This window comes from Chryseobacterium sp. KLBC 52 (genome assembly GCF_003347605.1).
Taxonomy (GTDB): Bacteria; Bacteroidota; Bacteroidia; order Flavobacteriales; family Weeksellaceae; genus Chryseobacterium.
Genome location: NZ_QDFZ01000020.1, coordinates 1 through 106,474, shown reverse-complemented (window position 1 = coordinate 106,474; position 106,474 = coordinate 1). Strand labels below are relative to the sequence as shown.

The window sequence follows — 106,474 nt, the reverse complement described above, 5'->3', positions numbered from 1 at the left end:
ATCCACGTACATTAAACGCACACAGAAGGATTACAGTTTAAGTTTAAAACTTCAAATCGTGAAAGAAGTTGAATGTGGAGCATCCACTATTACTAGTTGTCGTAAGAAATATGGTATTCAATCTCATGGTACTATTTTAAATTGGCTGAGAAAATATGGTAACTTTGATTGGGAAAACCAAAGACCTTATGCCATGGAAAAAACACCTGAACAACGTATTATGGAATTAGAAGCCCAGGTAAGGCTTCTTGAAAAGCAAAAGGCTTTTTTAGAAAAGCAGGCTTATATTGCAGATAAGAAGTCCATATTTTTTGATATGATGATTGATCTGGCTGAGAAAGAATATCACATTGATATTCGAAAAAACTCACCACCCGAACAATCGATTACTTCCGCAGTAAAGAAAAAGAAACTTTGATTTTTACTTGTGGATTGTTAGGGTTAAATAGACAAATCTATTATAGAAGTATCAAGCGTACGAAAGTTTGTAAAGATAAAGCTTCAGAGGTAGTAAAGCTGGTAGAGAATCTTCGTGTTAAGATGCCCCGGTTAGGAGGCAGGAAATTATATTTTATTTTACAGAGATCCTTAAGCTCCATTAAGGTAGGGAGAGATAAATTCTTTGCCATCTTAAAAGCTAATCATTTATTGATTGAACCTCGCAAAAGCTATCACATTACAACCAACTCTCATCATCGTTTTAGAAAGCATAAGAACCTGCTCCTTGACTATCAGATAACAAAGCCCAACCAGGTATGGGTTGCAGATATTACTTATATAGGGAACCGAAAAAATCCAAGCTATTTAAGTTTAATAACTGATGCGTATTCTAAGAAAATAATGGGACACTTTGTTGCAGACAATTTAAATACACAGAGTAGTATTATAGCTTTAAAAAGAGCTCTAAAGAAGTATAAAGGTATGAGAGAATCTTTAATCCATCATTCCGATCGTGGTTTACAATACTGCTCGAATGAGTATCAAAGACTTTTACAGAAACATCAATTAAAATGTAGTATGACACAAAACTCTGATCCTTATCAAAATGCAGTAGCAGAGAGAATAAATGGTATTTTAAAGCATGAGTTTGATATTGATAAACATGATATAAACAACAATTTAAGGAAAAAGATAGTAAATGAATCTATCGAAATCTACAATAATTTACGCCCACATTTTTCAAATCATTATCTAACTCCAAACCAAATGCATAAACAGTCACAAATTAAAATGAAAACCTATAAAAACAAAAACCAAAGCAATAGTAAAATTACTCTGGTTTAATTATTTATTTTTGTACTATAATCTGTATCAGATTTTCAGGACTAGTCAACTAATACTGAAGTCTTGTGTTAAAACTGATCACAAACATTGCCTCCTAAAGTAGCGCCCGCATTAGCTGTTACATCTGCTTTTACATCTGCTACATTAAGTTTTGTGATACTGTATGGCGGAGTGAATGCCGTTCCGCTTCCTGCTGTATTTCCGGTAACATTGATAAAGCTGCTTCCGGATTGGGTTACTGCTGTAAATCCACTCATCAGGTTGATAGGCTCTTTTACATTTTCAAAAACATTTCTTTCTACCAGAACATTAGCCTGAACTCCTGCTGCAATACATTTATTGCTTACAGAACTGTTGAAATAACTGTTCAGGATATGAATTTTACCAAATCGTACTCTTGGCATACGCTCTCTGCATCCAGGTGCCCACCAGCATCTTACAAAAGTTACATTCAGCTTTCCGGCATCAGCAGTTGCTCCGTCGCTGGATCCGATAAGATTTGAAAATCTGTGATCATCCGTTCCTCCCGAACCTCCAGGTTTTGGAGCTTTCAGATAATGGAATTTCGTATAGGAAACGGTAACATAATCGGATTTATTCTTGATGTCAAAATTTCCGTCAACCCCATCTCTGAATTCACAGTGGTCTATCCATACATTTCGGCAGTCGTCCAGAATGGCGTTATCCCAGCCATCGGTGTCATAAGCTCCCGGACCTTCAAAAATCAGATTCCGGATAATGATATTGTTACATCTTTTAATATTGATAATACCCGAACCATCTTTAGTCTGATCTGTAGAAACCAGTTTGGCTCCGGTAGTTCCGTAAATTGTTTTTCCTGTTTGATCCTGAAGAGATAAACGGGTTGTGATGGTGATGGTTCCGGTTACTTTGATCACTTTTACCGCTGTATTTTCAATAGCTGCTTTTAACTGAGCATATGTAGAAACAGTGGTTTCTGCTGCTGTTCCGCCACCGGTGGTTCCTCCGTTTTGAGATGCCCATCCCGGAGCTACACAATTGGCCAGAGGAACAATCTTTTGTGCAAGAGAGTTTTTAATATTGAGTTCGCTTTGGGTAAGGTCATTGTTGATTTCCTCCTGACCACATCCGGTTAAGGCAAAAGCAGAGCTTAGAGCGGCTGTTAATAAGGCCGCTTTGAACGTTGTTTTCATAGTTTATATTTTGTGATTTGTTCTTGGTGTAAAATTATAGTATTACTATTAAATTATTTTATATTTTAATATATTAATATTTATATAATTATAATGTTAAATATTTTATTTGATCAATCGGTTGCATTTTGTGTTTTTTTAAAAAATTTATTTATTGTTTTAGATTGCTCACTAAAAATGGCAGTATTTTATATTTTTAATGCTTGGTTTTTTGCTGGATTATCGCAAAGTCGCAAGGTTTTGTATGATTATACTCATTAAGCCCCAAGAACATTTGACTTCGCCCAATATGAGATTTTCAGCAAAGGATGTAGTTTACAATTTTATCGGAGATAAAATATCTGCGTCTTAGACGGATGGTGTTTAAAAAAACTTAGCGCCTGGGCGTTTTCCAACATTGTTTTAATTAAATAAGAAAATCCTCCCGGAAAGGCGTGAAAACATCAATTAACTTTCCTTCTTCAATACATTTTACCCCATGGAAAATATTAGGCTGTGCAAAAAATCCATCTCCTTCCTGTAAAATTTTTGTTTCACCATCTACGGTAACTTCAAATTTTCCTGAAGCAACATACGTGATCTGAGAATGAAAATGCTGATGCAAAGTTCCTATAGCATCTTTTTCAAACTTTACAATAACCATCATTATCTGGGAATTGTATCCCACAAACTGTCTGGAAATCCCATTTCCTACATCTTCCCATGCAGAGTTTCCATTGAAGAAAGGCTCTTTTTTGAAATCCATTTTATTTTTTTTAATTACAATTTTGTACGATCTGCAATCTGTTTTATTTTATATACTTTTCCAAACCGGTCTTCAAAGCTTTTAAAGAAGTAGCTGCCAGTTTTGCAATAGATTCTGCTCCCAGCTTTGACAAATGAGTATCATCATCTTTTCCGTCCGGATAAAAAGGGTCGTCTCCTTTTTTATAATGCAGATGCAATTTTTTTGAATTTTCCGGACCATAGGAAATTTCAAGCTGTTCGGATAAGAGCTGTAGGTCAACAAAGGGAACTTTAAGATCATTCGCCACCATTCTTACCACCAGAGGATATTCTTTATGGGTATCCACCAAAACACCGTTTTCGTTAAAGTTTCTTCTTACAATTGACGTCATAAGGATGGGAATAGCCTCTTTAGCTCTTGCTTCGTTTACATATCTTTCTAAATTGGCTCTGTATTGGGTGTATGGATTGGTAAAACGGGCAGAGTCATTCACTTTCTGATCATTGTGTCCGAATTGAATGATGACAAAATCTCCTTTCTTAAGTTGGTTCAAAACTTTATTCCATCGGCCTTCCGTTCTGAAACTTTTGGAGCTTCTTCCGTTGGTGGCATGATTCTGAACGGATATTCCTGTTGTCAAAAGTGATGGAAGCATCTGTCCCCAGCCATGCTCTGGATTCTTATCTGGATTTTCTTTATTGGCCATGGTAGAATCACCAATGAGGAATAGCGTAGGTTGCTGTGCATAGGTGAGGATGGAGATGAAAATGATGAGAAGGGTAAGTTTTTTATTCATGTTTATTTTATTTAGTATAATTCTTTTGTCTTGAAACAAAAGAATCAAAAATTCAAGACTGGGAATCTTCCGCTAAAAATTAATTCTATTCTCTAAAAATTCTAAACTCGTGCGAATTCGATTTTTCTTCTTCGGGTCATTATTGATTTCGCACTCAAACAATAGAATTTTCTTAACGTTCACAGAAATAATTTTTTTAACGCTTCATATTCCAATGTCAATGGGATTGAAAAATTGGTCATTATTTTTCATTTAAATATCTTCTGGATATTGCTCATTATCTATTGCTTATTATTTATGTTAGGATTCCAGTTGTCAAAGATTTTTTCTAGAGTATAATTTTTAAGGTCTTTTGCTGTCAATTGATGTGACCAGCTTACCCGTTTTGAAGGATTTCCTCCTTCGCCTTTACTTCCGTATTCTGCGTAATAAGCAGTTTTTTCTTTATCAGGAAACATTTTGTCTCCTTTCCAGGGATTCCAGCCTTCGGGAAGAATATGTTTTCCCATTTCCGTATTGATGAAAACCGTTTTGGCGTAAGGTCTCCACGGTCTTCCGAGATACACTTTAGAAACCTCATCTTTAGCAGTAAGCTTGCAATCGAAAAAGACAAATCCATATTTTCTGTCCATTTCCGTTGCGGCAGCGGTGATGTAAGAATCAGTCAGACTTTTAATCGTACAGTTTTTAAAAACAGCAGTTGCCTGTCCGAAAATAAAGTCGGTAGTTCCTTCTATATAACAGTTTTCAAAATACTGTCTGCTATGGTTGGAGGCGGAATAAAGGGTGTCCTGACAGCCAAGGATATCGGACTCCTTAATCACAAAACGATCACCTTCTACATGAAGTGAAACTGCCTGGCCTTCGTTGCATGAGCTGTTTTGAATGGTCAGATTACTGATCTTACTATCATCGCCCATTACCAGAAGAGTATAGGAGTTGAAAGTCGTCATCTTTTCATGGAAAGCATCTGTTTTTCCTGAGAAATCATTGTTGGTAATAACCGTATTGTTTCTGTTTTCTCCTTCCAGCGTGATTTTATGCTTTGAAGAGGGAATAATCACTTTCTCATAATAAATTCCCGCTTTGATTTTGATTAAAGCTTCTGCCGGACCAAGTTCTCTTACAGAATTGATTGCTTTCTGAATGGTGGTAAAATCTCCACTTCCATCCTGAGCTACTGTAACGGTGATATAAGGTTTGCTCTGTCCCCATAGAAACTGAACTATTGGCAAAAACAGAATTACAAATAATTTTTTCATAAGATCCGGTTAAAAATTATTTCAACACTTTATTTAAAAAATCAACAGTATAGTTCAATGTTTCTGTGAACCATGGTTCGGCGGACCAGAATGAATGGGGAGAATCTTTAATTTCATGAAATGCAGTAGGAATGTTGTACGCCTTTAATTTTTTCATCATATCATCTCTTCCGGCATGAAATCTGGGTTGAGAACTGTTGATAAAAAGGGTAGGTGGTGTATTTTTACTCACATATTCCAGCGGTGAAGCTTCTGTCCAGTTTTTTAGGTTGGTATTTCGGTCTCCATCCAGCCAATAGGAGGCATAAGTACTTTCCTCTGCTTCAGGATGAATGAAGGATACAATTCCGTCAATATTGATGATCGCTTTTATATTATTTTTCTTTTGTACGCCAACCAGAGTGGCCATCTGAGCTCCGGCAGATTCGCCCAAAACGGCTATTTTCTTTTTATCTAAAGAATATTTTTTGTGATGAGTCTGCAACCATTGAATAGCGTTTTCTATGTCTTCAATTCCGGCAGGATATTTTGCAACATCCGCAAGACGGTAACCAACAGCGATGACAACAAATCCTTTTGAAGCTAATTCCATAGCCATATATTTTTCATTGTCTTTGCTGCCGGAAATCCATCCGCCACCGTGAACCATTGCGATTCCTGCATGTTTTTTTGAATCATCAATAGGGTAATATACATCGGCTTTTAATGATGAACCGTTGATATTTTTGTATTCAATATCCCTGTCTATTTTAATATTTGAAGGGACCGGGCGATCAATAGGGACAATGAAAGGATATTTCTTCTTTAACTTTTCAAAAGTTCCTTCATTGGTGTAAGGAGAAGCATTCGGTCTGCTTACCTGCCCGAATGCCATCGTCCCTACGAAGAAAATAGAAATATAAGTATGTCTTTTGTTAAAAATCATTTTGTCAGATTTTTACATTGAAATCATTAAGAATTTTAAGCTATTAAGATAAATGAAGAAAATACTTCATATTTTTAAGAAGAATTTGTAGTGCAAAGTCTAACTTAATATTCTTAAAAATTTAACTCATCTTAATGGTTTATATTCTATCAGATTTATTGTATTGAGTTCTTAGCTACATCCGCTCCTATAGAAACTGTGCTTTTATCAGATCGTAAATCTTTAGGTAAAGCTACAGTTCCGGTTTTGTTTCCTAAAACTTTGATATAAGGTTTGATTGGTGATTCAAATTTTACGGTAGACAGATTGATATTTTTACTGTTATAAACCGTTGCTCCCGTTCCTTCCGTGTATTTCATGGTTACATTCTTTAATTGGATTCCATCTGCATCTACAATAGTCAATGCCTTTTTGGTATCGAATTTTGAGTCTTCAATCACAATATTTTTAAGGTTCATTTCGGAAAGACCAAATAAGGTGATAGCTTCGTAAGAGTTGACTGCATTGATGTTTTTAAAGAATATATTTCTGAAAATAGGAGTTTCCTCTGTTACCGGATATACTTTTTCAGGCGATTTGTTTCCTTCCTGTTTCTGTCCGTCTTCCAAAACCGGGGAAGAACCTTCGTAAAACATATTAAAACCGATGGTCTGTGTAGGAATATTAATCATATCGATATTTTTGATGTAAATATTCTCAACAATTCCACCTCTTCCACGGGTCGTTTTGAAACGAAGTCCGATATCTGTTCCGATAAAAGTACAGTCGGAAACATGAATATTTCTGGCTCCTCCGGACATTTCACTCCCTACAACAAATCCTCCATGACCGTGATAGACGATATTGTTTTTGATGATGACATTTTCAGTAGGCATTCCTCTTTTTCTGCCGTCTTCATTTTTCCCTGATTTAATACAGATCGCATCGTCGCCCACGTCAAAAGTATTGTCGTAGATCAGTACATTTTTGCAGGATTCAAGATCTACCCCGTCCCCATTTTGAGAGAACCATGGGTTTCTTACGGTAAGGTTTCTTAAAATCAGATTGGAACACATCAGGGGATGAAGATTCCACGCCGGGGAATTCTGGAAGGTGGGACCATCTAACAATACTTTGTCACAACCCACCAGACTTACCATCACCGGACGCAGAAAGTCTTTTACCGTATTCAGTTCGTCTTTGGATATTTTATCAGGAACATTGAAGCTTGAGCTGCTTTCAAATCCTTTTTTATAGCTTTCTGAAGGGTACCATGTTTTGCCGTCGGAAGATAATATTCCACCGGATTTGATGATTTCTTTCCATTCCGATTCTGCTACTTTACTTTTCTTGATGGCTCTCCAGGCATCTCCGCTTCCATCTATGACTCCTTTTCCTGTAATGGCAATATTCGTTGCGTTTTTTGCTGAAATAGGCGATTGGCAACGCGTAGTATTTAATCCTTCAAAACTTACATCTACCAGGGGATAATCATTTTTATCTTTGCTGAAAATAATGAAAGCGCCTTCTTCTACATGAAGGTTGATATTACTTTTCAGTTCAATAGGTCCAGTAAGCCACATTCCTCTAGGCACAACCAGTTTCCCACCTCCCTTTTTGCTAAGGTCATCAATTGCTTTTTTGAATGCCTGTGTATTTTTTACATTTCCTCCCGAAACTCCGCCAAATTGCGTGATGGAAACGGTATTGGCCGTAAAAGAGGTTTCCACAACCTGAGGCATTGCAAACTCAATGTTTTTATAAATATCCAGATTCTGGGCGTAGACATGCCCGGAAAACATCATTGCTACTGCTAAGCTGATTATGGTAAGTGACTTCTTCATGTTATTTTTTTTGAGTTTTAATTATATTTTTAAATTCCTGATAGACCAGTGAGGCGACTATCTTTGCTCCCTCAGGCTGAAAATGAGTGTTGTCTTTCTGTCCTTTCGGATAAGCCTCGTAAGTATTTTCCGGAAGATTCATAAAATAATGACTGGTGGTAAAATCCTGTCCTTTTTTGGTAAAATACTCCATGGATAGTTTATTTAAATCAATATAAGGAACGTTCATTTCTTTAGCGATATCAATGGGAGCCTGCCAGTATTCGCCGTGTACATTTTCAAGTTTCCCGTCTTTCCAGGGATAATTTCTTGCTACAGGAGTTACAATAACAGGATTTCCGCCTTTTTGTTGGGTTTGGGAAACAAATAATCTTAAAAATTCTTTATATCCCTGAATATTTACATAACGCTCAGGATGCTTTTCTGAACCGTCATTGTGGCCAAACTGCATGATCACATAATCATTAGGCTGAAGATGTTCATACACATACCGCCATCTTCCTTCCTGAAAAAAAGTTCTTGTACTTCTTCCACCATGTGCCCTGTCAATAACAACTACGGAATCTGTATTGATAGCTGGTTTCAGAGTTTCAATGCTGTCTTTTGCAAAGAAAGGCTGAAATACCTGCCCCCAACCTGTGATGGGATAGCGTACTTTCATATAATCTTTTCCTGGATCATAGTCTCCGATGTAATCGGCCATCGTAGAGTCTCCGATAAGGTAGATATGCGTTACTTTTTTATTCTGTTTTGATATCATTTTTTTTGCACTATCCTGAGACTGGCATGCTGATAACAACATTACACTGAATAAAAATGGAACGGTTTTGTATTTGCTTTTTTTCATTGCTTTTTTTGTTGGATTTCCAACATGATTTTATTTTTAATCTCTCGCAGATTTTGCAGATGATCATGTTTGTTATCTTAAAAATCTATTTTATCTGTTTAATTTGCTTGCGTTTATATATTGTTTTGTTGGATTATCGCAAAGACGCAAAGGATTTTAATATTTCGTATAATATTTTAAGGCGCAAGAACATTTCGACTTCGCTCAATATGAGATTTTCAGCTAAGTAAGCGGTATTCAATTTTATCGGAGATAAAATCTTTGCGTCCTTATAATTATTTATATTCTGATATTTCATTGCGTCTTTGCGTTTTCCAACATAATTTTCTTTTTACTCTCTCGCAGATTGAGCTGATTTTGCAGATGATTGCGTATCAATTTATTATTAAAATCTGCGTTATCTGCATCATCTGCGTGCGTTTTCCATTTTATTTCTTTGTAATTCTGAACCAATCAAAATCTGCATACCCTCCACGAGGCGCTTTTGTTGTACTGATGCTGTATAAACCTACTTTTGCTCCTATCCATTTTCCGTGTTTTGCTTGAAAAACCTCACCAACTTTGATGAAATTCTTGCCATTTTCACTATAGCTGAACTGGCATAAGCCATTAGGCTCATTTACATTGACTTTTAAATACACTTCGTTACTTTTTAATGGGGTTTCAAACAGTATTTTTTCTTCTCCGCCTTTGTCTGCTTTTTCCGCTTTCCTGAGTTGGAGATAATAACCGTCAGGTTTGTTGGTGATCACCAATGATGCATGATCTAATCCCATGATTAATAATCCGGCAGTTTTTCCTTCTTTGGCATCTTCCGGAGTCAGTTTCACCTTTGTGGAGGCTGCAAAAGTCGGAGCCGGAAATTTTTGGGTTAAGAGATTAGGGACATTCCAGAGATTTTTTTCTCCTTCCGGAACTTTGATGGAGAAGAGTCTTAAAAATTTTTGTCCGGGAAGTTTGGATGACCATACAATATTTTCATTGGCACTCCATTGCCATTGCAGTCCTAATTTCTCTCCGTCAAATTCATCGGTTTCAGGAGGCGTTGAAGCAGGGTAGTACTGTCCAACATCAGGTTTTTTATAGGTTGAAACAGGTTCGCCTATTCCGTTTTTATTATAATCTACTCCCATTACAGGCCAGTCTTTTTCCCATTTCATCGGCTGTAGGTGAACGATTCTTCCTCCGGCATCCACATCCTGAAAATGATAAAACCAGTCTTCACCGGACGGAGTATCTACCCAGGCTCCCTGATGAGGCCCGTTGATGGTTGTTGAGCCTTGCTCCAATACTATTTTTTCTTCATAAGGACCATACATATTTTTTGATCTCAATACCAGTTGCCATCCTGTAGCTACACCACCTGCAGGAGCAAAAATATAATAGTAGCCGTTTCTTTTATATAGTTTAGGGCCTTCAACCGTAGGATGGGCATCATGACCGTCAAAAACATGAACACCTTTATCCAGAACTTTTGTTCCTTCGGGATTCATTTTGTTAAGGGTCAGAATACTTTTTACTCCGGCACGGCTTCCCGCCCAGCCATGAACAAGATAGGCATTCCCGTCTTCATCCCAGAACGGACAGGAATCTATTAATCCTTTTCCTTCCATTACCAAGACCGGTTTTTCCCAGATTCCCAACGGATCTTTGGTTTTCACCATGTAAATTCCAAAATCAGGATCTCCCCAATAGATGTAGAATTCTCCTTTATGAAATCTTATACTTGGAGCCCAGACTCCATCACCTCTTTTCGGAGTAGAGAAATGTTCCTGAGGAAGGAGGTCCTGAATGGCATAATTGACCAGTTTCCAATTGATCATATCTTTAGAATGAAGGATGGGAAGCCCCGGTGTTTCATTGAAGCTGGAAGCCGTCATATAATAATCGCTGCCCACACGGATAACGTCCGGATCGGAATAATCTGCATATAAAATCGGGTTTCTGTAGTTTTTTCCCTGATCAGCAGTCCAGACCTCGGAAACATAATTTTTTTCCTGTGCCTGAAGATAGGCAGAAGCTACTGAACACACTGTAATGGCAATGATATTTACAATATTTTTTGTCTTCATAGAATCAATTATACTTTACTTGACAAGGATGAGAATTTCTCAATCTTTTTTACTTTTCAAATTCTAAACTTGCAAGGATAAAAGGACCTGTTCCTTTCGGATCATTGGAGCGTACTTCTTCATTCACATAATATTCATAAGACCCGCTTCTGTAAGGTGTTCCGCCTAGTCCGGCTACTGCACAGCATTTATTTAAGCTTACTACACCATTTTCATCTACTGTGATTAGGTTTTTGATAATACCTTCATATCCCTTTTTTGCGTAAGCCTTATAGGATTGGGGTAAATAGCCTTTATTTACAGATTTTATCATGGTGTATACAAACATTGATGAACCTGTTGCTTCCAGATAATTTCCTTTCTCTCCGCCTTTGTCCAGTACCTGATACCAAAGTCCTGTTTTGGAATCCTGTACTTTGATGACGGCATCACAATACGATTGTAAATAAGAGAGTAATTTCGCTCTTCCGGGATGATTCTGAGGTAAATAGTCCAAAACATCTACCATCGCCATTCCGTACCAGCCCATTGCTCTCGACCAGAAATTGGGTGAAAGTCCCGTTTCTTTGTTCGCCCATTGCTGCTGACGACTTTCGTCCCACGCGTGGTAGAGCAGTCCTGTTTTTTTGTCTAAAAGATGCTTTTGAATCAGGCCAAACTGGTTGATGATATCATTGTAGGCTTTTTCAGCTTCTTCTCCTTTTGAAAAATAGTGAGTGTAGTGTGCATAGAAGGGTTCGCCCATGTATAATCCATCCAGCCACATCTGATTAGGATAAATTTTCTTATGCCAGAATCCGCCTTCTGAAGTTCTTGGCTGACCGTCAATCTGAGAACGCAGGGTTTGTAAAGCTTTTAAATATTTATCTTTTTTCTCCTGCTGGTAAAGGTAAAGAAGGACATTCCCGCAATTCAGCATATCGATATTGTATTTGGAAAGATCGTATGAAACGATGCTTCCGTCTTCTTTTACCATCGTGTCCCCGAAAGTTGTGATATACTGATAATATTCTTTGTTCCCGGTTTTTTCGTATAATCTTTCTGCGCCTTCCAGAACAATTGCTGTTGGGTAGCTCCATTTAGGTGCTTTGTTATAATCCAGCATCCAGGCTTGCGGAAATCTTTTTATTTCAGAAAGAAGCATTCTTTGAGACCATGGAAGCTTAGCTGAAATTTTTCCGTTGGCTTCCGTTTGTATTTCTGATGAAGTGTTTTGCAATGGCTTTTGTGCACAGGAAAAAAATAATCCGGAACAGGCAGTTGCCATAGCGTAGATTTTAATAGTGTTGTTGATAAAGTTCATGATGTTAAACTTTAAAGTTGTTGAGTTTGATCGAGAATATCCAGTTTTTGATCCAGATCCTGGTAAAAAGATTCTTCGGTTGTTAAGCCGTTGGATTCCTGAGACCAGGCTCCCAGAAAGTAATAGGATACATTTTTAGTCTTTTTGAAGACGATAGTGTGGGTAGATTTTGTTTTCACATATTTATCAAAGCTTTCAAGCGGATAAAAAACTGCCATTCCCAGATTGTCTTCTTTTTTGGCCAGAGTCTGCTGTCCGTAAGTAGCAATATAAGCCCATTTTTTATTTTTGCTGATTCCCTGTTTCATGGGAATATCTTTGAAAGCAACAATTCCGGTACAAAGACCTGAAAGACTGTTGCTCAGATTGAGATCTACTTTTACGAAACGGTCTTTGGGAAAAATCGTCAGTTTTGACTGCAAATCTACAGCATTGCCCCAGGTTTTCCAGCCTTTGTAAGTAATAAGGGCATAAGACTGATCTTTTTCGTTGACTACTTTTGCATTCGTGCTTTTTACAATTTTAAATGTTTCAACATAATCATTCTGGTCATCATATCTTCCGTAAGAACCAATTCCTATGGTACGTCCGGATTTCAGAATATCCTGTCCCCACGGAGCATCGTGATGATAAGATTCAAAGCCGTCTTGGCCTACTTCCGGCAGTACAAGCCCTGATATTTTTTTACCGAAAATATCGGTGGCATTTCGCCAATCCAGATAAAGTCTGTAGCCAACCTGGTTGTTTTCAAGACCGATTCCTTCATACCTGATATAAGACGAATGATCGGTATGGGCTTCCGGAAGGGTGAGTTCCTGAACGTTTTTGAAAGCTCCCCCAATGTATTGATTGCCTTCCCATTTTCCACCTTCTTTTACAGAAAGTTCAGCGTAAGAAAATGGTGCTTTCGGGTTTTTCTTAATAGTTTCAATCACAGAAGTCTGTGCTGAAAGATGGGTGCTGATAAAAGCGGCTGCTAGGCCTATTTTAAATAAACTGAGTTTCATACTTTTTTCTGTTGGGTTACCGGTTTCTGATGATGAGTTTTCATGGTTATTGGTTCTGTTCATCAGTTATTTTGCGGACAATATCATTCATGTAGACTTCTATATTGTCATAGTTTTTATCCAGATCCCGGCCGTTGGCATTGGGTGATTTTGGATTCAAACGATGTTTGACTTCCCATTCATCCGTCATTCCGTCGTTGTCCGAATCGGGGAGAGGTTTTGCCTGTTTTAAAAGGGGAAATCCTCCTGTGTCATTTTGGGAATCAATGATACCGTTTTTACTTCCTTTTGAGCCTGTGTAAGTAAAGCTTCCGGTTTCAATATCTTTGATCACATGAAGATCAATGGCATCTCTTACTAAACTTGCTCCACTGGATTTGAGCACTTTCCTATAAGCTTCCTCCGCAGAATGGGTTTGGATGTTATTTCCAATATCATGAGGCTGATTGATTTTAATAGAATTTTTATCCTTTTCTGTTAAATTGTAGCTTGGTTTCATCTGGCTGAAAACACCGTCTGTCCAGTTATCTTTGGTAATTTCCGGACTTCCTTCCATCACATTTCCGCTGATATAGTATTTCCCCCAAATATTATAAACTTCTGTTTTTGGGTTTTCATTTTTATCGATGGTGACAATTCTTTGTCTGGTTAAGGTTGCAGGGCCGGGTTTGTAATAGTTATTAACGATATTCACGTTCATTCCTTCTCCTCCATAAATACTGTTGTGTCCCCAGTTGTAGATCAGATTATTTCTGAAATCGGTAAGATCTGTCAGCGCAAATTGACTTCCTGCGTATTCACCCAGTCTTGGATTTCTGCTGTCGTGATGGGCATAAATATTATGATGGAAGGATGCGGATTTACCTCCGGCAATTCCACCATAGCCATGTGCTCCTTTCTGATGGACAGAATTTCTAAGGCTTTCTGCAATGAGACACCATTGAAGAGTGGTTTTTTCATTGGCGTAAATCGAAACTGTTTCGTCTGTAGACCAGCTCATAGAACAATGATCTATCATCAGATTTTTGATAAATCTTGCTCCCAAAGCATCGCCCTCAAACTTTTTCTGATCTCCCATTCTGAATCTTAAGAAACGGATGATAACATTATCTGAAGCTACAAATGTTTCATAATTTGCAATCGTAATTCCGTCTCCGGGAGCGGTTTGTCCGGCAATAGTGACATCGCCTTCTTTTATTTTTAAAGGAGACTGCAGGTAAATGGTTCCACTGGTTTTAAATACAATATGCCTCGGACCTTTTTGGTTCAAAGCGAATCTTAAACTTCCTTCAGAGTTATCGTCTTTCAGGTGGGTTACAAAATAGACCTTTCCGCCACGTCCGCCTGTGGTGAATCTTCCAAAACCTTCAGCTCCGGGAAAGCTCAACACTTCCTGCGCATTAACCTGCGTAGAAATACTGCATAAAAGCCCTGTGGTGAATAGTTTGATGAAGTTTTTTGTCATGATTGAAGGTTTTCGTGTGAATGAGTCCGAATTATTGTAAGCTCTTTTTTATATTCCAGTGATCTTTTCCTTTAAGAATGTTCTCCGGAGTATATTTTTTCCTTTCTTCTTTACTTAATTGATGCGACCAGGGAACTCTTTGGAGCATATTGGCTCCGGCTCCTTTCGAATTACTTTCTGCATAAAATGTAGTCTTCTCTGCTTCTGTTTTGTTCCAGTTGTGCCATCCTTCAGGCTTTATCGTTGAGTTAAGCTCACAGTCGATATAAACGGTTTTGGCAAAAGGTCTCCATGGTCTTCCCAGATAAACGGAATGGTCTTTCGCATTTCCAATAATTTTTGAATTGATAAAAATGAACCCAAATTCATTTCCCTGTGGAGTAGAAGCGGCTGTCACATAGCTTGCTGTTTCTTTGGAGTAAATAATACAGTTCTCAAAAACAGCTGTTCCCGCTCCAAAAATATAATCTGTTGTTCCTTCGATATAGCAGTTTTTAAAATAATTTCTTGACGGTTTTGTTTTATCCTCAAGATCCTGAGCTCCTTTTAAATATAAAGTATCCTGATTTCCTAGAAATCTGCAATTTTCAAACGCAATTCTGTCACCGGAAGTTAATACGGCAACAGCTTGTCCGACTCTTCCGGAACTGTTTTCAAATGAAATATTTTTCGCTGTAAAATCATTTGAATAAATAAATATTGTGGAGGAACCTGTCGTTCCGATCTCTTTTCCTGCAGCATTCTTTTTTGAGGCATAATCATCGTAAGTAATGATTGTCTTTTCGGGATTTTCACCTTCCAGCAATATCGCTCCTTTTGTTTCCGGGATGGTGATCTTTTCTTTATAAATTCCGTTTTTGATAAACACTTTTGTTTTCGCTAAAGAATGGTTTTCAATAGCATCAATTGCCTGCTGAACGGTTGTGAAATCACCTTTTCCGTCTTTCGAAACCACGATGGTTTTATCCTTGGTTTTGAAAGAAAGAATGCTGAATAAAGCTACCAGAGCAATAGAAAACAGAGCCGTGTTTTTAAAAAAGATGGAAAATTTCATAAAGCAGTTTTGAGATAAAATACAGACTGATCCTGGTGGAAGACAGTCTGTATTTTGATATGAATGTTAAACTATCTAGTATCCGTAATCCTGGGTAAGGTTATAATTTGAATTGATCACATCCAGCGCAATAGGAAGAAGTTCCCTTTTGTTGGGCTGGAAATAATACGCATAACTTTTCACCGGATCTCCACTAATGTAAGGCTGTGTCATAGCCAGTCTCCAGTTTACTTTTGTATACCCTGAAGGTGTTGCAACGCTCTGATTCGGATTGTAGAAAACATCAGCTTTGTTGATTCCGTTCACATAAATGTCCATGTCCAGTACATTTTGCTGAGCCGTTTTTGTCGGAACATAATTGGCAACAGTGGAAGCTGGTTTTTTATAAAAAATATACTCGGGAACATTCGCGTAAGCTCCGGTACCGTTCATGAAATCTGTAAGTTTCTGTCGGGTTTCATTGATCTTTGTTTCCAGAAGGTTCCAACGGATCAGATCATATTTCCTCAACCCTTCGCCTCCGAATTCCAATAGCCTTTCCTGAACAATATATTTAAAGAATTCAGTTTTGGAAGTAGGGATGATTCCTATCTGGCCCACGTTACCGCTATAAGCCCTTTGCCTTACAGCCATTACAGCATCAATGGCTTCCTGGGAAGGTGCGCTGTGAAGTTCATTGTCTGCTTCAGCAAACATTAATAAAATATCAGCATATCGTAGCAATGGCCAGTCGATTCCTAAGTTCTGAGAAGTTCCGGTAATGCTCGTCCATGACTTTCTGAATTTTCCGTCATTCCAGTTGATGGAAGTCTGAAGATCCTCCTGTTTGGAAGTGCTTACCCTGAAAATGGCAATATTAACATCTCTTCTCAAATCATATTTGCTGAATTCATAGAAATAGGTAGGAATAGCACTGATACCACCAGCAGATTTCCAGTCAGAATCATCATGTCTTAATCCATTATAATATCCTATTTTTGAATCTGTTCTAGAGTTTCCGCCAAAAGCTCCGACTGCAAAAATAATTTCATTCGTTGTATCCGGAGTGTTGGTATGTAAGGATCTGAAAAGTCCTTCATAGCTAGGGTTCAGCTTGTGCTGCCCGGAAGTGATGATATCTTTACATTCATCATAAGCAATCTGATAATATTTCTGAGGATTTGTGCCCTGTACCATCAATTGTGGGCTTCTTCTCAAAGAATATCCGGCTCTTGCCAAGGCTATTCTGGCTCTTAATCCTTTTACTGCTGCTTTGGAAAGTCTTTGTGCAGTAGTACCTCCTTCAGACTTCCATGGTACCAGCGCTGATGCTTTTGCCAGATCATCAAGAAGTTTTTCATAGATGACATCGCGGTCTGTTTTCGGAATATAAACGGATGGAAGATCTGCAGAAGGGACCTCCTGAAAAGGGACATCACCCCAGTTTTTAATAAGATCATAGTAAAACAACGCTCTCAGGGTTAATGCTTCTCCCAGGTAGCGGTCCATCAGCTTTTTATCAGCTGCAGATCCGGTTTGATACACTGGAGAAAGAGGAATGTTTTTGATTACAAGATTCGCTCTTTCGATGCCTGTGTAAGTATCCAGGAAAGGTCTGAGTAATTCCGTATTGGTAGGCACTGCTCCGAAACAGCTTATTCCTCTTCTGTCGTTGGCATTATAATCTCCGGAGGTTCTGAGATCGTCTCCGGATTGAGAAAGGATGAGATTCATTCTCTGTCCATATGTATTATCACCCATGGCACTGTTGTAAACCCCGACAAGGGCGGCAAAAGTGTCCGGTGCTGAGTCGAACTGTTGTTTCTCAGCGGTATTGGAAAGGTTTTCTACCTCTAAATAATCGCTGCAGGAATTAAGAGTAACCACGCAGGCAAGAGATAAGAAAAAACTTGAAAATTTATTTTTGTTCATAGCGTTCGTTTTAGAAAGTAATATCTACTCCTGATAAAATAAATCGGCTTCTTGGATAGGCAGAATAATCTACTCCCGGAGTTAATGGATTTCTTCTTGTATTGGCTTCCGGATCAAATCCTGAGTAGCCGGTAATTGTAAATAAATTATTCACGGTAGCGTAAAGTCTCAGATTCTTCACTCCAATGGCTTCCAGAGAACCTTTTGGGATGCTATATCCAATGGTAAGGTTATTCAGTCTTAAGAAAGAACCGTCTTCAATAGCGTAGGAATGAAGGAAGTAAGCTCCTGCAGGTGGAGTCCACATGGTTGTATTGGCGTTAAGAGCCGCAAGAGCAGTAGGATCTGTCACCTTATTTCCGGCATTGTCAAACCATCTCCAGCGATCTGCCACTTCAGCGAGCATGTTATTATCCTTATACAGATACTGAGTCGTGTATTCTATTTTGTTGGCATTGTATACTTTATTTCCTATGGAGAAATTGAAAAGTAAGCTCATGTCCCAGTTTTTATAGCGGAATGTTTGGGTAAAACCACCATAGAATTTAGGCTGTGCACTTCCAAGATCGGTCATATCTTTATTATCAATCACTCCGTCACCGTTTAGATCCTGAAGTTTAAGATCTCCCGGCTGTACAGCTTTTGCACCATTGGCTACAGCGGCAGAGCTTGCTATTCCGTTTTTTAAAGTATAGATCTGAGTGGCTGCATCATAATTAAAATCACTCACTTCATACCTTCCTGCTGTCACATATCCCCAATAAGTTCCTACCGGTTTTCCTACCTGTACAAGGAAATCAAACAGGTTATTCTGCCATCCGGAAGGGTAGTAGTAAGAATTGGAACTTGCAGATGCATTATTTCCTAAACTTTTAATGGTGTTTCTGTTGGAGGAGATATTGGCATCAATTTTCCATGAAAAGTTTTCTTTATTGATGATGGTACTTCCCATTGATAATTCTATCCCTTTATTTTCGCTGCTTCCTGAGTTTTGGTATTGATACTCGTATCCGGAAGTCTGTGGTATTTTAGCTAATAATAAAAGGTCTTTGGTATCTGTTTTATAAACATCCAGAGTACCATACAGTCTTCCTTTGAACAATCCGAAATCAATTCCGGCATTGTATGAAGTAGCTGTTTCCCATTTTACATTGGGGTTTGCCATAATATTTCCGGTGGTTGCACCTGGCGTAACACTGGTTCCGAAAGCATAGCCGTAATCTGAAGAAGACGTAAAGAAGGTGTCATATAAAAAAGCTCCGATTCTGTTATTTCCGGATTTTCCATATCCTAAACGAAGTTTCAGCTCATTCACAAAGTTGCTTTGTTTTAAGAAATTTTCTTCCTTGATTTTCCAGGCTAAAGAGGCTGCAGGGAAGTATCCCCACTGATTGGGGCCAGGTTTGAAAACACTGGAACCATCAGCTCTCATAGAAACTGTTGCAATATATTTGTTGTTGTAGATATAATTGACCCTTCCAAAGAAAGAGGCCAAACGGTCTACTTCTCTTGCGGTCTTGGGAGCATCCTGAACCATTCCTGAAGGCGGTGATGCCAGCTGTGAATTGGCAAAAGCTTCCTGTGCTGAAGAAGATTTCGGGAACCACTTGATATTGATGGAAGTAGATTCACCATCTGTTCTCACGGTTTCCTGACCTGCTAAAAGATCAAATTTATGATTACCAAATGTTCTTCTATAGTTAAGGGTGTTGGTATTGGTAATTCTTCTGGTTTGAGAATTGCTCATAAATACCACAGGCTGATCGTTATTCTGTCTGGCAAGGCTGGTAACCGGACCGGAAAACTGATTCACAATCTGATCTCTCTGTACATAACCGATGACACTTCGGAAGGTAAAATCTTTACTGATTTTATATTCAATCGTTCCATTTAATAATAAGTCATTTCTTCCGCTTTCTTTCACTTCATCGTTAGCCAGTAAAACGGGATTGACAAGATTCGTCTGGTCTGCGAATAAAGGATCAAAATCATCAACATCTACTGTAGAACCTCCTTCAAAAGGCTGATATCTGATGGCATTTCTCAATCGGTTGGTGGTTTGCGAACCTGAGGCAGAAGTTCCTGCTCCGTAGATCATCTGACGGCTGTAGCGTGCGTTCAGGCCAATACTCAGTTTTTTTGAAATATCATAATCATATCTGAAGTTGGCCATATTACGTTTGAATCCGGATCCAATCATCACTCCGTCTTCCTCCACATTATTAAGAGTCAATGAAAATGCAGAATTCTCAGATCCTCCGGACAATGCCACGTTATGGGTAAAATTGAACGCTTCTCTCCCGAAAAGTTTATCCTGCCAGTTTACATTTTTTACAGACTTGTATTTGTCCAGCTGATCAAAAGTTCCGTAGCGTGTGTTAAAAGTTTCAATATCTTTTGCATCTCCATTCTTATAATATTGTTCATATTGATAAAGAACATACTCATAAGGATCCAGTACACTGATCTTATTCTGAATGCTTCTTACCCCTACAAAACCATTATAGTTGATTGTTGTTTTTCCTTTTTTGCGGCCACCTTTTGTAGTGATCAGCACTACACCGTTGGCTCCTCTTGATCCAAAAATAGAAGTGGAAGAGGCATCTTTTAATACTTCTATTGATTCTATTTCTTTGGGAGATAAAATGGTCAGGGCATTATCCATCTGCACACCATCTACAATATAGAGTGGGGCATTACTTTGGGTAATGGAGTTTCCACCGCGGATTACGATATCCACATCTGCTCCGGGAGACCCTTCACTCAGAGAAACCTGTACACCGGCCAGTCTTCCCTGGATCGCTTCGGCAGCATTGGTAGAAGGCATATCTTTAAGAGCTTCGCCTTTCACGGAAGAAACAGCGTTGGTAACGTCTTTTTTGGAAACCTTTGTATAGCCTACCAAAACCACATCATCCAGTTTGGTTTCTTTATCTTTTTTCGTTTCTTTTTCCTGAGCCATGGAAAGGACGGGAAGCAGAAAAACAGTTAAATATAACCACTTTATTGATTGTACTCTTTTATCCATTATGTATCCTTATAGTTTTAATTCTTGGTTGAAAGTTTTTTCAATCGTTTTTGATTAGGATTATGAAGTATTCTGCGGATTTTAATGGTCATTACGTATTTTAATCATTTTCTTACGCGTTAGTGCAATCGATTGCGTAATTTTTTATAAAACATTATTCTGGCTCCTAAACTAATATTATTTTTCAATACGCAAAGAAAAAAATATTATTTTTTCGTGAATTTATCTGTTTAATGATGTGATCTTTGTAAAATAAGTACTGATGGACTGTTTTTAATTAATTGATTATTAGCCCGTTATATTCATATTTGAGCAACTTTAATAAACAACGAAAAAAATCAATTTCTTAAGTGTTTAATGATGATGAAACTTAAAATTTGCTTAAAATGATGTCTTTTTTTGAGGGTGAAAAATCCCAAAATTCATCTCGAGGAAGAAAAATTTTCATCAATTTCTGATTTTTGTCATCTTTTTGAAATTATTAGTGCCTCCATATTTTGTACTTTTTATTAATATTTACGAGTGTATATCATATATGTATTAATTTGATCATATTTTAATCAATATTTCATTGCCTGTTTTCTCTTTTATTTTGGCATGATTTTATGTTTTAAGTCCGGTTGGTTTCCTGTTTTGGGAAATTTATTGTGGATTTTTTCTCTTAATTTTATCTGCTTTTAAATCTGTTTTAAATTTTATTGATCTGAAAATCAATTGTTTTTAAAATAAAATTAATTTTTTGTTAACTACTTAAAGAATAATTATATATTTAACCCCACAAGTATTTCTGCAATTTTAGTGTAATTTTATGCAATCGATTACATTGAGTTTAATAGGTTTGCGAAAACCGTAAAAAGAAAAAGTAAAAATAGTAGTATGGCACAATCAGAATTTCGTTACGCCCATCATCCTGAAGATGTGAAAAAATATACCACAGAAGATCTCAGGAGGGAGTTTCTAATCGATGATTTATTCAATGAGGATAAGATAAAACTGGTCTATTCTATGTATGACAGGCTTATTGTAGGAGGCATAATGCCTTCTTCCAGAGCTTTGAAACTGGAACCCACCGATGATCTGAAAGCAGAAAACTTTCTGGACAGAAGAGAGCTGGGAATCATCAATGTAGGTGGAGCAGGGAAAGTAAACGTAGACGGAAATGTATATGAGCTTGGAAATAAAGAAGCTTTATACATCGGAAAAGGAGCTCAGGAAGTGATCTTTGAAAAGACAGGTGAAGAACAGCCTTATTTTTACATCAATTCAGCTCCCGCACATCATGCATATCCTACAAAGAAAATCACCAAAAACGAAGCTGAAATTGTGGAACTGGGTGAGGAAAAATATGCGAATAAACGTACTATCAACAAACTGATTGTTAATTCTGTGGTAGAAACCTGCCAGCTTCAGATGGGTATGACGGAGCTTCATCCCGGAAGTGTCTGGAACACGATGCCTGCACACACACACACCAGAAGAATGGAAGCCTATTTCTATTTTGACCTTGAAGAAGGGCAGACGGTAAGTCATTTTATGGGACAGCCTCACGAAACCCGTCACCTGTTTATGAAGAACAGGCAAGCGGTATTGTCTCCCGAATGGTCTATCCACTCTGGGGTAGGAACTGCCAATTATACTTTTATCTGGGGGATGGCCGGAGAAAATATGGACTACGGCGATATGGACGGCATTAAAACAAACGAACTAAAGTAATTTTCCAATGAATTTATTTGATTTATCCGGTAAGGTAGCAGTCGTTACCGGCGGTACTCACGGATTAGGAATGGCAATGGCAGAAGGACTTGCTGCGGCAGGGGCTGAACTGGCCATTACCAGTACAACGCCATCAAAACTGGACGAAGCATTGAATTATTACCACGAAAAAGGGTATCAAGCAACGGGCTATATTTTTGATGTGACAGATGAACTGGAAGCTGCCCAAAAAGTAGCTTTAATGGAAGCCACCCATGGAAAAATAGACATCCTTGTCAATAATGCGGGAATCATCAAACGTATTCCTGCTCTTGATATGGAAGTGGAAGACTTTAGAAAAGTAATTGATGTAGATCTTACCGGACCTTTTATCATGTCGAAATTAATCGGGAAATATATGATTAAAAGGAAATCGGGGAAAATTATCAACATCTGCTCGATGATGAGTGAGCTGGGACGTGATAATGTAGTAGCCTATGCTTCTGCAAAGGGCGGCCTTAAAATGCTTACTAAAAATCTGGCAACAGAATGGGCAAAACACAATATTCAGGTGAACGGAATCGGTCCCGGATATTTTGCAACCTCCCAGACAGAACCCATCCGTGTGGATGGAAACCCTTTCAATGATTTTATCATCAGCAGAACACCGGAAGGAAGATGGGGAAACCCGGAAGACCTTGCAGGAACCGCTATTTTCCTTGCTTCTGACGCAAGCAAATTCATCAACGGACAAATTATTTACGTAGATGGAGGAATCCTGGCGACCATTGGAAAACCTGCTCATGAATAACAACAGACTAGAAAAAATGAAACCTTTTATAACAGACCAATTTTTATTACAGAATAAATACGCTGAAGAACTCTACTTCAGATTCGCAGAAAAGCAGCCTATCATTGATTATCATAATCATTTGATTCCTAAAGATATTGCAGAAGACACTGTTTTTGATAATATCTCCAAAGTCTGGATTGCCGGCGACCATTACAAATGGAGAGCCATGAGAACGATGGGAGTTAATGAAAAATTCATCACAGGAGATGCTTCAGACAAAGAAAAATTCGAAGCCTGGGCAAAAACAGTTCCATATACTTTGAGAAACCCTCTGTATCACTGGACTCATCTGGAATTGAAAAGATATTTCGGAATTGATGAACTACTGAATGGAGACAATGCATCGGAAATCTATGAAAATATCACCGCTCAGCTTCAAACGCCTGAAAAATCTACCAGAGGCCTTTTGAAAATAATGAATGTGGAGTCTCTATGCACTACAGAAGATCCTACAGACACTTTGAATTACCATCAGGATCTGGCGAAAAGCGATTTCAGTATCAAAGTAAGTACCGCATTCCGTCCGGATAAAGCCATTCTGATTGAAAACCACAACTTTGCAGATTATATTGCAAAACTGGGGGCATCAGCAGGGATTGAAATCAATTCTTACCAGACTTTATGTGATGCTTTGCTTAAAAGGATCGAATATTTCCATAAAAACGGATGCAGGCTGTGTGATCACGGTTTGAACAATATTTCTTTCGAAGAGGCTACAGAAGCGGAAGTGAATGCTATTTTCAATGATAAATTAGCCGGAAAAGTGATTGCCGAAAAGCAGGTGAATCAATTCAAAACAGCGATTTTATTATTCTTAGGGGAAGCTTATCACCAATACGGATGGGTTCAGCAGTTCCATTTAGGAGCTTTGAGAAATAACAATGAAAGAATGCACAGAATTCTAGGACCTGATACCGGCTGGGATTCCATCGGAGACTTTGTGCAGGCGGAAACATTGTCCCGATTTTTGAACACTTTGGACGGAAAAGATAAACTTACAAAAACAATTTTATACAATTTAAATCCTGCGGATAACGAAATTTTCGCCACAATGATCGGGAATTTCAATGACGGAAGCATCAAAGGAAAAGTACAGTTTGGTTCCGGATGGTGGTTCCTTGATCAGAAAGACGGGATGATCAAACAGATGAATGCCCTTTCCAACATGGGATTAATAAGCTGTTTTGTAGGGATGCTGACGGATTCCAGAAGTTTCCTTTCTTATCCTAGACACGAATATTTCAGAAGGGTATTGTGTAATCTTTTTGGCGAAGAAATGAAAAACGGTGAACTGCCTGATGATATTGAACTGATCGGGAAAACCATATCAGATATCTGCTATCACAACGCAAAAAATTATTTTGATTTTTAGTTTTCAAATAAGATAATATCATCTCACAGATTGAGCAAATTTTGTTGATTTAAAATGATCCGCGTAATCAGCTAAATCTTCGTGAAAAAAAATTAACCATTAAGAGAATGTAAAAGTGAAGAATTGTTAAGAAGAAAATCAAAGATTTTTAAATGATATGATCTTTTATTTTCAATGTATTCAACTTCAAAATTACCAAAGGAAGAAAAAACATTTGTGTCTTTTGTGGTTAAAAAAAGCTAATTAAAATTATGAGTAACAAAATAGTCACATTCGGTGAAGTGATCATGAGACTTTCCCCACCCGGAAACAGAATGATGAAGCAGAGCCACGAAATGGAGTTCTTTTTTGGAGGAACAGAGCTGAACGTTGCGTCTTCATTGGCAGTAATGGGTGGTGATGTAAGACATATCAGCTGCGTTTCGGATGATTTTGTAGGAGAATCTGCCGTTTCTTTCATCCAAAGTTTTGGAATTGATACCACTTTCATTCATAAAAATGACCATCCTTTGGGACTGTATTTTCTTGAAGTTGGTTCATCTGTCCGTGCCAGCAGAATTGCTTACAACAGGCTGAACGGTTCTTTTGCCAATATCAACCCTGAACAGATCAACTGGGAAAAGGCGCTTGAAGATTGTGAATATTTTCACTGGACAGGCATCAGTCCTGGTATTTCAGAATTTGCTTACGAAGCATTGAAGGAAGGTCTGAAAACAGCTCAGAATAAAGGAATTGAAATTTCCGCAGATCCGGCTTACCGTTCCAATCTCTGGAAATATGGAAAAAAAGGACATGAAGTACTGAAAGAACTGGTTTCTTATTCCACCATTTTTATCGGAGGAGTAAATGAGATCAATGAAATTCTCGAAACTCAGTTTTCCTCAGACCAGGAAGGTTTCATTGAAGCCTGTAAAGAATTAAATCAACAAATTCCTTCTGTTCAAAGAGTTTTTGACAAAATAAGAATTGGGGTTACAGCCAGCACTCAGCAAACTCAGGGAAGGGCGTGGGTAGATGAAACCTATTTTGAAACGGAACTTCTGGAAATTAATCCTGTTGTGGACAGAATTGGAACCGGAGATGCTTTTGCAGCAGGGTTAATTTATGGATTAAAACATTTTGATCCTAAAAAAGCGTTGAGTTTTGCCAATGCAGCCTGCGCGGTTAAACATACCATTCCCGGAGATATCAACTATGCAGGTGTGGAGGATATTCTGGAAGTAATGAACGGAAATTCAGGAGGAAGAATAAAAAGATAACTATGGCCAGATTTAATAGAATAGAAGTAGCCTTAATGGCAAAGCAGACAGGGATTGTTCCTGTGTTTTATCATGCAGATCTTGATGTTTGCAAGAAAATTGTAAAAGCCTGTTTCGATGGAGGAGCCCGTGTTTTTGAATTCACCAACAGAGGTGATTTTGCCCACGAAGTTTTTGCTGAACTGGTAAAATATGTTGCCAAAGAAACACCTGAAATGATTCTGGGAATTGGCTCCGTGCTTGATCCGGCAACCGCTTCATTATATATTCAGAATGGAACGAACTTTATCGTAGCTCCCATTTTAAATCCTGAAGTGGCCAAGGTCTGCAACCGGAGAAAAATTGCATGGATGCCTGGCTGTGGCTCTGTTTCCGATATTTCTTATGCTGAAGAATTGGGAGCAGAGATTGTAAAAATCTTTCCGGCAACACAAGTAGGTGGCCCGGAATTCATCAAAGCCGTGAAAGGCCCGATGCCATGGTCAAATATAATGCCTACAGGCGGAGTCGTTCCAACGAAAGAAAACATCAGTGAATGGATTTCTGCAGGCGCTTATTGTGTAGGACTAGGCTCTCAGCTGTTTGTGAAAAATGAAACCGGGGAATATGACTATGCAAAAATCACAGAAGCTGTAGCCCATTCAATACAGATCATTCAAGAACTAAGATAATTGTTCTTATCATTTTAATGAAGCCATAAAGGGAATATAGAATGATAAATTAGAGAATCAAAAGGAAAATAACTTTCAATCTCATTAATCTCAATCCCTTAATCAAATTCAAATGGTTTAAAAAATTAATAATTTCCGTACTGAAATAGTATGGATAAGGAGTTTTTTGCTCCATTTTGTTGCTAAAATCAATAAAAATCAATACTATTAACGATTGATATGAATAAAGAAATATCCCCGAAACCAACTCAGTTCAGATGGACGATCTGCGTGCTTCTTTTTATTGCAACGACCATCAATTATATGGATCGGCAGGTGCTGTCACTCACCTGGAAAGATTTTATCGCTCCCGAGTTTCACTGGAATAATAATGACTATGGAAATATCACGGCATTATTTTCTATTTTCTATGCCGTAAGTATGCTTTTTGCCGGGAAGTTTGTAGACTGGATGGATACTAAAAAAGGTTTTCTCTGGGCTATCGGAATCTGGTCTGTAGGAGCTGTTATTCATGCCTTTTGCGGAATTGCTACTTCAGGAGTTCTTACGGGAAACTGGCTGGTAGGTTTTCAGGAATCTAAAGACATTATCGGAAGAGTAGATAATGTGGGCGCCATCATCAGTACCAGTGTTACCTTGTTTATTTTTGCCCGTTTTGTGCTGGCCGTTGGGGAAGCAGGGAATTTTCCAGCTGCGATAAAAACTACTGCAGAATATTTTCCAAAGAAAGACAGAGCGCTGGCAACCAGTATTTTTAATGCCGGAGCAACGGTTGGAGCTTTAGCTGCACCGGTTACCATTCCTTTTATTGCAAAATCGATGGGCTGGGAGTGGGCGTTTATCATTATTGGTGCTTTAGGTTTTGTGTGGATGGGGCTTTGGGTATTTTATTATAAAAAACCTCACGAACATCATAAAGTCAATGAGCACGAGCTTACTTATATTCAGCAGGATCAGGATGATTTTGCAGGAGAAGGTTCAACAGCATCAGAAAAGAAATTTTCCTTCAAAGAATGTTTCAGTTACAGACAGACCTGGGCTTTTGCTTTCGGAAAGTTTATGACAGACGGAATCTGGTGGTTTTTCCTGTTCTGGACACCGGCTTACCTGAGCTCTGTTTATAAAATGGATTCTACCCAAAGTGCTTTACCGTTATTTGTTCTCTATATGATTACGTTATTTTCCATTATTGGAGGATGGCTTCCGAAGTACTTCGTGGAGAAGAAAGGAATGGATGCATATTCCGGAAGGATGAAAGCGATGTTGATCTTTGCTTTTTTTCCTTTACTGGCTCTTTTAGCACAACCTTTAGGCTCTGTTTCATATTGGATTCCGGTATTAATCATTGGAGTGGCAGGAGCAGCTCATCAGGCATGGTCAGCAAATATCTTCTCAACGGTAGGCGACATGTTTCCCAAAAAGGCGATCGCCACCATCACAGGAATTGGCGGAATGGCAGGAGGGATCGGTTCTTTTTTAATCAATAAATCATCAGGAGTACTATTTGATTATGCTCATAAAGCATGGACTACTATTGACGGAATGCCTTTACTGGAAAAATATCCGCAATACATCAATGAACGTTTACCAGAGAATTTTCTTCACGATCTGGAAAAATCCGGGGCTATAATTTCTGATGGAATTGATAAAGGATATATGATCATTTTCTCAGTTTGCGCCGTAGCTTACCTCATTGCATGGAGTGTGATGAAAACACTGGTTCCGAAATATAAAGTGATACAATAGAGATGAACAAAAGGCAAAAAGCTTCTTTGCTGAGTAAACGCCTTTTTGAACGAAAGTAAGCACAATTTTACAGGTCTTTGCAGACATTGCGTTACAACTCAAAAATATAGATTAGAAAAAATGGAAAATCAGATAAAACAAAAACTCAATCGTGAATTCTATGATTCTCAGGAAAAGCTTCCTATTAAAATAATACAGTTTGGAGGCGGGAACTTCATGAGAGGATTTACAGATTATATTATAGATCAGTTAAATAAAAAGACAGATTTCAATGCAGGAATTGTGAATGTACAGCCTACACCGGAAGGTTCTGTTCACAAGCTTGAAGAGCAGGATAATCTATACACCCTTTTTACGAGAGGAATAAAAAAAGGTGAAATTATTGATGAAAAACAGGTGATTTCTTCCATTCAGAAGTCCATCAATCCTTATACACAATATAATGAATTCCTGGCTTTAGCAAAAGAAGAAGAATTGGAATTTATCTTTTCCAATACCACAGAAACCGGGATTGCTTATGATGAAACCGAAGACTATCATGCCGGGCCACACAAGAATTTTCCGGCAAAACTGACGGTTTTATTATACGAAAGATTCAAGCATTTCAATGGTTCACCGGAAAAAGGTTTGAGGATCATTCCTTGTGAACTGATTGAAGACAATGCTTTGGCTTTAAAAAATATCATCCTTCAATATGCCCAACACTGGAATTTAGAAGAGGGTTTTGTGCAATGGATTGAACAATCTAATTGTTTTCATAATACATTGGTAGACAGGATTGTTCCTGGTTATCCAAAAGACGATGCAGAAACCTATGAAGAGCAGTTGGATTATGAAGACCGGATGATGGTGGTTTCTGAAGTGTTTTTACTGTTTGTCATTCAGGATACTAAGAATTTAAAAGAAAGAATTCCTTTTGATCAAATTAATGAACAGATTCTGGTGGTAGATGATATTCAGCCGTATCGTCTTAGAAAAGTAAGAATTCTGAATGGTGGACATACTTTGATGCTGGCTCCAGCCATTTTATCAGGAAAAGAAACGGTAAAAGAATCCATTGATAATCCGTTCATCGGGAAGTTTTTAAAAGATGCCATTTTCAATGAAGTCAATCCAACTTTAGGATTGGATGAGAATGAATTGAAAGATTTTGCAGAAGAAGTTTTCGACAGATTTAGAAATCCTTTTATTAAACATCATCTGGCAAGTATCGCTTTATATTTCGTATCTAAATTTAAAGTAAGAGTCCTGCCGAGTTTATTGAAATATGTGGAAACTAATCAAAAATTGCCGCTTAATCTAACTTTCTCTTTAGCGGCTCTCATCAGATTCTATCAGGGTAATTTTGAAGACAAAGCACTTCCATTGAATGATGAGCAGACAATTATTGAACGTTTCAAAGAAATCTGGGTAAACAATGATTATGAAAAAGTAGCGGAACTTGCCTTAAGTGAAGTTTCATTCTGGGATATGGATCTGACAGAAGTTGAAGGCTTGAAAGACGCTGTAGCAAAAGCTTTGTGGGAAATTGATCATCACGATACAGAAACAGCGTATCACCATTTTGTTCAATTCTATTCTTAAAGATCATGCAGAAGAAAGTATTGAAAGTAAATCCCAAAGATAATGTTGTCGTAGCTCTGGTTGATCTTCATCAGGGCGAAACGGTTACTTTGGATCATTTGACCTATGAAATTATAAGAGATACGAAGGCCAAGCACAAGTTTGTCACGGAGGATCTTTCAGAAGGTGATGCCATTATCATGTACGGTGTTTTGGTAGGAAAAGCCAGCCAGCCGATTCAAAAAGGTGAAGTTATCACGACAGAAAACGTAAAACATCAAAGCGCAAAAGTAAAAGGTAAAACAGAAACAACTGTCTGGACAGCTCCAAATGTAGAGGAGTGGAAAGACAGAACATTCATGGGATATCACAGAGAAGACGGACAGGTAGGTACAGAAAATGTATGGCTGTTTTTTCCTTTGGTTTTTTGTGAAAACAGGAATGTGGAGATTTTGAAAGATGTTTTTGAAAAAGAACTCTTGTTCGAAAAAGTGACAAAACATCAGCTTTTGCTGAGATCTCTGGTCAATAATTCAGATACGGAAATCATTGCTGAAGAAGATCAGGATGGGCGTGTATTTAAAAATATTGAAGTTAAATTCATCACTCATCAAGGCGGCTGTGGCGGAATTCGTCAGGATGCTGAAGCTTTGGGGCGTTTGCTGGCAGGATATGTTAATAACCCGAATGTAGCCGGAGCAACTGTTTTGAGTCTCGGTTGTCAGAATCTTGAGGTTCAGATTTTCAAAGATGCTTTGGAAAAGATAAGTCCTGAGAATAAAAAGCCGATTATTGTTTACGAACAGCAAAAATCCGGAACAGTAGATGAAATGCTGAGCGGGATCATCAAAGATTCTTATGAAGCGATTAAGAAAGCGAATGAGATTCAAAGAAAACAGGCATCCATTTCAAAACTGGTGCTAGGATTAGAATGTGGTGGTTCGGATGGTTTTTCAGGAATTTCTGCCAATCCGGTTTTAGGGCAGCTGTCAGATTTAATGGCGGGAATTGGTGGTGCAACCATTCTTTCAGAATTCCCGGAATTGTGCGGAGTAGAGCAGGAGCTGGTGAACCGTTGTGTGAATGAAAAAGATGCAGAAAGATTTTTACAGTTGATGAAAGACTTTGAAGAATCAGTCGTTGCTGCAGGATCTGGTTTTGATATGAATCCGTCACCGGGGAATATTAAAGACGGATTGATCACTGATGCCATGAAGTCTGCAGGAGCGGCTAAAAAAGGAGGTTCATCGCCTATCAATGACGTTCTTGATTTTACGGAATATATTAAGAAACCGGGATTGAATTTATTGTGCACACCAGGAAACGATGTAGAATGTACAACAGCTTTGGTTGGCTCGGGCTCCAATATCGTACTATTTACAACAGGCCTTGGAACTCCTACCGGAAATCCTGTTGTTCCCGTAGTAAAAATATCCTCCAATACTTCACTTTCAGAAAGAATGCCTGATATTATCGATTTCAACACAGGTGATGTGATTACAGGGGAAAAAACAATTGACGAAAAAGCAGAAGAGCTGCTGGAATATATCATCCAAGTAGCCAGTGGAGAAATAAAAACCAAAGCTGCCATTTTAAATCAAAACGATTTTATTCCCTGGAGAAGAGGCGTTAGTTTATAAAATGTTTTTTTAATTATAAATATTAATTAGGATTGAAAATGCTTTCTACATGGTAGGAGGCATTTTCTTTAATATAAGAACCGCTAACATTTACATCAATAGGAATGGGCTACTATCCTGAGCGTAGTCGAAGGAAGCCCGTTTAATGAAAATAAATACGATCATTGGCTTTAGCTAAAACTTATAAATAGAATGTAATTTAGATTCTTCCTTCGTCAGAATGACAAACAGGCTGTTGATGGCTTGTGTGGCATATCTTAAAGGAGTACACTAGTTGACACAGTAATTTTACATCAATAGGAACGGGCTTTAGCCCGTTTAATGAAAAGAAATATCATCATTGGCTTTAGCCAAAACTTATAAATAGAATATATTTTAGATTGTTCCTTCGTCAGAATGACAAACAGGCTGTTGATGGCTTACGTAAACAGAAATACTATTTTCTCTTAGAAGACTTCCTGATATAAAGCTGTGGTGTAAGCACTACCTTTTTCTCAATAGAAACTCCGGAACCGTTTTCTTTGACGCTTTCTAAAAATACCTGTCCCGCCATTTTTCCCATCAATACAGGCGTCTGGTCAACAGAACTGATCGGAAGTTCCATAAATTGGGTAAAAGGCTCGTTGGAAAATCCGATGATAGCTACTTCCTGAGGGATTTTGATGTTTCGTTTCTTCAATTCCTGGCAGGCACCTAACGCGGCAAAATCACTGGACGAAAATATAGCATCAGGAACAGATTTTTTACTCCACAGTTTTTTGATGGCCTCCGTACCTTCTTCAATAGAACTGCCTGTAAAAATGATATTATCCTCTTTTACAGGAAGGTGATGATCTGCTAAAGCCTGTTTATACCCGTTAAGACGGTTCTGATAAATTTCAAGATTAAGATCTCCTGCAAAATGGCATATATTTTTATAACCTTCCTTGATAAGATGCTCCGTAGCCAAGTAGCCCCCACGATAATCATCAATAGTCACTGTGCTGATCCCTGAAATATCTTTTTTACGGTCAAAAAAGATAACTGGTGTATTGGAAGTATCTATAATGCTTTGGATATGGCTGATGTCTGTTGTTGTTTTGGAAACAGACATAAAAATACCATCTACCTGTGCATTCAGCAACGTATTAAGTTGTCTTTTTTCAATATTTACATCTTCGTGGCTCTGACAGATGATCACATGATAGCCGAGTGGGGAAAGTTCTTCCTCAATTCCTCTGATCACCGATGAAAAGAAATTCGTATTGATATACGGAACAATGATTCCTACGTTTTTGGTTTCACCGCTTTTTAAAGCTTTGGCAAGGTTGTTCTGCTTATAATTCATTTCCTTGGCCGTTTTGCGAACCAGCTCTTTTGTAGCCTCGCTTATTCGCGGGTGGTCATTCAATGCTCTTGAAACAGTTGCCACACTTACGTTGAGCTTATTGGAAATATCATAGATTGTGGCACTTTTCTTATTCATACTGATTTTTTCTGAGCGTTTTTATGAGGTCTGAACAGCAGACGTTATTGACGTAAATTTAATCAAATTATAGCTATTTGAAAGGAAAAAGATGCATTTTAAATTCCTTTTTTGCATATTTCAGATCTGTTCTGGTTTAATTGGATTTAAATATCTGATTGAGTGAATACTAGGTAATAGAAAAGCCGAAAGTAAAACTACTTCCGGCTGTATATTCTATTTTCATTTTATTATGGAATCAAAACAGCTCTTCCTTTGATCTTTCCGTTTCTCATTCGGTCATAAACTTCATTGGCCTGATCCAGATTATATTTTTCAATTTCAATATGAATTTTTTTCTGTCTTGCCAATCCTACCACTTCCATAAGTTCAACTCTTGATCCCCAATAAGGATTCGTCATGCTTACTCCAAATGGAAGTCCGGACATGCTGTACTGATAATGGCCGCCACCCAATCCAACAATAGTAAGATCACCATCCAGACTCACAATTTTAGTTCCAAGTTCAATGGTGGATGTTGCTCCTACAAAATCAATGACCACTTTAGCTTTTTTAATGCCTGTAATTTTCTGAATCTGCTTCGCAGCATCGGCATCTTTTGAGTTGACAGTAAATGTAGCTCCCAATTCTTTGGCAAAAGCCAGTTTTTCATCCGTTACATCACAGGCAATGATGGTACTGCCACTGATTTCTTTAAGGATCTGCAGAGCAACATGTCCAAGTCCTCCTACACCAATTACTACAACGTATTCATCAGGGGTTAATTTAGACAACGATCTTTTAATCGCAGAGTAAGGAGTAAGAGCTGCATCAGTAAGCGGAGCGGCAATCACAGGATCCAGATCATAAATAGGAACCAATAATCTTGAAGAAGGTACAAGCATATACTCGGCCATCCCTCCGTCTAATCCCAAACCACCTCCATAAGCCATTTCAGACTGATGGTCACAATAGTTTTCTTTAGATTGCTGACAGGGCTTACAATGGCCGCATCCCCACGGGCCATACACCAAAACAGCATCTCCTTTTTTATATCCTTTCACATCCGGGCCTGCTTCTTCGATCCAGCCGGCGTTTTCATGCCCTAATGTGAATACTGAACCTCCTACAGTTCCTTCATCAATAATATGAAGATCTGAATGGCAAACCCCTGCTCCTCCAATTTTTAATAAGACTTCATCACCTTTAGGACTGGGTTTTTCCATATCATTGACTACACGGACATCTTTGTGTCCGAAAAAACGTACTGCTTTCATAATTGATTATTTTAAACTTATACCTTAAAAATACGAAAAATGATTCTAAATATCGATTGATTTCTATTATAATAAACTAATATATGTCAGTGAATTAAGGAGTATATTTTGATGTCATTCGCTTGAGAATTGTTAAATTAAAAAAACTTCTAATCATTTTATAACGGCATATGATTCAGATCATATCCGATGGAGTGAACACTTAATTATATTTGAGCATTGAAAATTTCATATTTCTGACAAATTACAGTATAACCTCTCAGTGATTCGGGAGGTTTTTTTTGTGGGGAAATTGAAAAGGTATTTTTCTATAATGTATTGATTATAATTTTTTAAGTATCAGTCTTATTCTCCTATTTCATACATTCCACCAATCCACTACAGAAGATTTCAACACTTTATTTTTATTGATCTAATAGCAGCGGAAGCAAAATCAGAAAAAAGTTTCAGAATTACAAATGACAATGTTATCGGTTAAAACAAACCAAAATCAAAGTTCAACAATATAGATCCACTTCAATATTGAAAAATATGACAAACAAAATCTACACAAATGCAATTTTATATCTACAGGATTGTTTTGTTACTTCATTAATGATCACTGTAGATTTGCTACATCATAAGAAGTACTGTAAACACTCACAGCTTATGTCTGATCATTTCAATGTATGATATTCTGGAAAGCTTATAGATCAGTTTGATTCTGATCTTAAGTAAGGAGATCTGAAGCGAGGAGTATCATCAATTACTTTTCAGCAAAACGATGGCTTTAAAACAAATGTTGAACTCGATTTAATCATTTAAAATTAATCGATCCGATAATAAAAAATAACATTTTTTCATGTTAATTCATTTGGTTGTATCCCCGGAGAGATCCGGGGATTTTTTTGTTGTAAAGTCTTGCCAATGCTTCAATAATACTTTGTTGATGTACTGTACCACCTAAATATATCCTAAATAATTTGATAAAAAGCACCATTAAAATCTACAGAGCTACAATTTATATCTACAGAATTGTTTCGTTATTAGCTGATTTGTCATTGTAGATTTGCCCCATCATAAAAGGTACCTGATGAAACGCACTGTTTATTAATTGATAAATCAATTAAAAATTATCTCAGAATGAAAAAAACGTATTTTCTACTTCTTTTAGCATTTTCATGTTTAAGCTTTGGGCAAACTAACAATACCTGTTCAACGGCCACCCAAGTCTTGCAATTGCCTTATACCTTTGATCAGACAGACGGGGTAACATCTCCAAATGATGGATTTGTAACTGCTTGTACAGGTGGAATGAATGATGGACTTTGGTATTCTTTTACAGGTGATGGAGGTTATGTAAGTATTAAAGCCACTACTATCTCAGATTGGAATCATCAGATTGGGATATATACAGGGAGTTGTACTGATCTGGTATGCAGTGGAACAGCAAATAGAGAAGTAAAAGGCGTGGGAAAAGTTGAAACACTTACCATTTCTACTGTGCCGAAAACCATCTATTATGTAAATGTTGGTCAATACGATGGGTATTATGATCATGCAGAAGGGAATTTCACCATTGAAATTACTAGAGAAGCTTCATTGGCAACCAGTGAGACTTCAGGTTCAAAAGCAAACAACTCTGTTAAATTATATCCCAATCCATTCAAAGATGTTTTACATATTTCTGATATCACAAATATAAAGTCAGTGTTGATTTATGATATGTCAGGGAAGCTGATTAAAACTATAGACAAGCCTGATTCTGTTCTTTATTTAGGAGAGTTAAAGCAAGGAACATATTTAATTACGTTGCACAAAAAAGATGGCTCCAAACAAACGTTGAAAGCGATTAAAATAATTTAATAGTAATGTCTGTTAATACAAAATAGCATATTTTTATGTTATAATTGATTTGATTTTATCCCCGGAGAGATCCGGGGATTTTTTATAGCTTGTGGCAAAAATCAATGATGAAAGTGGCCATAGTGTACTCCTATTCAAATATCTCCTGACAAATTTCTAAATTAATTTGTTAATATTATAAAATGACCTATTTTTAGTATTTTATTGCCAAAATACGATTAAATGCCAAAAAAAATTATAAGAAATCTCAAAATTGGAGTAGTGATTTCTTTGATGCTTCTGATTGCTAGTTCCATAGCATCTTATATCAGCATCCATAAGCAGATGGAGAATAGGAAAGACTTATTAAAAAATAAGGAATCTATAAGCTTAGCAAAAGATATCTTAAGCACTCTTTTAAATGCTGAAACGGGAAACCGGGGCTATCAGCTTACCGGAAGAGAAAATTTTCTTGAACCTTTCAATAAAAGCAGGAGTGAATATCCGATGCTTGTTTCTGATAGAGGTAGACTTCATCTTAGAGATAAAGACCAGATTAATGTTCTCAATGAATTGCTGCATATTTCAGAAATGATGATGAAGGAATACGCATTGCTTATTGAGAATCGTAAAAAAGGAATAGTGATGAGTCCGGAAGAACTTGTACAAAACAAGGAGGCTATGGACAGATGCCGCACGCTTGTTCAGAAATTTGTAAAACAGGAGGAGGCTCAACTTGCCATAAAAAATGAAGATCTGAACAAGTCTTCCGAGTTGACCGTGTTGTTCATCGTCTTTTCTGCAATGGCCGCCATTGGGGTAACTATTTTTGTTTATATACAACTAAAATCTGACCTTATCCGTCGTGGGAAGTTGGAAAAAGATCTGTTTAACACTAAGGAAATGCTTGAGGAAACAAGCTTAGTAGCCCAAGTGGGAGGTTGGGAAGCCAATATGAAGACCGGAAAGCTCTTCTGGTCTCAAAGTACAAGAGAAATTCACAAACTGAAAGATGATTTCGAGCCGACTTTCGACAGTGCCCTTGAATTTTACAAAGGGAAGAGCGGAGAGAGAATAAAATACCTTTTTAACAGGGCAATACAACAAGGAATTACTTTTGATGAGGAGCTCCAGCTTTTGCGTAATGATGGCGTAATGATCTGGGTAAGAGTAAAAGGGATTCCCGAATTTGAAGGTGATAGCTGCAAAAGGGTTTTCGGAATCATTCAGGACATCGATGCTTTCAAAAAGATGTTTCTGGAGGTTACCCGGAAGGAGGCTATCATGCAGTCTTTTGCCACTGATGTTCCTGTTCCTTTGGCTATGTTTGATAAAGACCTTAACTATGTTGCTGTAAGCAACAGGTGGAAAGAGGAATTTAGTATGAATAATGTAGATCTTATTGGTCATAATCTTTTCACGATATCCACTAATATTCCTAAAGAAAGAAAAGAGATTTATGACAATGCGCTGTTGGGAAAAACGTATATCAACGGTGACTATACGCTAAAGGTAGAAGGAAAAGAACAAATTCAGCATTATGACCTTAAAGTCGGTCCATGGTATCTTACAAAAGATGAAGTAGGGGGAGTAATTATTTCCATACAGAATATTACAAATGCTGTAAAGATAAATGAAGAACTGAAAAATGCCAAAGAAACAGCAGATATAGCCAGCAAAGCAAAATCCGAATTTCTTGCCAATATGAGTCATGAGATCAGGACTCCTTTAAACGGAGTCATTGGTTTTTCAGACCTTCTCCTCACGACACCATTGAATGAAATACAGATGCAATATCTGAATTATATCAATGAATCAGGGGAAAATCTGCTCAGCATCATCAATGATATATTGGATTTTTCTAAAATAGAATCCGGAAAAATGGAACTTTTGATTGAAAAATGTGATGTTTATGATATGTTGAGTCAGGTTATCAATGTTATCATTTATCAATCCCAGAAAAAAAACATTGAACTTCTTCTCAATATTGAACCGGGTCTTCCAAAAATACTTTTTATAGATGAAGCAAGGTTAAAACAGATCTTAATCAATCTTCTTGGGAATGCTGTGAAATTCACAGAAAAGGGAGAGATCGAGCTAAAAGTAGAGAAATTACGCATGGATGATAATACTGTTACTTTGCGTTTCTCAGTTAGAGATACAGGGATCGGAATCCCTGTTGAAAAACAGAAATACATTTTTGACGCCTTTACGCAGGAAAACAGTTCCATCAGTAAACAATATGGTGGCACGGGTCTGGGGCTTACTATTTCGAACAATATCCTTGGATATATGGGAAGCCATTTGTCCTTGAGCAGCACAAAGGAAAAAGGTTCTGTATTTTTCTTTGACATTGAGATTCCTTACGAAATCTCTCAATTGAAAGAGGAGGATGAAATTACTATTAAAACAGCTCTGGTGGTTGATGATAATGAAACCAACAGGATCATTCTTGAGCACATGCTTAGCTATAAGAATATCAAATCCACCCTGGCTTCAAATGGGATGGAAGCATTGGAAATCTTGTTGAAAGGAGAACGGTTCGATGTGATTCTGATGGATTACCATATGCCTCTGATGTCCGGATTGGAAACAATTGATAAAATGACAGGGCTATTCAATCAGCGAAAAGAGACTGCTCCATTTATAATACTTTCTTCTTCTTCTGAAGAACTGAGCATATTTACCTCGGTGAGGAAAATACAAAATGCACATTTATTGTTGAAACCTATCAAATCACATGAACTGTACAAAACCTTAAAAAAAGTAGATCGAAGTTATACCGTAGAAATTAGTAAGGATCAGTCTGAAAAAGTTTCGCATTTAATTGCCCCGGAATTAGAAGTGCTTTTGGTTGATGATAATGTTGTGAATATGGTCCTGAATAATAGAATGGTGAAGGCTATTGCTCCCGGTATACAACTAACGGAAGCGGTCAATGGGCTGCAGGCTTTGGAGGAATGCAGGAAAAAGCAGTTTTCCATTATTTTGATGGATGTGCAGATGCCGATAATGAGCGGTATTGAGGCAACACAAAATATCAGAATGCTGCTGGGATATGAACATATACCTATCATCGGCGTTACAGCCGGAAATGTTCTCGGCGAAAAAGAAAAGTGCCTTGAAGCAGGAATGAATGATTTTCTTCCCAAACCTGTAAGAAAGGCAGACCTTATTGAAGTACTCAAAAAATATATTAGTGTCCAGAATTGATGAAAAAATAGTGCCCGATTTCTTTTGTTAATTAGATGACAATATATTTTGAATGTAGTCATGATATTATTTAATTAATAAAAAGCAGCTACCTAAGACTTTTATGATTCGCGTCATAAGAAGATTTTTATTATTTCACCATATTTGGAATAATAAAACTATCCATGAAATAAGGACAACATAAAAATTTGTGAAACTAAAAATTACCAAAGATTATGATAGACTTATTTTCACTAAAAGGCAAAAGGAAGGACATTGTCATAATGTACTTTAAGAAAAAGATGTATAGACTGATCGATAAAGGCAGATGGATTACAGTTATGATCTACAAATGGTATAAAACGATGACCATATCCTGTTTGGTTTCCAATGATCTGGTTTGTTTAATTATTGTCAGAACCAGGATTACGCCGTTTTACGAAAAGTATACAGTACTGTAGACTCTTATTGATTTACTGATTCTTACTTAGGATACCACTTGGATAACACAAAATTAGTGTTATCCCGGTGAACCGTATCCATGAACATCCACTGTTACAACACCAAAACACCAAAATCTTTTAATATGAAAACGCAAACAATTTCTTTTACAGGAAAACTTTTTATTGTGTTAATGGCTTTCCTTACTGTATTTTTAGTTAGAGGGCAGGTTGGGATCAATACAACAACTCCTCACCCTAGCTCTATTTTAGATCTTAATTCCACAACCCGCGGACTTCTGCCTCCCCGTCTGACAACATCTCAGAGGATTGCAATTGTTTCGCCTGCGGATGGATTAATCGTGTACGATACTACTCTCAAATTGCTTTATTATTATGCTGCTAATACTGCAGCGTGGTATCCTGTTGGAACTAATACCTCCGAAAGATTAAATTTTAAACTCATAAAGTCTACTGATGTTTTAGCTACGGTACTCGCAGCGGAGCTAAGTGCAGGAGGAGGGGCAAAGTACCTTTTGAATGCTGATACATTATATGAAATTAATGGACAGATAGTTTTTGACAAACCGATAGAGCTTAATAATGCTTATATACATGGGCTTGATACGAATAATGATATTATTGTCAGGACCACCGGAAATATTTTTGAAGGATCTACAGGTGGCAGTATTAAGAGCGTTACCCTTAGTGCAGCATCCGGAAATGTTTTTAATATATCAGGTACTGCTACCCAGAACCTTATCTTCAGAGATAGTGTAGTAGCAAACTCGAGCAGTGTGGGAATCATTTCCGGGCTTGGACTGGTGTTTCTTAGTATTATCCAGTTTGTTGGAAACAGCAATGGTATTACCTATAACAATATCGGGCAGCTTCTTCTCAGCAATATGGGATGGGCGGCTAATAATTCAGGGACCTATGAAAAGCTTACGGGAACTTTTACATCGGTTGAAAAACAGGGAGGATTCAGCCAGGTCAATGGCTCTGCCATCGGTTTTGATGTGTCAACAAGCGGACTTACCATTACAGGAGATGCGGTGATAGAATCCGTTGTATTTACAGGAACCAATACAGCAGGATATGTAAAGCCTTATACTATAGGAACGTATTCAGGATATAATTTTAATAATAGCTGGACGGTAAGAGCAGCAGGACTTCCTACTGAAGCGGATACTAATGCAGTCGGAGATTTTTCAGTAGATTATACGGTGGGGACGGGAATAGGTGTAAGCTTTAACAGTTCTAATCCCAGCAATATTGTAAAAATCGGTACTGCTTCATCTGTTTCTACTTCTTCAAATCTTTTCAGATTTACTACGGATGGGGTTCCTAACAGACTAAAGTACGTTGGGAAAAAGAAAAGGATTTTCCAGGTAACAGGTTCTGTGTCATTCCAGGTGCCTGCAGCCGGAACTTATATTATCTATATCGCAAAAAACGGAACTGCAATCAGCCAGTATAAAGTATATGGACGAGGAGCTGCTATAAATGATATTGTGGTAGTACCTATCAACGGTACAACCGAATTATCCACCAACGATTATATTGAAATATTTGCACAACGTTATACAGGGATAACAGGGGATATCGTAGTACCTAATATGACAATAACAATTAAATAATTGTATTATTTTCTGAACTTAATGATATACACCATTTAGAGGGTTAAAAAATATAACCGCACGGTTAAAAATGTAATTCTTTTTGAATGGTTCAGCATAACCGATATAAAAAACATTTTTTATATCGGTTATGCTATGTAAACGTAATTGTATTCCAATTCCTATTTGTTTACATTTCGGGATTTTCCGTGCAGGTTATGTGCACTGTCTGAAACTGCAGCATTGATATTGCCCGTACCATTACCCGTATTATTATTACTGGTTTTTCTTCCTCCGACGTGAGTCTTTGTATTAATACTGTCATTGCTTGTTGTAATGCTTTGAGTATCCCCGCCTGTTGAAACTGCAGTATCTGAGTGATTTTTCTGGGAGTAGGCGGAGTCGTTAACAGACACATTATTTGTTGTCTCTTTTTTTGTACAGGCCGAAATAATAAAACCTGCTGCTGTTATTGATAAAACTAATTTTTTCATAAAATATTGTATTGGTGAATGAGTCGAAAATCAAATTTCGAAATTTAACATTAGTAATGATATGAGCATGATCATAATAGTACAGATCTTGAAGATGGATTTGAACTGATAATAAAAAGACATTAATATATTTAGTAGAGAGTGTAAGCAGATGCCACAACTTAAAGGTACCACATGTACTGTGTAAAAGTTATACATGTTCCTGGAAAAATGGTTAAATGACCATGATGATTTTAAATAATAAACAGGCAGTCAGATTGTGACGGACAGCATTTGTGGCCCCGCCGGGAATCGAACCTGGATCTAAAGTTTAGGAAACTTCTATTCTATCCATTGAACTACGGGGTCTGGTTTGAATCATAAAATTACAAATTTTAAATGCAGCAAAAGTGTTGGATGTACGTATTATTGCACAGAGAATCAGAGGTACTTGAGACAATTTTTTTGAGGCGTTTGAATAAGTGTAATTTTCAGAAAGCTTTATTTAAAAGGGTATATGGATAAAAGAATCTGCCCTTTAGAGGCAGATCCAGTAGATAAATACATCTCATTTTTTTAATTAGACAACAATAAAAAGCACAGCCGACAATGCTGTGCTTAAATTTTTATTTCAAATTTAATTGCAATTTCAAGAGTAGTAAGAAAAGCAAATAAAGTTTCCACTTCGATGTTTATTACATAGTAAATGTAGTAATTATTTTAATACGAAATATGAATTAAATGTTAAAATTCACAAGTTATCCACAAAAAAATGTGAATAACTTGTGGAGCTTTCTGAAATTACTGTTCAGAAAGATATTTTAAGACAAAATCATTCAGCGTTCTTTCCTCTTCACATGTCACTTTTTTATTCATATTTCCATCAATAGTCATATAATATTTCTTCATGAAAAACTATTCCATCATACAGAATAAAAGAATGATCTCAGTTCATCTGCAAATAGATGAGGTAATTCCAATGCGGCAAAGTGTCCTCCTTCACTCATCTTTTTAAAGCTGGTGATATTCACAAAACGTTCTGCCCATTCTTTGGGAAACTGTGCCTCACGGGGAAATACAAGCACTCCTGCAGGAACATTGCTCTTCTGATGAACCTGCGTTCCGCTCCATAAAGCGGCTGCATCTTCCTTATACATCCTGGCAGAAGAGCCTATGGTTTGGGTCACCCAATAAATCATAATATTGGTGAGTAACTCATCTTTACCGCCAAATGCCGTTTCAATCATTTCAGGTGGTGCACCTGCATTGATAAAACTTATGATCCAGCCTGCCAATCCGACAGGAGAATCGTTGAGCCCATAAGCCAGCGATTGAGGTTTGGTAGACTGTACCATGGCGTAAGCTCCTTCACTGTACCACCAGCGCTGGACAAACTGAGCAAATGCCTGTTCATCTTCGCTCATTGTGGCAGGGTCTTCCTGACCGGTGGGGTAGCCAACATCTGTAAGGTGAACAGCTTCCAGGGCTTCAGGATATTTTGAAGTCAATGCCTTTACGACTCCCATTCCGATATCTCCTCCCGCAGCACAGAATTTTTCATAGCCAAGCACTTCAGTCATCAGTTTTTTCCATAGATCTGCCACCTTCTCACTGCTGACCGCTGTTTTATCAGAAAAACCAAACCCCGGAATGGAAGGAATAACAAGATCAAAGCTTTGTTCACCTTCTGTAAGCAGTGGAATAATTTTATGAAAGCGGTAATAGCTGTCTGGCCAGCCATGCGTAAGGATCAGCGGTTTAGGATTTGAGCCTTTTCCTCTGATGTATTGAAAATGAATTAAAATTCCGTCAATCCTGGTTATATACTGTGGATGCTGATTCAATTGCTGTTCGTGCATCTTCCAGTCGTAATCATTGATCCAGTATTGGACAAGTTTTTTCAGGTAGGCCTCGTTGGTTCCGTAGTTCCAGCCGGAGCCTTCAGGTTCTCCCGGCCAGCGGGTATTTTGCAGACGGTTTTTGAGATCAGTGATAACCGATTCAGGGATGTTTACTGTAAAGGGTTCCATATTATGATATTTTATTGGTGTAAAGCGGATCGGGTGGAATGTATTGATAATAAGTTAGTTATCAAAGTTATAAACTTTCTCTTTTAATATATGTTGTCAAAATCATAAATTTTTGATTTTTTAATGATGAAAAATAGGTAACTTTAATTCATTAAAATCTCGTAATACATATTACAATGAGTCAGGTATACTTTTAAACCTGAACATCTTAGGTTCAATTTTCTGAACCCAATATCTTTATTATATCATATCTAAAAGCAAAGACAATACGTCATTTGCAGTATCTACAGTCATCAGCGGTTGATCTGCTATTGATTATTGATAATTAATAATTAAAAAAATCATTATGAAAACCTATAAAATTGCTGTAATCGGCGGAACCGGAAAATCCGGACAATATCTGGTAAAAAACCTTCTTGAGAAAGGATATCATCTTAAACTTTTATTAAGACATCCCGAGAATTTTACCCTTCAAAATCCATTAATTGAAGTAGTAAAAGGAGATGTCAGGGATGAAGCAGCCATCCATACTTTGATTGAAGGAACTGATCTTGTAATGAGTACTTTAGGACAGCCAAAAGGTGAGAAGTCTATATTCAGCGATGCTGCAAAAAATATCATCAAAACAATGAATCATTATGGGATTAAGCGTTATATTGTAACCACTGGTCTAAGTGTAAATACACCGTTAGATCATAAAAATGAAAAGGTAAAGATGGCTACAGACTGGATGTACCAGAACTATCCTGAGACGACAACTGATAAACAAAAAGAATATGAACATCTTCAGGAAAGCAATCTTGACTGGACTTTGGTAAGATTACCACTCATTCATCTTACAGAGGACAATTTTCTAACGGAAACAAACCTCACAGACTGCAAAGGTGAAGGAATCAGTGCTGCTGATCTTGCGGAATTTTTGGCTTCTCAGGTTCAAGATTCTGAGTATATCAGGAAAAGTCCGTTTTTGTATAATGTGAAAGAGTCACTATTTTATTAATAAACAGAAACAGCTGTCACAATTTTGTCATTCTGAATGAAACGAAGTGTAATGAAGAATCTCATATCATTGGTTATTAATGAGATTCTTCCTTCGTCAGAATGACAATTGTGGCAGTTTTTTATTGGGTGTTAAGATTTTCTATTTCTTACGTCCATACATCAGAATACGCTTGAATGCATAGATAGCCGGATATTTCGTAAACCTTTTTGCGATACGCGATTTAAATTCGGAGATAAACTGTTCTTTCTGTTCTCCTTCCAGACGCTCTAAATAAGGCAATAATGCGGTTCCTGAAATAAACTCATATAAGGCTTCGTGATCATCTGCAATGATAGGATAAACCTTCTGAAATATTTCAATATCCTGAATTCCGTTATCAAATAATATCTGGGCATAATCGTCCATTGAAAGCACTGGTGAATCACGGTTAAAATGATTTAACTGTGACTTGTAAGGCTCCTCATCTGCCATTTCTGTTAAAATCTGATTGAGGATATTTTCTTTCTGGACGGGCATTTGTATGGCTAACTGTCCATTCCGTGAAAGTAATCCAATGATTTTAGGAAATAAAATTTCGTGATCATCAGCCCATTGTAATGCGGCATTACTAAAGACAAGATCCCATTTCTGATCAGACTGCGCTGTTTCTTCAATGCTCTGAAGCTTAAAGTGTAAATGATCGTTTTCATATTTCCTCGATTTTTCAAGCATTTCTGCTGATGAATCAATTCCTAAGAATGTAGAGCCTGTGAGTTTTTCCGTAAGAATAGAAGTCTGTTCTCCGGTTCCACAACCTAAGTCAATAGCTTTAATATTGTTTTCGGGCTTGATTAACGCTGCTAAATCATAAAAGGGTTTGTAACGTACATCTTTGTATTGATCATATAATTCGGGATTCCAGGGCATAAATAATAATTTTGTAATGGGTTGATAAGTTGAATAAAGATAAGTAATCTCAATAAAAAACCGACCGTTTTTAAAACAGCCGGTAGTATTTATTGTTCCAGTTTTTCTTTGATGTATTTTGCCGTATAAGACTTTTTATTTTTAGTCAGATCTTCGGGTGTCCCTGCAAATACAACCTCGCCGCCGTGTTTTCCGGCTTCCGGGCCGATATCGATAATATAATCGGCACATTTGATGATGTCAGGCTGATGCTCAATAACAATCACCGAATGTCCGAGATCAATCAACGCCTGTAATGACTTCAGTAATTTCTGAATATCGTGGAAGTGAAGCCCCGTGGAAGGTTCATCAAAAATGAATAAGGTTTTATCTGTTGTTACCCCTTTTACAAGGAATGAAGCCAGTTTCACACGCTGTGCCTCACCTCCGGAAAGGGTAGAAGAGCTTTGTCCCAGCTGTAAATAACCTAAACCTACTTCCTGCAAAGGTCTCAGTTTCGTTACGATCTTTTCTTCATTATTATCTTTAAAGAACTCCAATGCTTCATCTACTGTCATATGAAGAATGTCAGAGATGTTTTTCTCATCAAATCGTACTTCAAGGATTTCATTTTTGAATCGTGTTCCTTTACAAACTTCACATTCAAGCTCAATGTCTGCCATAAACTGCATGGAAACGTTAATCACCCCTTCTCCTTTACATTCATCACATCTACCGCCATCCACGTTGAAAGAGAAATGTTTAGGTTTATAACCCATCATTTTGGCTACTTTCTGTTTGGCAAAAAGATCACGGATATCGTCGTAAGCCTTTAGATAGGTGACAGGGTTTGAACGGGATGATTTTCCAATCGGATTCTGATCAATCAATTCAATATTTTTGATCAGTTTCTTAGGGAATTCTACAGAATCATAGTCACCTTTTTTACCTCCCATTCCAAGCTGGATCTGGATGTCATTGGTAAGGATCTCTTTCATCAAAGTAGACTTTCCACTTCCTGAAACTCCGGAAATGACTACGAGACTTTCCAAAGGAACGTCTACATCTATATTTTTAAGGTTATTCTGACGCGCACCTTTAATGTGAATCCATTCTTTTCCTTTTCTTCTTTTTTGCGGAACTTCAATTTCAAGCCTTCCAGTAAGATATTCTGAAGTAAGGGTGTTGGCTTTTTTCAAGTCTTTATAATCACCCGCAAATACCAGTTCACCTCCAAGATAACCTGCTTCCGGGCCAATATCAATAATATAGTCTGCCGCTCTCATCACATCCTCGTCATGTTCTACTACAATAACGGTATTTCCAAGATCACGAAGGTTTTTCAATACTTCGATCAGGTTTTCTGTATCTTTAGAATGAAGTCCGATAGAAGGTTCATCCAGAATATAAATAGAACCTACCAAAGAACTTCCCAAACTGGTTGCTAAGTTAATTCTCTGACTTTCTCCCCCTGAAAGGGTATTGGATGTTCTGTTTAAGGTTAAATACCCTAAACCAACTTTTAATAAAAATTCAAGGCGGGTGGTGATTTCGTAGATCAGTCTTTTGGCGACTTCTTTGTCGTGGTCTGAAAGTTTTAATCCATTGATCACCGGAGCAAGTTCATCCAAAGGAAGTTCAATCATCGACTGGATATTGTGTCCGTCTACTTTTACCCAGCTTGTTTCTTCACGCAGTCTCAATCCTTCACACGTAGGACAAAGGGTTTTTCCTCTGTAACGGGAAAGCATTACTCTGTACTGGATTTTGTATAGGTTTTCTTCAAGCATTTTGAAGAAATTATTGATGCAAGGGAAACTGTTCTTTCCATCACCTCTCCAAAGGAAGTTTTTCTGTTCTTTGGTTAGCTGATGGTAAGGTTTGTGAATCGGGAAGTCACCTGCTTTTTTGATGAAATCCTTTTTCCATTCGCTCATGGTTTCTCCTCTCCAGCAGACAACGGCATCTTCGTAAACAGACAACGTTTTATTAGGAACTACAAGATCTTCATCAATTCCGATTACTTTTCCATATCCTTCACATGCCGGACATGCTCCGTACGGGTTATTAAAGCTGAAAAAATGAACGTTGGGTTCAAGGAACTCCATGCCGTCCAGCTCAAATTTATTGGAGAATTCTTTTACTTTGTCAGTATCTGTATTCTTTAGTGAACAATAGCCGCGACCTTCATAGAATGCCATTTGAATAGAGTCCGCAAGTCTCTGTAAAAAACTTTCGTCTTCTTCGTAGGAAAAACGATCGATGACAAGATTGATGGTCATTCCCTTTTCAGGAGTGAAACCAAAGCTTTCCAGATCTTCAATTCCCGCAACGTTTCCATTAATTTCAAGCCTTGTGAAACCTGCCAGTTTTAAAACATTTAAGGTTTCTTTGAAATTGTCAACATCATATTCCAGTGGAGCGGTCAATAGAAAAGAAGTATCCTTTTTAGACGCTTTAATAAAGTCAATCACATCAGAAACGGAATCTTTTTTCACTTCTTCTCCGGAAACCGGTGAAAAAGTTTTACCAATCCTCGCAAATAAAAGCTTCATATAATCGTAGATCTCTGTAGAAGTTCCCACAGTAGAACGCGGATTGGAAGAAATGACTTTCTGCTGAATGGCAATAGAGGGGGCGAGTCCTTTGATATCATCTACTTTTGGTTTTTCTAATTTTCCCAAAAACTGACGGGCATAAGAACTTAAACTTTCAACATACCTTCTCTGTCCTTCTGCATAAATAGTATCAAAGGCCAAAGAAGATTTTCCACTTCCTGAAACCCCTGTAATAACAATCAGTTTGTTCTTCGGAATCAGGACATCTATATGTTTCAGATTGTTAAGATGTGCATTCTTAACGAAAATCTGTTTTTTTATATCTATTTCTGCTGTATTAGCCATATTTTGTTTATTCATAAAAGTAACTGTAAAGCATTAAAACTTTCAGTATAATGGTGTTTTGCCTAAGAATCTTTCCAGGCTGTCATCAATTGAACTTTTACATAAATTCTGAATTCATCTGATATTTTGTCATCACATTCCCAAAGAATGCCCACAAAATTACTGCTGAAAAAAGAATGTTTTCATCGTAAAATTAAGACCCACAAAATTACGAAATTTTAGCGAAAAATTTACGCTTATCTTATTGTTAAAAATTGTTATTATCAACAAGAAATCAGAAGACAAAAAGAGAAATAGGTCCGTTGATACATGATAAAAAAGAGTATTTTTTGTGGACTTAATGTTGTTTTACGGTTTATTTTACAGTGTTTTATATAATTTTTTAAAATATATTGTGTTTTTTTGTTTAACTATTGTTTTATGTTATAAAATTAGTTAAAATTGTACCCGTAAATATGTAATATAGAAATGAGAAAATTATTCAGAGATCTAGTTACACATTTAATGAGAAAAAGATAGAATTACTCCCTCACACAGATGCAGCATTACGTTGCATCTTTTTTTATGACAACTATCATTTGCCTGTCTTGGTGAACTCCCTTACTTTTGGACTCTGTTAAAAAAACTACGGAAACGATTATGATCAAAAAGATAGGAAGTGCTTTTTTTCTGGGATCTTTACTTTGGGTAAACGCACAGGAAAAGACAACAGATATTGAAAGCATCGAATTTCAGGGAAAATTTATCTCTACACCTTATAAAAGTGCCAATCAGAACATCAGTGTTATTACCAGAGAAGACATTGTAAATTCTCCGGCTAAAAGTATAGACGAAATCCTTCAGCAGGTACCGGGAATGGATATCAGAAGGAGAGGAGCTAATGGAGTGCAGAGTGATATCGGTTTCCGTGGAAGTTCTTTTGAGCAGGTTTTGCTGCTTCTGAACGGAATCAGGATGAATGATTCCCAGACCGGACATAATAATATGAATATTCCTGTAGATCTGGATGAAGTAGAAAAGATAGAAATTATAAAAGGCCCTGCAGCACGACGTTTCGGACAGAATGCTTATGCCGGTGTTATCAATATCGTTACCAAAACTACCCCAGGGAAGAAAGTGAAAATCAGTGCGGAAGGAGGTGATTATGGTTCTTATGGTCTTGGATTTAACGCTCAGATTGGAAATGAAAAGTTCACGAACTCCCTTCAGGCGAATTCTTTTTCTTCAGAAGGGTATATGTTCAATACGGATTATGAAATCAGAAATGTATTTTATCAGGGAAAGCTGAATATCAAAAACGGAGATGTAAGAGTACAGGCCGGGTTTTCGGAAAAGAAATTCGGTGCCAATGGTTTTTATGCTTCCAGTGCTGCTACAAAGCAGTATGAGGAAACACAGGCTTCTATTGTAAGTGTAGCTCATCAGCAGACTTTTGGAAAACTAAAGCTTAACTCTAATGTATACTGGAGAAGAGGACAGGATATGTACCTTTATGACCGATGGAATCCGGATTTTTACCGAAATATGCACATCGGAAATAATGTGGGTGGAGAAGTGAATTCCAGCTATCAGTGGGGATTGGGAACAACCGGAATTGGGGTTGAACTGAGAAAAGAATTTTTAGTAAGCAGTAATTTGGGTGACCGAAACCGTTTTGTATCTCAGGTTTTCTTTGAACATCATTTTTCATTACTGGATAAAAAACTGAACATCAGTCCGGGAATTTCATGGGCCAATTATTCTAAGGAAGGAAACTTCTTCTATCCGGGGCTTGATGTAGGCTATAACTTTAATACTAATTCTAAAATCTACGGAAACATCGCAAAAGTACACCGTGTGCCCACTTTTACCGAATTGTATTATGTAAGTAAAACAGAGCAGGGAAATCCGGATTTGCAGCCTGAAAATGCTTTGTCATCAGAAGTAGGATATCAATATCAAAATAACAGAATTTTGGCAAAAATCAGTGGGTTTTTAAGAAATTCCAGCAACTCTATTGACTGGGTGAAAAAAGACCTGAGTGATAAAGTATGGTATGCGCAAAATGTTGGAGATATCAAAACCAGAGGAATCGAAGCAGAGTGGAGCCACAGACCGACCGACTGGTTAAAATATACTGTTGGTTACACGTATATTGACAGCAAATATGAAGAAAAAGCTGGTGTGGTTTCAAGATATATTCTGGACAATCTGAAGCATCAGTTCGTGTCCAAATTAGAGGTGAAATTCCTGAAAAACTTTACCAATGAGCTTGTTTACCGCTACAATGAAAGGGTAAATCTGGGAACGTATAACCTTGTAGATGAGAAGCTGAGCTTTGCTAAAAAAGATTACTCAGTATATGTGTTGATTAACAATTTGACCAACACAACATACACCGAAGCATTTGGAGTGGGAATGCCGCAAAGGTGGTTCCATATTGGTTTTTCTTATACAATCAATATTAAGTAATTGTTAATTTGAACATGAATAAAAGTTAATATTAACAAATTGTTAAAAAATATACATTTGCAAAAATTTTTTATGAAACGTCTTATAGGTTTAGGATTATTACTTGGAATATCTTTTTTTAAAGCACAGGAACATATTTCCAGCTTCAATGCAGTGACTCTGACCTATAAGTTTCATCCGAAATTTTTCCTTTATGCTGAAGGGCAGATGCGTGGTAACGAAGATTATACCTACCCTGATTATTATGAGATAAAAGGGGGATTAGGGTATAATCTTACCAAAAACCACAAACCTTTTGTGGGGCTGGGGAGATATGTTAACTATAAAGAACACAGCCTGAGCAGAGAAGAGTTCAGGGTATGGCTTCAGGACGTTATTGATGTTAAAAAAGGCATCGTAAAGTTTGAAAACCGTTTTCGTGCTGAAAAGAGCTGGTTTTATGAGCCAAAAACAGATCAGACTTCCCAGAGAATGCGTTACCGATACCGTTTGAACGTAAGTGTTCCTTTGAACGCCAAAACGATCAAGAAAGGAACTGTTTTCGCTAATGCTTATGATGAGGTATTCTTTGTCTCTCCGATGAAGCCTACTTTCGCCAGAAACAGAGTCTATGGCGGTTTCGGCTATCAGATCGATGATTATTTTGGAATCGTGAGCGGATATCTGTGGCAGCGTGAATTTGAAGCAAAAGGAAACAAAAATTTACATTTCGTTTACCTTGCGTTAAACATCAATATCGACGGAACAGACCACCATACGAAAACTTATGATTTCCCGGGTGCGGATTAATATTTCTCTATCAGATAACGATAAGCTTTAAGATATTTGTTGAATCTTTTGATATCCTTAGGAGTAAGCTCTCTGTTTACTCTTCTGAGATCCATATTATCACGAAGGTCATTAAGCTTTACAGCAACAGATAGGAGAGATCTTTCTGTTCTTTTGATGAATTCATCATAATCTTCTTCCGGATCAAGCTTTGTAAGACAGCTGATGGCAAAAATAATATATTCAGGGAATCCTTCCGATCTTAAATAATCCAGGCTGAATTCCAGTGGGTGATCCTCCACAACATCGTGTAGAACCCCTACAATCTTTTCATCCAGTGTTTTACCATAATTCATTACACGCATTACATGGGCAATGTATGGGGCATGGTATTTATCGGTTTGTCCTTTATGTGCCTTGTCGGCGATTTTGATGGCTTTATTCAGTAATTCTTCTTTTGTCATTTCTAATGAAAAATAGAGTACAAAAATAAAAAAAGCCTTAAAAACTAAGGCTTTTTTATGAAGATTATTTCACATGATTTTATAAGTTGGTATTATCCTCTATATGAGCATGTGGAGCATTGTTTTTTACGGATTCTATTCCGTTTTCCATACCATTGTCAGATTCATACATCTGACTGGTTCCTATGATTTGTCCGTTTCCTGCCTTTAGATTAAAATAACATCTGCCGTCATTGGCTGTATTTCTTTCAAATTTTGAATCTTCCAGTGCATTGGTTTTTACGGATCCGATTCCACTTTCGCAGGATGGTTTGGTGCTGTATCCCTGGCTGGTTAAGATAACCTGTCCGTTTCCAGCTTTGAGGTTGAACTGAAAGTCTCCGTTTGTTCTTTTAGAGATAATAAATTTTCCCATGGTAATAGTTTTTAGTTTGTGTTATGTTATTTGGATGGTAGTATTTTTTTCCGGTTGACCTGAAGCTTATCAGAAGTAATTGTATTTAAAATTTTATATTGTGAATAATCCTTTGAAGATTCTCTTAAAGCCAGATAAAGAATGGTATCATTGGGCTTAACCGTTAATATTTTGTAAAGTTCTTTTTGAGGTTGATCGGGTTTCAGAGCAAAATATCCCGGGAATTTACCTTTAGCAATAATTTTTGTCGTATCCATCTTGGGAACAGGAAGTACATTGTCTTTTTTTTGTGCTGAAAAAGTAACGGAAATAAGGAGTATTGGAAATAATAAAATTTTCATGTGTTATGTATTTTAAAATAAAAATAATAATTTTTTTTGAATAATTCCGATAAACACAATGAATTTCAATGAAAGTCATAATTGATGTCAATAAAAAAGCGCCTCAAAAATTGAGACGCTGAATCAAATTTATGTTATTAAAGACTAATAAGCTCCTTTTTCGATATAGTGAGCGGCTACTTTTTCAGTAAGCGCTACTACATTCGGATGGTTGGTATATTTAGTGAATCTTCTTAATCCTGAAAGCATCATTCTCTGCTCATCTCCTTCAGCGAAAGAAACGATTCCTTCTTTAGCGGCAGTAATGATTTTCTCAATCGCTTTGTAAAGATTTAACTGAGCCATAGCTGCTTCTACAGATTCAGGAGAGAAGTGTTTTTCTGCTCTTAATACTGCAGATTCTGCCATGTAGATCTGGTTAAGGATTTCAGAAGCATTCAATAATAAATGCTGTTGTTTCTCAATATCCATCATGTATTTCTGAAGAGCTGCTCCGGAAACCATTAAGAATACTTTCTTAAGGTTTGCGATAATTGCTTTTTCTTCACTCATGAATTCTGAATAATCAGGAACTTCAAATGAAGGGATACCCATCAATTCTTTACTGATGGCCATAGCAGGAGATAAAAGGTCCAATTCGCCTTTCATTGCTCTCTTGATCAGCATTCCTACAGCTAATAATCTGTTGATTTCGTTGGTGCCTTCATAGATTCTTGAAATTCTTGAATCTCTCCATGCTGCTTCCATAGGAGTATCTTCAGAGAATCCCATCCCTCCGTATACCTGGATTCCTTCGTCTGCTGTGTGTTGAGCAAGGTCAGAAACAAATACTTTAAGGATTGAACATTCTACTGCGAATTCTTCTACACCTTTTAATTCTGCTTCCTGATGGCTTAATCCGCCTGCTACCAATTCGTCAATTTTATCCTGAACGTTTTTAGCCGCTCTGTAAGAACCTGCTTCACTTACGAAAACTCCGGTTGCCATTTCAGCAATTTTCTTTCTGATCGCTCCGAAAGTAGCAATAGAAACCCCAAATTGTTTTCTTTCGTTAGAGTACTGGATAGAGTGGTTTAAGATTCTTCTCTGGGCATCAAGACATGCTGCAGCCAATTTGATACGGCCTACGTTCAATGCATTTAAAGCGATCTTGAAACCATTGTTTCTTTCTCCTAAAAGATTTTCCACAGGAATTTTCATATCATTGAAGAAAACCTGACGGGTAGAAGAAGCACGGATACCTAATTTGTGCTCTTCCTCTCCGAAAGTTAAGCTTTCAGGATTTTCAAGTTCTGATCTGTTGATCACAAACCCTGTAATATTTTTATCATCATCAATTTTAGCGAATAATGTAAATGTATCTGCAAATCCTGCATTAGAGATCCACATTTTCTGGCCGTTGATGATATAATGTTTTCCGTCTTCGGAAAGTTTTGCTTTTGTTTTTCCTGAATTGGCATCAGAACCAGCATCAGGCTCTGTCAAACAGTAAGCTCCAAATTTTGTTCCTGCTGCTAAATCCGGAAGGTATTTTTTCTTTTGCTCCTCAGTTCCGTAAAGAACGATTGGCAATGTTCCAATTCCGGTGTGCGCTCCATAAGCTGTAGCCAGTGAACCTGTAGTTCCGGAAATATAATCACAAGCAAGCATTGTAGTCACAAAGCCCATCCCAAGACCTCCGTACTCTTCAGGAACAGCGATTCCCAACATTCCCATTTCGCCCAGTTTACGCATGGTCTCTTCAGTAAATGCATAATCTTTCTTCTCAAAACGTTCTCTTTGAGGAACAACTTCTCTGTCTATGAATTCTTTTGCAGAATCACGAAGCATCTTTTGTTCTTCATTCAGTTCTTCAATACTGAAAATTTCGTTTGCAGGAATCTGTTTGATTAGGAATTCCCCGCCTTTTAATGTAGCCATATATTATTTTGTTTTTAAAATTTTTTGAGACCTTCAGATAATAGACGGATAGATGATAGATTATTAGTGGCGTCTATTTTCTATCTGTCTATTCTCTCTTTGTCTTTTGTCTTATTAGTCTTTATTTAAAGTAGCTCAAAAATAGAAGCTGCACCTTGCCCTGTTCCTACACACATAGAAACCATTCCGTACTTGTTGCCTCTTCTTCTCATTTCGTCAAGAAGTTGTACTGTTAGTTTTGTTCCTGTACATCCAAGCGGGTGCCCAAGAGCAATAGCTCCTCCGTTTACGTTTAAGATGTCAGGATTTAAACCTAATTCTTTTTTGATAGCAACAGATTGCGAGGCGAAAGCTTCGTTAAGCTCGATCAAGTCGATATCTTTTAATTCTAAACCTGCCTGTTTCAATGCTTTTGGAATAGCATAGATAGGACCCATTCCCATGATTCTTGGTTCTAATCCGGCTGCAGCATAAGCCACTAATCTTGCTTCAGGCTCCAATCCTAATTCTTTTACCATTTCCTCACTCATTACCATTACGAAAGCCGCTCCGTCACTCATCTGAGAAGAGTTTCCGGCAGTTACGCTTCCTCCGTTGGCAAATACAGGTCTTAGTTTTGCTAAACCAGCTAAAGAAGTATCAGCTCTGGGCCCTTCATCTACTGAAAAATCAAACTTTTTAGTCTGCAGTTTCTGGTTTTCGTCCAGGAAATTATACTCTACAGGAATCGGAACAATCTGATTGGCAAATTTACCTTCCTGATTAGCTTTTAAAGCCTTCATATGAGATTCAAAAGCAAACTGATCCTGTTCTTCTCTCGTAATATTATATTGTTTTGCAACTTCTTCCGCAGTGTAACCCATTCCCCAGTAGTAATCAGGGTTTGTTTTTGCGATATCCGTTTCTGGAACCGGCTTATAACCTCCCATTGGAATATATGACATTGACTCTGTTCCACCTGCGATGATACAATCTGCCATACCAGCCTGGATTTTTGCAGAAGCAATAGCAATCGCTTCACTTCCTGATGCACAGTATCTGTTTACAGTTACTCCCGGAACTTTATCGGTATTTAACCCCATCAAAGAGATCAGACGCGCCACATTAAGCCCTTGTTCAGCTTCCGGCATTGCATTTCCTACGATAAGGTCATCAATTCTGTTTTTATCTAATTGGGGTAGCTCAGCCATTAATTTTTCAATAACGGTAGCCGCCATGACATCAGGTCTTGTAAATCTTAAACTTCCTTTTGGAGCTTTTCCAACGGCAGTTCTGAAACCTTTTACTATGTATGCTGTTTTCATTTTTTTTGTTTAATTAAATTGTTTTAAGAATTTTTTGCCTCGTAGAGGTAAACTGTTCATCGATTTTTGTTTTTGCTTTTTGAGGAGCTCCGTAGGAGCGACCTGTTAATCATTAATCCATTCAAATAAATATTTTGGATCATATTCTATCTCAAATTTTGACATAAAATCCAGATATTCTTCTCTAAAAGTTTTCTTTTTATGATGTTCTTCCTGATCTAAAATATATTTTACAACAGAATCGACACTGCTTTTAGAATAAGAAAAAGCTCCGTACCCTTCCTGCCAATTGAATTTTTCATTCATCCATCCTTTTTCATTAATGAATTTTGAAGAACCTGCTTTAATATCTCTTACTAAATCTGAAACCGCAAGTGTCGGATTCATACTTACAAGAATGTGCACATGGTCAGGCATTGCAAAAACTGCGAATAATTTTTGATTTCTATTGGAAACAATACCTGTAATAAACTGATGTAATTCTTCTCTGTTTTCTTTTGAAATCAGATTTTGTCTTCCTTTTACAGCGAAAACAATTTGAATATAAATCTGAGTGTAGGTGTTGGCCATACATTAACAGGTCGCCTCTACGAGGCTTTCCAATTTTAAATTATTCATGCTATTAACAGTTCGCTCCTACGGAGCTCTCTATTAGTTTCTCAAAGGTTTCCCATTTTGCAACATGTACTGAATTCTCTCTAAAGTTTTTCTTTCCCCACAAAGCTGAAGGAAAGTTTCTCTTTCAAGATTCAATAGATATTGTTCTGTTACTACTGTTGGTTCAGATAAATTTCCGCCTACCATTACGTTAGCCAGCTTATCAGCAATTTTTTTATCGTGTGCAGAGATGAAGTTTCCGGTTAGCATCTGGTCTGTTCCTACATAGAACATTCCTAATGCATCTTTACCCAAAACTTTTACTTTTTGCTCAATTGGCTGAGTATATCCTTGTTCTGCTAATAATTTTGCTACTTTTTTAGCTTCAGCAATCTGTCTGTTTTTGCTAACTGAAACAATGTCTTTCCCTTTTTCAAGGATTCCCATATCGTAAGCTTCATAAGCGGAAGTCGCTACTTTACCCATGGCGATGTTCATGAAAGCATCACGAAGTCTGTTATTTTTAACATCATCATTGTGGAATTCTCTGGAAGTTCTTAAAGTCAATTCTTTAGTACCACCACCACCAGGAATTACTCCAACTCCGGTTTCTACAAGTCCGATATACGTTTCTGCCGCTGCAACCACTCTGTCAGCATGCATGGTCATTTCGCATCCTCCACCTAAAGTCATTCCGTGAGGAGCAACTACTACAGGAATAGAAGAGTAGCGTACTCTCATCATTGATTTCTGGAAGTAAGCGATTGCCATATTCAAATCATCCCAATCCTGCTCAATAGCCATCATAAGGATCATAGCAAGATTAGCACCTACAGAGAAATTTGCTCCCTGGTTTCCAACTACTAATCCGTCATATTCTTTTTCAGCTAAGTCGATTGCTCTGTTTAATCCATCAAGAACTTCGCCTCCAAGAGAGTTCATTTTTGAGCGGATCTCGAAGTTGATGATACCATCTCCTAAATCTTCAATAGCAGCACCTGAATTGCTCCAAAGTGTTTTGTTTTTTCGGATATTATCTAAGATGATGAATGCATCCTGACCAGGAATTTTGTTGTATTCTCCTGAATTTTTATCAACATAAATGCTTTGTCCTTCGTCATTAACTTTATAGAACGTTTCTACATTTTTAACCCAGTCAGAAACCTCGTATCCTGCATCTTTTGCAAGTTCAATACCTTTCTGAACACCTACAGCATCCCAGATTTCAAATGGACCGTTTTCCCATCCGAAACCAGCTCTCATCGCGTCGTCAATTTTGTAAACTTCGTCAGAGATTTCAGGAACTTTGTGAGAAACATACGCGAATAATGCTCCTAAAGATTTTCTGTATAATTCGCCAGCTTTATCTTTACCACCAATTAATACTTTGAATCTGTCAATCGGTTTATCAATAGCTTTTGTTAATTCCAGAGTAGGGAAGGATGATTTTCCTTGAAGTTCATACTCTAAAGTATCAAGGTTTAATCCGTGAATTTCAGATTTTCCTTCTGCATTTTTCACTTTTTTATAGAAACCTTGTTCTGTTTTTGAACCTAACCATTTATTGTCCATCATTTTCTGGATATAAGGAGGAAGGGCAAATACATCATTGAAGTCGTTCGCTTCCGCACCGCTTTGACGAACTCCGTTGGCTACCATTACCAAAGTATCAAGACCTACTACGTCAGCTGTTCTGAATGTAGCTGATTTTGGACGTCCAATTACCGGACCTGTTAATTTATCAACATCAGAAACGGTAAGTCCCAATTTCTGTACATTGTGAAGAAGATCCATCATAGAGAATACCCCGATTCTGTTGGCGATGAAAGCTGGAGTATCTTTAGCTAAAACAGTCGTTTTACCCAAGAATTTTGCCCCATAATTCATATAGAAATCGATGATCTCAGGATCTGTATCATTAGTTGGGATAATCTCTAAAAGAGGAAGGTATCTTACAGGGTTGAAAAAGTGAGTTCCTGCGAAGTACTTTTTGAAGTCCTCGCTTCTTCCTTCTGTAAGGAAATGAATAGGAATACCGGAAGTATTAGAAGAAATTAGGGTACCCGGTTTTCTGAACTGTTCAATCTTTTCGTAAACAGACTTCTTGATGTCAAGCCTTTCTACTACTACTTCAATGATCCAGTCAGTGTTTTTTATTTTCGGCAAATCGTCATCGAAGTTTCCGATTTTGATTCTGTCTGCAAACTTTGGAGAGTAAAGAAGTGCAGGACTTGCTTTTTTAAGTTTTTCAAAGTTTTCGGAAGCAATTCTGTTTCTTACGACCTTGTCATCTTTGGTCAAACCTTTTTTTTGTTCAGCTTCAGTAAGTTCAAAAGGAACAATATCCAAAAGTGATACTTCAACGCCGATGTTGGCGAAGTGAGCAGCGATTCCGCTTCCCATAATTCCTGAACCAAGAACCGTTACATGTTTGATTCTTCTTTTCATATGTAAATTTTTATTTGTATAAGATGATATGAGCCCGAAGGTTACATCACAATTTATTTTCTGTTATTTAACAATTCGTTTGCTATTTTCATGATCTCGGTCATCACGTCTTTGAAAGCATCCAGCTTTTCCGGAGCTATTTTTTCCATGACTTTCTTGTTGAAATTCACAACGACTTCCTTAGACATATTTCTGGAATTTAATCCTTTGTCTGTAAGTTTAATAATCACCTCTCTTTTATCCGTGGTGGTCTTTTCCTTATAGATGTATCCGTTATCTTCAAGAAGTTTGATGATTCTTGTTAGTGAAGTGGGTTCAATAGCCATCTTCGGACCAAGATTGGTACTTCGGGTTCCTTCTTTGGGATCAATTTTAAGAAGTGTGAGTGCCTGCACCGCTGTGGAATCATGTTCCTGGGCTAATTCTGTGTACATTTTAGAAACAGCCAGCCAGGTCTGCTTTAAAATTAAATCTACGTTTTCTATTTTTTCTTTATTATTATCCATCATTTTTGCGCCAATGGTTTTACCCAAATTTAATAAATATTATGCATGCATAATATTTATTAACGTTAAATTTTGTTAATAGGCTGTAAATAAATGGATTAAATTGTATGATTAGCATAATACTATGCATGCATAGTATATGGATAAATCAAAGAAAATTCAGTATTAATGAATGTTTGAGACTAAATTGATGATTTCTTCAAAAGATTCACATTGATAAGTGGTGAAATCTCTAGTAATAACCCAAAAAGGGTTCTGAAACTCGAAATTAAGCTCAGACAGGTCTTTTTGGAAGTTTTTTTGAAGCAGAGAATACAGCATTTCCTTATGAAACTGGGGTGCAGAAATAAATGGCGGAATAAAAGTCTCATTAATTTGAAATAAAGAAGCATTGGTAAGTTCATCATGCTGAAGCAAAATGTCCTCCACAATCCCCGAATATAAGTGACTCTCCTTTACATACCATATTTTGTCTGCAAACTCTTTGGCCAGTCTCCAGTCGTGGGACGAAAACAGAATAAGTTTGTTCTGTTCCTTAGCCAGCTTTCTCAAGGTTTTTAGAACAATGATTTTATTTTTCTCATCCAGATGCGTAGTAGGTTCATCCAGAATAATGATAGGTGAATTTTGAGTAATAGCACGCCCGATAAATGCCTTCTGAAGATTTCCATCTGACAGATTTTTCAAAAGAGTATACCGGTACTGATTCAGATCCAGTTCTTCAATAATATGAGCAACTTCTTCGCGGTCTTCTTTTTTTAACTCAAAATAAAAAGGGTAGTAGATGTATTTTCCCAGAGAAATAAGATCTTCAACCGTATAATGCTGTGGAATAACCGATTTTGAAAAGACAATGGCAATGTTCTCCGCAATTTCTTTTACGGAAAGATTTTTCACATTTTTTCCATTAATAGTAATCTCTCCGTGCAGTAAAGGCATTTGATGCAGAATAGATTTGATCAATGTTGTTTTCCCTACACCGTTATTACCAATCAGCAGGCATACATCACCAAGCCTTAAATCTGCATGGGCATTGGAGATTAAAGTTTTAGTGTAGCCGATATCAGCCTGTTTGATTTGTAGGTGCATGTTTCTGTTGGTTATACGTGAAGACGCAAAATGTTTTACAAAAATAATGTTTTAAGGCGCAAGGAATTTGACTTTGTCAAATTTTTATCCAGTTTATTTTATAAGTTGTTCACAATTCTTGTTACTCCGTTTTTGAAGACATCAGATTGAAAGTTGAGCAGCATACCCAATTTGCAATTTGACATTTTTAAATAGGTGAGTAATTGAGCTTTATGAGTAGGACTTATGTAGTCAACTGCTTTTATTTCCAGAATCACTTTGTTTTCAATTATCATATCAAGCCTGAAAGCGTTTTCTATTCTCAAATTTTCATAAATAATTAGGAAGTAGTTTTTGTTTTTCTACAAAAAATCCTGACTTTGTTAATTCATAGAACATACATTCGTCATATACATGCTCAAAAAGTCCTGCTCCAAGCTTTTTATGAATCTTTAATCCTGTTTCAAAAACAATTTTTGAAATTTCATTTTCTGTCATTTGTGGTGTTTTGTTGGACTTAAATATATGAATTGTTAGGGAAAGGATATTATGTCTTAAAATTTTTTATTTAAGTGTATTGTTGGGTAAGCGCAAGGGCGCAAAGTTTTTTATACAATTTGTATATTGTAAGGCGCAAGAAAATCAAAGATTTTCAGCAAGAATGTAGTGATTTTCTTGTGAATTAAAATATGCATTGCTCAATTTTATCGGAGATAAAATTTTTGCGTCTTAAAAACAATGTCAAATTCATTTTTATTGCTCCTTTGCGTTTTCCTATTTAATTCAGAATTCTAAATCTGATTTAGATTCCTTCGGAATGACACATTACGAATATTTTCCCTTTTTTTATTTGATGAAGAAAGTTAAGAATTTATTCCCAAAATCTGCTTCATCTGTATAATCTGCGAGATTTTTAAATTAATGATTTATATTTTCATTGATGTTTTTACACTTTATTCTGCTTCAAAAGCATCATCAGAATCACAGGAATTCCAAATACAGAGCTTATCACATTCAATGGAATCTGTGTTTTTTCTGCAATAACAGAGAAAAAAAGCATAATCATCATTCCCAGAAACATATTAAGAATCCATTGCTGCCATAATTTCGAGGGATTATACACCAGTCTGCAGAAATGAGGAACAATGATTCCAATAAAAAGAATAGGTCCCAAAAATGCCGTAACAGAAGCGGATAGGAGAGAGGATGCTACGATGATTAAAAGTTTCAGCTGCTTCAGATTCACTCCTAAACTTTGTGCATAGGAATTGCCCAGTGAATTTCCAATGAGCGGTTTTATCGCTCTGAAACAGATAAACATTCCGATTAAAACTAAGATAAACAGTACATAAATTTGGTTTCTCGTTACCATATTATTTGCGCCGAAAGACCATAAAATATAGTTTTTCAGACTCTGGTTTTCCGCATAAAATTGCAACAGAGATACAATGGCACCGGCAAAAGCAGATACCAAAAAACCGAAAATAATAAGATAGGACTTGTCCTGAAATCTGTTAGACATCGACAGCAGGATCAGCATTAACAGTAAACTACCTCCAATAGCTGATAAACTGAGGAAGCTGTTCTGTAAAAACTCGGGCAGTAAGATATTATGGGAAAAGAAAATATAAAAGGCGACTGATAAACTGGCGACTGAAGTTATTCCCAATATATCAGGCCCAGCCAGCGGGTTTTGAAAATATTCCTGCATCAGAAAACCCGAGGTTGGAATGGAAATCCCAGCCAGCATCATTACAAGAACACGGTTGATACGGATTTCAGCAATCTGGCTATGCGCAGAGTCCTGAAAGAAATCCTGAAAGCTTAAATGTAAAAATCCTGTGTTCAGATTAATGACAGCGCTTATAAGAATGGCGATCACAAATAATAAACACAGGATTTTAAATCTTTTTGACATGATTCAGAAAGAGTTCAGTCTATTTTATTTTAAAAAAGAATCAATTTTTGAATTCAAAACATCTTCCGTCATCATTCCAAGATATTCATCGGTTTTATCACCTTTTCTCATGAAAGTAAAAGGAATAGAACCTCCGTCCCATTGTTTGAAGTTATTGTGAAAGAAGTTTTGATCTAATTTTTGCCCATCCAGTAAGATAATACTGCCTCCCAATTTATTCTCGGTAGCAAAATTCTTAACAGCACCAGACCAATCTGCTTTATCATCAAGGTTGACGAAAGTGAACTTTACAGGTTTACCTTTCAATTCCTCCATTTTACTTTTAAAACTCGGAATTTCTTTCATACATGGCCCGCACCAGGTTGCAAAAAAATTGGTTACGTATAAAGTATCATTGTTTTTTGCTAAATGCTGGCTTACACTTTCAGGAGAAAGTTCTTTGGGAATAGCTGTACTTCCTTCTGTTTCTGTAGTTTGAGATACAGAAAGAGAATCTGCAGCTGGCGTATTTTCAGTTTTCTGACCTTCTTTTTTACAGCTGTACAGTGCAGTAAGAAGTAACATGGAAAAAATTATCTTCTTCATAAATTATTTTTTATCTATTTTTGAATTGAAGTTATGGAACAACAAATCTATAAAGGGAAACTGATACAGTTTCATCCGTTAAAAATAGCGAAAAAGGAAGAGCTGACCAAAAATACTTTCTCTCTGGAGCTTGATATTCCTGAGAATGTAAAAGAAAATTTCAGGTTTGAGGCCGGGCAGTTTGTCAGTATTCGATTTCAATCACATGGGAAAGAGGTTATTAATGATTATTCAATGACTTCAGCTCCTTATGAAGGGAAAATATGTCTTGGGATAAAGGTCAACTCGCCTGAAGGAGCTACTTCGCAGTTATTTCAAAATTATAATGTTGGTGATGAACTTTGGGTAAGTGAACCTTCCGGGAGATTTACAATCGTATCCAAACCCAGCGAATTCAGGACTATTGTTGCTTTTGCAGCTGGTATTGGAATTACCCCTATTTTAAGTCATTTCAAAAATATTCTTCATAACGAACCGAGAACGCGGTTGTTTTTATTTTTTGGAAATAAAAGTTCAGAAGATTTAGTCTATCGCGAACAGCTGGATAACCTGGCCAGAACATGTGGGGACAGGCTTCAGATATTTTATTTCTTTTCTCAGGAAAAAACGGCAGATCAGTTTTTCTATGGCAGGCTGGATGAGAAGAAATTACATCTGATCATCAACCAGATCCTTCATTTGGATGATACAGATGAAGAATCTACCATTTGGGATGCGGTAGATGAAGTATTGATATGTGGAAAAGGTGAAATGATCAAGACATTGGCCAATGCATGTTATCACCACGGAATTCCGAAAAAGAACATTCATTTTGAACTTTTTGAAGAATTTAATGATGATATTTATCCTGTAGAAAAAGAATTTCCTCTGATTGAAAATATTGAGGTGGAATTTACCATGCTGGGAAAAAATTATACAACTCAGCTGGCTGATAATAAGGACAAAATCCTTCAGCAGCTTCTGATGCAAAAGTTCCCTGTACCTTATTCCTGTAAGTCGGGAATCTGTGGAAGCTGTGAATGTTCTTTGGAGGAAGGAGAAGTGGAATTGCTGGAGAATGAGTATCTTACCGAAAAAGAGGAAGAGCAGGGCCATATTTTAGCTTGTATGTCTATTGTGAAAAGTAAAAAAATAAAGCTTAACTTTGATCTTAGTTGAGAATTATTAGGAACATATTTAACCTTGGCTTTATATCACTGGAATTGGGAATTCTGATGATATGCTTCTGTAATGTGTGGGTTTTCGGACTTACCAACGGGAGAACCTATACGAAAATCTCAAAAATTCCGCCAAGGGAAATTGCCTTAGTTCTGGGAACCTCTCCAAAAATGAGATCCGGAAAATCCAATCCTTATTTTACGAAAAGAATGGATGCCACGGCACTTCTTTATCATCATGGGAAAATCAAGAAAATTATAGTAAGCGGGGAGAAAAGCAAAGGTTATAACGAGCCGGGAGCAATGAAAAACTATCTGATCAATCAGGAAGGAGTGCCTGAAGATATTATTGTGGAAGATCCGAAAGGCTTTAATACCTATAAAAGTATTCTCCGTTGCAAGGATGTTTATAAGAAGAAGAATGTCATTATTGTATCTCAGGGATATCACAACCTCAGAGCATTGTTTTTTGCAAGAAATAATGATATGAATGCCTTGGGCTTTGATGCGCAGGATGTCACAAAACCTGAAAGCTTCTACAGAAACCAGACGAGGGAAATCCTCGCCCGTGTGATTGCTGTAGTCTATTTTATTTTAGGCGTTTCTCCGGACTAGAATGGATATCCGAACGCGATATTAACTGTTGGTTTGAAAGGCTGGATGTTTTTGAATCTCCATCGGTCGCCTTCAGGTTTATTCGGATCATAGATCTTATACGCAAGGTCAATTCTTGCTGTAACGTAAGCAATATTCAATCTTAATCCGAATCCACTTCCGATACCCACTTGTTTCCAGAACTTACCGAATTTAAATTCATCCCCATAGCCGTCATTATAGTTACGAAGACTCCATGTATTCCCAATATCGGTAAATAACGCTCCTTCGTAAGTTTTATTGAAAGGAATTCTATATTCAATATTGGTGGTAAGCTTTAAGTTATCTGTCATATAAGTACGAACTCTTTCATCCACCTGAGAATCGGCAGGACCTAATCCTCCAAAAGCTACCCAGGCTCTGATATCATTGGAACCTCCATTGAAATAAGACTTGATGATAGGCATATCCTGAGAATTTCCATAAGGTATTCCTACTCCGATAAACTGACGTAATACCAATGTCTGGTTTCCGTTAAACTTGAAATATTTTCTCGTATCAATATCAAATTTTATAAACTGTGCATACGGCAGTCCGAAAATGGTTCTTTGCGGGCCAGTAACAATACCTCCGCCATTATCTTTTTTATTGAATAAACTCAAGATGTTACCTGCAAGCTCCACTTTTCCGTTAAAATAAAACGCGTTGGGATATTCTTTTTTTCCGATTTCACTGTATACAAAGTTATAAATCATGGAAGAAATAAGGACATCCTGGGTTTGTCTGTCTTTGTTGACCAATGTTCCGGTAAATGCCGTTAATAGATCTCTTCCCTGTTGATTAAGACTTCCACGGTAAGCATCATTCTCGATAATCTTTTTGGAAACCTCATCCACGCTAAGCTTTCCATCTCTATAATCTTGTCCGGTCTGCGCAGTTTCAGGGCTAAACATAAAATAATTTCCAAAAACTTCATCTTTTACCCTTCCGTCATTCACAAAGTAGTCATAGTAGGCATCTTTGTTTTTTGTCAGACTGACCTGAGTATTAAATAAAGTAAGCTTATGATATACCTGATCGTTAACACTTGCCTGGTAATTCAATCCCGTATTAAAAATTAACCTTCCCAAACCGATATTATTCTGTATTGATGCCCCAAGCAAAATAGATGATGTAGGCGTATAGCGTTTTGGAATGAATTTATAATAATTAAAAGGAAGCAGCAGCCGTGGAAAGTTCAGGGATGCCTGAGCTGAAATTTCGTATGCCGCAACTCTTTTACTGATATCTTTTGTACTTCTGATAGAACCAAATGTCCCTGAAAGGCTGGTAGAAAGGTTTTCTGCTCCTCTGAAAACATTTCGGGTAGTAAGGTCCACAGAAGGAGAGATCCCCAGATTTAAAACCTGAGAATAATTAATATCTGTTCCCACTTTTAGCTCATACTTTGGAAGTGGTTTCAATACATATAAAACATCAACAATGCTGTCGTTAGGAGATGTCATTCCGCCTTGTCTCAGGGAGTCTCTGGCTTTAACGATGCTGAAGTTATTCATCGATAAAAGATTTCTCTTGGTAACGTCCAGTTTTGTCTGGTCAAAGACCTTTTTACTGTCCGGAATAATAGCTCTCCATACCGATGAAAGTTTATACTTGTCATTCACCGTATGGAATCTTATTCTTCTTAAGCTGTCTTTTTTGGTGTTTTTAGGATAATCACCAGGTTCATCCACAATGGCCACATCGATATTTCCAAAGGTGGCTATTTTATAAGGAGTATCCAGTGAATCTTTATGGATTTCCAGTGTTAAAGGAACCTGCTTTCTGCTTTTAAGTGAATCTGCAACGAAATAAACTTCATCATTGGAAGCATTGAACCTGTAGAAACCAAACTCCCTCATCAGATCCGTAATCCTGGTAACTTCTCTTTCCAAAACGGTCTGGTCAAGAATCTGTCCTGATCGCACAAGGCTTCTGTTCAGATTATAGTTGTAATATCCTTTGATCCCCTGATCCGGAATATTATAGAAATAGTCCTTGATACGTGTAGGATCATTATGCTTGATCGAATAATTAACAGTAGCTTTTTTGGAAGCAGAATCCAGCGTGTGTTTAAAGTTGACATCTGCATCCCAATATCCTCTGTAGGTAAGTCTTTTCTTAATAGACTCAGCACTTTTTTCACTTCTTGTCTGATCAAGAATGACCGGCGGTGTTCCCCAATTGTGAAGTAAGCGGTCGAAAAGAAGACTTTTCCCGACACTGCTTTTCATATTATATTTAAGGAATAATGAATCTCTCAGCTTCTGATTTCTCATTTCACCGGGATAAGTCATATATTCGTTAAGGATGGTATCATATTTCGGATCTGCCATATTATAAAGGAGTAAACTCAATGGCATGAAAAGAAACTGCTTTTTGTTGGGTTTTTGCTGAATATAATCTTTGAGCTCCTCATCGAAAAATACCCTCTTATCTTCGAACTCTAAATTGTTCTTGGTAAGCAGGTATTCGCCCTCAGGAACTTTTTTTGTCGTACTACAAGCATAAAGGAGACCAACAAATGTTGCAAATGAGATAATTTTATAATATTTTTGAGGAGAATTCTTATAATGCTTACAGCTCATACAATAAAAGTTTTACAATCTTTAGATAAAAAGAAGTTCAGACAAAAATACAATTTGTTTTTGGTTGAAGGTAATAAAATCATTTGTGAACTTTTTAATTCTAACTTTAAAGTTAAAGAAATATTGTCAACCGATCCACAAAAATTGGACCGTACTGACATCCCTGTTACCCATATCTCTGAAAATGAATTAAAAAAAATCAGTTTTCTAAAAACACCAAAAGATTCCGTGGCGGTATGTTATCTTGCCGAGGAAGAAAAATGGGAAGATAAGAATATACAATTGGTTTTGGATGGACTCCAGGATCCTGGAAATCTTGGAACCATTATACGGTTGGCAGACTGGTTCGGGATTGAACAGATTATCTGCAGTGAAGATACTGTAGATGTATACAACCCGAAAGTGATTCAGGCAACCATGGGATCTTTTACCCGGGTAAATGTAGTATACACTGATCTTGTGGAATATCTTTCTAAGACAGAGAATGTAAATATCGGAACGGATATGGAAGGAGAGAACATCTATACTTTTGAAAAACCGGAAAAGATTAATCTCATTTTAGGAAACGAAGGAAACGGAATGAGACCGGAAACAGAAAAACTTTTACAAAAAAGTATCAGCATTCCGAGGTTTGGAAAATCCCAGTCTACAGAAAGCCTGAATGTATCAATGGCTGCAGGGATTATTTTAGGACAGCTATTTTCAAAATAGAAAATCAGAAACCAGAGGTTGGAAATTATTGTAAAATATTACTGAATAATATCTGGCACCTGGTTTCTGATATCTGATTTTTATATCAATTGTTCCATACTTGAAACACTTTTGTTTTTCTGATAAACCTCCATCTTTTTTCTGACATATTTCAGTGCAATAGGAGCAAGGTAGATCAATGCCGCACCAATCAGTTTTTTCTTCCAGTTGGAACTTTTCATATTCTTTTTGGCGTAGTTTCCTACGATAGCAGTAACTCCCAGCTTTACCAGACCGTCTGTAAGATTTCCTCCCTTGAAGGCAGAACTTGCAATTCCAACAGCTGTATTTTTGCTGATCAGCAGATCTTTCACCTCTGAAGTAAGCTGCTTGGCAATAACGTCCTTCCTTAGAACTACTTTTTCATCACCGTCTTCATCAACCTTTTCCTGAAGATATTGATCAGTTAAACCATTGGTAAACGCACTCAGGCTTTCTTTTGTATTTTTGAAGGTAAGAAGATTTTCCAGATCACTTATTTCATCCTTAAGCAGTTTTTTCTTTCTTCTTAATTCTTCTATGCTCTCGTATTTTCTACCCATAGTTTAATGATTTAAAAATTTAATAACCTGATCTGCAACAGTATTGACAATCTTTGTTTTGAAGGCAACCACAAACGCCATTACCAGCGCATAAAATGCTGCCACAATTAAGAATCCATAGGAATAATTATCCAGTGCTTTTCCAATAAGGAAAGCAATTCCAAAGTTGAAAAGGATAATAAAAAAAGCAAAAGCAACAAGCAGTACTACAAAGTAGGTAATGAGCCCGGCAGAAAGTGACGACTTTTCAGTCGCTTCAATTTTCAGAAGATCGATTCTCTTGGAGGCGTATTCTTTAATAGTTTCTATCATTGTTTTTTTTTAAAGTTACAAAAAAAGGAACTTTCGCACAAAAGTTCCTTTCTGTAATTTACTTAAAAAAGTTAAATTACTTATTTTTTCAGATCATTCAGTTCTGCTTCTACATCTTTTGCCAAATCTGCAGTTTTAGAAACAATCTGATCTTTGTATTTGTCATATCCGTCTTTCACAGTATGGGCTACGCTGTTAGCTGTTTCCTTGAAAGTAGAAGAAATATTGCTGTACTGGTCTTTCACTTTTTCAGAAACCTCTCCGTATTTATTTTTAGCCTGATCTTTAAGATCATTTGCTTTGGTTTTGATTTTTTTTCTGGTTTCTTTACCTTCTTCCGGTGCGTATAACATTCCTAAGATTACACCTGCCGCAGCACCTGCAAGAAGTCCTGCCAATATACCTGCTGTATTATTTCCTTTTCTAGACATTTTAAGTTTTTTAATAATTAATAATAGATTAGTTTTTACAGTAATAAAACTTGCAATTTGTATACCAAAGGAGGCGCAAAGCCTATTAAAAATTGTTAAATCTTTTCGATGTGAGATAAAATAAGCTCTATGGTTTCCTCTTTGGTGAGTGCGGAATTATCAATTACAGTAGCATCGTCAGCCTGTTTCAATGGGGCTATTTCACGCTCACTGTCGATCTTGTCACGTTCTATAAGGTTTTGTTTTACCTGTTCCTTATCTGCTTCAATTCCCAGACCTTTCAGTTCCAGAAACCTTCTGTTGGTTCTTTCATCAATACTGGCAGTAAGAAAGAATTTATAGTCTGCATTTGGCAGAACTACTGTCCCAATGTCACGTCCGTCCATAATAACACCGCCTTTTTCTGCCAAAGTGCGCTGTGACTGCAGTAAAAAGTCTCTTACTTCTTTCTGTTTGGCAACAAGGCTTACATTATCAGATACGATATTGGTACGGATTTCCTTGGAAATATCAGTGTCATTAAGGAAAAGAATAAGGGTGCCGTCGTTATTTTTAAATTCAAGTCTGATCTTATTAAAGGAGGAGAACAGTGTATTCAGATCAATTTCTCCGTTTTCATTCAGACAATGCTCCAAAGCATACCAGGTAACTCCTCTGTAAAGCGCTCCTGTATCCATATGAATAAGTCCCAGTTTATCCGCAATGATTTTAGAGATAGAACTTTTTCCGGTAGACGAGTACCCATCGATAGCAATTACAGGTTTTTTCATACTGCAAATTTCAAGATTTTTTTTAGAAAATCAAGAAGAAGTAAGAAAATTTCGGAATAATTAAGAAATTTCCGGTCAGGAAGATTATTCTCCTCTGTGGCTGGAAAGGTCCATGGAAATTCCTATCTGATTGACGTTCGAAGAGTTGTGATATCTTACGTGGGCATAATCAATACGGAATCTGGAAACTTTCACTCCAAATCCTGCAGAAAGTCCCGAGAAGTTTCTCTGATCGGCAACCGCCAGTTCATTTCCTCTTTTTACATTATATCCCAGTCTGATATTGAAATTCTTTTCCGGAAACAATTCTGCTCCCAAAGAAAAGTGGTCTGCGATCTTTCTGCCGGCACCTACTTTTTGCCCGTCCAGGTTTTCTTCTGAAGAAATATCAAATTTCTGAAGATCGTGTGCGGTAATGGTGATGGCAAGAGGGAAGTTCTTGATGATTTTGGTATATCCGAGATCGATTCTGAAAGGAAGATTTTCTCTTGTCCCATTAAAGGATTTCAGCTGAAAGCCGAAATTTCTCATTACAAGAGAAACTACTTCTTTATTCTTTTTATTATGATAGGTAATTCCCGCTGTTCCTGAGATCGCGGAAGAAGTATAGTTGTCAATTTTTGAGGTAATGAAATTAAGTCCTCCACCAATCGTCCAGTCTTCTTCAAACTGGTAGGCATAGCCTGCACCAATAGCAACATCTGAAGCTTTGAATTCTCCGTTTTCGAAACCGCTTTCATCCGTCCTCGGAATACTTCCATAGCTCATATACCTGGCATTGATGGTAGCCATATGGCCATTTTCAAAGTCTTTGGCATAAGCAATCGTTCCGTATTTCGAGTCGGCAAGGTAAGCCGTTGCGTTTACAGAAAGCTGTTTGTCAGAATCTTTATTTAACAGGGCAGGGTTTGCAATAGCAAAGGAAACATCATAATCTCTTACCGAAATTGCATCGCCGCCCAAAGCAGCCTGTCTTGCAGATACAGGTACATTTAAGAACGGATAAACGTTTGTTCCTGTTTGCGCATAAGAAACAATTCCTGATAGAAATAATGAAAAAATGATAATTTTCTTCAACTCAATTTATAATTAATGCAAAAATAATCCTTTTTCGTACTTTTCAAAATATTTCTGACATTATTTCTATTTAAATATTTTTCTTTTATCAATATCATTAATGATTATATTTGCAAAATCAAATTCCGGGGAAACCCGTACTAATAAAAAGTTACTTAAAAATAAAAGATGAAATATAAAAGAATCCTTCTGAAACTGAGCGGTGAGGCCTTAATGGGAAACAGACAATACGGTATTGATACTGAAAGACTGCAGGAATATGCATCTGAGATCAAAAAAGTAGTTGAAAAAGGCTGTGAAGTAGCGATCGTAATTGGAGGAGGAAATATCTTCCGTGGTGTAGCAGGAGCTGCAAAAGGTATGGACAGAGTGCAGGGAGATTATATGGGAATGCTGGCCACTGTAATCAACGGAATGGCTTTACAGGGAGCATTGGAAGATGCAGGAATCAAAACAAGACTTCAGTCTGCTATTGAAATGGATAAAGTAGCTGAACCTTTCATCAAAAGAAGAGCTGTAAGACACCTTGAAAAAGGAAGAGTAGTGATCTTTGGAGCAGGTACAGGAAACCCTTATTTTACCACGGATACAGCGGCTACATTAAGAGCCATCGAAATCGGAGCAGATGTAATCTTAAAAGGAACAAGAGTAGACGGAATCTACGACAGCGATCCTGAAAAGAATGCAGATGCTGTAAAATACAATTCATTATCTTTTGATGAAGTATTTGAGAAAAACCTTAAAGTAATGGATATGACCGCATTTACTTTAAGCCACGAAAATAAATTGCCAATCATTGTATTCGATATGAACAAAGATGGGAATTTAGAAAAAATCGTAGACGGAGAAAATGTAGGTACTTTGGTTAATTTATAATCAAGGTAAGCCCTAAAAATATAAAAACACCTGTTACAGTAATTGTGACAGGTGTTTTCATTTTAACACTAATCTTAATTATTTATCCGCACTGGCATTTTGTGTGATATTTTCCTTTTCAACCAAAACATAACGGGAAGAAATCCACCCAATGATCTGATCGATTATTTTCAGAATCATCTCCAATTCGGTGACAGCAGTTACGCCCGGTACCAGCTTCACATCTGGTTTTGGTAATGGCTGTTGTAAAATAAGACCATTCACTTGTGGATTAGATCCTTCCGCAGGAATACCATTATACATTCCCACATGCTGTACTGAGAGCTGAAGCATATAGTCCTGTAAATTCTCAGGGGGCGTTTTGATGCTAACCGAAGAAGCACTGGAGTGTTGGAGCTGGCCCGGAAGCGATTGGTTTTGTATTCTTGTATAGCTGGCTCCTGAATTTGAGGAATCATCAATCGCCATCTTTTGTAAAGCGTTTAATAAGGAGGCCGTGAAAAATGTAGGAGCTTGCCCATAAATCGTTGCAATTTTCCCCAGTTCCGATACCGGCCATGCATGAGGAACAACGTCCAGATCGTTCCAGTGCATGGTATTCCAGCTTTGGTAAGTACCTGTTTGTTGCTGCCATCCTGGAGGTAATGGTGGGAATTTACTATTGAACAGATTGGCGAATGCTGCCTCACCTGGCGTTGGCCCGGCAGTAGGATATACAAGCGTTACCCCGAAAGCATCCAGATCTTTATTCTCTTTCAGATAAAGGGCAAGGGTAGGAGATAATGCTCCGGCAAGACTGTGTCCGCAAAAGATAATGGCGGTACCCGGATCCGGATTTAGACCTGCCAGAAACTGTTGCAGTGTGGTATTGGGTGAAGCTGCGGATGGAGGACTTTCAAGCCCGAGAAGGATGCTTATACCGGTAGCAGTTCCCTTTGAAATATAAGGATCGGTGCCATTATACGCTGATGGAGTGAAATTGGAAGGGTTATAAGTCGTCCAGTTGACCACTTCTGCAACTGAGAAATCTTCTGTTTCCCAATCGTAAAGTGACGAAGGATTAGTGGCAGCAATAGCCACAACGTAAGTCGGTAATGTAGGACCTCCCGGAAATGCGACAGCATTAGACTTTACAACATATAATGCATTGTCTGCAACACCCGTAGGAACCCCCTTTTCATTTTTTTCTTCGATCAGGGCAGGTCCCCAGACCAGATCCCAGTTTCCTAATTCCGATACGGCTGAAGGATTTGCTGTGGAAGGTGTTTTCTGATCCATTATTTTAACCGGAGGAACATTGTTAAAATAATAGGATAAATCATACTGAAGCTGTTGCTGCAGTTGGATACCAAAACCGTTGTAGTTTCCGGCACGGTTGGCAAGACCTGCCATACCGAAAACTTGTTGGTAGGCATCTAAAGATGGATTTGTCATGATGTGATTGGTTTAAAATAAGGTTAAAATTTTTAATTGAAAAGACTAATACATTCCGTTTTTTATGGCAAGCATTCCACTTAAAATACCTGCCAAATCTTTGTTTAAAAGAGCATAGTAAAGGACGTTATTAAAAATGATATCACACTAAGTAGAAATAACCAAAATATTCGGTAGGTATTTGTACCCGGAATATATTGCCCTTTAAGATCAATTTTTAGTAAAAGCAATGTTGCTTGTGTACAAGAAAGACAAGTTCACAAAATTTATTTGGAATGGAGAAAAAGCAAGTGCTGATCTGAAAAAATTAGCTTGGTTTCTTTGAGAATATATATATAAATCATGTGGTATTTGTAGATTCAATAATTTCTTTATCTTTGAGACTTAACTAAACTAATAACTATGAAAAAATTACTTCTGCTAGCCAGCAGTGTGTTGCTATTTTCTTGTTCAACAAATGAAGAAATAGGAAATCCGGAAAAATCTACACTTTCTGAAGAGAAAATTCAAGCTTTTAAAAAAGGTTCCGAGAAAGGCTCATCTGGTGATCCTGCTACTTTTAAGTGTGGTTCAACAAGCTTCATTAATCCTATTAATGTAAATCCAAACTATCCGTACATCAGTAATTACGAGGTACTGTACAAGGAAGGAACTCCAATGTGGGGAAGAAACCAGATATACCTTGATAAATTTGTTGCACAGGCTTTATTTCCTTCTATAAATGGTCCCTTTCCCTCTCTGGGTGCTCCTACAATCTACTATGGATATAATGCATACGGTGATTTCCTGAGTGATCCTACCCCTTATGATAATAGTGCCGAGTATGGATATGGGCAAGACGCTGATAATGCGTCATTCTACGGAGATATTTTTCCTTACAATCAAAGTATGACAAATGATGCAGCCAATACAGTGTACCATCATTTTAAAACTTATATTGACCAATGGACTTCTCAAGGTAAGCATGTAGTAGCAGTACACATTTTTACTGAAAGCTATCTTTGTATACCTGCCGCAAAAGGCATAAGAATAAGATTGAAATTTAGTAATTAAATATCTTCTTACTTTTAGTAATAATAGCCTTCTCTTTGAGAGGGCTTTTTTATATTTCCTCAAAACGAAAACTATGATATTATTGACTTTGACAACCGAGAAAATGTTTTTTTTAACAGATGTTAGCAAAACAGTAATACCTTTGTTTGCAGCAATAGGAGCGCAATGACACGATCTTACATTAGCTATCGGGGACGATTTTAAAAAGTTTGTGACGAGCAAACGTTATTTTTAAGCGATCTAACGAAGGAAGATTTATTCATTTTGCCTAAAGATTCCAGATGACTTTCAATTTTGTTTGCCTGTCCTATTCAAAAATATCAACGTTTTCACAAAATACAGAATGCAGTCTTACCAGAATATGGAAATAATCATTATTTTTGCAGCACTGAATAGTAAAAAATAATTTAAGATAGTAAGGAAACCCTGATGTTTGCGGTGTTTTTGGATTTAATTAATTGATATTCAGTTGAATTAATAGATGTGTAATTTATCAAACTTTAATATAATAATGGAAGAATTAGATCTTATATTAGAATCTGTAAAACAAGACATGGATGCAGCGGTAAAGCACCTGGATCACGCATTTCAAAGAATTAGAGCAGGACGTGCTTCTACGGCAATGGTTCAGGATGTAATGGTAGAATATTATGGAGCAATGACTCCTATCAACCAGGTTGCGAATGTTTCTGTTCCGGATGCAATGACAATCTCTATTCAACCTTGGGACAGAACGGCAATCAATGCGATTGAAAAAGCGATCATCAATTCCAACTTAGGTTTTGCACCTTCTAACAACGGGGAAAACATTATCCTTAATGTTCCGCCTTTAACAGAGGAAAGAAGAAAGGAACTTGCAAAGCAGGCTAAAGTAGAATCTGAGAACACTAAAGTAACGGTAAGAAACGCAAGACAGGATGGTTTAAAAGAACTTAAAAAACTGGAAGGAGTTTCTGAAGATGTTGTAAAAGGTGTGGAAGAGGAAATCCAGACGTATACAGATAAATATGTAAAACTTTGCGACGAGCATCTTAAAACAAAAGAAGCTGAAATTATGAAAGTATAATTTTCAGTTTTTGAAAATATTATGAGAGAGGTTTCTTTTGAGAGACCTCTTTTTTGTGATTTTTACCGTTACATTTCACTTTTTACAATGCAATACATTCTTATTCCATACGATATTGTGAAGTATTTACGTTCATTCATTATATTTAATGAATTATTCCTGACGTTTAATTAAAAAACAGGAAACAGATACTAAAAATGATGACAAAAATAATCGGGGTAGGAAATTATATCCCATCGGAAACAATAACCAATTTATTTTTTGATAAACATGTTTTTCTTAATGAAGAAGGGATATTATTGAAAGAGAATAATGCCTCCATTACGGATAAGTTAAAAAAAATTACAGGTATTGAAGAAAGAAGATATGCCCATAGCACGCAGGTTACTTCTGATCTTGGAGTTATTGCGGCGCTTGAAGCCATAGAAAATGCAGGTGTTGATCCTGAAACATTGGACTATATTATATTTGCGCATAACTTCGGGGATGTTCGTTTTGGAACCGTTCAGTCTGATACGGTGCCCAGCCTCGCTGCAAGGGTGAAACACTTATTGGGGATCAGAAATAATTTCTGCGTAGCCTATGATGTTCTTTTTGGATGTCCGGGATGGATTGAAGGCGTCATACAGGCTCATGCGTTTATCAAATCCGGTTTGGCAAAACGATGTTTGGTGATTGGGGCAGAAACACTATCCCGTGTGGTAGATATTCACGACAGAGACAGTATGATTTATGCGGATGGAGCAGGAGCGGCAGTTCTGGAAGTAAATCAGGATGATGATGCCGGGATCAGGTCTCATTTATCAGCTTCTTATACCCTTGAAGAGAAAGACTATCTGTATTTTGGAAAATCTTACAACAACGAAAGATGCCCGGATACCCGATACATCAAGATGGATGGCAGGAAAATTTATGAATTTGCTCTGGTCAATGTTCCGGATGCGATGAAAAGATGTCTTGACAACAGTGGATACTCCATTGATCAGTTGAATAAGATTATCATTCATCAGGCGAACGAAAAAATGGATGAAGCTATTGTGAACAGGTTTTATCAATTATATGGAAAACCGGTTCCGGAAAACATTATGCCTATGGTTATTCACAAATTGGGAAACAGCAGTGTGGCGACAATTCCTTCTTTGCTGACGATGATTTTAAAGGATGAACTGGAACATCATAAAATCAAAAAAAATGATATCGTATTATTTGCTTCAGTAGGGGCAGGGATGAATATCAATGCTTTCGTGTATCAGTTTTAAAATATAAAAAAGAGATTGGCTCAAAGGTCAATCTCTTTTGTTTTTATAAACATTCTATTGAGCCTTTCTGGTCTTTATGTTTTAATAGAGATTGGTAGCTTTTAAGGATTTCATCCACATTACACCTGATTTCTTTTCCCGGAATCGTATCCGGAGCTGTTTTTTCTTTCTGGTCAGATTTTATGCTGTATTTCTTTTCAAGACATTTCAGCGGCTGATTATTCTGAAGGTAGATACGGGTTTCTGTAATATCATCTTTTGTCACTGGTTTTTCGGGTGTGCCGCCATCAAAATTCCATACCGTCTCCTGTCTGAAAATAAAAAATGGTTTTCCGTCTTTTATAAAATATTTTTCAGATGCCGAAAAATGACTGTGTTCTGCATAAAAATGCTCTATAACTTTAATTTCATCCTTGTCAGAATAAAAAATTACTTCTCCGGACGGTTCATCATTACAATCGTAATTGAATTTTGAAGAACCCAGCTTTTTAGTTTCCAACTGAGTCTGAAGGACAGCATATTGTTTTTTGATCTGATCAATAGGATCCTGTGCAAGGTTGGTGTGTACAGAATCCTTTTGCATTACAAAGGTATCCCTGGAAACAGATTCTTTATAGGACGTTTTCTCTTTTTCATTTTTACAGGAAGCCATAAGAATCACGCCTGCTGTCAGAAATAGGATTTTCATATGATAATTTGTTTGGTGGCTGATAAAAGTACAAAAAAATTAACAGCATGAATTATTGATATAGAATCGTATAAAAAAAGCTCCGGAATTTCTCCGAAGCTTTTAATCTTATTTTTACAATCAGAATTATTGATATCTCTGATGTTCTTTACTTTTTGTAAATCTTTTGGTGATGGGTTTGAACAATGCTTTGTATTTTTCTGCATCAAACAGTTGTGAATCTGTAAGGGCCTTATAAGTCATCCAGACTCCAAAAGGAAGAAGGATCAGGTTAGGAAGCCAAGCTGCCAGATAAGGATTCATTTTTCCGCTCCAAGACATGTTTTCTACCCCAACATTCATTACATAAAAGATGATGAAAATAACGATAGCGATGATTACCGGAAGTCCCATTCCTCCTTTTCTGATGATAGACCCTAAACTCGCTCCGATCAGGAAGAAGATGATACATGTTACAGAATACGCAACAATTCTCTGCTGGTAAATAACGACTTTACTGAAGTATTTTACGTTAGAACTGTATTCATTCTTTTTAGATTCCAAAGTAGATTTCAGGTTGTCAAGCCTGTTATAGGAATTATAAATGATTTCCAGTTTTTTATCCCCTTTTACGGTGTCCAGTTTGATCTGGGTTTTCGGCGCTACTTTATGTTTATTCCCTTTATCCATATAGGTAATCACAGAATTGGTCTGGTTAAGAACCTCGGATCCTATATTATCAAAGAACTGCTTATTGTCTTTTTTGGTTTTTGTAATCGTTCCGTCAAGCTGATTGTAGGTCTGGAAACGGTAGTCATCGGTAATCTGTTCTTTTTCGATGGCTTTATTAATGATTTCACTGATGTCAAAGTGAGATACCAATGTATCAAACTTAATCGCCTGGTCAGGTTGTTTTAACCTTACATTATCGCCTTTTCCGGCAAAAGCATCTTCAAATACATATCCGTTATACAGAACAAGCTTTAGAAAGTTTTTATTGGCTGCAGGAACAAATTTCCCTTTTTCAGCCACTACAGATTGCTGGTTTTCGTAAGCATTGGCTTTTTTATGAACAAAAACACCTTCAATATTTTCTCCGTTTTCCCCATAAATTTTATCAAATTTTACCATATAACCTGGAATCTGATCAATAAACTGTCCCGGAGTAAAGTTGATGGCCGGTTTCGTTTGGGCAATATTGAAAAGCATGTTCTTGGCTTTCTTCTGAAAATCCGGAATAATATTGTTGGAAAAGAAAAACAACATGATAGCAAGTGCCGTGGAAATTCCAAGCAATGGAGTCATTACTCGCGTTAAAGGAATCCCTGCGGCTTTCATCGCTGCAAGTTCGTAACGTTCTCCAAATTCACCAAACGACATAATACTTGCCAGAAGGATCGTAAGGGGGAGCACCATACTGATGACGTTCACCCCAAGATAAAAAAGAAGTTTAAGGATTTGCCAGTAGCTTAATCCTTTTCCCATAAACTGTCCCAACTGTACCCAGATAATGTTTACAATAAAAATGAAAAACAATACGCTGAATATAAAGAAAAACGGTCCAAAGAAGGTTTTTATGATATATCGGTCTAGTATTTTTAACATGCGCCAAAATTAATCAAAAAGCCACAAAGTTTACTTGTGGCTTTTTATATTTTGTTATTTTTTTAGCTTTAAAAGTAAATTTACTTAGTTGTGAATTCACTTTCAGCTTTTTAAAGTTCTGTAACGATGTAGTTTTTAAACTTATTTTTGTCAAAAACAAACATATTGGGATCCAGCTCCTGGTTTTCTTTATACTCTTTAATAGCAATTACAGCAACATCTTTGTTGTTTCCATGCTGTTCCAGTTTTACCATTTGTTTTTTCGCTGAATCTACAAAAAGGTACACATATTTTATTCCGTTCGCTTTTACCGGAGTCAGTTTAATAAAGTCTGCATTCACGCCGTTTACCACTTTCTTACCATTGTAAGTTACATTATAATCATTTCTATAGTTTGTAAGATAGTTGATAGGGGAGAACATGGTACTGCTTCCGTTCGGTTTAGCAATGGTTACTTCCATATCATCCGCGTTGATGTTGTAAATTTTATTACCATCGAAGATCTGCTCTGTATCCATGATCTTCAACTTGTATTTCTCTCCTGCTACATAATAAATACCAGGTTCTGTTTTTGTCACCTGCCCGTTAAGACCGCTTCCAAAAGAAAATTTGAAGTAAGAATTCTTTTTAGAATTGTAGTTGGCTGTAATATCATCTAATATCTTTTTAGCTTTAGCATCAATCTTTTGAGCGTTGGCCATACCTACTGCACCTACAACAAAACTTCCTAATATAACTTTTGAAATAATATTCTTCATTTTCTTAATTTAATAATCGTTAGATTTTCTTTAACTCTTAAGGTTAAAACTATTCATTTTTCCTTTAACTACGCAGATCTTCCAAAAACTGTTCCAAAGAATGAAGGTCACTGATCAGAACTTCTCTTGCTTTTGCTCCGTTAAAGCCTCCCACAATACCACTTGCTTCAAGCTGATCCATGATTCTGCCGGCTCTGTTATAACCCAGCTTCAATTGTCTCTGAAGCATTGAGGTAGATCCCTGTTGCGTAGAAACAATAATTCTTGCTGCTTCTTCAAATAAAGCATCTTTTTCGTTCGGGTCAAAAGCACCTACAGTACTTGTTGAGTCTTCCGAAACATATTCAGGAAGCAACAATGCTGAAGCATATCCTTTTTGTTCCCCGATAAACTCTGCCAGTCTTTCCACTTCCGGAGTATCTACGAAAGCACACTGAAGTCTTAAAATCTCGTTTCCATTGAAATAAAGCATATCTCCTTTACCGATCAGCTGATCCGCTCCCGGAGAGTCCAGAATCGTTCTGGAATCTACACTGGAAATTACTCTGAAGGCAGCTCTTGCAGGGAAGTTGGCTTTAATCATACCCGTAATTACGTTTACAGATGGTCTCTGTGTAGCCACAATAAGGTGGATTCCTACGGCTCTGGCAAGTTGTGCAAGTCTCGCAATAGGTAATTCAACCTCTTTTCCTGCCGTCATAATCAAATCGGCGAACTCATCTACTACCAATACGATATAAGGTAAATAACGGTGTCCGTTTTCAGGATTTAATTTTCTTTCCGTAAACTTCTTGTTGTATTCTTTTAAGTTTTTACAGAAAGCATTTTTAAGAAGATCATATCGGGTATCCATTTCAATACAAAGAGAGTTCAGCGTATTGATTACTTTATTGGTATCCGTAATAATAGCTTCTTCTGCATCCGGTAATTTTGCCAGATAATGTCTTTCAATTTTTGAATATAAAGAAAGTTCTACTTTTTTAGGATCTACCATCACGAACTTCAGTTCGCTTGGGTGTTTTTTGTAAAGAAGGGAAGTAAGGATAGCGTTAATACCAACAGACTTACCCTGACCTGTTGCTCCTGCCATCAGTAAGTGAGGCATTTTCGAAAGGTCAGCCATGAAGATTTCATTGGAAATAGTCTTTCCGAAAACTACCGGAAGATCCATATCCGTATTCTGGAATTTCTGAGAAGCAATGACAGAACGCATAGAAACCATCGTAGGATTTTTTCTTGGTACTTCAATACCAATGGTTCCTTTTCCTGGCATTGGCGCAATAATTCTGATTCCTAGCGCGGAAAGGTTCAGCGCAATATCATCCTGCAGTTTTTTAATCGCTGCAACACGGATTCCTGCTTCAGGAACAATTTCATACAAAGTAACTGTAGGCCCGATTGTAGCTTTAATTTCTGCGATTCCAACGTTGAAATTCTTAAGGAGTCCGACAATCTTATTTTTATTTTCCTCTAATTCTTCTTTATTGATAGAAATTTCTTCATTTCCATAATCTTTCAGCAGGTCAACAGGCGGCATCTGGAAGTTGGCAAGATCAAGCTTGTGATCATACAATCCATGTTTTTCTACCAGTTCCTGAGACTTTTTATCAGAATCATCCAAAACATCAACGACCTGAGCAACCTCTACATTGAATTTAATATTTTCCTGTGCCGGAGCAGTGGTTATTGCCGGAGATGGAGTAGAAGGTCTGATGTCAAATGCTTCCTCCGGGCTTGAAACCGGAACAATTGGTTTCGTAGAAAGATTTAAACTTACGGGTTGAGAAACCTCCTTAGGTTCTGCATCAAAAGAAGTGTGGTTGGGTGTAGTAATAGTTTCTATCTCGTTTGAAACCGGAACTTCAGGGAATCCTTTCGGAGCACTTACCGGTTCTGGTTCTTTCATGGTATTAATCGGAGTATTGACAACCTGGTTCGTAACATCACTTACGGTAACTCTGGAGGCGGTTTCTTCTTCCGCTTCCTCTGCTTCTTCTCTCAATTCCTCATCCGCTTCGAAATCATCGTTAGAGTCCGGCATCATAGATTTTACTTTTCCAATCGTATTTTCATTGATTTTATCCAGTTTCGCCTTGATAGAACTTGGACGGAGATTGAATTCAAGAATAAAATAGAGCAGAATACTCGCAGCTAATACAGTCCACAGACCTACTGCTCCGATAATGGAATTAAGGTAATCCATAATCTGATATCCATAGACACCTCCTAAAACACCTTGCCCTTTAGTAAGTGCTCCCATAAAAATAGGAAGCCAGCAGATAAAAAATAAAGAGTGGCCAATCGTTTTCCACGGTTTGAATATTTTTTTCTTAAGAATCAGTGTCCCTACCACAAGCAGTAAAAATGCGATGATGAATGAGGCAATACCAATACTTTCAAAAATGAAAATATTCCCAAGCCAGTCACCTACCTTACCAAAGATATTGGAAGATTTTATGCTTTTGTCCAGCATGGTTCCTGCCTGGCTTTGATCTGCTTTCCAGTTCATCAGATAAGAGACGAATGAGAATGCAAGAACAGCCGATAAAAGTATAAAAGTAAGCCCGAAAAAAATACGTGGCTTAGATAAAATTCTGCCTTTCTCAGGCGATTCAGTCGGTTTTTTTTGTGTCTTTTTATCCATAATATCAATGTCGCAAATTTAATGTTTTATTCAACACTAAATGAATCTTTTTTACCCAAAAAATATTTGGGTAATCCCGCTTTTATAAAGGTTATTTAAAATTTTTACTTTAAAAATATTTTCCTGTATGACAGAATAAAATAAGGGTATTTTTTTTGTTTATCCAAATCTGATACCGTTAAATTATATTAACTGTTTATCAATAGTTTTTCTTTAAAAAGATAATAAAATTTTCGATTTAAATAGATGAAGATTGAAAAAATTAACAATATTAGAAAGTATTGGATCTCAATACTGTTTTTTGAACTAGTTCAAAGGCCAGGACCTGAAGCCTCTGTAATTTTGGCCTATAAAATTTAAACATGAACAATACATTCACAACCTTTCTGACCTTAGGTCTGATCGTAATTTCAATGCTTACAATGAACGCACAAAAACAAAAAATGGAACACACAGCATTAATCATTATTGATGTACAAAATGATTATTTCCCGGGAGGAAAAATGACCCTTGAAAAAGCTGAACAAGCTGCCGAAAACGCAAGGAATATTTTGGAATATTTCAGGAAAAATAATCTTCCTGTCATTCATATCCAGCATATTTCTACCAACGAAGGCGCAACGTTTTTCCTTCCGGATACAGAGGGAGCTAAAATCAATTATATGATTTTACCGAGGGAAGATGAAAAAGTTATCATTAAGCATTTTCCCAACAGCTTCAGAGAGACGGATCTTCTAGGTTATCTTCAGTCAAAGAACATTAAAAATCTGGTGATTACTGGAATGATGACGGATGTTTGTGTAGATGCTACCACCAGAGCTGCTTTTGATTTCGGGTTTACCAATACCATTATCGGAGATGCTACGGCGACCAGAAATCGTGAACTGAATGGGGAAGTGGTAAAAGCAGCAGATGTACAAAAGTCTTTTCTGGCGGGGATATCTGCTCTTGGAAATCTCTATGCCCGTGTGATAAGTACCAATGAATTTTTAAAATAATGTTATTCTGGACATGCAGACACAAAGATTTTTAAGATATGCTTCTATGCAATCATCTGCAGAATCAGCTCAATGTGCGAGAGAATAAAAATAGTAAAAACGCAAAGACGCAAAAGGCTTAGGCTATATTATGTTTATTTTAAGGTCACAAAGATTATCTCCGATAACATTTAAAACACATCTTGCTGAAAATCTTCGATTTTCTTGCGTCTTAAAATAAACAATATGTATGATAAATCTTTGCGTCTTAGTGTTTACCCAACAAAAACTGAAGTTCTATTGCTTAGGAACAACAATAACTTAACATAACTTAATTCAATAAAGGTGTCAATAATTTTGATACCTTTATTTTGCTTAAATAATCCTATGTCCGATTTACTTTTTAGAAATATCAGTCAATACGTCAACCTTTCAGAAGAGGATTTTCAACAGTTTATAAAACCTTTTGAACTCAAAGCGGTTAAAAAGAAAGAGGTTGTGCTTAAAGAAGGAGAGTATTGTCTCTTCGAAGGGTTTGTTCTGAGTGGTTGTTTTAAAGTCTACTATCTCAATGAAAACGGATTTGAGCAAACCTTATATTTTGCTGTTGAAGGCTGGTGGATTACGGATATTGACAGCCTTATCAATACCGTTCCCAGTATTCTGAATATTGAAGCCCTGGAAGACAGTGAAGTATTGATGATTTCTAAAAAAGATAAGGAAGATCTGTATGAAACAATGCCACAGATAGAAAAGCTTTTCAGAATCATGAACCAGAAATCTTCGGTGGCACTGCAGAGAAGAATTCTTTCCTTAACGGGTAAAACAGCAGACAAACGCTATCGTGAATTCCTGGAAAAGTATCCTGGATTGGAACAGAGGATTACCCAACAGCAGGCTGCTTCTTATCTGGGAATTACCCATGAGTTTTTAAGTAAGATCAGGAAGAAAATATCATTGGAAAAATAGGTATATTGCCACAGGGTTTTTTGTCATTTCAGAAATTGTATTCGATATGACAAAGAATGATAATTAATAACTGATTGAAGACTTTTTTTAATGGAATTATTTGGTGTCCCAGGAATTTTTATTTTCGTCTTTTTAGCATTGATCAGGCCTTTAACGGTTTTTTTTCATGAAATGGGACATGCTGTTACCGTATGGCTTATAACAAGAAAAAAAGTACATGTCTTTATTGGTTCTTATGGAGATAAGGATAACAGTTTTCCTGTCAATTTCAAAGATTTTTCTTTTTATATATTTAAAAATCCTCTTAAATGGGGAAGAGGGCTGTGTGAATCTGAAGAAAAAAGATTTTCGGTCAATAAGCATATTTTATATGTGTTTGGAGGGCCGGCTGCCTCTTTATTATTAGCGTTACTCTCTTATTTTATCATTGCAAATACTCTGTTTCTTACATTGTTTTTCATCGTATTAATGGTTTCGTCAGCAATTGATTTTTTGATCAATATTTTTCCGAGCCAGAAAACTATTCGCATGAGTGATGGAAGATCGATATTTAATGATGGAAGAGCTATCATTAATCTTATCCGGCAGAGAAAACTCCCTGAAGAATATACAGAAGGAGTATATAAATTTCATGAGAAGAAATATCCTGAAGCTGCATCCATTTTTGATAGTTTATTACAGGAATCAAAAGATCTCAATATCTATCGGATGGCAATAGTATCCCATATTAACAGTAAGAATTATGAAAAAGCAAAAGAAATCGCTGTTCAATTCAAAGAAAATAATCCTTCTATGACTACAGATGACTGGACGAATTTTGCATTAACATTTACTGAAACAGGAACATTGGAAGAATCTCTTGAATATTATGATAAAGCTTTGAAAATGAATCCTAACAATAAATTTGCTTTAAATAATAAAGGCTATACATTAATTCTTCTTGAAAAATATGAAGACTCTATCCCTTTATTAACCAAAGCCATTTCAGTGGATAAAAAATTTTCATATGCTTATAATAACCGCGGACTCGCAAAGATTAATGTAGACCTCTATGAAGAAGGACTCAGGGATATTGAAGATTCATTAAAGCTTGATGCTCAAAATGCCGATGCATATAAAAATTGGGGAATTTATCATATGAGAAAAATGGAGTACCAGGATGCACTGAATATGTTTTTAAAAGCGAAAGAAATGGATGAATCATTCTGTGGGATTGATGAATTAATAGCCGAAATAAAATTAAAAATGAAGCCAGGTTACAGGTTGGAATTATAATGAGTTTTATATCAATTAATTGTGGTAAAAATAGCAGGAGGAAAATAGAGTGCCTCGATCATCCGGATAGGTAATATAAATGCGAATTTTTACATTTTTAAAAATTGAATTTTTCCTAATGTTTTCGGGCTTATTAAGAATGTTTCAAAATAAGCAAAACCGAGGCCAAAGTGATAAAAAACAGCTTTTTTTAAGCTCTTTGTGGTTTATCATGCTTATTTTTGCATGTCAAGTACAATAAATCATGAAGAAGCTCCAAGATATTCTTATCTCAACCAGGACAATGGCTGTATTGTTGCTGGTGTACGCATTCGCGATGGCTTATGCAACGTTCTTAGAAAACGACTACGGAACTCCTACAGCAAAAGCATTAATTTATGAGGCTAAATGGTTCGAACTGATCATGGTCTTACTGATTCTCAATTTCATAGGAAATATCGGAAGATACAGACTGTGGAAAAAAGATAAGTGGCCGGTTCTTGTTTTCCACCTTGCCTTTGTTTTTATCTTTATCGGTGGTGCTATCACCAGATACATCAGTTTCGAAGGACAAATGCACATCAGAGAAGGTGAAACATCCAACGAAATTGTAACCGATAAAAATTTCTTTAAAATTCAGATCGAAGAAAAGGGTGATGTGCTGAATTATCAGGATGTTCCTTATCTGATGTCTCCGTTACACAAAGATTTGAAAGCAACTTATGACTTCCACGGAAAAGAAGTGAAAGTGTTTGCCAAGGAATACATCCAAAGGAAAAAAGACAGCCTTATCGCTGAGCCAAACGGGGCAGAGTATCTTCATTTGGTTTCAACCGGAAACACCGGAAGACAAAATATTTACATCAAACCGGGAGAAACAAAATCCATCAACGGTACTTTGGTGACATTCAACAGAGCGATTGAAGGAGCTGTTGAATTTAAAAATGAAGGCGGAAAATTATTCATCAAAACTCCTGTAGATGCAAGCTATATGACCATGGCTACACAGGCAACAGGAAGTACAGTGAAAGATGAATTCCAACCTTTGGCATTGAGAAGTTTATATACCATTAACGAACTGAAGCTGGTAGTACCTGAAGGTCTTAAAAAAGGAAGACTGATGGCTATTGAAGGGGACAGAAAGAAAGATGCCAATGTTCCTGATATGCTTCAGATTGAGCTTCAGGGACCAAAAACAAAACAAATTGTAGACCTTTCGGTTGAAAAAGGAAACCCGAATGCTTACAAGCAGGTGACGATGGATGGTTTAAATATCATGGTAGGTTTCGGACCTAAAGTATACAACACTCCTTTCGCATTGAAACTGGATGATTTCGTGATGGAAACGTATCCTGGAAGTTCATCTCCAAGTGCTTACGAAAGCCATGTGAAAATCATTGATGAAGGTAAAGAAACTCCCTATAAAATCTATATGAACCACGTTCTTAACCATAAAGGATATCGTTTCTTCCAGTCGAGTTTTGATCCGGACAGAATGGGAACCGTTCTTTCTGTAAACCACGATTACTGGGGAACATTGATTTCTTATATCGGATACGGACTTTTATTCCTTGGAATGTTTGTCATTTTCTTCTGGAAAGGAACTCATTTCTGGAAATTAAATAAAATGCTGGCTGACGTGAATAAAAAGAAAGCAGCAGGTATACTTTTATTGTTCTTAAGTTTAGGTTTAAATGCACAAAAAATCGAAACTCACGGAACAACTGACGGAAGCAGAGAACATATTCATGTGGAAGGAGATAACCATTCTCATGCTCCGGCTCCGTCTGCCCAGCCGCTTGACGGTGCTGCTCCAAAGCAGAATTCTCTGGCAACACCAATGGGGAAAATGAGATCTATTTCTCCCGACGAAATCATTGCAAGAAACAAAATCAGCAAAGAACATGCTGATAAATTCGGATATCTTTTGGTTCAGAACTTTGAAGGAAGAATTGTTCCTATCAATACAGAGGCAATCGATATTTTAAGAAAATTATACAAGAAAGACGAATTTAAAGGAACAGACGGAAAATCTCTTACAGCCAACCAATGGTTCCTTTCTATCAATACAGATACTCCGAGCTGGACAATGGTTCCGATTATTAAAGTAGGAACTAAAGGAGGTGATGAGCTGAAGAATAAAACAAAAGCAGATGAAGATGGTTATACTTCTCTGATGAACCTTTTCCCTGCAGATGCAAACGGTAACCTTACTTATATTCTTGAGCATGATTACAACACCGCATTCCGTAAGAAACCGGCTGAACAAACGAACTACGATAAAGAAGTAATTGCTGTAAACGAAAGAGTACAGATCTTCAATGAGTTCTTCAGCGGTCAGTTTATGAGAATTGTTCCTGTGAAAAATGATGCCAACCATACATGGCATTCATGGTTAGACCAGAAATTCGAACCGGATATGGAATCTCAGCAGGTAATGGGACCTTACTTTGCAGAAGCGCTTACCGCACAAAAAACCGGTGACTGGAGCAAAGCAGATGCAGAATTGAAAAAGCTTTCAGACTATCAGCAGAAATGGGGTAAAGCAGTTGTTCCTGCTAAATCCAAAGTAGATCTTGAAGTATTCATGAATAAAGTAGATATTAACTTCAAATTGTTAATCTTCTATACGCTTATCGGTGGTCTTCTTCTGATATTAGGTTTTGTTGAATTATTCAAATCAAATCAAAAATTAAACAAAATAATTAAAGTAATCATTGCGATTGGTTTAATTGGATATCTGTGTCATTTCTTAGGACTTGTGGCAAGATGGTATATCTCAGGACACGCACCTTGGAGTAACGGATATGAAGCGATTATCTTTATCTCCTGGGTTGGTATTACAGCAGGTTTGATCCTGTACAGAAATGCCAATGCATTGATTCCTGCAGCCGGATTTATGGTAGCTGTTATCATGATGGGATTCGCGCATGGTGGTTCTGCTCTTGATCCGCAGATTACACCGCTTGTGCCGGTATTGAAGTCTTACTGGCTGATTGTTCACGTAGCCATTATTACCTCAAGTTACGGATTCTTCGCGCTCTCGATGATTATTGCGGTGATCTCATTGGTATTCTATATTATCTCCAATAAAGAAACATATAAAATTCACCACGATACGACATTGAAAGAATTGGTAATTGTTTCTGAAATGTCATTAACGATAGGATTGTTTGCTTTAACAGTAGGAAACTTCTTAGGAGGAATCTGGGCCAACGAATCGTGGGGAAGATACTGGAGCTGGGACCCGAAAGAAACATGGGCATTCATCTCTATCATGGTATATGCATTTGTACTGCACATGAGATTAGTACCTGGATTGAGAAGCAGATGGGCATTCCACGTAGCAACCATGTTTGCATTCTGCTCAATGGTAATGACTTATTTCGGAGTAAACTATTACCTGAGCGGACTTCACTCGTACGCAGCAGGTGATCCTGTACCAGTACCAGCTTGGGTATACATCGGAATAGGAACAATGATTCTTTTATCTGTTGTTTCTTACATAAAGTTTAAAGCTTTAACGAAGAAATAAAATACTGAAACTATAAATTAAATCCCGGAATTCACTTTCTGGGATTTTTTTATTCCTATTGTTGCTGGATTTGGGACGAGTTATTTTAACGCTACGTTCGCAATGATGTCTATTATGATGAGTCATCGTTCGCAAGGGCGTTTCACTCAGCAAAGAAAATAGTGGTCTTAGCTAAACGAAGTGGCTTTGCGAACAAAAATATAATGCATCCTAATAAATTAACCTTGCGAACTCTGCGTTAGCTAAAATACCCGAATCCTATATCCCGCACCTCGCAACCCCAAACACCGCACCCCGCCCCTCAAAAAAATCAAAATTTATCATTCATAATTCAAAATTTATTACCATCTTTATGATATCATAATAATATCAAATTAAAATTCAATCATGGAAAAAACATTAAAACCCATGTCGGGTTATCTTACATTGGTCATTTGCCTGGCCTTGTTTGTTGCAGCAGTATACTTCTTTGTAAGTGGAGTAGATCAGAGTATAGCCTATGTGGTTATCTCTATGCTTTGCTTTCTTCTTTCGTGCTTTTTCTTAAAAGGGTTAATGATTATTCAGCCTAACCATTCGAGAGTATTAAACTTCTTTGGAAAATATGTGGGAAGTGTAAAAGAGAACGGATTATTCTTTATCAATCCTTTATATTCATCACAAAAAATTTCTTTACGTTCCGAAAACCTGCAAGGTCAGACTTTGAAGGTAAATGATAAAATGGGTAACCCTATTGAAATTGCAGTTGTAATTGTATGGAAAGTAGGAGATACTTATAAAGCAGCCTTTGATGTGGAGCGTTATTCAGACTTTGTAAAAATGCAGAGTGAAGCGGCCGTAAGACATTTGGCGATGAGCTTTCCTTATGATAATTTAGAAGATGACCATGCTCCGATTACATTGAGAGAAGGAGGAGATAAAATCAATTCTATCTTGGAACAGGAACTTACAGATCGTCTTTCAAAGGCTGGAATCGTGATTCAGGAGGCAAGGATTTCGCACCTGGCTTATGCTTCAGAAATTGCGGGAGCAATGCTTCAGAGACAGCAGGCAACAGCTATTGTTGCTGCAAGAACCAAGATTGTGGAAGGAGCTGTAGGAATGGTAGACCTTGCTTTGAAAAAGCTTTCTGAAGAAAATATCGTAGATCTTGATGATGAAAGAAAAGCGGCAATGGTAAGCAATTTAATGGTGGTTCTTTGCGGTGAAAAAGCAGCAACACCTATATTAAATGCGGGAACACTTTATAATTAAGAAGTGAACAATTAATAAATAGATTTTAGTGCAGATAGCTTTTACACTAAAACAGTCAGAAACAATGTTAGAGAATTTAGAAAATGAAATCAGAAAAAGCTCAGAACTCTTCGGAAAGCAAAGGCAAAAAATCCTTTGTGATAAGGATAGATGAGTCTACTTATAAACTTCTTGAAAAGTGGGCCAATGATGAATTCAGAAGTGTGAACGGACAGATAGAATACCTGCTGCATCAGAGCCTGGTGAATGCGGGGAGAAAGAAGACAGAGTAGGTTAAAAGGATCAATTGAAGAAGGAAAATCATATTTTTCGGGAGTAGAATTAGAAGAATCAGTTATTTTTTTTTCTTTTTTACATTACGGAAAATATAAAAAAAGCCTTCTTTTTTAGCCTTTCAATAAAGAAATAACAATTTGGTTAACCTTCTACCAAAAAGAAAGCAGAGAAATTTTCTCTGCTTTTTTATTGTATACAACTCTGGAGACTATCTGCTCCAACGTAAAATATAACGAGCCAAATCAAGCCTTTTATGGTAAAGAAAGCTAATCCTGCCCATCCCACACGCTTGAACCACTTTTTAAGCTTTGAGTTGTTTTCTTGTGAATTTTCCATTGGTGATTATCAAAAAGATTACCCTGCAAAGATAAGCATGTTTATAATTAGTCCAAATAAAAAGCCTGTTAAAAATTAAAGTTTTGAGGTTCATATAATATTTTTATCTTTAGAGAGAACGAAAAGTAAGATTTTATGTCAAAAAAAGTAAAGGATTTCGGAATTGAAAAAACACTTAGAAACCTTGGTCTCAAAGAAGAGAACAAGGGGACTTCAGTGGGCGGAAAATATTTCGCGTCAGGAAAGGTGATAGAAAGCATTTCTCCTGTAGACGGAAAGTTGATCGCTAAAGTAAAAACTTCCGGAGAAAGTGATTATGACAAAGTAATTGAAACTGCTCAAAAGGCATTTCAGGAATTCAGGCTGATTCCAGCTCCAAAAAGAGGAGAGATGGTAAGACAGCTGGGCTTAAAATTAAGAGAATATAAAGACGATCTTGGTAAACTTGTTTCTTATGAAATGGGTAAATCATTACAGGAAGGTCTTGGTGAAGTTCAGGAGATGATTGATATCTGTGACTTTGCAGTTGGACTTTCAAGACAGCTTCAGGGGTACACAATGCACTCTGAAAGACCTGGACACAGAATGTATGAGCAATACCATCCGCTAGGAGTGGTGGGAATTATCACGGCATTTAACTTCCCGGTAGCCGTATGGTCATGGAACACGGCACTGGCTTGGATCTGCGGTAACGTTACCATCTGGAAGCCATCTGAAAAAACACCGCTTTGTGCTATTGCATGCCAGAATATCATGATGGAAGTTCTTAAGGAAAATAATCTTCCTGAAGGAATTTCAAGTGTATTAGTATCAGATCACGAAATCGGGCAGAAACTGGTAGATGATAAAAGAGTAGCCCTTGTATCTTTCACCGGATCTACAAGAGTAGGAAGAATGGTTTCTTCTAAAGTAGCAGAAAGATTCGGGAAATCTATCCTTGAATTGGGTGGAAACAATGCCATTATCATTACTAAAGAAGCTGATATCGACATGTCGATCATCGGAGCTGTTTTCGGAGCGGTGGGAACTGCTGGTCAGAGATGTACGTCAACAAGAAGACTGATCATCCATGAAAGTGTATATGATGAAGTGAAAACAAGATTGGCAAAAGCTTATGGTCAGTTGAAAATCGGAAATCCATTGGATGAGAAAAACCATGTAGGACCACTTATTGATACGGATGCTGTAAACCAATACGAAGAAGCCATCAAAAAATGTAAAAAAGAAGGTGGGAAATTCGTTGTTGAAGGCGGAGTTTTATCTGGTAAAGATTACGAATCCGGATGTTATGTGAAACCTTGCGTAGCAGAAGTGAAAAATTCTTATGAGATTGTTCAGCACGAAACTTTTGCACCGATCCTATATTTGATCAAATACAAAACATTAGAAGAAGCGATCGCTATTCAGAATGATGTTCCTCAGGGATTATCTTCTGCCATCATGACCCAGAATTTAAGAGAGGCAGAATTATTCCTTTCCCATGCTGGTTCAGACTGTGGGATTGCCAACGTCAATATCGGAACTTCCGGTGCAGAAATTGGTGGAGCTTTCGGTGGTGAAAAAGAAACCGGAGGAGGAAGAGAGTCAGGATCTGATGCCTGGAAATACTATATGAGAAGACAAACCAATACTATAAATTACACCACACAACTTCCTTTAGCACAAGGAATTAAATTTGATTTATAAAAGCTTTACTTAAAGCACTCAAAAAAACAATAAAAATTAATAACCTGAATGGTTAAACGCTGTATTATTAGGGCTATTTATTCATTCATTTATTAAATCACACTACAAATTTATTATGGAACACACATTAGATATAAAAGCAAATAAAGTAAAAGAAACAGTAGGAAAACATGTGTTGGCGGACGGTTTCGATTTTGTGATGGATATTGAAAAATCACACGGATCTTGGCTTTATGATAAACTGACAGACAGAGAATACCTGGATATGTTCTCCATGTTTGCATCAGCATCCATCGGATACAATCACCCTTATCTTGTTGAAAGATCAGAATGGTTAGGAAGAATGGCTGTTAACAAACCTACTTTGGCTGACGTTTACTCAGAAGAATACGCTCATTTCCTTGAAGTATTTGAAAGAGTAGTTATCCCTGAAGAATTACAATACGCTTTCTTTATCGAAGGCGGAACGATGGGAGTTGAAAATGCTATGAAGGCATGCTTCGATTGGAAAACCCGTAAAAACTTTGAAAAAGGATTAGACACTGAAGCTGGAATCTGTATCCACTTCAAACAGGCTTTCCATGGAAGAAGTGGTTATACGTTGAGCTTAACCAATACTTCTGATCCAAGAAAGTATCAATATTTCCCAATGTTTAACTGGCCGAGAATTTTAAATCCAAAATTAAAGTTCCCGATTACTGAAGAAAATCTTGAAGAAACCATCAAAAACGAAAATCTTGCTTTACTTCAGATCGAAGAGGCCATTTTGATGCACCCTGATAAAGTGGCTTGTATCATCATTGAACCTATTCAGGCTGAAGGAGGTGATAATCATTTCAGAGACGAATTCTTATTAGGATTAAGAAGAATCTGTGATGATAATGAAATCTTACTTATTTTTGATGAAGTTCAGACAGGGATTGCTATTACAGGAAAAATGTGGGCATTCCAGCATTTCACAGCAAAACCGGATATTATTTCTTTCGGGAAAAAGGCTCAGGTTTGCGGAGTTTTAGCCAATAAAGAAAAGTTTGATCAGGTTCCGAATAACGTTTTCAGAGAAAGTTCAAGAATCAACTCTACATTCGGAGGAAACTTTATCGATATGCTTCGTTTCCAGCTGGTAATGGAAGTAATCGAAAAAGAAGATCTTGTTGAGAACGCAAGAGTAGTTGGGGATTTCTTACTGGAAAGCTTAAAAGCCCTTGCTGAAAAATATCCTGAAAAAATATCCAATGCAAGAGGAAGAGGTTTAATGTGTGCTATTGACCTTCCTACTGCAGAGCAGAGAAACCACATGATGAATGAGCTTTTCAATGACGGATTAATCATTCTTCCTTGTGGAGATCAATCTCTTCGTTTCAGGCCTCATTTGAATGTTACTAAAGAAGAAATCCAACTTGCTTTAGATAAAATTGAAAACAATATTAATAAAATTTAAAACCCGGGATTTGTAATTTTGAAAAAAACATTGTATATTTAGATACTCAAACAATTAGAATATGGAAAGAAGTACGAGAGTATCAGTTTATGTAAGTGATAACCCTTCAGAAATTCAGTTGGTTAAGTCTAAATTGGATGACGCGCAGATTGCAAATACCGTTGAAAATAACTATCTTACGTTTACTACTACGCCAACAGCCACTTCGCTGAAAGTAATGGTAGATCTGGAAGAAGAAAAAAGAGCATTTGAAATTATTGATGCTTACCTTCAACAAAGTGAAAATCAATAAACAATTTCATAATTTTAAATTTTACTACTTCGAACCGAAAATTAATTTTAATTAATTTTCGGTTTTTTAATTCATTGCAAACCATTAAAAAGAATATTTCAAAGATTGAATGAACAGCGGTTTTTATGATTTTTGAACTCTTAAATCATTCAATCTTTTAATCAAATTTTACAATATGAATCCAGAGATTACATTAAGACAAGCGGAAATTGAAGACAGAAACATTATTTGGGAAATCATTCAGCAATCCATCGAAAGAAGAAGACAGGATGGAAGCACCCAATGGCAGAACGGATATCCTAATCTCGGGACAGTAGAAAGTGACATTGCGAAAGGATTTGGCCACGTTATGACAGTGGATGGAGAGGTTGCTGTCTATGCAGCACTTATTCTTAATGATGAACCTGCCTACAGTACAATTGAAGGCGCCTGGTTAAGTGACGGTGAATTTGTGGTGGTTCACAGAGTGGCCGTAGATGAAAAATTTGCAGGACAGGGTATGGTAAAAAAACTTTTTGATCAGATTGAAGAATTTACCAAATCTCATGGAATTCAGAGTATTAAAGTAGATACCAACCATGACAATATTGCCATGCTGAAAATCCTTGAAGGCAGAGGTTATTCTTATTGTGGAGAGGTTCTTTTGAAAGACGGAATGAGAAAAGCTTTTGAGAAGATTATAATTTAACCAAAAAGTTAAATCCACTTTCATTGAATTTTTAAAACGCCCTGTATTTATAAACTCTATCAGGTTTGTTCGTTTGGTTCTGAACTAATTTCTACTTTTGTTCAAATTTTTATATTATGCACCAAAGTATAGAAATTGATGAAAAAATTTTTCAGGATGCCGTAAAATTCTATGGCACCGTGTTTAGCTTACCCCCTTTAGCATCAAAAATCTATTCCTACCTTCTTTTCGACTATGAGAAAGTAGGAATTACTTTTGACGAATTTGTTGAAGTGCTCTCTGCGAGCAAAAGCTCTGTTTCTACCAGTATTTCATTACTGCTCAATGCCCAGCTTATCGTAGACCATAACAAAATGGATGAGCGGAAACGGTATTTTTTCATCAATGATGAATACAAGAAAATACGATTCGAGAAAATTGTCCAGAAAATGCAGGACGAATTAAGACTATTAGATGATTTAAACAATTTTAAAAAAAGTAAAGACGATGGATACAACGAAAGAATAGAAGTTTACAAAGCACTCTTAAATAAAAACATAGAAAATATTCAGGAATCTCTTAATAAACTATAAAATGAATAATAAGCTAGTTATACTTTCCATTGCAGCGTTTTCACTGACAGCCTGCAAAAAAGAAGCTCCGAAACAGGATGGTGCCAAGCCGTATCCGGTTGTTTCCGTGGAGTCAAAAAATATAGTGGGTTATCAGACGTTTCCGGCTACCATTCAGGGTAGGGTAAACAATGATGTACGTGCAAAAATACAGGGTTATATTACCCAGGTATTGGTAGATGAAGGACAATATGTTACCAAAGGACAGCCTTTGTTCCGTCTGGAAACCAATATCCTGAACGAAAATGCAGCGGCTTCCAAAGCAGGAATAGGTGCAGCAGCATCCAGTGTTGCGGCGGCTCAGGCTTCTGTAAATGCAGCTCAGGTTGAAGTAAACAAACTAAAACCTCTGGTTCAGAAGAATATCATCAGCAACGTACAGCTACAGACTGCCCAGGCTCAGTTAGCTCAGGCTCAGGCTCAGCTTCAGCAGGCCAATGCCGCCAAAAGACAGGCTGAAGCGAACTACAAAGGAGTAGAAGCCAATATTGAATATTCTATCATTCGTGCCCCTATTTCCGGGGTGATAGGAAGATTGCCGTTAAAAGTAGGAAGCTTGGTTGGACCTTCTGATCAGACTCCTCTGACTACGATTTCTGATACCTCTGAGATCTATGCTTACTTTGCAATGAATGAAAAAGAATATTTTGATTTCCTTGAAAAATCTCCGGGAGCTTCTATGCCTGAGAAAATCAAAAACTTACCCATGGTTGAGCTTCAACTGGCCAATGGAAGTCTTTATCCTGAAAAAGGGAGAATTGAAGCCATTACCGGTCAGATTGATCCTACAACAGGGACAATTCAGTTCAGAGTTGCTTTCTCTAATGCTCAGAAATTATTAAGTAACGGGAACAGCGGAACTATCAGATTCCCTCAGCATTACGATAATGTTCTTGTAGTACCTGAAAGTGCAACTTATGAGCAGCAGGGTATCGTTTACGTATACAAAGTAGAAAAGGGAGATACTGCCAGAAACGTTGTTGTGAATGTGATCGACAGAATAGACAATATGGCTCTTATCAAATCAGGAGTTAATAAAGGGGAAACCGTTATTGCAGCTGGTATCGGAGGTCTGAAACCGGGAACAGCAGTAAAGCCGAAGCCAATTAAAATGGATAGTCTTGTTCAATCTATAAAACCGAAATTCTAATGATAAAAAACTTTATTAACAGACCGGTTTTATCTACCGTAATCTCAATCTTGATTGTGATTCTCGGGGTGCTAGGGCTGATCTCGTTACCGGTTACCCAGTATCCGGATATTGCGCCGCCTACGGTAAGTGTTTCCGCAAACTATACGGGAGCCAATGCTGAGACGGTAATGAAAAGTGTGGTAGTCCCTTTGGAAGAACAGATCAACGGGGTGGAAGGTATGGATTATATCACTTCCAGTGCCGGGAATGACGGTTCTGCTCAGATCCAGGTTTTCTTCAAGCAAGGAATAGACCCGGATATTGCAGCGGTAAACGTACAGAACCGTGTAGCCAGAGCAACACCTCTTTTGCCATCTGAAGTAACACGTTCAGGGGTGGTAACCCAGAAACAGCAAACCAGTGCCCTGATGTATATGTCTTTCTATTCTGAAAATAAGGATCTGGATGACGTATACCTTCAGAACTTTTTGAATATCAACATTATTCCGAACCTGAAAAGGGTAAATGGTGTAGGGGATGCCAATGTATTCGGTGGTAAAAACTACTCGATGAGAATCTGGCTGGATCCTGCAAAAATGGCTGCCTACAGTGTAACTCCTACGGATGTTACCAATGCCATCAACGAGCAGAGTAGAGAAGCTGCTGCAGGTTCTATCGGACAAAACAGCGGAAGTTCTTTTGAATATATCATCAAATATGTAGGTAAATTCAACGATAAAGAGCAGTACGATAATATTATCATCAAATCTCTTGCAAACGGACAAAACCTGATGCTGAAAGACGTTGCCAAAGTAGAACTGGCAGGGCAGTCTTATACGGGAATCGGGGAGAACGGAAACAGTCCTTCCATCAGTATGGGGATCTTCCAGACTCCGGGATCCAACGCACAGGAGATTATTAAAAATATCAAAGCCTATCTGAAATCAGCTGAGGGAACTTTTCCACAGGGAATCAAATATACTTTTAACTTTGATACCAACGAATTCCTGGAAGCTTCTATTGAAAAGGTCGTTCATACCCTGATCGAAGCCTTCATTCTGGTATTTATTGTAGTATATATTTTCCTTCAGGACTTCAGGTCTACGCTGATCCCGGCCATTGCAGTTCCGGTATCTATTGTAGGAGCCTTCTTCTTCCTGAATTTATTCGGATATTCATTGAACCTCTTGACCTTATTTGCATTAGTACTGGCCATTGGTATTGTAGTGGATGATGCCATCGTCGTCGTCGAGGCTGTTCATGCCAAGATGGAACATGGTATTTCTGATGCTAAAAAAGCCACAGTAGAAGCAATGGATGAGATTACAGGAGCTATTATTTCGATTACTTTGGTAATGGCTGCAGTATTTATTCCGGTGACGTTCATTACAGGGCCTACAGGGGTATTCTACCAGCAGTTCGGGATTACGCTGATCATTGCCATCATCATTTCTGCTATTAACGCATTAACGCTGAGCCCGGTTTTATGTTCATTATTCCTGAAACCTCACGCAGAGCATCATAAAGAGTATCAAAACCTGAATTTGCTGCAGAAGTTTTTCTATAAGTTTAATATAGCTTTTAAAACAACTACTGAGCGTTACGGAAGGGGATTTGTATTCTTGTTAAGACATAAATGGGTTACCTTAATTATTTTTGCTGTTACCGGAGGGATTTTATTCTGGGCAAGCAGCAGTATGAAGAAAGGTTTTGTACCTACAGAAGACAGAGGGATTATCTTTACCGATGTTCAGCTTCCTCCGGGAGCTTCTATGGAAAGAACATATAATGCTCTGAAAACACTTCAGGCAAAAGCACTGAAAGTTCCGGGAGTACAGAATGTGACCATTTCCACAGGTAGAGGATTCTTATCCGGAAACGGAAGTAACAATGGTCTTGCCTTTGTGAAACTGAAACCATTCGATGAAAGAAAAAAAGACGGACAGACTTCTGAAGATATCACCAAAAAATTATTTGGAATTGTAGGATCTGTTCCTGATGCTAAAGTAGTATTCTTCCAACCGCCAAGTGTACCTGGATTTGGTAACAGTGCAGGTTTTGAAATGGTATTGCTGGACAAGTCAGGAGGTGAATATGCTGATCTGGATGCTAAAACCAATGAATTCATCGGTAAACTGATGCAGAGACCGGAAATTCAGTTTGCACAGACTTCGTTCAATACTAAATATCCTCAGTATCAGATGGAAATTAATGTTCCTCTGAGCAAACAGCTTGGAGTTTCTGTAAACGACATTCTGGCTACCATGCAGGGGTATATCGGGGGTATTTATACGGCCGACTTTACCAAGTATGGAAAGCAATTCAGGGTGATGGTTCAGGCTCTTCCGGAGAACAGACAGAATATTGACAATCTGAATCAGCTTTATGTCAGAACAGGATCAGGGATCATGACTCCGATCTCACAGTTTGTAACATTAACAAAAGCCTATGGACCACAATCTGTAAGCCGTTACAACCTGTTTACTTCCGTGAAGGTGACAGGAGCAAACTCTGACGGATACAGTTCCGGGGATGCCATTGCAGCAGTACAGCAGGTGGCAGATGAAACCCTGAATCAAAACTATGCTGTAGAATTTACCGGGTTAACGAGAGAAGAATTAAATTCAGGATCTCAGACACTTCTGATTTTCGGGTTAAGTTTGATCTTTGTTTACTTTATCCTTTCTGCCCAGTATGAAAGTTATATTCTTCCGCTGATCGTAATTATTTCCCTTCCTCTTGGGGTAATGGGAGCTTACTTCGGCCAGAAGATTATGGGACTGGAAAATAACATTTACTTCCAGATTGCCCTGATCATGCTCGTGGGACTACTGGCGAAAAATGCAATTCTTATTGTTGAATTTGCTGTTCAGAGAAGACATCATGGGGAAACCATTGTAATGTCAGCTATCAATGCAGCGAAAGCCAGGGTGAGACCTATTCTAATGACATCATTCGCCTTTATTTTCGGTTTATTGCCGCTGGTTCTGGCAAGTGGAATTGGAGCAGTAGGTAACAGATCTATCGCTACGGGTGCGGCAATCGGACTATTGATAGGAACTGTTTTGGGATTATTTGTAATTCCGGTTCTGTATGTGATTTTTGAAACACTGCAGGAAAAAATCAAACCTATCAAAAAAGAAGATATCAATTTAGCAGAATAAAATTAAGATTTAAGAAATTAGAAGTTAGAAATTAGAGATAAGTCTAAAAACTAACTTCTAACTTCTAAACTCTAACTTCTAATTAAAAATAATGAAGAGTTTATTAAACATCATAAAAGGAATCACTTTTTCAGTTTTCATACTCGGAGCCATCTCATCCTGTATGGCAAGAAAAGAATATGAAAGACCGAAAAATGTTGTAGACGAAAAGCTTTTCCGTACAGACATGCTTCCTTCGGACAGTACCAATATTGCAGATATTTCATGGAAAGAAATATTCACTGATCCGATATTGCAGGGGCATATTTCTAAGGCACTGGAGAACAATCTTGACATCAGAATTGCATTAGAAAGTATTAATTCTGCAGAAGCGTATCTTAAACAAAGTAAAGCAGCCTATCAGCCGACCCTTTCTATAGGACCCAACTATACATTTCAGACTCAGTCTATCAATACTCAGTTTGGACAGATCATCGGATCAAGACGTTATGTGAACCAGTTTGACATTACGGCAAGTATCGGATGGGAAGCTGACATCTGGGGCAAATTAAAGGCACAGGAGAAAGCACAGCTGGCTGCTTATTTAGGAACTGTTGCAGCCCATAAAGCGGTTAAAAGCAGTTTGGTGTCTTCCATTGCTTCTGCATATTATCAATTGTTAACATTTGATGCCCAGAAGAAAATCATTACAGAAACCATTGCGGTAAGAGAGAAAAACCTTGAAGCTACCAAGGCTTTGAAAACTTCCGGAACAGTTACTGAAGTGGCGGTACAGCAAAGTGAGGCGCTTGTTTTCAATGCCAAATCATTACTGATTGATATTGATACACAGATCCAGCTGCTTGAAAATACCATGAGTCTTTTGATGGGAGAGCCTTCTCATGCTATCGAAAGATCTACATTGGAAGGGCAAAAACTTCCAATTGATTTGAAATTAGGTTATCCTACTCAACTTCTGGCTAACCGTCCGGATGTTATGAGAGCAGAATACAATTTAATGAATGCTTTTGAGCTGACCAATGCTGCCAAAGCTCAGTTTTATCCAACTTTAAAACTGACAGGAAGCGGAGGAGTGCAGTCGGTAGATATTGACCATTTATTCAGTGTAAATTCATTGTTTGCCAATGTAGTTGCCGGACTGGCTCAGCCTATTTTAAATAAGAGACAGATTCAGACCAACTATGACGTAAGTCTGGCCAATAAAGAAACTGCCTATTTAAACTTCAGAAAAACAGTTTTAACTGCCGGAAAAGAAGTTTCGGATGCCATCAGAGTTTTCTCTGTTCAGGATTCATTCATCGAATTGAAGCAAAAAGAACTGGATGCCTACAAAAAATCGGTTGATTATTCCCAGGAATTAGTGAACTATGGGATGGCTAACTATCTTGAGGTATTGAATGCAAGTGTGAATTCATTGAATGCAGAGCTTAACATTTCCAATGCAAGATACAGTAAAATGAAAGCAGCCGTAGAGCTTTATCAGGCTTTAGGCGGAGGCTGGAAATAACCGTATTCTGCAATGTAATATCATAAAAACGTATGTCAGCAATGGCGTACGTTTTTTATTATAAGCTTATAAAAGATCTATAAAGTTGTCAATATTTCCATAGTTCTTTTTTCTTTTCCAGATATCTCTTTTAATATATCCGAAGCCTGATGAATATATTGAATTTCTTTTGTCTGACTCACTTTTTCAAACAGCTGAGATACATTTGTCCAGAGTTCGGCAATTTCTGTGAAGGCTTCATAGCCTGATTTTAAAGGATCAAGCTGAAGGAGTTCATAGCTTTCTTTCAAAAAATCACGGTATAAATTTCTGAACAGAGCACCACCGGTTCCTGCTTTTTCCATGAGTAAAGCCGCTTGTTTAAATTCTCCTTCAATATCTTTACTAGTATTGAACCATTTGACAATTTCAGTACTTGTTTTTAAAATCCCTTTATAAGAAATATTGGTAATGGGTGGATTCAGATATTCAGCTGCATTATTCTTAATCGCAGTGATGATGACTTTTTCCAGATCGAATTTTCTATCTGTTTTCCTGATGGTATAATACAGATTTCTGGAAGCCATAGGACCTTTTTCAGAACGGGCCATAGCCAGACTTTTTAAAGATGTTTGTACTTTTCCACCTTGTTGTCTGGTATCAATCAGGAAAGCCTCTTCATCATCATAGCCATAAACAGCAGCATAATGTCCGGCAAAGTGGAAAGGACTTGAGAAATATTCAAGATGATAGCAATCCATTTTCAATCCTACTGCCTGCCCACTATTGAGAAGCTCTTTTACTTGTTCCCAGGCTTTTTGCTGTGAAGAAGTTTCCTTTACGGTTAATTCAAGATTCAGATTTCTGGCTAAATTTTGAGTAAGCAGATCAGGTTTTATCCGTCCTCCAATGAAAGGGAAGTCCATTGTTTTCATGTTCCAATAAATAAAGCCGAGACCTTCACCCAACCCGAAAAGCATAGGTTCGGAAAGTTCAATTCCGATGTGTTGTAATAATGTTCCTGTGGCAGTAGTTTCACAGTGCTGTCCGTCAAAAGGTTTCAGGTTTTCTATTTTCATTTTGGAGTTGGTTATTAATTTTTGAGCAAAGAAAATTACATAAATATCATCATATAGAAATTCCGTTTTTTGAAAATTCAGTGTTAAAATTTTTTAAAAAGTAGAATTGATTTGCGAATATGTATTCAACTACGTAGTTTTGTACTTTAAAATACAAACACTATGAAATTAGAGATACAATCCATAGGGAATTCCTACTCAGAACAGGCCATTGATCTGATTTTGACGATCCAGCAGAAAGAGTTTAATATTCCGATTACCATAGAAGATCAGCCTGATCTTTTGAAAATTGAAAGTTTTTACACAGACGCAGGTGGTAATTTTTGGGGAGCTTTTGCAGATGGTGAGCTTGTGGGTTCTATAGCATTGGTAAAATTTGACGACAGGGCAGGAGCCATCAGAAAAATGTTTGTGAAAAAGGAATTCAGAGGAAAAGAACTGAATATTGCACAGGAATTACTGGACGTTTTAATTTCTTTCTGTCGCGAAAACAGAATTGATGATCTATATTTGGGTACCATAACGATACTGAAAGCAGCCCAGCGTTTCTATGAAAGGAATCAGTTTGTAAAGATTGAAAAAAACGATCTTCCTGTGAAATTTCCTTTAATGAGTGCCGATGATGTTTTTTACCACTTAAATCTTGACTGAATATGAATGTAATCAACGAAGCAGGAATTCTTGCCATATCCACCAGACTGCACCGCCTCAGTGAACAATTGAGGAAAGACGGAGCTCTTATCTATAAAGCATTCGGAATTGATTTTGAGCTGAAATGGTTTCCGGTTATTTTTACCATTTATAAAAAAGAAATAGCAAGTGTTGTTGAAATTGCCAATGAAATAGGGTATACTCATCCATCTACGATAACTCTGCTCAAAGAACTTGAAAAACTGGAGTTGATCCAATGGGAAAAAGATAAGCAGGATGAACGTAAAAGGCTCTTTAAACTGACTTCAAAAGGGAATGAACTCATTGAAAAAATGAAACCCGTTTGGGAACTGATGGCTCAGATTTTAGGAGATATTGCAGATAATAAAAACAATCTGCTGACTGCGATTGATGAAGCAGAAGAGAAAATTGCCAATCAGTCTTTTTATCAGAGAGCGTTGCAGGTGAAGAACTCGAAGTAAATTTAGTTGTCGTTTCAGATCTGGCTGTTCGGATGTTATTATGACATTAAAATTTTACTACTGACAAACTATTGTCACTAAAGTATGTTAATTTTACATTATCAATAAAAGAAAAAGCTATGGGGAAAATTGCAGAGAAACAAACTTTCTATGTCAATGCAAAGGAAGAATGGCGGCAATGGCTGGAAGAGAATCATCATAGAGAGCAATCTGTATGGCTGATTTGTAATACCAGAAAATCAAATTTACCTATGGTGTATTGGACAGATCTGGTAGATGAAGCTCTTTGTTTTGGCTGGATTGACAGTACAAGGAAGACGATTGATGAAGGTTCGTTTATGCAGTTATTCAGCAGACGGAAACCGAAAAGTACCTGGTCAAAAATTAATAAGGATAAAGTTCAGAAGCTGATAGAAAATAATCTGATGATGGAAGCCGGATTTGAAACCATCAGAATTGCCAAAGAGAATGGCTCGTGGAATATTTTGGATTCCGTAGAAGATCTTATCATTCCTGAAGATCTGAACGAAGCATTTAAGCTGCATGAAGGTTCCGAAACCTATTTTCTAAGTTTAAGCAAATCCATGAAAAAAATGCTGCTGCAATGGATTGTGTTGGCCAAAAGACCGGAAACCAGAAAAAATCGTACTGACGAAATTGCCAGACAGGCCGCTCAGCATAAGAAACCTAAAAATTTTTAAGCTGTAAAAGATATGATATCATATTATTTTTGTTGATACTTATGTTTAAAAATAAGAAAAGGCTGTCCCAAAATGAGATAGCCTTTTCCATTGATTCATTGTCTCGTCCTGAAATAGCGATACACAAAAAAGAATCGTTATGGAAGAAACATTAAGATCCACGTACATTAAACGCACACAGAAGGATTACAGTTTAAGTTTAAAACTTCAAATCGTGAAAGAAGTTGAATGTGGAGCATCCACTATTACTAGTTGTCGTAAGAAATATGGTATTCAATCTCATGGTACTATTTTAAATTGGCTGAGAAAATATGGTAACTTTGATTGGGAAAACCAAAGACCTTATGCCATGGAAAAAACACCTGAACAACGTATTATGGAATTAGAAGCCCAGGTAAGGCTTCTTGAAAAGCAAAAGGCTTTTTTAGAAAAGCAGGCTTATATTGCAGATAAGAAGTCCATATTTTTTGATATGATGATTGATCTGGCTGAGAAAGAATATCACATTGATATTCGAAAAAACTCACCACCCGAACAATCGATTACTTCCGCAGTAAAGAAAAAGAAACTTTGATTTTTACTTGTGGATTGTTAGGGTTAAATAGACAAATCTATTATAGAAGTATCAAGCGTACGAAAGTTTGTAAAGATAAAGCTTCAGAGGTAGTAAAGCTGGTAGAGAATCTTCGTGTTAAGATGCCCCGGTTAGGAGGCAGGAAATTATATTTTATTTTACAGAGATCCTTAAGCTCCATTAAGGTAGGGAGAGATAAATTCTTTGCCATCTTAAAAGCTAATCATTTATTGATTGAACCTCGCAAAAGCTATCACATTACAACCAACTCTCATCATCGTTTTAGAAAGCATAAGAACCTGCTCCTTGACTATCAGATAACAAAGCCCAACCAGGTATGGGTTGCAGATATTACTTATATAGGGAACCGAAAAAATCCAAGCTATTTAAGTTTAATAACTGATGCGTATTCTAAGAAAATAATGGGACACTTTGTTGCAGACAATTTAAATACACAGAGTAGTATTATAGCTTTAAAAAGAGCTCTAAAGAAGTATAAAGGTATGAGAGAATCTTTAATCCATCATTCCGATCGTGGTTTACAATACTGCTCGAATGAGTATCAAAGACTTTTACAGAAACATCAATTAAAATGTAGTATGACACAAAACTCTGATCCTTATCAAAATGCAGTAGCAGAGAGAATAAATGGTATTTTAAAGCATGAGTTTGATATTGATAAACATGATATAAACAACAATTTAAGGAAAAAGATAGTAAATGAATCTATCGAAATCTACAATAATTTACGCCCACATTTTTCAAATCATTATCTAACTCCAAACCAAATGCATAAACAGTCACAAATTAAAATGAAAACCTATAAAAACAAAAACCAAAGCAATAGTAAAATTACTCTGGTTTAATTATTTATTTTTGTACTATAATCTGTATCAGATTTTCAGGACTAGTCA

The 106,474-nt window shown here is 37.1% G+C and carries 88 protein-coding genes and 1 tRNA gene; 43 read left to right on the top strand and 46 right to left on the bottom strand.

Going from position 1 to position 106,474, the window contains the following annotated elements; all coding sequences use genetic code 11:
- Positions 1-418 (top strand): transposase (locus DDF69_RS22335; RefSeq protein WP_410494286.1); only part of this gene is annotated, 418 nt, incomplete at its 5' end.
- On the top strand, positions 415-1,284 hold the full coding sequence (locus DDF69_RS19180; RefSeq protein ID WP_228411904.1) for an IS3 family transposase: 870 nt from the start codon (positions 415-417) through the stop codon (positions 1,282-1,284). The genes DDF69_RS22335 and DDF69_RS19180, both read left to right, overlap by 4 nt.
- A gap of 68 nt (positions 1,285-1,352) precedes the next feature.
- Here DDF69_RS19180 and DDF69_RS19175 read toward each other — a convergent pair whose 3' ends face one another.
- The 14 genes from DDF69_RS19175 to DDF69_RS19110 form a co-directional block, all read right to left on the bottom strand.
- Positions 1,353-2,459: a polysaccharide lyase family 1 protein gene (locus DDF69_RS19175; protein WP_114822187.1), complete on the bottom strand. Its 1,107-nt coding sequence runs from the start codon at positions 2,457-2,459 to the stop codon at positions 1,353-1,355.
- 406 nt (positions 2,460-2,865) lie between these two features.
- Positions 2,866-3,204 (bottom strand): cupin domain-containing protein, encoded by a 339-nt coding sequence (locus tag DDF69_RS19170; RefSeq protein ID WP_114822186.1) that lies wholly within the window; start codon positions 3,202-3,204, stop codon positions 2,866-2,868.
- Between the two features lie 43 nt (positions 3,205-3,247).
- Positions 3,248-3,982 (bottom strand): rhamnogalacturonan acetylesterase, encoded by a 735-nt coding sequence (locus DDF69_RS19165; RefSeq protein WP_114822185.1) that lies wholly within the window; start codon positions 3,980-3,982, stop codon positions 3,248-3,250.
- 281 nt (positions 3,983-4,263) lie between these two features.
- A complete protein-coding gene (locus DDF69_RS19160; RefSeq protein WP_114822184.1) occupies positions 4,264-5,244 on the bottom strand; it encodes a pectinesterase family protein in 981 nt (326 codons plus the stop codon).
- A 16-nt stretch (positions 5,245-5,260) separates the two neighbouring features.
- Positions 5,261-6,169: an alpha/beta hydrolase gene (locus DDF69_RS19155; RefSeq protein ID WP_114822183.1), complete on the bottom strand. Its 909-nt coding sequence runs from the start codon at positions 6,167-6,169 to the stop codon at positions 5,261-5,263.
- A 155-nt stretch (positions 6,170-6,324) separates the two neighbouring features.
- The gene (locus DDF69_RS19150) at positions 6,325-7,992 is read right to left on the bottom strand and encodes a glycoside hydrolase family 28 protein (RefSeq protein WP_114822182.1); all 1,668 of its coding nucleotides are present in this window, start codon (positions 7,990-7,992) and stop codon (positions 6,325-6,327) included.
- Position 7,993: 1 nt separating this feature from the next.
- Positions 7,994-8,839 carry a rhamnogalacturonan acetylesterase gene (locus DDF69_RS19145; RefSeq protein WP_114822181.1) on the bottom strand — a complete coding sequence of 282 codons (846 nt, stop codon included), beginning with the start codon at positions 8,837-8,839 and terminating at the stop codon, positions 7,994-7,996.
- Positions 8,840-9,267: 428 nt separating this feature from the next.
- Positions 9,268-10,911 (bottom strand): glycoside hydrolase 43 family protein, encoded by a 1,644-nt coding sequence (locus DDF69_RS19140; RefSeq protein WP_114822180.1) that lies wholly within the window; start codon positions 10,909-10,911, stop codon positions 9,268-9,270.
- Positions 10,912-10,960: 49 nt separating this feature from the next.
- A complete protein-coding gene (locus DDF69_RS19135; protein ID WP_114822179.1) occupies positions 10,961-12,214 on the bottom strand; it encodes a glycoside hydrolase family 105 protein in 1,254 nt (417 codons plus the stop codon).
- Positions 12,215-12,225: 11 nt separating this feature from the next.
- Positions 12,226-13,284 (bottom strand): DUF4861 family protein, encoded by a 1,059-nt coding sequence (locus DDF69_RS19130; protein ID WP_228412047.1) that lies wholly within the window; start codon positions 13,282-13,284, stop codon positions 12,226-12,228.
- On the bottom strand, positions 13,268-14,686 hold the full coding sequence (locus tag DDF69_RS19125) for a pectate lyase (protein WP_114822178.1): 1,419 nt from the start codon (positions 14,684-14,686) through the stop codon (positions 13,268-13,270). Before DDF69_RS19125 ends, DDF69_RS19130 begins: the two co-directional genes overlap by 17 nt.
- Positions 14,687-14,717: 31 nt before the next feature.
- Positions 14,718-15,740, bottom strand: coding sequence for a pectinesterase family protein (locus DDF69_RS19120; RefSeq protein WP_114822177.1), 1,023 nt, complete (start codon positions 15,738-15,740; stop codon positions 14,718-14,720).
- A gap of 75 nt (positions 15,741-15,815) precedes the next feature.
- A complete protein-coding gene (locus DDF69_RS19115; RefSeq protein ID WP_114822176.1) occupies positions 15,816-17,651 on the bottom strand; it encodes a RagB/SusD family nutrient uptake outer membrane protein in 1,836 nt (611 codons plus the stop codon).
- Positions 17,652-17,661: 10 nt separating this feature from the next.
- Positions 17,662-20,679 carry a SusC/RagA family TonB-linked outer membrane protein gene (locus DDF69_RS19110; RefSeq protein WP_114822175.1) on the bottom strand — a complete coding sequence of 1,006 codons (3,018 nt, stop codon included), beginning with the start codon at positions 20,677-20,679 and terminating at the stop codon, positions 17,662-17,664.
- An 876-nt stretch (positions 20,680-21,555) separates the two neighbouring features.
- On the opposite strand from DDF69_RS19110, the gene kduI reads away from it, so the two are divergent.
- From kduI to DDF69_RS19070, 8 genes are all read left to right on the top strand, one after another.
- Complete coding sequence (gene kduI, locus DDF69_RS19105) at positions 21,556-22,392, top strand: 5-dehydro-4-deoxy-D-glucuronate isomerase (RefSeq protein WP_114822174.1); 837 nt, start codon at positions 21,556-21,558, stop codon at positions 22,390-22,392.
- A 7-nt stretch (positions 22,393-22,399) separates the two neighbouring features.
- The gene (locus DDF69_RS19100; RefSeq protein WP_114822173.1) at positions 22,400-23,182 is read left to right on the top strand and encodes a gluconate 5-dehydrogenase; all 783 of its coding nucleotides are present in this window, start codon (positions 22,400-22,402) and stop codon (positions 23,180-23,182) included.
- 16 nt (positions 23,183-23,198) lie between these two features.
- On the top strand, positions 23,199-24,596 hold the full coding sequence (uxaC, locus tag DDF69_RS19095; RefSeq protein ID WP_114822191.1) for a glucuronate isomerase: 1,398 nt from the start codon (positions 23,199-23,201) through the stop codon (positions 24,594-24,596).
- A gap of 251 nt (positions 24,597-24,847) precedes the next feature.
- The gene (locus DDF69_RS19090; protein ID WP_114822172.1) at positions 24,848-25,855 is read left to right on the top strand and encodes a sugar kinase; all 1,008 of its coding nucleotides are present in this window, start codon (positions 24,848-24,850) and stop codon (positions 25,853-25,855) included.
- Positions 25,856-25,857: 2 nt separating this feature from the next.
- On the top strand, positions 25,858-26,526 hold the full coding sequence (locus DDF69_RS19085; protein WP_114822171.1) for a bifunctional 4-hydroxy-2-oxoglutarate aldolase/2-dehydro-3-deoxy-phosphogluconate aldolase: 669 nt from the start codon (positions 25,858-25,860) through the stop codon (positions 26,524-26,526).
- Positions 26,527-26,745: 219 nt separating this feature from the next.
- On the top strand, positions 26,746-28,272 hold the full coding sequence (locus tag DDF69_RS19080) for an MFS transporter (RefSeq protein ID WP_114822170.1): 1,527 nt from the start codon (positions 26,746-26,748) through the stop codon (positions 28,270-28,272).
- Between the two features lie 120 nt (positions 28,273-28,392).
- On the top strand, positions 28,393-29,856 hold the full coding sequence (locus DDF69_RS19075) for a tagaturonate reductase (protein ID WP_114822169.1): 1,464 nt from the start codon (positions 28,393-28,395) through the stop codon (positions 29,854-29,856).
- 5 nt (positions 29,857-29,861) lie between these two features.
- Positions 29,862-31,475: a UxaA family hydrolase gene (locus DDF69_RS19070; protein WP_114822168.1), complete on the top strand. Its 1,614-nt coding sequence runs from the start codon at positions 29,862-29,864 to the stop codon at positions 31,473-31,475.
- A gap of 436 nt (positions 31,476-31,911) precedes the next feature.
- Here DDF69_RS19070 and DDF69_RS19065 read toward each other — a convergent pair whose 3' ends face one another.
- Positions 31,912-32,940 (bottom strand): LacI family DNA-binding transcriptional regulator, encoded by a 1,029-nt coding sequence (locus DDF69_RS19065; RefSeq protein ID WP_114822167.1) that lies wholly within the window; start codon positions 32,938-32,940, stop codon positions 31,912-31,914.
- Between the two features lie 230 nt (positions 32,941-33,170).
- A complete protein-coding gene (locus DDF69_RS19060; protein WP_114822166.1) occupies positions 33,171-34,196 on the bottom strand; it encodes an NAD(P)-dependent alcohol dehydrogenase in 1,026 nt (341 codons plus the stop codon).
- Positions 34,197-35,318: 1,122 nt separating this feature from the next.
- Here DDF69_RS19060 and DDF69_RS19055 point away from each other — a divergent pair.
- The 4 genes from DDF69_RS19055 (at position 35,319) to DDF69_RS19045 (ending at position 41,292) form a co-directional block, all read left to right on the top strand.
- Positions 35,319-36,041, top strand: coding sequence for a T9SS type A sorting domain-containing protein (locus DDF69_RS19055; protein WP_114822165.1), 723 nt, complete (start codon positions 35,319-35,321; stop codon positions 36,039-36,041).
- A 222-nt stretch (positions 36,042-36,263) separates the two neighbouring features.
- Positions 36,264-39,233 (top strand): response regulator, encoded by a 2,970-nt coding sequence (locus DDF69_RS19050; protein ID WP_228412046.1) that lies wholly within the window; start codon positions 36,264-36,266, stop codon positions 39,231-39,233.
- A gap of 281 nt (positions 39,234-39,514) precedes the next feature.
- Positions 39,515-39,673 (top strand): hypothetical protein, encoded by a 159-nt coding sequence (locus DDF69_RS22145; RefSeq protein ID WP_162800968.1) that lies wholly within the window; start codon positions 39,515-39,517, stop codon positions 39,671-39,673.
- A 125-nt stretch (positions 39,674-39,798) separates the two neighbouring features.
- Positions 39,799-41,292, top strand: a complete 1,494-nt coding sequence (locus DDF69_RS19045) for a hypothetical protein (protein WP_114822164.1) — start codon at positions 39,799-39,801, stop codon at positions 41,290-41,292.
- 161 nt (positions 41,293-41,453) lie between these two features.
- On the opposite strand, the gene DDF69_RS19040 is transcribed toward DDF69_RS19045, so the two are convergent.
- From DDF69_RS19040 to DDF69_RS19030, 3 genes are all read right to left on the bottom strand, one after another.
- Complete coding sequence (locus DDF69_RS19040; RefSeq protein ID WP_114822163.1) at positions 41,454-41,765, bottom strand: hypothetical protein; 312 nt, start codon at positions 41,763-41,765, stop codon at positions 41,454-41,456.
- A 276-nt stretch (positions 41,766-42,041) separates the two neighbouring features.
- Positions 42,042-42,113 (bottom strand) — tRNA-Arg (locus tag DDF69_RS19035).
- 554 nt (positions 42,114-42,667) lie between these two features.
- Positions 42,668-43,774, bottom strand: coding sequence for an epoxide hydrolase family protein (locus tag DDF69_RS19030; protein ID WP_114822162.1), 1,107 nt, complete (start codon positions 43,772-43,774; stop codon positions 42,668-42,670).
- A 346-nt stretch (positions 43,775-44,120) separates the two neighbouring features.
- On the opposite strand from DDF69_RS19030, the gene DDF69_RS19025 reads away from it, so the two are divergent.
- A complete protein-coding gene (locus tag DDF69_RS19025; protein WP_114822161.1) occupies positions 44,121-44,774 on the top strand; it encodes an NAD(P)-dependent oxidoreductase in 654 nt (217 codons plus the stop codon).
- Positions 44,775-44,915: 141 nt separating this feature from the next.
- Here DDF69_RS19025 and DDF69_RS19020 read toward each other — a convergent pair whose 3' ends face one another.
- Together DDF69_RS19020 and uvrA are read right to left on the bottom strand one after the other, a co-directional pair.
- Positions 44,916-45,683 (bottom strand): methyltransferase domain-containing protein, encoded by a 768-nt coding sequence (locus DDF69_RS19020; protein ID WP_114822160.1) that lies wholly within the window; start codon positions 45,681-45,683, stop codon positions 44,916-44,918.
- Between the two features lie 89 nt (positions 45,684-45,772).
- Complete coding sequence (uvrA, locus tag DDF69_RS19015; RefSeq protein ID WP_114822189.1) at positions 45,773-48,565, bottom strand: excinuclease ABC subunit UvrA; 2,793 nt, start codon at positions 48,563-48,565, stop codon at positions 45,773-45,775.
- A 639-nt stretch (positions 48,566-49,204) separates the two neighbouring features.
- Here uvrA and DDF69_RS19010 point away from each other — a divergent pair.
- Positions 49,205-51,016: a TonB-dependent receptor plug domain-containing protein gene (locus tag DDF69_RS19010; protein ID WP_114822188.1), complete on the top strand. Its 1,812-nt coding sequence runs from the start codon at positions 49,205-49,207 to the stop codon at positions 51,014-51,016.
- A gap of 72 nt (positions 51,017-51,088) precedes the next feature.
- Positions 51,089-51,805 carry a DUF2490 domain-containing protein gene (locus tag DDF69_RS19005; RefSeq protein ID WP_110008737.1) on the top strand — a complete coding sequence of 239 codons (717 nt, stop codon included), beginning with the start codon at positions 51,089-51,091 and terminating at the stop codon, positions 51,803-51,805.
- Here DDF69_RS19005 and DDF69_RS19000 read toward each other — a convergent pair.
- The 13 genes from DDF69_RS19000 to DDF69_RS18945 all read right to left on the bottom strand — a co-directional run bounded on the left by DDF69_RS19000 (position 51,802) and on the right by DDF69_RS18945 (position 63,350).
- Positions 51,802-52,248 (bottom strand): phosphohydrolase, encoded by a 447-nt coding sequence (locus DDF69_RS19000; RefSeq protein WP_034694511.1) that lies wholly within the window; start codon positions 52,246-52,248, stop codon positions 51,802-51,804. The two genes, DDF69_RS19005 and DDF69_RS19000, sit on opposite strands and share 4 nt — an antisense overlap.
- Positions 52,249-52,327: 79 nt before the next feature.
- Entirely contained in the window at positions 52,328-52,663 is a 336-nt protein-coding gene (locus DDF69_RS18995) for a YegP family protein (RefSeq protein WP_114822159.1), read from the bottom strand.
- Between the two features lie 26 nt (positions 52,664-52,689).
- On the bottom strand, positions 52,690-53,004 hold the full coding sequence (locus tag DDF69_RS18990; RefSeq protein ID WP_114822158.1) for a hypothetical protein: 315 nt from the start codon (positions 53,002-53,004) through the stop codon (positions 52,690-52,692).
- Positions 53,005-53,148: 144 nt separating this feature from the next.
- Complete coding sequence (locus DDF69_RS18985; protein WP_114822157.1) at positions 53,149-54,924, bottom strand: acyl-CoA dehydrogenase family protein; 1,776 nt, start codon at positions 54,922-54,924, stop codon at positions 53,149-53,151.
- A 125-nt stretch (positions 54,925-55,049) separates the two neighbouring features.
- Complete coding sequence (locus DDF69_RS18980; RefSeq protein WP_114822156.1) at positions 55,050-56,228, bottom strand: thiolase family protein; 1,179 nt, start codon at positions 56,226-56,228, stop codon at positions 55,050-55,052.
- Between the two features lie 105 nt (positions 56,229-56,333).
- On the bottom strand, positions 56,334-56,798 hold the full coding sequence (gene tnpA, locus DDF69_RS18975; protein ID WP_114822155.1) for an IS200/IS605 family transposase: 465 nt from the start codon (positions 56,796-56,798) through the stop codon (positions 56,334-56,336).
- A gap of 81 nt (positions 56,799-56,879) precedes the next feature.
- The gene (locus DDF69_RS18970) at positions 56,880-59,273 is read right to left on the bottom strand and encodes a 3-hydroxyacyl-CoA dehydrogenase/enoyl-CoA hydratase family protein (protein WP_114822154.1); all 2,394 of its coding nucleotides are present in this window, start codon (positions 59,271-59,273) and stop codon (positions 56,880-56,882) included.
- A gap of 53 nt (positions 59,274-59,326) precedes the next feature.
- Positions 59,327-59,779, bottom strand: a complete 453-nt coding sequence (locus DDF69_RS18965; protein WP_034694513.1) for a MarR family winged helix-turn-helix transcriptional regulator — start codon at positions 59,777-59,779, stop codon at positions 59,327-59,329.
- Between the two features lie 165 nt (positions 59,780-59,944).
- A complete protein-coding gene (locus DDF69_RS18960) occupies positions 59,945-60,868 on the bottom strand; it encodes an ABC transporter ATP-binding protein (RefSeq protein ID WP_114822153.1) in 924 nt (307 codons plus the stop codon).
- 98 nt (positions 60,869-60,966) lie between these two features.
- The gene (locus DDF69_RS22460) at positions 60,967-61,143 is read right to left on the bottom strand and encodes a GxxExxY protein (RefSeq protein WP_317048661.1); all 177 of its coding nucleotides are present in this window, start codon (positions 61,141-61,143) and stop codon (positions 60,967-60,969) included.
- 34 nt (positions 61,144-61,177) lie between these two features.
- The gene (locus DDF69_RS22455) at positions 61,178-61,345 is read right to left on the bottom strand and encodes a GxxExxY protein (protein WP_317048660.1); all 168 of its coding nucleotides are present in this window, start codon (positions 61,343-61,345) and stop codon (positions 61,178-61,180) included.
- A gap of 448 nt (positions 61,346-61,793) precedes the next feature.
- Positions 61,794-62,765 (bottom strand): FecCD family ABC transporter permease, encoded by a 972-nt coding sequence (locus DDF69_RS18950; protein ID WP_185144370.1) that lies wholly within the window; start codon positions 62,763-62,765, stop codon positions 61,794-61,796.
- Between the two features lie 24 nt (positions 62,766-62,789).
- Positions 62,790-63,350 (bottom strand): TlpA family protein disulfide reductase, encoded by a 561-nt coding sequence (locus tag DDF69_RS18945; protein WP_114822151.1) that lies wholly within the window; start codon positions 63,348-63,350, stop codon positions 62,790-62,792.
- A 33-nt stretch (positions 63,351-63,383) separates the two neighbouring features.
- On the opposite strand from DDF69_RS18945, the gene DDF69_RS18940 reads away from it, so the two are divergent.
- Together DDF69_RS18940 and DDF69_RS18935 are read left to right on the top strand one after the other, a co-directional pair.
- Positions 63,384-64,508: a ferredoxin--NADP reductase gene (locus DDF69_RS18940; RefSeq protein WP_114822150.1), complete on the top strand. Its 1,125-nt coding sequence runs from the start codon at positions 63,384-63,386 to the stop codon at positions 64,506-64,508.
- A gap of 56 nt (positions 64,509-64,564) precedes the next feature.
- Positions 64,565-65,122, top strand: a complete 558-nt coding sequence (locus tag DDF69_RS18935; RefSeq protein ID WP_373427997.1) for a vancomycin high temperature exclusion protein — start codon at positions 64,565-64,567, stop codon at positions 65,120-65,122.
- On the opposite strand, the gene DDF69_RS18930 is transcribed toward DDF69_RS18935, so the two are convergent.
- Complete coding sequence (locus tag DDF69_RS18930) at positions 65,119-67,728, bottom strand: BamA/TamA family outer membrane protein (protein ID WP_114822149.1); 2,610 nt, start codon at positions 67,726-67,728, stop codon at positions 65,119-65,121. The genes DDF69_RS18935 and DDF69_RS18930 overlap by 4 nt on opposite strands.
- On the opposite strand from DDF69_RS18930, the gene DDF69_RS18925 reads away from it, so the two are divergent.
- Positions 67,714-68,439: a TrmH family RNA methyltransferase gene (locus tag DDF69_RS18925; protein WP_047431087.1), complete on the top strand. Its 726-nt coding sequence runs from the start codon at positions 67,714-67,716 to the stop codon at positions 68,437-68,439. The two genes, DDF69_RS18930 and DDF69_RS18925, sit on opposite strands and share 15 nt — an antisense overlap.
- An 80-nt stretch (positions 68,440-68,519) precedes the next feature.
- Here DDF69_RS18925 and DDF69_RS18920 read toward each other — a convergent pair whose 3' ends face one another.
- From DDF69_RS18920 to porQ, 5 genes are all read right to left on the bottom strand, one after another.
- Entirely contained in the window at positions 68,520-69,020 is a 501-nt protein-coding gene (locus DDF69_RS18920; RefSeq protein WP_114822148.1) for a phosphoribosyl-ATP pyrophosphatase, read from the bottom strand.
- Positions 69,021-69,023: 3 nt separating this feature from the next.
- Positions 69,024-69,332 carry a phage holin family protein gene (locus tag DDF69_RS18915; RefSeq protein WP_034694332.1) on the bottom strand — a complete coding sequence of 103 codons (309 nt, stop codon included), beginning with the start codon at positions 69,330-69,332 and terminating at the stop codon, positions 69,024-69,026.
- Positions 69,333-69,412: 80 nt separating this feature from the next.
- Entirely contained in the window at positions 69,413-69,763 is a 351-nt protein-coding gene (locus tag DDF69_RS18910) for a YtxH domain-containing protein (RefSeq protein ID WP_047431084.1), read from the bottom strand.
- Between the two features lie 95 nt (positions 69,764-69,858).
- On the bottom strand, positions 69,859-70,533 hold the full coding sequence (gene cmk / locus DDF69_RS18905) for a (d)CMP kinase (protein WP_114822147.1): 675 nt from the start codon (positions 70,531-70,533) through the stop codon (positions 69,859-69,861).
- Between the two features lie 84 nt (positions 70,534-70,617).
- Positions 70,618-71,610: a type IX secretion system protein PorQ gene (gene porQ, locus DDF69_RS18900; protein ID WP_114822146.1), complete on the bottom strand. Its 993-nt coding sequence runs from the start codon at positions 71,608-71,610 to the stop codon at positions 70,618-70,620.
- Between the two features lie 168 nt (positions 71,611-71,778).
- Between porQ and pyrH the strand changes: the two genes are divergently transcribed.
- On the top strand, positions 71,779-72,486 hold the full coding sequence (pyrH, locus tag DDF69_RS18895; RefSeq protein ID WP_114822145.1) for a UMP kinase: 708 nt from the start codon (positions 71,779-71,781) through the stop codon (positions 72,484-72,486).
- 78 nt (positions 72,487-72,564) lie between these two features.
- Here pyrH and DDF69_RS18890 read toward each other — a convergent pair whose 3' ends face one another.
- Positions 72,565-73,920, bottom strand: a complete 1,356-nt coding sequence (locus tag DDF69_RS18890) for a lipase family protein (protein WP_114822144.1) — start codon at positions 73,918-73,920, stop codon at positions 72,565-72,567.
- A gap of 402 nt (positions 73,921-74,322) precedes the next feature.
- Here DDF69_RS18890 and DDF69_RS18885 point away from each other — a divergent pair, with 402 nt between their 5' ends.
- The 3 genes from DDF69_RS18885 to DDF69_RS18875 all read left to right on the top strand — a co-directional run bounded on the left by DDF69_RS18885 (position 74,323) and on the right by DDF69_RS18875 (position 77,298).
- Positions 74,323-74,973 carry a hypothetical protein gene (locus DDF69_RS18885; protein ID WP_114822143.1) on the top strand — a complete coding sequence of 217 codons (651 nt, stop codon included), beginning with the start codon at positions 74,323-74,325 and terminating at the stop codon, positions 74,971-74,973.
- A 511-nt stretch (positions 74,974-75,484) separates the two neighbouring features.
- Entirely contained in the window at positions 75,485-76,039 is a 555-nt protein-coding gene (gene frr, locus DDF69_RS18880) for a ribosome recycling factor (protein ID WP_114822142.1), read from the top strand.
- Between the two features lie 197 nt (positions 76,040-76,236).
- Positions 76,237-77,298 carry a 3-oxoacyl-ACP synthase III family protein gene (locus DDF69_RS18875; protein ID WP_114822141.1) on the top strand — a complete coding sequence of 354 codons (1,062 nt, stop codon included), beginning with the start codon at positions 76,237-76,239 and terminating at the stop codon, positions 77,296-77,298.
- A gap of 43 nt (positions 77,299-77,341) precedes the next feature.
- Here DDF69_RS18875 and DDF69_RS18870 read toward each other — a convergent pair whose 3' ends face one another.
- The 4 genes from DDF69_RS18870 to DDF69_RS18855 all read right to left on the bottom strand — a co-directional run bounded on the left by DDF69_RS18870 (position 77,342) and on the right by DDF69_RS18855 (position 82,972).
- Positions 77,342-77,986 (bottom strand): hypothetical protein, encoded by a 645-nt coding sequence (locus tag DDF69_RS18870; RefSeq protein WP_114822140.1) that lies wholly within the window; start codon positions 77,984-77,986, stop codon positions 77,342-77,344.
- Between the two features lie 126 nt (positions 77,987-78,112).
- Positions 78,113-79,570, bottom strand: a complete 1,458-nt coding sequence (locus DDF69_RS18865; protein WP_114822139.1) for an LptF/LptG family permease — start codon at positions 79,568-79,570, stop codon at positions 78,113-78,115.
- A 110-nt stretch (positions 79,571-79,680) separates the two neighbouring features.
- Positions 79,681-80,328, bottom strand: coding sequence for a LolA family protein (locus DDF69_RS18860; RefSeq protein WP_034694350.1), 648 nt, complete (start codon positions 80,326-80,328; stop codon positions 79,681-79,683).
- A 64-nt stretch (positions 80,329-80,392) separates the two neighbouring features.
- Positions 80,393-82,972 (bottom strand): FtsK/SpoIIIE family DNA translocase, encoded by a 2,580-nt coding sequence (locus DDF69_RS18855; protein ID WP_114822138.1) that lies wholly within the window; start codon positions 82,970-82,972, stop codon positions 80,393-80,395.
- Between the two features lie 362 nt (positions 82,973-83,334).
- On the opposite strand from DDF69_RS18855, the gene DDF69_RS18850 reads away from it, so the two are divergent.
- The 14 genes from DDF69_RS18850 to DDF69_RS18785 all read left to right on the top strand — a co-directional run bounded on the left by DDF69_RS18850 (position 83,335) and on the right by DDF69_RS18785 (position 102,094).
- Positions 83,335-83,970, top strand: coding sequence for a cysteine hydrolase family protein (locus DDF69_RS18850; RefSeq protein WP_114822137.1), 636 nt, complete (start codon positions 83,335-83,337; stop codon positions 83,968-83,970).
- A 366-nt stretch (positions 83,971-84,336) separates the two neighbouring features.
- On the top strand, positions 84,337-84,918 hold the full coding sequence (locus DDF69_RS18845; RefSeq protein ID WP_114822136.1) for a Crp/Fnr family transcriptional regulator: 582 nt from the start codon (positions 84,337-84,339) through the stop codon (positions 84,916-84,918).
- 90 nt (positions 84,919-85,008) lie between these two features.
- Complete coding sequence (locus tag DDF69_RS18840; RefSeq protein ID WP_114822135.1) at positions 85,009-86,193, top strand: tetratricopeptide repeat protein; 1,185 nt, start codon at positions 85,009-85,011, stop codon at positions 86,191-86,193.
- A gap of 244 nt (positions 86,194-86,437) precedes the next feature.
- Entirely contained in the window at positions 86,438-89,707 is a 3,270-nt protein-coding gene (gene ccsA, locus DDF69_RS18835) for a cytochrome c biogenesis protein CcsA (RefSeq protein ID WP_114822134.1), read from the top strand.
- A 387-nt stretch (positions 89,708-90,094) separates the two neighbouring features.
- Complete coding sequence (locus DDF69_RS18830; protein WP_079241549.1) at positions 90,095-90,961, top strand: SPFH domain-containing protein; 867 nt, start codon at positions 90,095-90,097, stop codon at positions 90,959-90,961.
- An 83-nt stretch (positions 90,962-91,044) separates the two neighbouring features.
- Complete coding sequence (locus tag DDF69_RS18825) at positions 91,045-91,233, top strand: Arc family DNA binding domain-containing protein (RefSeq protein WP_114822133.1); 189 nt, start codon at positions 91,045-91,047, stop codon at positions 91,231-91,233.
- Positions 91,234-91,708: 475 nt separating this feature from the next.
- A complete protein-coding gene (locus tag DDF69_RS18820; RefSeq protein ID WP_114822132.1) occupies positions 91,709-93,259 on the top strand; it encodes an aldehyde dehydrogenase family protein in 1,551 nt (516 codons plus the stop codon).
- 115 nt (positions 93,260-93,374) lie between these two features.
- Complete coding sequence (gene lat, locus DDF69_RS18815; RefSeq protein ID WP_114822131.1) at positions 93,375-94,700, top strand: L-lysine 6-transaminase; 1,326 nt, start codon at positions 93,375-93,377, stop codon at positions 94,698-94,700.
- A gap of 61 nt (positions 94,701-94,761) precedes the next feature.
- Entirely contained in the window at positions 94,762-94,992 is a 231-nt protein-coding gene (locus DDF69_RS18810; protein WP_047375088.1) for a DUF2007 domain-containing protein, read from the top strand.
- 175 nt (positions 94,993-95,167) lie between these two features.
- Positions 95,168-95,680, top strand: a complete 513-nt coding sequence (locus tag DDF69_RS18805; RefSeq protein WP_114822130.1) for a GNAT family N-acetyltransferase — start codon at positions 95,168-95,170, stop codon at positions 95,678-95,680.
- 116 nt (positions 95,681-95,796) lie between these two features.
- A complete protein-coding gene (locus DDF69_RS18800) occupies positions 95,797-96,252 on the top strand; it encodes a hypothetical protein (RefSeq protein ID WP_034694378.1) in 456 nt (151 codons plus the stop codon).
- Between the two features lies 1 nt (position 96,253).
- Entirely contained in the window at positions 96,254-97,441 is a 1,188-nt protein-coding gene (locus DDF69_RS18795) for an efflux RND transporter periplasmic adaptor subunit (RefSeq protein ID WP_047431036.1), read from the top strand.
- Positions 97,441-100,587 carry an efflux RND transporter permease subunit gene (locus tag DDF69_RS18790; RefSeq protein WP_114822129.1) on the top strand — a complete coding sequence of 1,049 codons (3,147 nt, stop codon included), beginning with the start codon at positions 97,441-97,443 and terminating at the stop codon, positions 100,585-100,587. Before DDF69_RS18795 ends, DDF69_RS18790 begins: the two co-directional genes overlap by 1 nt.
- Before the next feature lie 91 nt (positions 100,588-100,678).
- Positions 100,679-102,094: an efflux transporter outer membrane subunit gene (locus DDF69_RS18785; protein WP_114822128.1), complete on the top strand. Its 1,416-nt coding sequence runs from the start codon at positions 100,679-100,681 to the stop codon at positions 102,092-102,094.
- A 77-nt stretch (positions 102,095-102,171) separates the two neighbouring features.
- On the opposite strand, the gene DDF69_RS18780 is transcribed toward DDF69_RS18785, so the two are convergent.
- On the bottom strand, positions 102,172-103,152 hold the full coding sequence (locus tag DDF69_RS18780) for a BtrH N-terminal domain-containing protein (protein ID WP_114822127.1): 981 nt from the start codon (positions 103,150-103,152) through the stop codon (positions 102,172-102,174).
- A gap of 162 nt (positions 103,153-103,314) precedes the next feature.
- Here DDF69_RS18780 and DDF69_RS18775 point away from each other — a divergent pair, with 162 nt between their 5' ends.
- From DDF69_RS18775 to DDF69_RS18760, 5 genes are all read left to right on the top strand, one after another.
- Entirely contained in the window at positions 103,315-103,803 is a 489-nt protein-coding gene (locus DDF69_RS18775) for a GNAT family N-acetyltransferase (protein WP_114822126.1), read from the top strand.
- A 2-nt stretch (positions 103,804-103,805) separates the two neighbouring features.
- Positions 103,806-104,285: a MarR family winged helix-turn-helix transcriptional regulator gene (locus tag DDF69_RS18770; protein ID WP_114822125.1), complete on the top strand. Its 480-nt coding sequence runs from the start codon at positions 103,806-103,808 to the stop codon at positions 104,283-104,285.
- Between the two features lie 119 nt (positions 104,286-104,404).
- Positions 104,405-104,986 carry a YdeI/OmpD-associated family protein gene (locus tag DDF69_RS18765; protein ID WP_114822124.1) on the top strand — a complete coding sequence of 194 codons (582 nt, stop codon included), beginning with the start codon at positions 104,405-104,407 and terminating at the stop codon, positions 104,984-104,986.
- A 139-nt stretch (positions 104,987-105,125) separates the two neighbouring features.
- Entirely contained in the window at positions 105,126-105,560 is a 435-nt protein-coding gene (locus DDF69_RS22330; protein WP_228411903.1) for a hypothetical protein, read from the top strand.
- Positions 105,557-106,426 (top strand): IS3 family transposase, encoded by an 870-nt coding sequence (locus DDF69_RS18760; protein ID WP_228411904.1) that lies wholly within the window; start codon positions 105,557-105,559, stop codon positions 106,424-106,426. The genes DDF69_RS22330 and DDF69_RS18760 overlap by 4 nt, the downstream gene beginning before the upstream one ends.
- The last annotated feature ends 48 nt before the right edge of the window (positions 106,427-106,474 follow it).

Coding starts and splice junctions, on each gene's coding strand:
- DDF69_RS19175 (WP_114822187.1), bottom strand. CDS start 2,459: ATGAAAACAACGTTCAAAGCGGCCTTATTAACAGCCGCTCTAAGCTCT.
- DDF69_RS19170 (WP_114822186.1), bottom strand. CDS start 3,204: ATGGATTTCAAAAAAGAGCCTTTCTTCAATGGAAACTCTGCATGGGAA.
- DDF69_RS19165 (WP_114822185.1), bottom strand. CDS start 3,982: ATGAATAAAAAACTTACCCTTCTCATCATTTTCATCTCCATCCTCACC.
- DDF69_RS19160 (WP_114822184.1), bottom strand. CDS start 5,244: ATGAAAAAATTATTTGTAATTCTGTTTTTGCCAATAGTTCAGTTTCTA.
- DDF69_RS19155 (WP_114822183.1), bottom strand. CDS start 6,169: ATGATTTTTAACAAAAGACATACTTATATTTCTATTTTCTTCGTAGGG.
- DDF69_RS19150 (WP_114822182.1), bottom strand. CDS start 7,992: ATGAAGAAGTCACTTACCATAATCAGCTTAGCAGTAGCAATGATGTTT.
- DDF69_RS19145 (WP_114822181.1), bottom strand. CDS start 8,839: ATGAAAAAAAGCAAATACAAAACCGTTCCATTTTTATTCAGTGTAATG.
- DDF69_RS19140 (WP_114822180.1), bottom strand. CDS start 10,911: ATGAAGACAAAAAATATTGTAAATATCATTGCCATTACAGTGTGTTCA.
- DDF69_RS19135 (WP_114822179.1), bottom strand. CDS start 12,214: ATGAACTTTATCAACAACACTATTAAAATCTACGCTATGGCAACTGCC.
- DDF69_RS19130 (WP_228412047.1), bottom strand. CDS start 13,284: ATGAACAGAACCAATAACCATGAAAACTCATCATCAGAAACCGGTAAC.
- DDF69_RS19125 (WP_114822178.1), bottom strand. CDS start 14,686: ATGACAAAAAACTTCATCAAACTATTCACCACAGGGCTTTTATGCAGT.
- DDF69_RS19120 (WP_114822177.1), bottom strand. CDS start 15,740: ATGAAATTTTCCATCTTTTTTAAAAACACGGCTCTGTTTTCTATTGCT.
- DDF69_RS19115 (WP_114822176.1), bottom strand. CDS start 17,651: ATGAACAAAAATAAATTTTCAAGTTTTTTCTTATCTCTTGCCTGCGTG.
- DDF69_RS19110 (WP_114822175.1), bottom strand. CDS start 20,679: ATGGATAAAAGAGTACAATCAATAAAGTGGTTATATTTAACTGTTTTT.
- kduI (WP_114822174.1), top strand. CDS start 21,556: ATGGCACAATCAGAATTTCGTTACGCCCATCATCCTGAAGATGTGAAA.
- DDF69_RS19100 (WP_114822173.1), top strand. CDS start 22,400: ATGAATTTATTTGATTTATCCGGTAAGGTAGCAGTCGTTACCGGCGGT.
- uxaC (WP_114822191.1), top strand. CDS start 23,199: ATGAAACCTTTTATAACAGACCAATTTTTATTACAGAATAAATACGCT.
- DDF69_RS19090 (WP_114822172.1), top strand. CDS start 24,848: ATGAGTAACAAAATAGTCACATTCGGTGAAGTGATCATGAGACTTTCC.
- DDF69_RS19085 (WP_114822171.1), top strand. CDS start 25,858: ATGGCCAGATTTAATAGAATAGAAGTAGCCTTAATGGCAAAGCAGACA.
- DDF69_RS19080 (WP_114822170.1), top strand. CDS start 26,746: ATGAATAAAGAAATATCCCCGAAACCAACTCAGTTCAGATGGACGATC.
- DDF69_RS19075 (WP_114822169.1), top strand. CDS start 28,393: ATGGAAAATCAGATAAAACAAAAACTCAATCGTGAATTCTATGATTCT.
- DDF69_RS19070 (WP_114822168.1), top strand. CDS start 29,862: ATGCAGAAGAAAGTATTGAAAGTAAATCCCAAAGATAATGTTGTCGTA.
- DDF69_RS19065 (WP_114822167.1), bottom strand. CDS start 32,940: ATGAATAAGAAAAGTGCCACAATCTATGATATTTCCAATAAGCTCAAC.
- DDF69_RS19060 (WP_114822166.1), bottom strand. CDS start 34,196: ATGAAAGCAGTACGTTTTTTCGGACACAAAGATGTCCGTGTAGTCAAT.
- DDF69_RS19055 (WP_114822165.1), top strand. CDS start 35,319: ATGAAAAAAACGTATTTTCTACTTCTTTTAGCATTTTCATGTTTAAGC.
- DDF69_RS19050 (WP_228412046.1), top strand. CDS start 36,264: ATGCCAAAAAAAATTATAAGAAATCTCAAAATTGGAGTAGTGATTTCT.
- DDF69_RS22145 (WP_162800968.1), top strand. CDS start 39,515: ATGTATAGACTGATCGATAAAGGCAGATGGATTACAGTTATGATCTAC.
- DDF69_RS19045 (WP_114822164.1), top strand. CDS start 39,799: ATGAAAACGCAAACAATTTCTTTTACAGGAAAACTTTTTATTGTGTTA.
- DDF69_RS19040 (WP_114822163.1), bottom strand. CDS start 41,765: ATGAAAAAATTAGTTTTATCAATAACAGCAGCAGGTTTTATTATTTCG.
- DDF69_RS19030 (WP_114822162.1), bottom strand. CDS start 43,774: ATGGAACCCTTTACAGTAAACATCCCTGAATCGGTTATCACTGATCTC.
- DDF69_RS19025 (WP_114822161.1), top strand. CDS start 44,121: ATGAAAACCTATAAAATTGCTGTAATCGGCGGAACCGGAAAATCCGGA.
- DDF69_RS19020 (WP_114822160.1), bottom strand. CDS start 45,683: ATGCCCTGGAATCCCGAATTATATGATCAATACAAAGATGTACGTTAC.
- uvrA (WP_114822189.1), bottom strand. CDS start 48,565: ATGGCTAATACAGCAGAAATAGATATAAAAAAACAGATTTTCGTTAAG.
- DDF69_RS19010 (WP_114822188.1), top strand. CDS start 49,205: ATGATCAAAAAGATAGGAAGTGCTTTTTTTCTGGGATCTTTACTTTGG.
- DDF69_RS19005 (WP_110008737.1), top strand. CDS start 51,089: ATGAAACGTCTTATAGGTTTAGGATTATTACTTGGAATATCTTTTTTT.
- DDF69_RS19000 (WP_034694511.1), bottom strand. CDS start 52,248: ATGACAAAAGAAGAATTACTGAATAAAGCCATCAAAATCGCCGACAAG.
- DDF69_RS18995 (WP_114822159.1), bottom strand. CDS start 52,663: ATGGGAAAATTTATTATCTCTAAAAGAACAAACGGAGACTTTCAGTTC.
- DDF69_RS18990 (WP_114822158.1), bottom strand. CDS start 53,004: ATGAAAATTTTATTATTTCCAATACTCCTTATTTCCGTTACTTTTTCA.
- DDF69_RS18985 (WP_114822157.1), bottom strand. CDS start 54,924: ATGGCTACATTAAAAGGCGGGGAATTCCTAATCAAACAGATTCCTGCA.
- DDF69_RS18980 (WP_114822156.1), bottom strand. CDS start 56,228: ATGAAAACAGCATACATAGTAAAAGGTTTCAGAACTGCCGTTGGAAAA.
- tnpA (WP_114822155.1), bottom strand. CDS start 56,798: ATGGCCAACACCTACACTCAGATTTATATTCAAATTGTTTTCGCTGTA.
- DDF69_RS18970 (WP_114822154.1), bottom strand. CDS start 59,273: ATGAAAAGAAGAATCAAACATGTAACGGTTCTTGGTTCAGGAATTATG.
- DDF69_RS18965 (WP_034694513.1), bottom strand. CDS start 59,779: ATGGATAATAATAAAGAAAAAATAGAAAACGTAGATTTAATTTTAAAG.
- DDF69_RS18960 (WP_114822153.1), bottom strand. CDS start 60,868: ATGCACCTACAAATCAAACAGGCTGATATCGGCTACACTAAAACTTTA.
- DDF69_RS22460 (WP_317048661.1), bottom strand. CDS start 61,143: ATGATAATTGAAAACAAAGTGATTCTGGAAATAAAAGCAGTTGACTAC.
- DDF69_RS22455 (WP_317048660.1), bottom strand. CDS start 61,345: ATGACAGAAAATGAAATTTCAAAAATTGTTTTTGAAACAGGATTAAAG.
- DDF69_RS18950 (WP_185144370.1), bottom strand. CDS start 62,765: ATGTCAAAAAGATTTAAAATCCTGTGTTTATTATTTGTGATCGCCATT.
- DDF69_RS18945 (WP_114822151.1), bottom strand. CDS start 63,350: ATGAAGAAGATAATTTTTTCCATGTTACTTCTTACTGCACTGTACAGC.
- DDF69_RS18940 (WP_114822150.1), top strand. CDS start 63,384: ATGGAACAACAAATCTATAAAGGGAAACTGATACAGTTTCATCCGTTA.
- DDF69_RS18935 (WP_373427997.1), top strand. CDS start 64,565: ATGATATGCTTCTGTAATGTGTGGGTTTTCGGACTTACCAACGGGAGA.
- DDF69_RS18925 (WP_047431087.1), top strand. CDS start 67,714: ATGCTTACAGCTCATACAATAAAAGTTTTACAATCTTTAGATAAAAAG.
- DDF69_RS18930 (WP_114822149.1), bottom strand. CDS start 67,728: ATGAGCTGTAAGCATTATAAGAATTCTCCTCAAAAATATTATAAAATT.
- DDF69_RS18920 (WP_114822148.1), bottom strand. CDS start 69,020: ATGGGTAGAAAATACGAGAGCATAGAAGAATTAAGAAGAAAGAAAAAA.
- DDF69_RS18915 (WP_034694332.1), bottom strand. CDS start 69,332: ATGATAGAAACTATTAAAGAATACGCCTCCAAGAGAATCGATCTTCTG.
- DDF69_RS18910 (WP_047431084.1), bottom strand. CDS start 69,763: ATGTCTAGAAAAGGAAATAATACAGCAGGTATATTGGCAGGACTTCTT.
- cmk (WP_114822147.1), bottom strand. CDS start 70,533: ATGAAAAAACCTGTAATTGCTATCGATGGGTACTCGTCTACCGGAAAA.
- pyrH (WP_114822145.1), top strand. CDS start 71,779: ATGAAATATAAAAGAATCCTTCTGAAACTGAGCGGTGAGGCCTTAATG.
- DDF69_RS18890 (WP_114822144.1), bottom strand. CDS start 73,920: ATGACAAATCCATCTTTAGATGCCTACCAACAAGTTTTCGGTATGGCA.
- DDF69_RS18885 (WP_114822143.1), top strand. CDS start 74,323: ATGAAAAAATTACTTCTGCTAGCCAGCAGTGTGTTGCTATTTTCTTGT.
- frr (WP_114822142.1), top strand. CDS start 75,485: ATGGAAGAATTAGATCTTATATTAGAATCTGTAAAACAAGACATGGAT.
- DDF69_RS18875 (WP_114822141.1), top strand. CDS start 76,237: ATGATGACAAAAATAATCGGGGTAGGAAATTATATCCCATCGGAAACA.
- DDF69_RS18870 (WP_114822140.1), bottom strand. CDS start 77,986: ATGAAAATCCTATTTCTGACAGCAGGCGTGATTCTTATGGCTTCCTGT.
- DDF69_RS18865 (WP_114822139.1), bottom strand. CDS start 79,570: ATGTTAAAAATACTAGACCGATATATCATAAAAACCTTCTTTGGACCG.
- DDF69_RS18860 (WP_034694350.1), bottom strand. CDS start 80,328: ATGAAGAATATTATTTCAAAAGTTATATTAGGAAGTTTTGTTGTAGGT.
- DDF69_RS18855 (WP_114822138.1), bottom strand. CDS start 82,972: ATGGATAAAAAGACACAAAAAAAACCGACTGAATCGCCTGAGAAAGGC.
- DDF69_RS18850 (WP_114822137.1), top strand. CDS start 83,335: ATGAACAATACATTCACAACCTTTCTGACCTTAGGTCTGATCGTAATT.
- DDF69_RS18845 (WP_114822136.1), top strand. CDS start 84,337: ATGTCCGATTTACTTTTTAGAAATATCAGTCAATACGTCAACCTTTCA.
- DDF69_RS18840 (WP_114822135.1), top strand. CDS start 85,009: ATGGAATTATTTGGTGTCCCAGGAATTTTTATTTTCGTCTTTTTAGCA.
- ccsA (WP_114822134.1), top strand. CDS start 86,438: ATGAAGAAGCTCCAAGATATTCTTATCTCAACCAGGACAATGGCTGTA.
- DDF69_RS18830 (WP_079241549.1), top strand. CDS start 90,095: ATGGAAAAAACATTAAAACCCATGTCGGGTTATCTTACATTGGTCATT.
- DDF69_RS18825 (WP_114822133.1), top strand. CDS start 91,045: ATGAAATCAGAAAAAGCTCAGAACTCTTCGGAAAGCAAAGGCAAAAAA.
- DDF69_RS18820 (WP_114822132.1), top strand. CDS start 91,709: ATGTCAAAAAAAGTAAAGGATTTCGGAATTGAAAAAACACTTAGAAAC.
- lat (WP_114822131.1), top strand. CDS start 93,375: ATGGAACACACATTAGATATAAAAGCAAATAAAGTAAAAGAAACAGTA.
- DDF69_RS18810 (WP_047375088.1), top strand. CDS start 94,762: ATGGAAAGAAGTACGAGAGTATCAGTTTATGTAAGTGATAACCCTTCA.
- DDF69_RS18805 (WP_114822130.1), top strand. CDS start 95,168: ATGAATCCAGAGATTACATTAAGACAAGCGGAAATTGAAGACAGAAAC.
- DDF69_RS18800 (WP_034694378.1), top strand. CDS start 95,797: ATGCACCAAAGTATAGAAATTGATGAAAAAATTTTTCAGGATGCCGTA.
- DDF69_RS18795 (WP_047431036.1), top strand. CDS start 96,254: ATGAATAATAAGCTAGTTATACTTTCCATTGCAGCGTTTTCACTGACA.
- DDF69_RS18790 (WP_114822129.1), top strand. CDS start 97,441: ATGATAAAAAACTTTATTAACAGACCGGTTTTATCTACCGTAATCTCA.
- DDF69_RS18785 (WP_114822128.1), top strand. CDS start 100,679: ATGAAGAGTTTATTAAACATCATAAAAGGAATCACTTTTTCAGTTTTC.
- DDF69_RS18780 (WP_114822127.1), bottom strand. CDS start 103,152: ATGAAAATAGAAAACCTGAAACCTTTTGACGGACAGCACTGTGAAACT.
- DDF69_RS18775 (WP_114822126.1), top strand. CDS start 103,315: ATGAAATTAGAGATACAATCCATAGGGAATTCCTACTCAGAACAGGCC.
- DDF69_RS18770 (WP_114822125.1), top strand. CDS start 103,806: ATGAATGTAATCAACGAAGCAGGAATTCTTGCCATATCCACCAGACTG.
- DDF69_RS18765 (WP_114822124.1), top strand. CDS start 104,405: ATGGGGAAAATTGCAGAGAAACAAACTTTCTATGTCAATGCAAAGGAA.
- DDF69_RS22330 (WP_228411903.1), top strand. CDS start 105,126: ATGGAAGAAACATTAAGATCCACGTACATTAAACGCACACAGAAGGAT.